The organism is Streptomyces sp. NPDC033136, assembly GCF_055578235.1.
The window spans coordinates 471,367-556,224 of record NZ_JBVIPD010000003.1 but is presented as its reverse complement, the minus strand read 5'-3'; the positions used below and the strand labels follow the sequence as shown (position 1 = coordinate 556,224).

The 84,858-nt window shown below is 73.0% G+C and carries 82 protein-coding genes and 7 pseudogenes; 46 read left to right on the top strand and 43 right to left on the bottom strand.

All coding sequences use genetic code 11. The annotated features are described in order from the left end of the window. Window positions 1–134: 134 nt before the first annotated feature. Window positions 135–296, top strand: a pseudogene (locus tag ACZ5TL_RS08230) (flavoprotein); the annotation flags it as partial. Between the two features lie 90 nt (window positions 297–386). Here ACZ5TL_RS08230 and ACZ5TL_RS08225 read toward each other — a convergent pair. Next, window positions 387–809, bottom strand: a complete 423-nt coding sequence (locus ACZ5TL_RS08225; protein ID WP_468588565.1) for a hypothetical protein — start codon at window positions 807–809, stop codon at window positions 387–389. A gap of 400 nt (window positions 810–1,209) precedes the next feature. Between ACZ5TL_RS08225 and panD the strand changes: the two genes are divergently transcribed. After that, the gene (gene panD / locus ACZ5TL_RS08220; RefSeq protein ID WP_468588564.1) at window positions 1,210–1,629 is read left to right on the top strand and encodes an aspartate 1-decarboxylase; all 420 of its coding nucleotides are present in this window, start codon (window positions 1,210–1,212) and stop codon (window positions 1,627–1,629) included. A gap of 26 nt (window positions 1,630–1,655) precedes the next feature. Continuing rightward, on the top strand, window positions 1,656–2,000 hold the full coding sequence (locus tag ACZ5TL_RS08215; RefSeq protein WP_468588563.1) for a GNAT family N-acetyltransferase: 345 nt from the start codon (window positions 1,656–1,658) through the stop codon (window positions 1,998–2,000). Between the two features lie 536 nt (window positions 2,001–2,536). Here the strand turns inward: ACZ5TL_RS08215 and gndA are convergent. Next, window positions 2,537–3,976: an NADP-dependent phosphogluconate dehydrogenase gene (gene gndA, locus ACZ5TL_RS08210; protein WP_468588562.1), complete on the bottom strand. Its 1,440-nt coding sequence runs from the start codon at window positions 3,974–3,976 to the stop codon at window positions 2,537–2,539. Window positions 3,977–4,325: 349 nt separating this feature from the next. Here gndA and ACZ5TL_RS08205 point away from each other — a divergent pair, with 349 nt between their 5' ends. After that, the gene (locus tag ACZ5TL_RS08205; protein WP_468588561.1) at window positions 4,326–5,573 is read left to right on the top strand and encodes a transglycosylase family protein; all 1,248 of its coding nucleotides are present in this window, start codon (window positions 4,326–4,328) and stop codon (window positions 5,571–5,573) included. Here ACZ5TL_RS08205 and ACZ5TL_RS08200 read toward each other — a convergent pair. Further along, on the bottom strand, window positions 5,563–6,987 hold the full coding sequence (locus ACZ5TL_RS08200) for a DMT family transporter (RefSeq protein WP_468588560.1): 1,425 nt from the start codon (window positions 6,985–6,987) through the stop codon (window positions 5,563–5,565). The two genes, ACZ5TL_RS08205 and ACZ5TL_RS08200, sit on opposite strands and share 11 nt — an antisense overlap. Before the next feature lie 210 nt (window positions 6,988–7,197). On the opposite strand from ACZ5TL_RS08200, the gene ACZ5TL_RS08195 reads away from it, so the two are divergent. Genes ACZ5TL_RS08195 through glgC form a run of 3 tightly spaced genes read left to right on the top strand, consistent with a single transcriptional unit; the run spans window position 7,198 to window position 10,416 of the window. Beyond that, a complete protein-coding gene (locus ACZ5TL_RS08195; protein WP_468588559.1) occupies window positions 7,198–7,953 on the top strand; it encodes a (2Fe-2S)-binding protein in 756 nt (251 codons plus the stop codon). 39 nt (window positions 7,954–7,992) lie between these two features. Continuing rightward, window positions 7,993–9,144 carry a glycogen synthase gene (gene glgA, locus ACZ5TL_RS08190; RefSeq protein WP_468588558.1) on the top strand — a complete coding sequence of 384 codons (1,152 nt, stop codon included), beginning with the start codon at window positions 7,993–7,995 and terminating at the stop codon, window positions 9,142–9,144. Window positions 9,145–9,195: 51 nt separating this feature from the next. Further along, window positions 9,196–10,416 (top strand): glucose-1-phosphate adenylyltransferase, encoded by a 1,221-nt coding sequence (gene glgC / locus ACZ5TL_RS08185; protein WP_468588557.1) that lies wholly within the window; start codon window positions 9,196–9,198, stop codon window positions 10,414–10,416. Window positions 10,417–10,502: 86 nt separating this feature from the next. Here glgC and ACZ5TL_RS08180 read toward each other — a convergent pair whose 3' ends face one another. Then, window positions 10,503–10,721: a hypothetical protein gene (locus ACZ5TL_RS08180; RefSeq protein WP_468588556.1), complete on the bottom strand. Its 219-nt coding sequence runs from the start codon at window positions 10,719–10,721 to the stop codon at window positions 10,503–10,505. A 200-nt stretch (window positions 10,722–10,921) separates the two neighbouring features. Between ACZ5TL_RS08180 and ACZ5TL_RS08175 the strand changes: the two genes are divergently transcribed. Continuing rightward, a complete protein-coding gene (locus ACZ5TL_RS08175; protein WP_468588555.1) occupies window positions 10,922–12,265 on the top strand; it encodes a wax ester/triacylglycerol synthase family O-acyltransferase in 1,344 nt (447 codons plus the stop codon). A gap of 104 nt (window positions 12,266–12,369) precedes the next feature. Continuing rightward, complete coding sequence (locus ACZ5TL_RS08170) at window positions 12,370–13,872, top strand: SDR family NAD(P)-dependent oxidoreductase (protein ID WP_468588554.1); 1,503 nt, start codon at window positions 12,370–12,372, stop codon at window positions 13,870–13,872. Between the two features lie 168 nt (window positions 13,873–14,040). Here ACZ5TL_RS08170 and ACZ5TL_RS08165 read toward each other — a convergent pair. Next, a pseudogene (locus ACZ5TL_RS08165) lies at window positions 14,041–14,718 on the bottom strand (SDR family oxidoreductase); the annotation flags it as partial. 584 nt (window positions 14,719–15,302) lie between these two features. Here ACZ5TL_RS08165 and ACZ5TL_RS08160 point away from each other — a divergent pair. Further along, on the top strand, window positions 15,303–15,476 hold the full coding sequence (locus tag ACZ5TL_RS08160) for a hypothetical protein (RefSeq protein WP_468588553.1): 174 nt from the start codon (window positions 15,303–15,305) through the stop codon (window positions 15,474–15,476). A gap of 57 nt (window positions 15,477–15,533) precedes the next feature. Beyond that, window positions 15,534–16,016, top strand: a complete 483-nt coding sequence (locus ACZ5TL_RS08155) for a GNAT family N-acetyltransferase (protein ID WP_468588552.1) — start codon at window positions 15,534–15,536, stop codon at window positions 16,014–16,016. 57 nt (window positions 16,017–16,073) lie between these two features. On the opposite strand, the gene ACZ5TL_RS08150 is transcribed toward ACZ5TL_RS08155, so the two are convergent. Both ACZ5TL_RS08150 and ACZ5TL_RS08145 read right to left on the bottom strand, forming a co-directional pair. Beyond that, window positions 16,074–16,490: a VOC family protein gene (locus tag ACZ5TL_RS08150; RefSeq protein WP_468588551.1), complete on the bottom strand. Its 417-nt coding sequence runs from the start codon at window positions 16,488–16,490 to the stop codon at window positions 16,074–16,076. 210 nt (window positions 16,491–16,700) lie between these two features. Further along, window positions 16,701–18,041 (bottom strand): amidase, encoded by a 1,341-nt coding sequence (locus tag ACZ5TL_RS08145; RefSeq protein WP_468588550.1) that lies wholly within the window; start codon window positions 18,039–18,041, stop codon window positions 16,701–16,703. Between the two features lie 221 nt (window positions 18,042–18,262). Here ACZ5TL_RS08145 and ACZ5TL_RS08140 point away from each other — a divergent pair, with 221 nt between their 5' ends. Then, on the top strand, window positions 18,263–18,736 hold the full coding sequence (locus tag ACZ5TL_RS08140) for a carboxymuconolactone decarboxylase family protein (RefSeq protein WP_468588549.1): 474 nt from the start codon (window positions 18,263–18,265) through the stop codon (window positions 18,734–18,736). A gap of 43 nt (window positions 18,737–18,779) precedes the next feature. Here ACZ5TL_RS08140 and ACZ5TL_RS08135 read toward each other — a convergent pair whose 3' ends face one another. After that, window positions 18,780–19,484 carry a FadR/GntR family transcriptional regulator gene (locus ACZ5TL_RS08135; RefSeq protein ID WP_468588548.1) on the bottom strand — a complete coding sequence of 235 codons (705 nt, stop codon included), beginning with the start codon at window positions 19,482–19,484 and terminating at the stop codon, window positions 18,780–18,782. Window positions 19,485–19,649: 165 nt separating this feature from the next. Between ACZ5TL_RS08135 and ACZ5TL_RS08130 the strand changes: the two genes are divergently transcribed. Genes ACZ5TL_RS08130 through ACZ5TL_RS08110 form a run of 5 tightly spaced genes read left to right on the top strand, consistent with a single transcriptional unit; the run spans window position 19,650 to window position 23,749 of the window. Next, complete coding sequence (locus ACZ5TL_RS08130; protein ID WP_468588547.1) at window positions 19,650–21,029, top strand: L-fuconate dehydratase; 1,380 nt, start codon at window positions 19,650–19,652, stop codon at window positions 21,027–21,029. Beyond that, window positions 21,026–21,781 carry an SDR family NAD(P)-dependent oxidoreductase gene (locus ACZ5TL_RS08125; RefSeq protein WP_468588546.1) on the top strand — a complete coding sequence of 252 codons (756 nt, stop codon included), beginning with the start codon at window positions 21,026–21,028 and terminating at the stop codon, window positions 21,779–21,781. Before ACZ5TL_RS08130 ends, ACZ5TL_RS08125 begins: the two co-directional genes overlap by 4 nt. Continuing rightward, on the top strand, window positions 21,778–22,776 hold the full coding sequence (locus tag ACZ5TL_RS08120) for an aldo/keto reductase (protein WP_468588545.1): 999 nt from the start codon (window positions 21,778–21,780) through the stop codon (window positions 22,774–22,776). Before ACZ5TL_RS08125 ends, ACZ5TL_RS08120 begins: the two co-directional genes overlap by 4 nt. Further along, window positions 22,773–22,919, top strand: coding sequence for a hypothetical protein (locus ACZ5TL_RS08115; RefSeq protein WP_468588544.1), 147 nt, complete (start codon window positions 22,773–22,775; stop codon window positions 22,917–22,919). The genes ACZ5TL_RS08120 and ACZ5TL_RS08115 overlap by 4 nt, the downstream gene beginning before the upstream one ends. After that, complete coding sequence (locus tag ACZ5TL_RS08110) at window positions 22,916–23,749, top strand: amidohydrolase family protein (protein WP_468588543.1); 834 nt, start codon at window positions 22,916–22,918, stop codon at window positions 23,747–23,749. Before ACZ5TL_RS08115 ends, ACZ5TL_RS08110 begins: the two co-directional genes overlap by 4 nt. Here ACZ5TL_RS08110 and ACZ5TL_RS08105 read toward each other — a convergent pair. After that, the gene (locus ACZ5TL_RS08105) at window positions 23,737–25,158 is read right to left on the bottom strand and encodes a lipase maturation factor family protein (RefSeq protein WP_468588542.1); all 1,422 of its coding nucleotides are present in this window, start codon (window positions 25,156–25,158) and stop codon (window positions 23,737–23,739) included. The two genes, ACZ5TL_RS08110 and ACZ5TL_RS08105, sit on opposite strands and share 13 nt — an antisense overlap. A 114-nt stretch (window positions 25,159–25,272) precedes the next feature. Between ACZ5TL_RS08105 and ACZ5TL_RS08100 the strand changes: the two are divergent. The 3 genes and pseudogenes from ACZ5TL_RS08100 (at window position 25,273) to ACZ5TL_RS08090 (ending at window position 29,474) form a co-directional block, all read left to right on the top strand. Next, window positions 25,273–26,423, top strand: a pseudogene (locus ACZ5TL_RS08100) (DUF6777 domain-containing protein). 77 nt (window positions 26,424–26,500) lie between these two features. Beyond that, entirely contained in the window at window positions 26,501–28,588 is a 2,088-nt protein-coding gene (locus tag ACZ5TL_RS08095) for a SpoIIE family protein phosphatase (RefSeq protein WP_468588541.1), read from the top strand. A gap of 22 nt (window positions 28,589–28,610) precedes the next feature. Further along, window positions 28,611–29,474, top strand: coding sequence for an Fpg/Nei family DNA glycosylase (locus ACZ5TL_RS08090; RefSeq protein WP_468588540.1), 864 nt, complete (start codon window positions 28,611–28,613; stop codon window positions 29,472–29,474). Between the two features lie 48 nt (window positions 29,475–29,522). On the opposite strand, the gene ACZ5TL_RS08085 is transcribed toward ACZ5TL_RS08090, so the two are convergent. The 3 genes from ACZ5TL_RS08085 to ACZ5TL_RS08075 form a co-directional block, all read right to left on the bottom strand. After that, window positions 29,523–30,179 (bottom strand): zf-HC2 domain-containing protein, encoded by a 657-nt coding sequence (locus tag ACZ5TL_RS08085; RefSeq protein WP_468588539.1) that lies wholly within the window; start codon window positions 30,177–30,179, stop codon window positions 29,523–29,525. 151 nt (window positions 30,180–30,330) lie between these two features. Then, window positions 30,331–30,843, bottom strand: coding sequence for a hypothetical protein (locus ACZ5TL_RS08080; RefSeq protein ID WP_468588538.1), 513 nt, complete (start codon window positions 30,841–30,843; stop codon window positions 30,331–30,333). 152 nt (window positions 30,844–30,995) lie between these two features. Then, entirely contained in the window at window positions 30,996–31,541 is a 546-nt protein-coding gene (locus ACZ5TL_RS08075) for a sigma-70 family RNA polymerase sigma factor (RefSeq protein WP_468588537.1), read from the bottom strand. 221 nt (window positions 31,542–31,762) lie between these two features. Here ACZ5TL_RS08075 and ACZ5TL_RS08070 point away from each other — a divergent pair, with 221 nt between their 5' ends. Continuing rightward, window positions 31,763–32,923, top strand: coding sequence for a CapA family protein (locus tag ACZ5TL_RS08070; protein WP_468588536.1), 1,161 nt, complete (start codon window positions 31,763–31,765; stop codon window positions 32,921–32,923). Window positions 32,924–33,040: 117 nt separating this feature from the next. Here ACZ5TL_RS08070 and ACZ5TL_RS08065 read toward each other — a convergent pair. After that, window positions 33,041–33,178: pseudogene (locus ACZ5TL_RS08065) on the bottom strand (universal stress protein); the annotation flags it as partial. Between ACZ5TL_RS08065 and ACZ5TL_RS08060 the strand changes: the two are divergent. The 3 genes and pseudogenes from ACZ5TL_RS08060 to ACZ5TL_RS08050 all read left to right on the top strand — a co-directional run. Further along, window positions 33,177–33,594, top strand: a pseudogene (locus ACZ5TL_RS08060) (phosphatidylglycerol lysyltransferase domain-containing protein); the annotation flags it as partial. The pseudogenes ACZ5TL_RS08065 and ACZ5TL_RS08060 overlap by 2 nt on opposite strands. 119 nt (window positions 33,595–33,713) lie before the next feature. Beyond that, window positions 33,714–33,956, top strand: a complete 243-nt coding sequence (locus tag ACZ5TL_RS08055; RefSeq protein ID WP_468588535.1) for an amino acid--tRNA ligase-related protein — start codon at window positions 33,714–33,716, stop codon at window positions 33,954–33,956. Next, entirely contained in the window at window positions 33,953–34,798 is an 846-nt protein-coding gene (locus ACZ5TL_RS08050; RefSeq protein WP_468588534.1) for a polysaccharide deacetylase family protein, read from the top strand. Before ACZ5TL_RS08055 ends, ACZ5TL_RS08050 begins: the two co-directional genes overlap by 4 nt. Window positions 34,799–34,837: 39 nt before the next feature. On the opposite strand, the gene ACZ5TL_RS08045 is transcribed toward ACZ5TL_RS08050, so the two are convergent. Further along, on the bottom strand, window positions 34,838–35,506 hold the full coding sequence (locus ACZ5TL_RS08045) for a class F sortase (RefSeq protein ID WP_468588533.1): 669 nt from the start codon (window positions 35,504–35,506) through the stop codon (window positions 34,838–34,840). 351 nt (window positions 35,507–35,857) lie between these two features. Between ACZ5TL_RS08045 and ACZ5TL_RS08040 the strand changes: the two genes are divergently transcribed. Next, window positions 35,858–36,346, top strand: coding sequence for a hypothetical protein (locus tag ACZ5TL_RS08040; protein WP_468588532.1), 489 nt, complete (start codon window positions 35,858–35,860; stop codon window positions 36,344–36,346). 110 nt (window positions 36,347–36,456) lie between these two features. On the opposite strand, the gene ACZ5TL_RS08035 is transcribed toward ACZ5TL_RS08040, so the two are convergent. The 3 genes from ACZ5TL_RS08035 to ACZ5TL_RS08025 all read right to left on the bottom strand — a co-directional run bounded on the left by ACZ5TL_RS08035 (window position 36,457) and on the right by ACZ5TL_RS08025 (window position 38,148). Next, window positions 36,457–37,002, bottom strand: coding sequence for a hypothetical protein (locus tag ACZ5TL_RS08035; protein ID WP_468588531.1), 546 nt, complete (start codon window positions 37,000–37,002; stop codon window positions 36,457–36,459). 225 nt (window positions 37,003–37,227) lie between these two features. After that, window positions 37,228–37,992: a bestrophin-like domain gene (locus ACZ5TL_RS08030; RefSeq protein ID WP_468588530.1), complete on the bottom strand. Its 765-nt coding sequence runs from the start codon at window positions 37,990–37,992 to the stop codon at window positions 37,228–37,230. A gap of 24 nt (window positions 37,993–38,016) precedes the next feature. Beyond that, the gene (locus tag ACZ5TL_RS08025; protein WP_362036283.1) at window positions 38,017–38,148 is read right to left on the bottom strand and encodes a hypothetical protein; all 132 of its coding nucleotides are present in this window, start codon (window positions 38,146–38,148) and stop codon (window positions 38,017–38,019) included. A 208-nt stretch (window positions 38,149–38,356) separates the two neighbouring features. On the opposite strand from ACZ5TL_RS08025, the gene ACZ5TL_RS08020 reads away from it, so the two are divergent. From ACZ5TL_RS08020 to ACZ5TL_RS08005, 4 genes are all read left to right on the top strand, one after another. Then, the gene (locus ACZ5TL_RS08020; RefSeq protein WP_468588529.1) at window positions 38,357–38,656 is read left to right on the top strand and encodes a hypothetical protein; all 300 of its coding nucleotides are present in this window, start codon (window positions 38,357–38,359) and stop codon (window positions 38,654–38,656) included. A 290-nt stretch (window positions 38,657–38,946) separates the two neighbouring features. After that, window positions 38,947–39,939, top strand: coding sequence for an SCO0930 family lipoprotein (locus tag ACZ5TL_RS08015; protein ID WP_468588528.1), 993 nt, complete (start codon window positions 38,947–38,949; stop codon window positions 39,937–39,939). 330 nt (window positions 39,940–40,269) lie between these two features. Beyond that, window positions 40,270–41,082, top strand: coding sequence for an SAM-dependent methyltransferase (locus ACZ5TL_RS08010; RefSeq protein ID WP_468588527.1), 813 nt, complete (start codon window positions 40,270–40,272; stop codon window positions 41,080–41,082). Next, on the top strand, window positions 41,079–43,220 hold the full coding sequence (locus tag ACZ5TL_RS08005; RefSeq protein WP_468588526.1) for a putative bifunctional diguanylate cyclase/phosphodiesterase: 2,142 nt from the start codon (window positions 41,079–41,081) through the stop codon (window positions 43,218–43,220). The genes ACZ5TL_RS08010 and ACZ5TL_RS08005 overlap by 4 nt, the downstream gene beginning before the upstream one ends. A 33-nt stretch (window positions 43,221–43,253) precedes the next feature. On the opposite strand, the gene ACZ5TL_RS08000 is transcribed toward ACZ5TL_RS08005, so the two are convergent. Beyond that, entirely contained in the window at window positions 43,254–43,685 is a 432-nt protein-coding gene (locus ACZ5TL_RS08000) for a TetR/AcrR family transcriptional regulator C-terminal domain-containing protein (RefSeq protein ID WP_468588525.1), read from the bottom strand. On the opposite strand from ACZ5TL_RS08000, the gene ACZ5TL_RS07995 reads away from it, so the two are divergent. Beyond that, on the top strand, window positions 43,643–44,071 hold the full coding sequence (locus tag ACZ5TL_RS07995; protein WP_468588524.1) for an AhpC/TSA family protein: 429 nt from the start codon (window positions 43,643–43,645) through the stop codon (window positions 44,069–44,071). The two genes, ACZ5TL_RS08000 and ACZ5TL_RS07995, sit on opposite strands and share 43 nt — an antisense overlap. A 19-nt stretch (window positions 44,072–44,090) precedes the next feature. Here ACZ5TL_RS07995 and ACZ5TL_RS07990 read toward each other — a convergent pair whose 3' ends face one another. Continuing rightward, window positions 44,091–44,975 carry a LysR family transcriptional regulator gene (locus tag ACZ5TL_RS07990; RefSeq protein ID WP_468588523.1) on the bottom strand — a complete coding sequence of 295 codons (885 nt, stop codon included), beginning with the start codon at window positions 44,973–44,975 and terminating at the stop codon, window positions 44,091–44,093. Between the two features lie 119 nt (window positions 44,976–45,094). Here ACZ5TL_RS07990 and ACZ5TL_RS07985 point away from each other — a divergent pair, with 119 nt between their 5' ends. The 5 genes from ACZ5TL_RS07985 (at window position 45,095) to ACZ5TL_RS07965 (ending at window position 50,174) form a co-directional block, all read left to right on the top strand. Next, a complete protein-coding gene (locus ACZ5TL_RS07985; RefSeq protein WP_468588522.1) occupies window positions 45,095–45,763 on the top strand; it encodes a succinate dehydrogenase in 669 nt (222 codons plus the stop codon). Window positions 45,764–45,765: 2 nt separating this feature from the next. Beyond that, window positions 45,766–47,724: a fumarate reductase/succinate dehydrogenase flavoprotein subunit gene (locus ACZ5TL_RS07980; RefSeq protein ID WP_468588521.1), complete on the top strand. Its 1,959-nt coding sequence runs from the start codon at window positions 45,766–45,768 to the stop codon at window positions 47,722–47,724. Further along, window positions 47,721–48,470: a succinate dehydrogenase/fumarate reductase iron-sulfur subunit gene (locus ACZ5TL_RS07975; protein ID WP_468588520.1), complete on the top strand. Its 750-nt coding sequence runs from the start codon at window positions 47,721–47,723 to the stop codon at window positions 48,468–48,470. The genes ACZ5TL_RS07980 and ACZ5TL_RS07975 overlap by 4 nt, the downstream gene beginning before the upstream one ends. 115 nt (window positions 48,471–48,585) lie before the next feature. Beyond that, on the top strand, window positions 48,586–49,353 hold the full coding sequence (locus ACZ5TL_RS07970; RefSeq protein ID WP_468588519.1) for a GNAT family N-acetyltransferase: 768 nt from the start codon (window positions 48,586–48,588) through the stop codon (window positions 49,351–49,353). Then, window positions 49,350–50,174, top strand: coding sequence for a lysophospholipid acyltransferase family protein (locus ACZ5TL_RS07965; RefSeq protein WP_468588518.1), 825 nt, complete (start codon window positions 49,350–49,352; stop codon window positions 50,172–50,174). The genes ACZ5TL_RS07970 and ACZ5TL_RS07965 overlap by 4 nt, the downstream gene beginning before the upstream one ends. A gap of 130 nt (window positions 50,175–50,304) precedes the next feature. Here ACZ5TL_RS07965 and ACZ5TL_RS07960 read toward each other — a convergent pair whose 3' ends face one another. Together ACZ5TL_RS07960 and ACZ5TL_RS07955 are read right to left on the bottom strand one after the other, a co-directional pair. Further along, the gene (locus ACZ5TL_RS07960; protein ID WP_468588517.1) at window positions 50,305–52,653 is read right to left on the bottom strand and encodes an ATP-binding cassette domain-containing protein; all 2,349 of its coding nucleotides are present in this window, start codon (window positions 52,651–52,653) and stop codon (window positions 50,305–50,307) included. Window positions 52,654–52,664: 11 nt separating this feature from the next. Further along, window positions 52,665–52,955 (bottom strand): annotated as a pseudogene (locus ACZ5TL_RS07955) (LLM class flavin-dependent oxidoreductase); the annotation flags it as partial. A gap of 187 nt (window positions 52,956–53,142) precedes the next feature. On the opposite strand from ACZ5TL_RS07955, the gene ACZ5TL_RS07950 reads away from it, so the two are divergent. Continuing rightward, complete coding sequence (locus tag ACZ5TL_RS07950) at window positions 53,143–53,850, top strand: nucleotidyltransferase domain-containing protein (RefSeq protein WP_468588516.1); 708 nt, start codon at window positions 53,143–53,145, stop codon at window positions 53,848–53,850. A 31-nt stretch (window positions 53,851–53,881) separates the two neighbouring features. Here ACZ5TL_RS07950 and rpmF read toward each other — a convergent pair whose 3' ends face one another. From rpmF to ACZ5TL_RS07935, 3 genes are all read right to left on the bottom strand, one after another. Next, window positions 53,882–54,052 carry a 50S ribosomal protein L32 gene (gene rpmF, locus ACZ5TL_RS07945; protein WP_356095963.1) on the bottom strand — a complete coding sequence of 57 codons (171 nt, stop codon included), beginning with the start codon at window positions 54,050–54,052 and terminating at the stop codon, window positions 53,882–53,884. A gap of 101 nt (window positions 54,053–54,153) precedes the next feature. Next, a complete protein-coding gene (locus tag ACZ5TL_RS07940; RefSeq protein WP_468588515.1) occupies window positions 54,154–55,749 on the bottom strand; it encodes a sodium/solute symporter in 1,596 nt (531 codons plus the stop codon). After that, complete coding sequence (locus ACZ5TL_RS07935; protein ID WP_468588580.1) at window positions 55,743–56,084, bottom strand: DUF485 domain-containing protein; 342 nt, start codon at window positions 56,082–56,084, stop codon at window positions 55,743–55,745. Before ACZ5TL_RS07935 ends, ACZ5TL_RS07940 begins: the two co-directional genes overlap by 7 nt. Window positions 56,085–56,783: 699 nt before the next feature. Between ACZ5TL_RS07935 and ACZ5TL_RS07930 the strand changes: the two genes are divergently transcribed. Next, a complete protein-coding gene (locus tag ACZ5TL_RS07930) occupies window positions 56,784–57,278 on the top strand; it encodes a phosphatase domain-containing protein (protein WP_468588514.1) in 495 nt (164 codons plus the stop codon). A gap of 151 nt (window positions 57,279–57,429) precedes the next feature. Here ACZ5TL_RS07930 and ACZ5TL_RS07925 read toward each other — a convergent pair whose 3' ends face one another. The 5 genes from ACZ5TL_RS07925 to egtA form a co-directional block, all read right to left on the bottom strand. Continuing rightward, window positions 57,430–57,645, bottom strand: a complete 216-nt coding sequence (locus ACZ5TL_RS07925) for a dodecin (RefSeq protein WP_386353072.1) — start codon at window positions 57,643–57,645, stop codon at window positions 57,430–57,432. Window positions 57,646–57,759: 114 nt separating this feature from the next. Beyond that, a complete protein-coding gene (gene egtD / locus ACZ5TL_RS07920; RefSeq protein ID WP_468588513.1) occupies window positions 57,760–58,722 on the bottom strand; it encodes an L-histidine N(alpha)-methyltransferase in 963 nt (320 codons plus the stop codon). Further along, window positions 58,719–59,507, bottom strand: a complete 789-nt coding sequence (egtC, locus tag ACZ5TL_RS07915; protein WP_468588512.1) for an ergothioneine biosynthesis protein EgtC — start codon at window positions 59,505–59,507, stop codon at window positions 58,719–58,721. The genes egtD and egtC overlap by 4 nt, the downstream gene beginning before the upstream one ends. After that, a complete protein-coding gene (egtB, locus tag ACZ5TL_RS07910) occupies window positions 59,507–60,850 on the bottom strand; it encodes an ergothioneine biosynthesis protein EgtB (RefSeq protein WP_468588511.1) in 1,344 nt (447 codons plus the stop codon). Before egtB ends, egtC begins: the two co-directional genes overlap by 1 nt. Further along, window positions 60,847–62,148, bottom strand: a complete 1,302-nt coding sequence (gene egtA, locus ACZ5TL_RS07905; RefSeq protein ID WP_468588510.1) for an ergothioneine biosynthesis glutamate--cysteine ligase EgtA — start codon at window positions 62,146–62,148, stop codon at window positions 60,847–60,849. The genes egtB and egtA overlap by 4 nt, the downstream gene beginning before the upstream one ends. Window positions 62,149–62,439: 291 nt before the next feature. On the opposite strand from egtA, the gene ACZ5TL_RS07900 reads away from it, so the two are divergent. Continuing rightward, window positions 62,440–63,279, top strand: a complete 840-nt coding sequence (locus ACZ5TL_RS07900) for a TIGR02452 family protein (protein WP_468588509.1) — start codon at window positions 62,440–62,442, stop codon at window positions 63,277–63,279. Here the strand turns inward: ACZ5TL_RS07900 and ACZ5TL_RS07895 are convergent. After that, entirely contained in the window at window positions 63,264–63,719 is a 456-nt protein-coding gene (locus ACZ5TL_RS07895; RefSeq protein WP_468588508.1) for a type II toxin-antitoxin system PemK/MazF family toxin, read from the bottom strand. The genes ACZ5TL_RS07900 and ACZ5TL_RS07895 overlap by 16 nt on opposite strands. 141 nt (window positions 63,720–63,860) lie before the next feature. After that, the gene (locus ACZ5TL_RS07890; RefSeq protein ID WP_468588507.1) at window positions 63,861–65,309 is read right to left on the bottom strand and encodes an amidase; all 1,449 of its coding nucleotides are present in this window, start codon (window positions 65,307–65,309) and stop codon (window positions 63,861–63,863) included. Between the two features lie 242 nt (window positions 65,310–65,551). Between ACZ5TL_RS07890 and ACZ5TL_RS07885 the strand changes: the two genes are divergently transcribed. Further along, entirely contained in the window at window positions 65,552–66,940 is a 1,389-nt protein-coding gene (locus tag ACZ5TL_RS07885; protein ID WP_468588506.1) for a glycoside hydrolase family 43 protein, read from the top strand. 102 nt (window positions 66,941–67,042) lie between these two features. On the opposite strand, the gene ACZ5TL_RS07880 is transcribed toward ACZ5TL_RS07885, so the two are convergent. Next, window positions 67,043–67,492 carry a spore-associated protein gene (locus ACZ5TL_RS07880; RefSeq protein WP_468588505.1) on the bottom strand — a complete coding sequence of 150 codons (450 nt, stop codon included), beginning with the start codon at window positions 67,490–67,492 and terminating at the stop codon, window positions 67,043–67,045. Window positions 67,493–67,859: 367 nt separating this feature from the next. On the opposite strand from ACZ5TL_RS07880, the gene ACZ5TL_RS07875 reads away from it, so the two are divergent. From ACZ5TL_RS07875 to ACZ5TL_RS07860, 4 genes and pseudogenes are all read left to right on the top strand, one after another. Continuing rightward, window positions 67,860–68,822 (top strand): SCO2400 family protein, encoded by a 963-nt coding sequence (locus tag ACZ5TL_RS07875; RefSeq protein ID WP_468588504.1) that lies wholly within the window; start codon window positions 67,860–67,862, stop codon window positions 68,820–68,822. Between the two features lie 6 nt (window positions 68,823–68,828). After that, a pseudogene (locus ACZ5TL_RS07870) lies at window positions 68,829–69,158 on the top strand (SAM-dependent methyltransferase); the annotation flags it as partial. A gap of 86 nt (window positions 69,159–69,244) precedes the next feature. Continuing rightward, window positions 69,245–70,036 (top strand): serine/threonine protein kinase, encoded by a 792-nt coding sequence (locus ACZ5TL_RS07865; RefSeq protein WP_468588503.1) that lies wholly within the window; start codon window positions 69,245–69,247, stop codon window positions 70,034–70,036. Then, a complete protein-coding gene (locus ACZ5TL_RS07860) occupies window positions 70,033–71,589 on the top strand; it encodes a protein kinase domain-containing protein (RefSeq protein ID WP_468588502.1) in 1,557 nt (518 codons plus the stop codon). Before ACZ5TL_RS07865 ends, ACZ5TL_RS07860 begins: the two co-directional genes overlap by 4 nt. Before the next feature lie 299 nt (window positions 71,590–71,888). Here the strand turns inward: ACZ5TL_RS07860 and ACZ5TL_RS07855 are convergent, their stop codons facing one another. Together ACZ5TL_RS07855 and ACZ5TL_RS07850 are read right to left on the bottom strand one after the other, a co-directional pair. Beyond that, the gene (locus tag ACZ5TL_RS07855; RefSeq protein WP_468588501.1) at window positions 71,889–72,263 is read right to left on the bottom strand and encodes a peptidase M23; all 375 of its coding nucleotides are present in this window, start codon (window positions 72,261–72,263) and stop codon (window positions 71,889–71,891) included. Window positions 72,264–72,324: 61 nt separating this feature from the next. After that, window positions 72,325–72,693: an SH3 domain-containing protein gene (locus ACZ5TL_RS07850; RefSeq protein ID WP_468588500.1), complete on the bottom strand. Its 369-nt coding sequence runs from the start codon at window positions 72,691–72,693 to the stop codon at window positions 72,325–72,327. A 268-nt stretch (window positions 72,694–72,961) separates the two neighbouring features. Here ACZ5TL_RS07850 and ACZ5TL_RS07845 point away from each other — a divergent pair, with 268 nt between their 5' ends. Next, window positions 72,962–73,390 carry a VOC family protein gene (locus ACZ5TL_RS07845; RefSeq protein WP_468588499.1) on the top strand — a complete coding sequence of 143 codons (429 nt, stop codon included), beginning with the start codon at window positions 72,962–72,964 and terminating at the stop codon, window positions 73,388–73,390. A 116-nt stretch (window positions 73,391–73,506) separates the two neighbouring features. Here ACZ5TL_RS07845 and ACZ5TL_RS07840 read toward each other — a convergent pair whose 3' ends face one another. From ACZ5TL_RS07840 to ACZ5TL_RS07815, 6 genes are all read right to left on the bottom strand, one after another. Beyond that, the gene (locus ACZ5TL_RS07840) at window positions 73,507–74,766 is read right to left on the bottom strand and encodes an MFS transporter (RefSeq protein WP_468588498.1); all 1,260 of its coding nucleotides are present in this window, start codon (window positions 74,764–74,766) and stop codon (window positions 73,507–73,509) included. A gap of 169 nt (window positions 74,767–74,935) precedes the next feature. Further along, window positions 74,936–75,388 carry a YbhB/YbcL family Raf kinase inhibitor-like protein gene (locus ACZ5TL_RS07835; RefSeq protein WP_468588497.1) on the bottom strand — a complete coding sequence of 151 codons (453 nt, stop codon included), beginning with the start codon at window positions 75,386–75,388 and terminating at the stop codon, window positions 74,936–74,938. A gap of 138 nt (window positions 75,389–75,526) precedes the next feature. Continuing rightward, the gene (locus tag ACZ5TL_RS07830) at window positions 75,527–76,621 is read right to left on the bottom strand and encodes a CapA family protein (protein WP_468588496.1); all 1,095 of its coding nucleotides are present in this window, start codon (window positions 76,619–76,621) and stop codon (window positions 75,527–75,529) included. Between the two features lie 33 nt (window positions 76,622–76,654). Next, a complete protein-coding gene (locus ACZ5TL_RS07825) occupies window positions 76,655–77,110 on the bottom strand; it encodes an archease (RefSeq protein ID WP_468588495.1) in 456 nt (151 codons plus the stop codon). A 55-nt stretch (window positions 77,111–77,165) separates the two neighbouring features. Further along, a complete protein-coding gene (locus ACZ5TL_RS07820) occupies window positions 77,166–77,768 on the bottom strand; it encodes a DJ-1/PfpI family protein (protein ID WP_468588494.1) in 603 nt (200 codons plus the stop codon). Continuing rightward, a complete protein-coding gene (locus ACZ5TL_RS07815; RefSeq protein WP_468588493.1) occupies window positions 77,765–78,775 on the bottom strand; it encodes a GlxA family transcriptional regulator in 1,011 nt (336 codons plus the stop codon). The genes ACZ5TL_RS07820 and ACZ5TL_RS07815 overlap by 4 nt, the downstream gene beginning before the upstream one ends. Window positions 78,776–78,892: 117 nt before the next feature. Between ACZ5TL_RS07815 and ACZ5TL_RS07810 the strand changes: the two genes are divergently transcribed. Together ACZ5TL_RS07810 and ACZ5TL_RS07805 are read left to right on the top strand one after the other, a co-directional pair. Next, entirely contained in the window at window positions 78,893–79,549 is a 657-nt protein-coding gene (locus ACZ5TL_RS07810) for a dienelactone hydrolase family protein (protein WP_468588492.1), read from the top strand. Between the two features lie 257 nt (window positions 79,550–79,806). Continuing rightward, window positions 79,807–80,451: a phosphoribosyltransferase gene (locus tag ACZ5TL_RS07805; RefSeq protein WP_468588491.1), complete on the top strand. Its 645-nt coding sequence runs from the start codon at window positions 79,807–79,809 to the stop codon at window positions 80,449–80,451. A gap of 263 nt (window positions 80,452–80,714) precedes the next feature. Here the strand turns inward: ACZ5TL_RS07805 and ACZ5TL_RS07800 are convergent, their stop codons facing one another. From ACZ5TL_RS07800 to ACZ5TL_RS07790, 3 genes are all read right to left on the bottom strand, one after another. Continuing rightward, window positions 80,715–81,905, bottom strand: a complete 1,191-nt coding sequence (locus ACZ5TL_RS07800; protein WP_468588490.1) for a CaiB/BaiF CoA transferase family protein — start codon at window positions 81,903–81,905, stop codon at window positions 80,715–80,717. A gap of 128 nt (window positions 81,906–82,033) precedes the next feature. After that, complete coding sequence (locus ACZ5TL_RS07795) at window positions 82,034–83,164, bottom strand: helix-turn-helix domain-containing protein (RefSeq protein ID WP_468588489.1); 1,131 nt, start codon at window positions 83,162–83,164, stop codon at window positions 82,034–82,036. Between the two features lie 136 nt (window positions 83,165–83,300). Beyond that, entirely contained in the window at window positions 83,301–84,293 is a 993-nt protein-coding gene (locus ACZ5TL_RS07790; protein WP_468588488.1) for an alpha/beta hydrolase, read from the bottom strand. Window positions 84,294–84,858 lie beyond the last annotated feature (565 nt).

The window sequence follows — 84,858 nt, the reverse complement described above, 5'->3', positions numbered from 1 at the left end:
GGTTTCCCCTCTTGGGTTCTCCTCCCTCTTCACCCTCCGCCTGAAACCCCCCACCCCCCCCCCCGGCCCCCCCCCCCCGTTCCCCCCCCCCCCCCCCCCCCCCCCCCACCCCCCCCTCTCCCCCCCCCCCCCCCCCCCAGGACGGCAGGAGCCTGGACCAGTTGCGGGAGATGGGCGTGCTCGTGGGGTCGTATGAACCGCACCAGCCGAAGACCGGCGGGGGAGCGGAGTGTTTTCAGTGGGAGGAGGCACTGGAGCTCTTGGAGGGCAGGAGCGCAGATCTCTTCGGACGGTGATCGGGGGGGGGGCGAGGCCAGCGCTCCTGGACGTCAGCCGGTTCTGTCCGTCCAGAGGTCGTCCGGACAGAACTTGTCCTCGGGGGCGGGTCACCGGCCCGAGCCCGGGCGAGGCTCCTTGCCCTGTCCCGGCAACAGTCGCAGGGCGAAGGCAGAGCCGTCGGCGTGGACGGAGACCGGACCGCCCCAGTCCTTGTCGAAGGTGAGGCTGGGGCGGACGTGGCGGCTCGCGTGGACGAGGGCGCGGTACTCCTCGATGTCGCCCCTGGCGAGGAGTCGGAAGAAATCCTCGTCCACGCCGGAGAACGCCTCGACGCGGGGGCCGTTGAGGCGGAAGACGTGGTCGGTGCCGACGTACTCGTTGCCGAGGAGGGTGTGGACGGCGTCCTGGATGCTCATGCTGGCCGCGTGTTCGAGGCCGGTGAAGCGTTTGCGGCCCTGCCGGTCGGTCAGGTGGCGGGCCGTGGCGTGGCCGGAGCCGGTGCTTGGCCCCGCCTCGCTCGTGAGTTCCACGCTGCCGAGGGGCCTTGGGCGGGCGGCAGGCAGCGAGCCGGCTTCCGGGGCGGTCGAGCGCCGACCAGCCGAGGACCAAAGGGACCGTGTTCCACGAACCAGAGCGATGCCGGTGCCCGACAGGTCGGTGCGTGGAGGCACATCGTCCGTGTGCAGAGTGGTCTCCCGCATCTTTGATGGCTCATCAGGTAAGTCAGCATCCGGTCAGCACGAGTCGCCGGGCTTTCCCGGGGGATTGCCTGAACAGGCGCCGGTGCGGCGCGAAAGCCCAGGCGTGAAGCCGTCTCGCCCGAGCGGAGCGATGTTCCTCACCTTCCTCGACCGGCGTGTCCCGGTGTACAGTCGAGACCGCCCTTGACCTGCAAAAAGCTGGCAGGGAGCCGTCTTCCAGGAGTCCAAAGTGCTGCGTACTCTGTTCAAGTCCAAGATCCACCGCGCCACCGTCACCCAGGCCGACCTGCACTACGTGGGATCGGTGACCATCGACGCCGACCTGCTCGACGCCGCGGATCTGCTGCCCGGCGAGCTCGTGCACATCGTCGACATCACCAACGGTGCCCGGCTGGAGACGTACGTCATCGAGGGTGAGCGCGGATCCGGCGTGATCGGGATCAACGGGGCCGCCGCCCATCTCGTCCACCCCGGCGATCTGGTGATCATCATCAGCTACGCCCAGGTGACGGACGCCGAGGCGCGGGCACTCACCCCCAGGGTCGTGCACGTGGATCACGACAACCGGATAGTGGCCCTGGGCGCAGACCCGTCCGAGCCGGTGCCGGGCTCGGACCAGCAGCGCAGCCCGCAGGCCGTCAGCGCCTGACCGACGTTCGCGGAAGGAGCGTGTCCATGAGCGAGCCGGAGATCCGTGACGACCGGGCGGCGGGCAGACTGGAGGCGGTGGCCGGTGGTGAAGTCGTCGGCCGCATCGAGTACTTCGTGCTCGAGAGCCCCGAGGGCGCCCTCGTCCCCGTTCACACGATCGTCGAGCCGGCCCACGAGGGCAAGGGCATCGCGGGTTCACTGGCCCGCGAGCTCTACGCCATCGCCGGACGCGAGAAGAGCGCGGTCGCCCCGCTCTGTCCCTATGTCGTCAAGTGGGCCGAGCGTCACCCCGACGAGGCGCCGCCGGCGGGACAGGGCCTGCTGACGGCGGCGGAGGAGTGGCTGAGGGCCCGTCCCGGCCGCTTCTGAGGGCCGCTTCCGTCACCCCTGCCCTGCCGCCCCATCCCGCTACCCCACCTGGTCCCCTCGCCGTCCTGCGGGGGAGTGACTGTGGAGGCGGGTGCCGGGTAGGCGGGGAGTAGTCCAGAGCCGGAGTCGACCGACTGGCTGGAGGACCTGATGACCAATCCGTACCCCGACCCCGTGCCGCCGGCACCGACACCGGGCCCGGACCCCCAGCAACCGGAGCCGCCGGGCCCCGATCCGGTGCCCAACCCGCAGCCCCCGCCGGGCCCGGAGCCGACCCCGCCTCCACCGGCCCCCACACCGCCGCCGGGCCCGACCCCGCCGGCCCCCACGCCGCCAGGCCCGACTCCGCCGGCACCTCCGGGTCCCGACCCCGTGCCGGGTCCCGACCCGTCCCCGATCCCCCCGGGACCGGAACCCGTACCCAACCCCGAGCCCGGGCCGCCGCTGTCCTGAGGCAGGGCACGACGAAGGGGCCGGTGGACAGCCCAGCCGGGCGCGTCCACCGGCCCCTTGCCGGTCCTGGGCGCGGAGGGTGCCTACGCGGTGACCTCCGACCGGTCCCCGCCCCACAGCGTGTGGAACGACCCGTCCCGGTCCACCCTCCGGTACGTGTGCGCGCCGAAGTAGTCCCGCTGCCCCTGCGTCAGCGCCGCCGGTAGCCGCTCCGCGCGCAGGGCGTCGTAGTAGGCGAGGGCAGCCGCGAAACCGGGCGTCGGAACGCCCTGGCGGGTCGCGGCGACCAGCACCTCGCGCCAGTCGTCCTGGGCGTCCGCGATCTCCTGCGCGAACGTCGCGTCCGACAGCAGGCTCGGCAGATCCGGACGGGTGTCGTACGCCGCGCGGATCCGGTCCAGGAACGCCGCGCGGATGATGCAGCCGCCCCGCCACAGCGCGGACACGGCACCGAGGTCGATGTCCCAGCCGTACTCACCGCGCGCCGCGTCGATCTCGTGGAAGCCCTGCGTGTACGACACGATCTTCGACGCGTACAGCGCCTGCTCCACCCGGTCGGCGAACGTCCTGGCCTCGGCCTCGCCCATCGGCTTCGCCTTCGGGCCGGCCAGCCCGCGCGAGGCTTCGCGCAGTGCCGCGTGACCCGACAGCGAGCGCGCGAAGACCGCCTCCGCGATGCCGGACACCGGCACACCCAGGTCCAGTGCGATCTGCACGGTCCAGCGGCCGGTGCCCTTCTGCTCGGCCTGGTCCACCACGACGTCCACGAACGGCTTGCCCGTCTCCGCGTCCACGTGGGACAGCACCTCGGCCGTGATCTCGATCAGGTACGAGTCGAGACGCCCCTGGTTCCAGGTGCGGAAGATCTCCGCGATCTCGGCGGGGGAGTACCCGGCGACGTCGCGCAGCAGCTGGTACGCCTCGCCGATGAGCTGCATGTCCGCGTACTCGATGCCGTTGTGCACCATCTTCACGAAGTGCCCGGCACCGTCCGGACCGACGTGGGAGACACACGGCGCGCCGTCGGCCGCCTTGGCCGAGATCTTCTCCAGCATCGGGCCCAGCGAGTCGTAGGACTCCTTCGGGCCGCCCGGCATGATGCTCGGGCCGTTCAGCGCGCCCTCCTCGCCGCCGGAGACGCCCATGCCGACGAAGTGGATGCCCTGCTCGCGCAGCTCCCGCTCCCGGCGCCGGGTGTCCGCGAAGTGCGCGTTGCCCCCGTCGATGATCATGTCGCCGGGCTCCAGCAACGGCGCGAACTCCTGGATCACCGCGTCCGTCGGCTCACCGGCCTTCACCATCACGACCAGCCGCCGAGGCCGCTCCAGCGCCGCCACGAAGTCCTTCGCGGACTCGCACGCGACGAACTCCCCCTCACCGCCGAACTCCTCCACCAAGGCGTGGGTGCGCGAGGGCGTCCGGTTGTGCACCGCCACCGTGTAGCCGTTGCGGGCGAAGTTGCGGGCGAGGTTGCGGCCCATGACCGCGAGACCCGTGACGCCGATCTGCGCTGTACTGCTCATTCGGTTCGCTCCTAAAGACCTCGGTATCGGTGCCGCCGGGCGTACCCGCCGGCATGGTCCGTCCGACCATCCTGACGTGCCGCCCACCCGCTCGCACGCGCGGGTCGTGCGACGCCGCGCAGGCAGATACGCACGGAAGACCCCGTGCGACTCAGCCGGCGTACGCGCCCCCGCGTACGCCGCACCCGCGCACCGTGCGGCGTACACGGGGCACCGCCGAGGCGCACGTCGCGCAACAGGGGCCTCATACCAGCCACTTGGGCTCCCGGGCGGCCGATAGCCGTCTTGTTCTGGCCGGTTCGCAGCGCTTACTTTTGCCCCTCCTGACGCATGTCTAGGGGGGCAATCGATGGCCGTACGCGGCCGGCACCGCCGGTATCAGCCGAACAGGATCAACCGCGCCTCACTCACCGTCACGGCGGGCGGCGCCGGCATGGCGCTGCCGTTCCTGGGCACCGGCGCCGCCCAGGCGGCGGACACGGACACCTGGAACAAGGTCGCCGCCTGCGAGTCCAGCAACAACTGGAGCATCAACAGCGGCAACGGGTTCTTCGGCGGGCTGCAGTTCACCCAGTCCACCTGGGAGGCCTACGGCGGCCGGTCCTACGCGGCCCGCGCGGACCTGGCCTCGAAGGACCAGCAGATCGCCGTCGCGGAGAAGGTGCTCGACGGGCAGGGCCCGGGCGCCTGGCCGGTGTGCTCGGCACGGGCCGGACTGACCCGGGACGGAGGCGCGCCGGACATCCGGCCGGCCACCGAGCGCACGAAGCAGAAGGACACGAAGCAGAAGGACACGAAGAAGACCTCCATCGAGGACGTCCGGCCGCAGTCCACTCCGCAGTCCCGGGCGGGCAGCGCCGAGATGTACACCGTGGTCACCGGCGACACCCTCTCCGGCATCGCGTCGGACCAGGAGGTACGGGGCGGCTGGCGGGGACTGTACGCCGCCAACCGCTCGACCATAGGGGGCGACCCCGACCTGATCGTGCCCGGCCAGCGGCTCGCGCTTCGCGCCGAGGGCGCCACGAAGACGCGTCCCGCGCCCAAGTCGGCCGAGACGGTCAGGCCGGCACCGAAGAAGCCGTCCCCGGACCGTCAGAAGGAACGCGCCAAGGACAGGTCCAAGGACCGGTCCACGGACCGGGCCAAGGACGAGAGCAAGGAACGCGCCGCACGGTCCACGGCCACCCGGCAGGGCCTCGTCGCCCCCGTCAGCGCTTCCCTGGGGACGCCCTACCGCAAGGCGGGCTCCTCCTGGTCGCAGGGCTACCACACCGGCATCGACTTCCCCGTGCCCACCGGCACGTCCGTCAAGTCGGTCGCCGCGGGCAGCGTCGTCAGCGCGGGGTGGGGCGGCTCGTTCGGCTACCAGGTCGTGGTCCGGCACGCCGACGGCCGCTACAGCCAGTACGCCCACCTGTCGGCGATCTCCGTACGGGACGGGCAGACGGTGAGCGCGGGCCAGCGCATCGGCCGCTCCGGCTCCACGGGCAACAGCTCGGGCCCGCATCTGCACTTCGAGGTGCGGACGGGGCCCGGTTTCGGTTCGGACGTCGACCCGGTGGCGTATCTGAGGGCTGGCGGCGTCAGGATCTGATACGGGTACGGCGCCCCTCCACCACGGGCATCGGGACGTACGGGATCGCGTAGAAGGGCACGTAGGAGAGCGGGCGTTGGTCGTCGGAGGGCACCGACGGCTCCCCGCTCTCGTACGCCGCGTCCGGAGCGGGAGGCACCGTCGGCCCCGGCACGAGCACGTCCTCGACGAGCAACCGCCCACCCGCGGCCACCGCGTCCGCCCCGGCCCTGGCCTCGGCCGGCTCGGGCAGGCCGCCCCGGCTCCCGGGCGCCGCGTCCACACGCCCCGGAATCCGGGCGCCCACTTCCGGAATCCGGGCGCCCACTTCCGGAATCCGGGCGCCCACGCTCTTCGGCACCCCACCCCCGCTCGCACCCGCACCCGCGGACAGGCTCACCACGGCCCCGCTCGCGGCGCCCACCGTCTCCGGCAGACCCCGTCCGCCCACGGCTGTCTCCTCCGCTCGCCCGGGAAGAACAGGCGCCGTCACGAAACCCGCGTCCGTGAAACCCGCGTCCGTGAAACCCGCGTCCGTGAAACCCGCGTCCATGGGAACCGGTCCGGAATCCGCGGCCCGCGGTCCGGCCTGCACGCTCTCCGGCTGCCCGTGCGCGAGCCGCTCCGTCGTCAGCAGGATCAGGCCGCCAGCCGCCACCACTCCACAGCTGAGGGCGAGCGCCGTACCGGTCGTGCCGTAGCGGAAGGTCTCGCCGAACATCGTGATGCCGACCGCGGCCGCCACCACCGGGTTCACGACCGTCAGGGTGGCCAGCGGGGCCGCGAGGCCGGCACCCCGGTAGGCGGCCTGCGAGAGCAGCAGGCCGGTCGTGGCCAGGACGCCGATCACCGCGAGGGACGGCACGTCGGCCATGGACACGCCGTCGGTCCAGTCGACCGCGACGGTCTTGGTGAAGACCGAGGACATGCCGAACGCGATACCCGACGCGGTCGCCAGCAGCATGCTGCGCATCGCTGGATGCCGGTGGGCGGCCCGGGCGGCGATCATCAGGGTCACGACCACGCCCGCCGTCACGAGGGCGACGGCGACCCGCTCCGCCGTGCTCAGCGACTGCGCGTCGGACGCGGCGACCAGGGACAGCAGACCGGCGAGGCCCACGGTCGCCATGATCGCGCCCCGCCAGGCCGTGGCACCGGCCTTGCGGCCGACGAACAGCGCCGCCATCGGCAGGGCCACCACGATGGTCAGCGCGCCCAGCGGCTGCACCAGGCTCAGCGGGCCGTAGGCCAGCGCCACCACGTGCAGCACGCCGCCCAGACCGTTCAGCGCGACCGCCGCCCACCAGCCCGGCCGGCGCAGCGGGGCGTACTGCTCGCCCGAGGACTCCGCCACCCGCTCCTGTACGATCGCCCCGCCCGCGTAGGCGAACGCGGACACCAGGGACAGCAGGACGGACAACGCGAGGGCGCTCATCGGCTGCTCCTCAGCGTCAGGCGGGGGCGCTCGGCCCGGCGCGGCGATTGGTCGGCTTTCATGACCAACACCCTGCCGTGTCCAGGTCTTCCCGTCGTCGTCCCTGAGCACTCATTGGGCCCTACTGCCGATGGAGTACGAGGGGGACCCCGTCATCCCCAGGGTGGGCGACGCCGGTTGGGGGCCACCGGGTCGCGTCCCTTAGGGGCCTTGGTACTACTGCTCTTCGTGGACCTCGACCCCGACCTTGCCGCGCTCCGCCCGCTCGGCGCCTTCTTCGTGCTGCGCACGGCAGGAGCGTCGGCCGGGTCACTTCCCACTCTCGCACAGGCCTATGCCGCCACGTCATCCAATCTGTCCGCACATTCCCTGATTTTTCGTGTGCGGAAGGTGGCGAGCGCCCTGCGCGCGCCGGAGCCGCGCGTCGCCGCGTCCGTGGCCCACCAGGGGCTCGCGGCCCGGCTCTGGTCGATCACGCTGGCCTGCGCCGCGCTGTACGGCCGCGTCCCCGACCTCGACGCCCGGCGCCTGCACTGGGACCCCGACGGCAGTGCCCCCGACGACCTGTGGACGGCCGGCGTGAGGCCGCTGGCCGGGGACGCGCCGGCCGTCGCGGACGTCGTCCTGCACGGCCACCTCGAACCCCTGTCGGCGGCCCTGCGCACCCACTACCGCCTCGCCCCGGGCCTGCTGCGGGGCAACGCCGCCTCCGCCCTGGCGGGCGCCGCCCGCGAGCTGGACCGCTGGGCGCACCGGCACGGCCGCAGGGACGTCGCCGTCCGGGCCCGTTCCCTCACCGCGGAACTTCTCGCCCACTCCCTGCTCGCCGGCGCCGGAACCCTCACCGGAACGGCCTTCCGGCGCCGCAGCTGCTGCCTGTACTACCGGGTGCCCGGCGGGGGCGTCTGCGGTGACTGTTGCTTCACACGACCGCCTCGCTCTTCCCCACGCGCCCCTTCTGGGTGACCATGAAGGGGAACGGCCGCTGAGAGCAGGGAGTTGCGGGTGCGAGTGGGACTGCTGACCCGGGAGTACCCGCCGGATGTGTACGGCGGCGCGGGGGTCCATGTGGAGTTCCTCGCCCGGGAGCTCAGACCGCTCGTCGACCTGGACGTGCACTGCTGGGGCGAGGGCCGCGCCGACGGCGTGCTGCGCCACCGGCCCTGGTCCGCGCTCGACGGCACCAACGACGCGCTGCGCACCTTCTCCGTCGACCTCGCCATGGCCGCCGCCCTCGAAGGCCGCGAGCTGGTCCACTCCCACACCTGGTACGCCAACCTCGGCGGTCACCTCGCCAGACTGCTGTACGGCATCCCGCACGTGATGACCGCGCACTCCCTGGAGCCGCTGCGCCCCTGGAAGGCCGAGCAGCTCGGTGGCGGCTACGACCTGTCGAGCTGGGCCGAGCGCACCGCGATCGAGGCCGCCGACGCGGTGATCGCCGTGTCCGGAGCCATGCGCGAGGACATCCTCGGCTGCTACCCGGCCCTGGACCCGGAGAAGGTCCATGTCGTGCACAACGGCATCGACACAAGCCTGTACCGGCCCGACCACGGCACGGACGCCCTGGACCGGATCGGCATCGACCTCTCCCGTCCGTACGTGCTGTTCGTCGGCCGGATCACCCGGCAGAAGGGCGTGCCCCACCTGCTGCGCGCGGTGCGGGACATCGACCCGGCCGCGCAGGTCGTGCTGTGCGCGGGCGCCCCCGACACGCCGGAGATCGATCGGGAGTTCCGGGAACTGTTCGCGGAGCTGAGCGAGGTCCGCGACGGCGTGTTCTGGATCCCGAAGATGCTGCCGCGCACGGAGGTCATCCAGCTCCTCACGCATGCCGCGCTGTTCGTCTGCCCCTCGGTGTACGAGCCGCTCGGCATCGTGAACCTGGAGGCGATGGCCTGCGGCACGCCCGTGGTGGCCTCGGCGGTCGGCGGTATCCCGGAAGTCGTGGACGACGGCGGGACGGGCCTGCTCGTCCCGCCCGGCGATGGCTTCGAGGCGGGTCTCGCCCGGGCCATGGACACCGTCCTGAGCGATCAGGAGGCCGCCCGGCGGATGGGCGAGGCCGGGCGGGAGCGCGCGGTCGGCGAGTTCGGCTGGGGCGCGGTGGCCCGCCGTACGGTCCGGCTCTACGAGGAGATCGTCAAACAGGCTTAGTGCGTGCTGCTCAGGGGCAGGCATCGGGAAATCGGCGTGAGGGGAGCGGCCATGCGTGGTGGTGGTCCTTCGGTCCTGGGGATCGTTCTGGCGGGCGGCGAGGGCAAACGGCTGATGCCCCTGACCGCGGACCGTGCCAAACCGGCGGTGACCTTCGGCGGCACGTACCGCCTGGTCGACTTCGTCCTGTCCAACCTCGTGAACGCCGACGTCCTGCGCATCTGCGTCCTGACGCAGTACAAGTCGCACTCGCTGGACCGGCACATCACCATGACCTGGCGGATGTCCAACCTGCTGGGCAACTACGTCACGCCGGTGCCCGCCCAGCAGCGCCTGGGCCCCCGCTGGTACCTGGGCAGCGCCGACGCGATCCTGCAGTCGCTGAACCTGATCTACGACGAGCGCCCCGAGTACGTCGCAGTCTTCGGCGCCGACCACGTCTACCGCATGGACCCGCGCCAGATGCTCGCCCAGCACATCGACAGCGGTGCGGGCGTGACGGTGGCCGGGATCCGGGTGCCGCGCACGGAGTCCTCGGCCTTCGGAGTGATCACGCCGGGCTCGGACGGCCAGACGGTGGAGCGCTTCCTGGAGAAGCCCGCCGACCCGCCGGGCCTCGCCGACGACCCCAGCTGCGTGTTCGCCTCCATGGGCAACTACATCTTCACCACCAAGGCCCTCATCGAGGCGCTCCGGCGGGACGCGGAGGACGAGGCCTCCGTGCACGACATGGGCGGCTCGATCCTGCCCCAGCTCACCGACCGGGGCGAGGCCGCGCTGTACGACTTCAGCGCCAACCACGTGCCCGGCGAGACCACCCGCGACCAGGGCTACTGGCGGGACGTCGGGACGCTGGACGCCTACTACGACGCCCACATGGACCTGATCGCCGAGCGCCCCGCCTTCAACCTGTACAACCGCAGCTGGCCCATCTACACGCACTCGTACCAGCTCTCGCCGGCCCGCTTCAACGCCGGCGGCATCGCCAGTGAGTCCATCATCAGCGCCGGGTGCCTGGTCCGCGGGCAGGTCACGCGGTCGGTGCTGTCCCCGGGCGTGGTGGTCGACCCGGGAGCCGTGGTGCAGGGCTCGGTGCTGCACGACAACGTGCACATCGGCCGGGGCGCGGTGGTGCGCGGCGCCGTCCTCGACAAGAACGTCGAGGTGCCGCCGGGCGCGACCATCGGGGTCAACCCGGAGCGGGACGCGGAGCTGTACACGGTGTCCAAGGGCGGCGTCATCGCGCTCGGGAAGGGTCAGATGGTCACCTGAGGCGGCGGCCCGGCCCGCACTCCCACACCCTCGAGGCGACCACGTTCTGACAGAACTCCGACTTCGACCACTCGAGCAATCGAGCACTACGGCGGCTCCCGCCTCCTCGCCGCCGTCGGACCGAGCCCGGCGGCGGCGAGGAGCGCCGTCCCGCAGTCGGCGTTCCGCCTGCCCGCCCGCTCGTAACCGCTCTGCGACCGCTCGACGCACCAGCCGCTCACCCTGGAGTACCCGCGCCCTACGACCGCGCGGCGCTGCAACCGGACACGGACCGGCTGAAGGCCGCGCACGAGGCGTTGGTCCATGACGCCTCCCGGGTGACTCCCACGGGGTGCCCGGCCCCGCAACCTGTGCTGGACTGACCGCACATGCACCATAAGTCCCGCCCCTCTCCTCGGGGCGGGACTTAATCCGCTGTTAACTGTACGTAGCCTGATCGTGCTTGACCGTAATCGGCCGGGGCGATTGACTGCTGGCCCACCCGTCGTCGACGCGAGGCAAGCCCTTGACTGCTGACCTGCTCGCTCCTCTCGACCTGGCGTTCTGGAACCTCGAGTCCGCCGACCACCCGATGCACCTCGGCGCGCTCGGGGTCTTCTCCGCGCGCTCGCCCGCCGCGGGCGCCCACGCGGCGGACCTGCTCGCGGCCCGCGCCGCCGGTGTCCCCGGACTGCGGATGCGGATCCGCGACGTGTGGCAGCCGCTGCCCTCCGCCCTGCGCCGCCCGCACGCCTTCGGCGGCGCGGCCCGCGAACCGGACCCGGACTTCGACCCTCTGCACCATGTGCGGCTGCACGCGCCGACCGCCGACTTCCACACGGAGGCAGGCCGGCTGATGGGGCGTCCGCTGGAGCGCGGCCGCCCACCCTGGGAGGCCCATGTGCTGCCGGGCGAGGACGGGGTCTGTTTCGCGGTGCTGTTCAAGTTCCACCACGCCCTCGCCGACGGGCTGCGGGCACTGACCCTCGCCGCGGGCGTCATGGACCCGATGGACATGCCCGCGCCCCGGCCCCGCCCCCCGCAGCCCCCGCGCGGCCTGCTGCCGGACGTGCGCGACCTGCCCGGCCTGATGCGCGGAGCCCTGTCCGACGTCGGCCGCGCCCTGGACATCGGCGCATCCGTCGCCCTCTCCTCCCTGGACGTGCGCTCCACCCCCGCGCTCGCCTGCGAGCCCAGCGGCACCCGCCGCACCGCCGGAGTGGTGCTCGACCTCGACGATGTGCACCGGATCCGCAAGACCGCCGGCGGCACCGTCAACGACGTCCTCATCGCGGTCGTCGCCGGCGCCCTGCGCCGCTGGCTCGACGAGCGCGGCGACGGCAGCGAGGGCGTCAGGCCCCGCGCCCTGATCCCCGTCTCCAAGCGCCGTCCGCGCACCGCCTCCCCCCAGGGCAACCGGCTGTCCGGGTACCTGATACGGCTTCCGGTGGATGACCCGGACCCGCTGGTCCGCCTCGCCTCGGTCCGGGAGGCCATGGACCGCAACAAGGATGCCGGCCCCAACCGGGGCGCGGGCGCCGTCGCCCTGCTCGCCGACCACGTCCCCGCCCTCGCCCACCGGCTCGGCGGGCCCCTGGTCGGCCAGGCGGCCCGGCTCTGGTTCGACATCCTCGTGACCAGCGTGCCGCTGCCCAGTCTCGGCCTGAAACTCGGCGGCCACCCGCTCACCGCCGTCTTCCCCCTCGCCCCGCTGGCCCCGGGGCACTCCCTGGCCGTGGCGGTCTCGACCTACCGCGGGAGCGTCCACTACGGCCTCGTCGCCGACGGCGAGGCGGTCCCCGACCTGGACCTGTTCGCCACGGCCGTCTCCCAGGAGGTGGCGACGCTGACCAAGGCCTGCCGGTCGTGATCAGGGCGAGTTTGGCGGTGCGGCCCGACGCTCCGTAAAATTCGCCCTTCGAAAGCGGGCGCGACCGGCGCGCCGCGACGGCAGAGCAGGGAACGACAGCGGCGATGACGGTGACAGAGGACGGCCCGCAGGCCATGGACGAGGCGAGTGCGCTCTCGTACGGACCCGGCATCGACCCGGAGCGCCTGGCCGTCTGCCTCGGCGTGCTCGAGGAACTCGACAAGCTGGAGGTCGATCACCCGGACGCCATCGCGGTGCGCCGGGCCACCGCGGGCGTCTACCGCACCGTCAAGCAGCGCCGCCGCCAGGAGCGCCGGGCCGCCAAGACCGCCCACGACAAGGCGGTCACGGAGGCCACGGCGACCGGGTCCGCCGAGCGCATCGACGACGAGACCGAGGGCCTGCTGCCGTCGTCGAACACCGAGGAGGGCAGGATCGCGGGGATACTCCAGCGCCCGCGCTCCTGCTACACCTGCAAGGCCCGGTACGTGGAAGTCGACTACTTCTACCACCAGCTCTGTCCCGACTGCGCCCGCACGAACCGCGCCAAGCGCGACGTCCGGGCCGACCTCACCGGCAAGCGCGCGCTGCTCACCGGCGGTCGCGCCAAGATCGGCATGTACATCGCGCTGAGGCTGCTGCGCGACGGGGCGCACACGACGATCACCACACGCTTCCCCAAGGACGCCATCCGCCGCTTCAAGGCCATGGACGACTCGGCGGACTGGATCCACCGGCTGGAGGTCGTCGGCATCGACCTGCGTGACCCGGCGCAGGCCGTGGCCCTCGCCGATCAGGTCGCCGAGGCGGGCCCGCTCGACATCCTCGTCAACAACGCGACCCAGACCGTCCGCCGCCTGCCGTCCGCCTACGCCGCCCTGGTCGAGGGCGAGAGCGCGCCGCTGCCCGCCGGTGAGCTGCCCGCCCACCAGGTCATCGGCGCGTTCAACTCCGGCGCGGTCGACGGCCTGGCCGCGCTGCCCCTCGGCACCAGCGGCCTCGACGCGCAGCAGGTCGCCGACCTCGCCCTGGTCGCGGGCAACGCCAGCGTCGAGCGCCACCTCGACGGCACGGCGATCGACGCGGGCGGGCTGGTCCCCGACGTCGTCGACAGCAACACCTGGGTGCAGACCATCGAGCAGATCTCCCCGGTGGAGCTGCTGGAGACCCAGCTGTGCAACTACACGGCGCCGTTCATCCTGATCAGCAAGCTGCGGCCGGCGATGGCCGAGGCCGCGAGGAAGGCGGCGAGCGGACGCGCGTACGTCGTGAACGTCTCGGCGATGGAGGGCGTCTTCGGGCGTGGCTACAAGGGGGCGGGGCATCCGAACACGAACGCCGCCAAGGCCGCGATGAACATGGTGACGCGGACCAGCGCGCAGGAGATGTTCCAGACCGACGGGATCCTGATGACCTCGGTCGACACGGGGTGGATCACGGACGAGCGGCCTCATTACGACAAGCTGCGGCTCGCGGAGGCCGGGTTCCACGCGCCGCTGGACCTTGTCGACGGGGCGGCCCGCGTGTACGACCCAGTCGTGCGGGGCGAGGCGGGGGAGGACCTGTACGGGGTCTTCCTGAAGGACTACGCCCCCGGGAAGTGGTAGGAGCCCCGGGCGCAGGCTGACCTGGGCCGGTCGCGCCCCGCGGTGGAGCCGCACGCCTACTCGGCCCCGCGCCCCTGAGGGGCCGGGGGCCCGCGCCGCTCTCACCCGGGTGCCGCCGTCGACCACCAGGTCCGCCCCCGTCACCCACTCCGCCGCCTGTGACGCCGGCCATACCACGGCCCGCGCCACGTTCTCCGGCTCGCCGATCCGGCCGAGGGGCAGACCGGACGCCACCTCGGGCTCACCGGGCTCCCATACGAACCGTGCCATCTCGGTGCGTACCAGGCCGGGGGAGACGGAGTTCACCCGCACTCCGGACCTCGGTTCGCCCGCCGGTTGCCGGGTCAGACGGAGGAGTGCGGCCTTGCTCGTGCCGTAGGCCCCCACACCGGGGCCCACATGAGCGGCGCCCTCCGTGCACACGTTGATCACCGCACCCCCGTGCTCCGAAATCCAGGCCCGCCACGCGCACTGCGCGAACCTCAGCGGTGCCTCGGCGTTCACCGCGAAGGCCGTGCGCCAGGCCGCGGGATCGGCGTTCATCAGGGGCCCGTACGGCTGGTTCGTCGCCGCGTTGTCGACCAGGATGTCGAGGCGGCCGAACGTCGCGCAGGGCCAGCTCGGTCAGGCGCCGGGGACGGGCGGGGTCGGCCACGTCGCCCGCGAGGCGAGGCCGATGCCGCCCAGCTCCTCGGCGGTGCGCCGCACCTCGTCGGGGTCCCGGGCGGTGACGCACACCAGGGCACCGGCGCGAACCAGTGCGTGCGCGACGGCGCGCCCGATGCCGCGTGTGGCGCCTGTGACCACGGCGGCCTTGCCCTCGAGTCCGTTCGGCGGCGGATCCATCGCCGTACCGTCTCATGACGGATCATCAGGTAATAGGCTGACGGCGGGAGTTGTGTGCCGTCAGGAGCGCCAGGGGCGTCCGTCGGTCCTCCAGGGCGCCGACGCCGAAGCCCGCCCGTCGGCCCTCCCCGGCCGCCTGGCGCAGGGCGAGGGGGTCGTCGCCGGTCCGCGCTTCAGTGAGCTCCCTGCTCGCCTGGCGGCCTTGAACTGTGCGGCCGTCTCGAAAGCGCCGTCGTCGACCTACGCCGAACGAGTGATCCGCACAACGCCCCCTTCGCGAACAAATCGGCGGCTGAACCCGAGTTGAACAGCGGATGACGCGCGATCGTTACCGGCTGTTTTCAGCCCCATCGAGCGGGGCCCCGCTCATTTGGTTAATCTGATGCGGACGGACAGCAGTACGGGGTCCTACCCACACCCACGGTCCGTCATGGGACAAGCCGGTTCATCACGGCCTGCTCTCCCGTGAGTGAAACCGGCGCCACCGCGTCCGAACGCCAACGACATATGAGCCCGAGCGGGCGTCAGGCGCAGCAGGACCGGCGCGTACGTCCCGAGGGTGACCGACACATAAGGAGTGCGCGGTGACACCGGAGAAGACGAAGCGCGATCAGCGCCCCAAGGAACGCGGCGAGCACGCCGGCCGACGGGCCGACGAGCTCGGCAGCCTCGACGTGTGGGCCCGGTCGGCCCCGATCCGCCTGGCGGGCTACGAGGACGACCTCGCGGAGCCCCACATCCTGCCCAGCGTCGACTGACCTCGGGCGAACCCCCACCGCGACCTCCGAACGCATGGGCGTGCCAGACTCGCGCCCATGCTGATCAGGGAAGCAACGGCTGACGACTGGCCTCGCATCTGGCCGTTCTGGCACCGCATCGTCGCCGCGGGCGAGACCTACGCATGGGACCCGGGCACCTCCGAGGAGGAAGCCCGGGTCCTGTGGATGAACCCGGCGAAACGCGTCTACGTCGTCGAGGACGACAACGGCACCGTCGTCGCCTCCGCCTACCTCACCCCCAACTACGGCGGCCCCGCGGCCCGCGTCGCCAACGCCGGCTTCATGGTCGACCCCGCGCAGGGCGGCCGGGGCCACGGACGGGCGCTCGCCGAGCACCTGCTGGCCGAGGCCGGGGCCGCGGGCTACCGGGGCATGGTGTTCAACGCCGTCGTCGAGACCAACCCGGCCGTGAAACTGTGGAAGTCCCTCGGCTTCACCATCCTCGGCACGGTCCCGGACGCCTTCGACCACCCCCGGCATGGCCGGGTGGGGCTGCACATCATGTACCGGGCGCTGTAGGACGACACCGCAGGAGCCGTGACCGGCCTCCGGGCCCCCTCGGTCCCGGGCGGGGCGTCAGGGCCGGACGTACGTCCGGGTCAGGATCTCCATGTTGTGGCCGTCCGGGTCGTCGAAGTAGGCGCCGTGACCGCCGAAGAGGTCGTTGACCCGGCCCGGTTCGGTGTGGACCGGGTCGGCGTAGTAGGTGACCCCGATCGCCTCCAGCCGGGCGATCATGGTGTCGAACTGCTCCTCGGGCACCAGGAACGCGTAGTGCTGCGGCTGGATGGGCTCGTCGCGCTTCTCGTAGTAGTCGAGGGTCACGCCGTTGCCCAGGTCGACCGGCAGGAAGGGGCCGAAGGGGGCACCGACCTTCAGGCCCAGGACGGCCGCCAGGAACTCGGCCGACAACTGGCGGTCCGAGGCGAAGACGACGGTGTGGTCGAGGCGGGCGACGGCGGGCAGTCCGGGGGCGGGCTGGGTGTGGGACATGGGAAGCGTTCGTCTCCAGGTCTTGGGATGTCCGTGGTGAAGCGCCGCTGAGGCGCGAGGGAACGAAGACACGGAGACGAGAGGCGGGGCGCGTGCCCTCTCCGGCTCTCGGACGGGCCCGGGCGGGGTCACCCCCGCCGCGCTCACGTCGAGGCCGGGCGCCTCACTCGTGCATGGCCTACGGCCGACCCGGCAGTCACCCGGCCGACCTTAGGCCATCGGGGCGTTGCGCTGCCACGGATTTCGCTCCTCCAACTGCCCGGCCACCTCCAGGAGCCGGGATTCCGAGCCCGGGCGCCCCACCAGCTGCACCGCGCAGGGGGCGCCGGAGGGGAGCGTTCCGAAGGGGACCGCCATGGCGGGCCAGCCGGTCAGGTTCCACGGGGGCGTCAGGGGCGAGTAGTTCGTGTTGGCCAGCACGTTGCTCAGCCAGCCCCGCTCGTGCCAGGGCCCGGCCTTCGGGGAACGGCGGGCGAGCGCGGGCGTGAGCAGCACGTCGTACTCGTCGAAGAACGGCTCCAGCCGCTGCCGCAACCGCTCCCGGCTCGCCTCGGAGCGCACCGCGGCCACGAAGGGGCGGCCGACTCGCGCGTGAACGCGGGTGCGTCGAGTCAGGAGCCGGGGATCGAGGTGCCGGGCCTCCTCGGCCGTGCCCGCCGTCCAATGGGCCAGCGCGGTCGTCGCGAGGGACATCGGATAGGGCGGGTCGGCGCGCCGGACCTGATGGCCCGCCCGCATCAGCGTCCCGGCCGCGTGCCGGGCGGCCGCCGCGTACGGGCGGCTGACGGTGACGCCGGCCAGCGGGCTGCGCAGCGACACGGCGACCCTGAGGGTGCCGGACTCCGGCCGGGGCCCGGGAGTGGTGCCGGCGAGGACCGAGAACATCAGGCGGGCGTCCTCGACGGTCGTGGCGAGCGGGCCGTGCTCCGCCATGCCGAACCAGGCGCCGCCCCCGCCCGTCGGGACCACTCCCTGTCCCGGTTTGATGGTGACCAGGCCGCAGTTGGCGGCCGGTATGCGCAGGGAGCCCATGCCGTCGTTGCCGAGGGCGATCGGCACCATCCCGGCGGCGACGGCGGCCGCGCTGCCGCCCGACGAGCCGCCCGCCGAACGCGTCGGGTCCCAGGGGTTGCGGGTGATGCCCAGCACGCCGTCCGTCGTGCCGAAGGCACAGAGTTCGGGCACCTGCGTCAGCCCCACGACCACCGCCCCCGCCGCCCGCAGCCGGGCGACCGTCACATGGTCCTGCGCGGCGGGCGTGTCCGGCGTCGCGGCGGAGCCGACGCGAGTGGACTCGCCGCGCACTTCCAGGTTGTCCTTGACGGCCACGGGCACCCCGGCCAGCGGCAGTTCGCCGAAGTCGCCGCGGGCGGCCACCTCGTCGGCCTCGGCCAGTGCCGCCTCGGCACGGACCCTGCGGAAGGCGCCCACCCGGCCGTCGAGGCGCTCGATCCGGGTGAGGTGCTCGGCGACCACCTCACGGGGCGTGACCCGCTTCTCGCGGACGGCGGCGGATATCTCGGCGGCGGTGCGGCCGGCCCAGGTGGTCACAGCGGCTCCTCGGAGAGGGAAAGGACGGACTTACTGGTGAGTACGTAGGGAGAACTGTGCACCGGCCCGGGGGCGCTCGTCGAGGTCCTGGGCCGTTCCATGCGCTCTGGTGAGCCCTTCACGCCCGACGGGAGACCCAGGTCACACTCCCCGATGTCACATCCAGCCGGGCCGCTGACTCATAGGGGCGTAAGCACCGACAACGACAGAGGAGCTCACCCATGAGCGCGCGTCTGGACGTCTTCGCCATCCCGAGCGCCGGCAAGGTCATCAAGCAGTTCATGTCCCTGGGGCGGCTGGTCGTGGAGTCACCGCTGCCGGCCGCCACCCGGGAGCTGGTCTCGCTGCGCGTGAGCCAGATCAACGGCTGCGCGGTCTGCGTCGACATGCACACCAAGGAGGCCGCGGCGGCGGGTGAGACATCCGTACGGATCAACCTCGTCGCCGCCTGGCGCGAGGCCACGGTGTACACCGGGGCCGAGCGTGCCGCGCTGGAGCTGGCCGAGCAGGCCACCCGGATCGCGGACGGGGCGGGCGGCGTCCCGGACGAGGTGTGGGAGCGGGCCGCCAAGCACTACGACGAGGAGCAGCTCGTCGCCCTGGTCACCCTGATCGCCTTCATGAACACGGCGAACCGGCTGAATGTCGTCCTCCAGCAGCCGGCGGGCGACTACCAGCCCGGCCAGTTCGCGTAGCGGCGGTACCTCGGGCCGTAGGCCCTGGGGACTGTTCCCAGGCCTACGGCCCGAGCTGCGCCCGCAGCCACTGCTCCACCTCGCCCACATGCGCGGCCGCCGCCGCCCGGGCCGCCTCCGGGTCGCGGGCGGCCAGGGCCCGGTGGATCGCCGCGTGTTCGCGGCGGGTGCGGGCGAAGGCACCGCCCTCCTGGTAGCCGCGCCACACGCGGGCGCGGAACGTCCGCGAGGACAGGCCATCCAGGATCGCGGCCATCGTCCGGTTGCCCGCGGCCGCCGCGATCTCCCGGTGGAAAGCCAGGTCGTGGGCGAGGATCTCCTCCGGATCGTCCGTGGCGTCCATCGCCGCCAGGTGCCTCTCCACCTCGGCCAGCTGGTCCTCGGTGATCCGCGCGGCGGCCAGCGCCGTCGCCGTCGACTCCAGGACCCGCCGGATCTCCAGCAGCTCCACCAGCCGCGGACCGCGCGACAGGTCCGCCACCACCCCGAAGGTCTCCAGCAGGTCGCCGGCCTCCAGCTGTGTCACGTAGATGCCCGACCCGTGCCGGGCCTCCAGCACGCCCAGCACGGTGAGCGCGCGGATCGCCTCCCGCATCGAGCTGCGGGAGATGCCGAGCTGCGCGGCCAGGTCCCGCTCGGTCGGCAGCCGCTGGCCCGGTTCCAGCCGGCCCTCGCCGATCATCGCCTTGATCCGCTCGATGGCGCGCTGCGTCACGGTGCCCTTCCGCGGGGCTGTCTCGTCCTCCACGCCACTCCTCCGATCACAGCGCTCCGGCGCAGTCTAACCAGCAGGGTGGTCGGACCATTGTGGCTTGGAGTGAGCGCTGAAATGGGACACTCTGCCCTCGCAGGGTGTCATGGCGGCCAAGTGGTCTGATAAATATGCGGGCAGCTGACCGACGAAAGGCCCCCTGTGCCACCGACGCCCGCCCGCATCACCGCCGTCGACACCCACGACATCCGCTTCCCCACCTCGCGCGAGCTCGACGGCTCCGACGCGATGAACCCGGACCCCGACTACTCGGCGGCGTACGTGGTTCTGCGCACGGACGCGGCCGACGGGCACGAGGGGCACGGGTTCGCCTTCACCATCGGGCGCGGCAACGAGGTGCAGGTCGCCGCGATCGACGCGCTGCGCGGACATCTGGTCGGCCGCGACCTGGACGACCTGTGCGCCGATCCGTCCACCCTGAACCGCGACCTGATCGGCGACAGTCAACTGCGCTGGCTCGGGCCCGAGAAGGGCGTGATGCACATGGCGATCGGCGCGGTCGTCAACGCCGTGTGGGACCTGGCCGCCAAGCGCGCCGGGCTGCCCCTGTGGCGGCTGCTCGCCGAGGCCGAGCCCGAGTGGATCGTGCGCCAGATCGACTTCCGCTACCTCACCGACGCCCTCACGCCCGAGGACGCCCTGACCCTGCTCCGCCGGGGCCGCGAGGGCGCCGGGGAGCGCACGGCCCGGCTGCTGGAGCGCGGCTACCCGGCCTACACCACCTCGCCCGGCTGGCTCGGCTACGACGACGAGAAACTCACCCGGCTCGCCGCCGAGGCCGTCGCCGACGGCTTCACCCAGATCAAGCTCAAGGTCGGCGCCGACCTCGACGACGACATCCGCCGCTGCCGCGTGGCCCGTTCGGTCATCGGCCCGGACGTCCGCATGGCCGTCGACGCCAACCAGCGCTGGGACGTCGGCGAGGCGATCCGCTGGACCAAGGCCCTCGCCGAGTTCGACCCGTACTGGGTCGAGGAGCCCACCAGTCCCGACGACATCCTCGGCCATGCCGCGATCCGCCGGGCCGTCACCCCCGTGAAGGTCGCCACCGGCGAGCACGTGCACAACCGGATCGTCTTCAAGCAGCTCCTCCAGGCCGGCGCGCTCGACATCGCGCAGATCGACGCCGCCCGGGTCGGCGGTGTCCCCGAGAACCTCGCGATCCTGCTGCTCGCGGCCAGGTTCGGCGTACCCGTATGCCCGCACGCGGGCGGTGTCGGCCTGTGTGAACTGGTCCAGCACCTGTCGATGTTCGACTACGTGGCGCTGACCGGCACCACCGAGAACCGTGTCATCGAGTACGTCGACCATCTGCACGACCACTTCCTCGACCCAGTGGTGATCCGCGAGGGTCACTACACGGCACCCACCGCGCCGGGCTTCTCGGCCGCCATGCGCCCCGAGTCGCTGGTCCGCTACACCTACCCGGACGGCGCGTTCTGGGCCGCCGACCTCGATGCGACGAAGAACGAGACGAAGTCCGAGACGAAGAACGAGACGAAGAAGGGGCAGGCCGTATGAGCGACTTCGAGGGCATCAGGGCCCTGGTTACGGGCGGTGCCTCCGGCATCGGCCGGGCCACCGCCGACCTCCTGGCCGCGCGCGGCGCCCGGGTCGCCGTCCTCGACCTCGACCCGTCGCCGGTCGGCGAGCCGCTGCTGGCCCACCGCGCGGACGTCACCGACGACGCGTCCGTGCGCGAGGCCGTCGCCGCCGCGGTCGCCGGCCTCGGCGGGCTGGACGTCCTGGTCAACAACGCGGGCATCGGCGCCCAGGGCACCGTCGAGGACAACCCCGACGACGAGTGGCACCGCGTCTACGACGTCAACGTGCTCGGCATGGTCCGCACGGCCCGCGCCTGCCTGCCTCACCTGCGCGCCTCCGCGCACGCGGCGATCGTCAACACCTGCTCCGTCGCCGCCACCGCGGGCCTGCCGCAACGCGCCCTGTACAGCGCCACCAAGGGCGCCGTGTACTCCCTGACCCTCGCCATGGCCGCCGACCACGTCCGCGAGGGCATCCGCGTCAACTGCGTCAACCCGGGCACCGTCGACACGCCCTGGGTCGGCCGCCTCCTCGACGCCGCCCCCGACCCGGCCGCCGAACGCGCCGCCCTGGAGGCCCGCCAGCCCACCGGCCGCCTGGTCTCGCCGGCCGAGGTCGCGGGCGCCATCGCCTACCTGGCCGGCCCTCTGTCCGGTGCCACCACGGGCACCGCCCTCGCCGTCGACGGCGGTATGCAGGGCTTGCGGCTGCGGCCGGTGACCCGGTGAACCGGCTCGGCGGCAGCGACGTCGAGGTCAGCGCGCTGTCCTTCGGCGCCGCCGCGATCGGCAACCTCTACACCGAGGTCGGCGCGGCCGAGGCGCACGAGGCCGTGGAAGCCGCCTGGCAGCGGGGCATCCGCTACTTCGACACCGCCCCGCACTACGGCCTCGGCCTGTCCGAACGCCGCCTCGGCGCCGCCCTGCGCGACCACCCCCGCGACCGGTACACGATCTCCACCAAGGTGGGGCGCCGCCTGGAGGCCTCGGACGGCACCGGCGACGATCTCGCGGACGGCTTCGCCGTGCCCGCGACCCACCGCCGTGTGTGGGACTTCAGCGCCGAAGGCATCCGCCGAACCCTGGAGTCCAGCCTGGAACGCCTCGGCCTCGACCGGGTCGACGTCGTCTACCTCCACGACCCGGACGAGCACGCCGAGGAGGCCTTCAGCGAGGGTTACCCGGCGCTGGAGAAGCTCCGCTCGGAAGGCGTGGTCGGCGCGATCGGCGCCGGGATGAACCAGGCCGGGATGCTCACCCGCTTCGTCCGCGACACCGACGTCGACGTGGTGCTGTGCGCCGGCCGCTACACCCTGCTGGACCAGAGCGCCCTCACCGACCTGCTGCCCGCGGCTCAGGAACGCGGCACGTCCGTCGTCATCGGCGGCGCCTTCAACTCCGGCCTGCTGGCCAACCCGGAACCGGGCGCGAGGTACAACTACACCGTCGCGCCGTCCGAACTGGTCGAGCGGGCCCTGCGGCTGAAGTCCGTGGCCGACCGCCACGGCACCACCCTGCGCGCCGCCGCCCTGGCCTTCTGCGCCGCGCACCCGGCCGTCGCGAGCGTCCTGGTCGGTGCCCGCTCGGCCCACGAAGTCCGCGACTGCGCCCACCAGTTCGCCGCCCGGGTCCCCGCCGGGTTCTGGCAGGACCTGCGGGCCAAGGGCCTGCTGCCCGACGAAGCCCCCGTCCCGGCCGAGGCGACGCCGCAGGAGCCGTCATGAGAGCCGCCCCGCACACCAGGTTCCACGCCGGCCGCAGCGCCGCGCATGAGGCCGCCCGCCGCGAGGCCCTCGAGGAACTCACCGGCGCCGTCCGGGCCACCGGGGCGGCCTGCTGGCGCACGACCACCCCCGCCGGTTCATGAGCGTCGTCGACGCCCACCACCACGTGTGGGACCTGTCCGTCCGGGACCAGGACTGGATCACCGGACCCGAACTGAGGCCACTGCGCCGCGACTTCACGATGAGGGACCTCGAACCCGAGGCGAGATCCGCCGGAGTGGGCCGCACGGTCCTCGTCCAGACGATCACCGTCCCCGAGGAGACCCCGGAGTTCCTGGCCCTGGCCGAGGAACACGACCTGATCGCGGGCGTCGTCGGCTGGACCGACCTCACACGCCCGGACGTAGCCGACGAACTCGCCCGGCTGCGGGAACTCCCCGGCGGGCGGCACCTCAAGGGCATCCGCCACCAGGTCCAGGGCGAGCCCGACCCGGAGTGGCTGCTGCGCCCGGACGTCCACCGCGGACTGGCCGCCGTCGCCGACGCCGGGCTGGTCTATGACCTCGTGGTGCTCCCGCAGCACCTGCCCGTCTGCGTCCGGGCCGCCGCCGCCCTGCCCGGCCTCACCTTCGTCCTCGACCACCTCGGTAAACCGCCCATCGCCTCCGGCGCCCTCGAACCCTGGGCGTCCGGCCTGCGCGCCTTCGCCGCCCTGCCCAACACCGCCGCCAAGCTGTCCGGCCTGGCCACCGAGGCCGACCTCGCCTCCTGGACCGCCGAGGACCTCCGCCCGTACGCCGGCATCGCCCTGGAGGCCTTCGGGCCGGGCCGGCTGATGTACGGCTCGGACTGGCCGGTGTCCACCCTGGCGGCGGCGTACGGCGACATCCTCGACGTCACACGCCGGCTGACCGGCCCGCAGGACCACGCGCAGATCTTCGGGACCACCGCCACCCGCGTCTACGGTCTGTGAGCCGGCTCCGCCAGCCGCGTCGGCGGCAGGAAGTCCCGCACGTACGTGCGCTCCCAGCACGCGCCCGTCTCCCGCAGCTCGCGCCACGTCGTGTAGCGGTAGCGGAACAGGCGGGCGCGCACGTACCGCGGGGGCTCGTCCGGCGGGAACGGCGAGCGGCGCAGCAACTTCAGCGTGTCCCGGTCGTTCTCCAGCAGTCGTTCCACCAGGGTCCCGAACCAGGGGTCGGCGTAGGCGGGGGAGAGGGCCGCGAACCACATCAGCCAGTCGAGCCGCAGATGGTAGGGCGCGAACTGGCGCGGCCAGCGCCGCGGATCGCCCGGCTTGCCCTTGAACTCGTACTCCCGCCAGCCGGAGTCCGCGCGCGGCACGTCGTCCGCGGTGCCCTCCACCACCACCTCGTAACGGACCCGGCTCACGCTGCCGAACGCCCCGTAGGTGTTGACCAGATGGAGCGGGTCGAAGGAGCGGTTCATCACCTGGCGGCGGGAGAGCAGGTTGCGCACCGGCTGGTAGCTGAGGCCCACGAGCAGCGCGGCCACGGCGAGCACCACCACGACGTACCACAGCGGGCCATCGGGTACGTCCGGCCGATCGGCCGGGAACCGCACCGCCGACAGCGCCAGCACGATCGTGATCCAGTTCAGCCAGGAGAAGTTGCCCGACAGCACCAGCCACAGCTGGGTGAGGATCATCAGCGACGCGGCGGCCGTCGCGACCGGCTGCGGGGTGAACAGCAGGAACGGCACAACGAGTTGCGTGACGTGGTTCGCGGCCACCTCGACCCTGTGCAGGGGCCGGGGCAGATGGTGGAAGAACCAGCTCAGCGGCCCCGGCATCGGCTGGGTCTCGTGGTGGTGGTCCAGGCAGGTCAGCTTCCGCCAGCACGCGTCGCCGCGCATCTTGATCAGCCCCGCGCCGAACTCCACCCGGAACAGGATCCACCGCAGCAGGAATAGCACGACAACGGGCGGCGCCACCTCGTCGTTGCCGAGGAACACGGCGAGGAACCCGACCTCCAGCAGCAGCGACTCCCAGCCGAACGAGTACCAGGCCTGCCCCACGTTGACGATCGACAGGTACAGCGCCCACGGCACCAGCCACAGCAGCATGCCGCCGCACAGCGGCAGCAGCGAGTCCAGCCCGGCCAGCAGCGCCGCCGACACCGCACAGCCGGTCCAGGCGCACAGCGCGAAGAAGCGGTCCGAGTAGTACAGCTGGAACAGGCTCGGGGCCCGCCGGAACGGCACCCGCTCGACGAACCGCGGCACCGGCAGCATGCCGCGCCGCCCGATCAGAGCGCGGAACTGGAGCGCCGCCGTCAGGAACGCCACCAGGTACACGGCGGCCAGCGCCCGCTGGAACACCAGCCGGGTCAGCCAGTAATCGGATGCGGTGAACCAGTCCACGGCCGTGCGCTCCTCCCACTGCCCCGCCGGACCTCGGCGTCACGCTCCGTGTACCACCGCTCCGGTTGCGTGACCCAAGTGAGCGAAGCAAAGAATAGTGATGAACTGCCCGAAATGGGTCGAGGTGAGTGGGAGGGCGAGGTGCGGACACCCACGGCGGCCTTCGCCACGGCCTGCGCGCTCTCGGCGGTACTCCTCCTCTCGGGCTGCGGCGGCGACCGCACCCGGCGGGGCGACGGCACGGGCACCGGCGCGGAACTCGTCCTCCAGCCCGCCGCGGCCCCCGGAGCCGACCCCTTCACCGACTCCACCGCCCTCACCGCGGCTACCCCGCCTCCCGCCCCGCGAACGCCGCAGGCGGCGGGCGGCGCCGCCCGGGTCTCCGCCGCTCTGAGCGGCCTGCGCTCCCTCTCCGGCGCGACGCCCGGCCTGTACGGCGGCGTTGAGCGGAACGGCAGCTGCGACATCGGCCGGCAGGTCGGGCACCTCACCCGCGACCAAGCCAGGGCCCGCGCCTTCGCCCGGGTCGCGGGCGTCCCCCGGCGTCCGTCCCGGACCACGTGCGCGCATTGACCCCCGTCGTGCTGCGCGCCGACACCCGTGTCACCGGCCACGGCTACCGCGCCGGACGGGTCACCCGCTATCAGGCCGTCCTGCAGGCGGGCACCGCCGTCCTGGTCGACGACCGGGGTGTCCCCCGCGTCCGCTGCGCCTGCGGCAACCCGCTCCGGCCGCCGGTCGCCCTGCGCGGCACGCCGGTCGTCAAGGGCACCCCGTGGCCCGGCTACCGGCCCGGCGAGGTGATCGTCGTGACCCCCGCACCGCGCGCCGTCACCGACTTCACGATCATCGACGTCGCCACCCGGACCTGGATCGAACGGCGGCCCGGCCACGACGTGCGCCACGACCGGGCTCTGTCGTCGTTGGTCTGGGCGACGGGATCCCCGGCGCCGTCCGTGCGCGGGGACGCACCCGCCGCCCCGGACGAGCCGGACGTCACCCCAGGCGAGCCCGGCGGGTCCCCGCGCACGGACCGGATCGGCACCCCGCCGCCTCCTCCGGCCTACGAGACCGAGCCGCCCCCTGGCGGACCGGCCCCGGAGGACCCCGGCGACCCCGCCCCGGAAGACCCCGGCGACCCCGACGAGGTCGGTCCCGACGCCGTCCCGGACGGCCCCGATCCGCCCGACGGAGCCGGACTGATCCCCGGCGAACCGGCCGGCGACGGCATCCTCGGCAGCCCCACGGACATCTTCGGCAACTGAGGGCCGGTTCTGTGGAACGGCTCGTACACTCGGCACATCCAGTCGAAGAATCGGACGAATCCTGGCAAGGTGGGCCCATGGCTGATCGGGGAGGGAGCGCCCTGTCACTCCCGGACGACTGGCCCGCCCACCCGGATCCGATCCTCGCGCTCAACCGGATGGGCAGTTTCGACTGGGATCTGGACACCGGTCTGATGCAGATGGACGCCCAGGCCCACGAAGTCCTCGACGTGCGTCCCGACGAGTACGACGGGCACCCCGAGACCCTCTCCCAGCGCGTCCCGCCCGGCGAGGCCCGGCGTCTGGACGCCGTGGTCTCGCAGGCCCTGAAGGACGGCAGCGAGAACTACGGCGCCTACTTCCGCCTCCGCCACCGCGACGGCACCCTGCGCTGGACCCACACCCAGGGCTACATCCGCCGCGACGGGACCGGACGGCCGCGCCGCATCATCGGCATCGTCCGGGACGCCACCCGGGAACTCGGCGAGATCGACGCCCGCCGCGACCAGGCCGCCCAGGACGAGGCCCGTCGGCAGCAGACCAGCGTCGTCGAACTGACCACGGCCGCCCTCGCCCATGCCCGCACCGTCCAGGACGTCATCGACGTCCTCAAGGACACCCACGGCCTCGTCCACCTGGGCGCCACCAGTCTCGTCATGGGACTGGTCGAGGCGGGCCGCATCCGCCTGGTCGCCGAGGGCCCCGCGGGCAGCTTCGTGCCCGGCACCCGCGTCACCCGGATCGACGAGCCCTACCCGATGAGCGAGGCGGTACGGACCCTAGCCCCGTGCTTCATCGAGTCGCCGGAGGAGTTCGCCGAGCGCTACCCGGTCCTGTGGCCGCACATCACCGATCTGGACATCACCTCGGCCGCCTACCTGCCGCTCATCGTCCAGGCCCGCCCGATCGGCGCGATGGGCCTGCTCTACAGCGACCGGCGCGGCTTCACCCCCGAGGAGCGCAACATCCTCGTCGCCCTTGGCAGCAGCATCGCCCAGAGCCTGCAGCGGGCCATGTTCTACGAGCAGGAGATGGACCTCGCGCAGGGCCTCCAGCAGGCCATGCTGCCCCGGACCATCCCCAGCGTGCCCGGCGCCGACGTGGCCGTTCGCTACCGCGCCGCCACCCTCGGCGGCTCCGTCGGCCGGGACATCGGCGGCGACTGGTACGACCTGATCCCACTGCCCGGCGGCCGGGTCGGCGCCGTCATCGGCGACGTCCAGGGCCACGACACGCACGCGGCGGCCGTCATGGGCCAGTTGCGCATCGTGCTGCGCGCCTACGCCGCCGAGGGGCACCCCCCGGCCACCGTCATGGCCCGCGCATCCGTCTTCCTGCACGAACTCGACACCGACCGCTCCGCGACCTGCCTGTACGCCGAGGCCGACCTGACCACGGGCGTGCTCCAGATGGTCCGGGCCGGCCACATCGACCCGCTCGTACGCCACACCGACGGCTCCTGCCGCCGCGTCACCGTCCCCGGCGGGCTGCCACTCGGGCTGTCCGCCGAGTTCAGCCGCCTCGACTACCCCGTGGGCACCATGGAGCTCGACCCCGGCGACACCCTGCTGCTGTGCACCGACGGCTTGGTGGAGCAACCGGGCGCCGACCTCGACGACGGCATGCGCACCCTCACCGCGCTCGTCGACACCGGCCCCGAGGATGTACGCGACCTCGCCGACCGGCTCATCGACGTGGCCGCCGAGCGCGGCGGCGACGACGACGTGGCGCTGCTCCTGCTGCGCAGGCGCGGCTCGGACGGCCCGCAGCCCGGCCGCCGGCTCCAGTGGCTCGTGGCCCCCGGCGACCCCGCGGCCCTGTCCGGTGCCCGGCACATGATCCGCACCGCGGTCACCTCCTGGGGAGCCCGGGACCGGGCCGACGAGATCGAGCTGGTCGCCGACGAGCTGATCACCAACGCCCTGATGCACACCGAGGGCTCCGCCATCGTCACCCTGCGGGCCTTCACCGGTTCCGAGCTCCGGCTGCGCGTCGAGGTCGAGGACTCCTCCAGCGCCCTGCCGCGCCGCCGCGAGGCCGGCGAGTCGGGCGTCTCCGGGCGGGGCCTGCTCCTGGTCGAGCTGCTGACCGACCTGTGGGGCGTGGAGGCCCGGGGCGGCGGCAAGGCGGTGTGGTGCGAGTTCGTGGTGCCCGACCAGGACTGACCCGCCGTGGCACTCTGGACCTATGCCGGAACTCCCCGAGGTGGAGGCGCTCAAGGACTTCCTGACCGAGCACCTCGTCGGCCACGAGATCGTACGGGTGCTGCCCGTCGCGATCAGCGTCCTGAAGACGTACGACCCGCCGCCGTCCGCACTGGAGGGCCACGAGGTCGCGGCCGTACGCCGGTACGGCAAGTTCCTCGGCCTCGCGACCGCGGACGGCCCGCATCTGGTGACGCATCTGGCCCGCGCGGGCTGGCTGCACTGGAAGGACCGCCTCCCCGACGGACCGCCCCGCCCCGGCAAGGGTCCCCTCGCGCTGCGCGTGGCCCTGGAGACCGGCGCGGGCTTCGATCTGACCGAGGCCGGCACCCAGAAGCGGCTCGCGGTGTACGTCGTGGGCGACCCGCAGGCGGTCCCGGGCCTCGCCCGGCTCGGCCCGGACCCGCTCGCCGATGACTTCGACGAGCGGCGTCTGGCGGAACTTCTGGCCGGTGAACGGCGGCAGCTCAAGGGCGCGTTGCGCGACCAGAGCCTGATCGCCGGCGTGGGCAACGCCTACAGCGACGAGATCCTGCACGCGGCCAAGATGTCGCCGTTCAAGCTGGCGGCGTCCCTGAGCGAGGAGGAGGCCGGGCGGTTGTACACGGCCATGCGCGACACGCTCACCGAGGCGGTCGAGCGCTCCCGTGGCGTGGCGGCGGGCCGGCTGAAGGCCGAGAAGAAGAGCGGCCTGCGCGTGCACGGCCGCACCGGCGAGGCCTGTCCCGTCTGCGGCGACACCATCCGGGGGGTGTCCTTCAGCGACTCCTCGCTGCAGTACTGCCCGACCTGCCAGACGGGCGGCAAGCCGCTGGCGGACCGCAGGATGTCCCGCCTGCTGAAGTGACCCCGCGACCCGCCCGCCACGATGCCGCGGAGATCCATCAGAAGCTCCCTAGCTCGGCTGGAGCTTCACCAGGACCTCCCCGGCCGTCGAGCGGATCTCGTAGCGGGCGATCTCCTCCGGGTGCAGGGACGAGCTGGCCATCATCGTGTTCGGGTGGGCGTCGTGGCCGGGGCCGTGCCAGCTGGTCGCGGTCTCCTCGGTGCCGTCGTGGCCGACGATGACCAGATGGCAGCCGCGGGGGCCCGCGGAGTCCTTCACCTTCAGCTCGACCTGGCTGCCCGAGGCCTCGTCCGCGGTCGTGACCTGCGCCCACACCCCCGTCCGTGCGTCGGTCGCCGCGACGACCGTCGGGGGCGCCTCGTCGCTGCCCTCGGCCATCATCGCGACACCGGGCACCGACACCGCGAACACCACCGAGGCGGCCAGGGCGAACAGCATGCGTCTGCGTCCGGCCCGGCGCCGGGTCGCCACCTCGGCCAGCAGCCGGTCCAGCATGCGCGGTCCGGGCTGCGCCATCGGATGCACGAACCGTGGCGTCGCCCGCCGGTACAGCATCAGCTGCCGTGTCGTCGCGCCGAATTCCGTCACCTCTGCAGCGCACCGAGGGCACTCCATGAGGTGGTCCTCGAAGCGGAAGGCCTCCGCCTCGTCCAGCACGCCGAGCGCGTAGGCGCCGACGTCGCGATGCCTCTCCAGGGACCTCATGCCGAATCCTCGTGCCTTTGGGTGCGGGTGGGGTTACTCCTTGCTCCCACCGGTACGGACCAGGCCGCGGAATCACTCAAGCCGGTGACACAATCGCAACCAAAGGATTCGGAGCCCTCCGGCCCGCGGATTGGTCGGGGGCGGCGGAAATCTAGAAAAGATGGATGGCGAGGTGTCCCAGCGGCAGCCCGAGCTGCCAGGCGGGCGTCCAGACCTTCGGTCCCTCGTCCTCCCCGACCACCGGGCCGCCCCCCGGCACCGCGTTCAGGTCGGGAGCGAGCAGCTCCGTCTCCTGCAGCCAGCGCCAGGCCTCCTCCGCGAGATCCAGGTCCGGCGCGGGCCGGTCCGACACCGCGGCGCCGGCGGCGAGCTCGGCCAGCCGGCCGCGCACCCACTCCTGCCACGGCTGGTCGTACGCGGTCAGTGACAGCCAGGTCTCCAGCTGGGTGACGACCCGGATGCCGGACAGCTCCCCGTCGGTGTCGGAGAGGAAGATGGTCAGCGCCAGGGCATCGCGCCCGGCGCGGAACTCGAAGGACGTCGGCGGCATCAGATCGCCGGTCCGCAACAGCTCGTCGGCGATGTACTCGGCGTACAACCACGCCATGGGAACGGTGAGTTCACCGCCGGTGCCGTCCGTGCCCTCTTCGCCTCTGTGCAGCATCCCTTCCTGCCTTCCTCCGGTGCGCGCGCGTCGCCCGACACCGGATCCCCGGGGCGCTGTCGGCCCCACCCGGAACACGGATGGGAACAGCCGATTACTCAACCGGGGTCCTCAGCAAGGCGCTTTACGGAGGTTTGACTCGGCCTTCGGTTTCAGCGCAGGTCGGCGGCGTATCCCGGAAGCACCCGGCGCAGGGCGCGCAGCGCGTAGTACGCGCGGGACTTCACGGTACCGGGCGGGATCCCGAGGGTCGCCGCGGCTTCCGCAACACTCGCCCCGTGGAAGTACACGAGCACCAGGACTTCGCGGTGCTCCGGAGTGAGTGTCTTCACAGCCCGGCGGACATCGAGCATCGCCGCGGCCCGCTCGGCGTGGTCGGAGCTGACCCGGGCGTTCTCCAGCACCGCGTCGCCGACCTCGGCGGGACGGGCCTGCCGGGCGCGCCGGGCGTCGATCGCGAGCCGTCGCGCGACGGTCATCAGCCAGGGGCGTACGGAGTCGAAGTCGTCGGCGCGCAGGGCCTCGGGGTGCTGCCAGGCGCGCACCAGCGTTTCCTGGACCAGGTCCTCCGCGCGCTGCCGGTCGCCGTCGCAGAGCCGGAGCAGGAGCGCGAAGAGGGGCCGGCCGTGCTCCCGCTGCAGTGCGGCGAGCTCGTGCTCGGCGGTCGTCCCGTTCGTAAGTGTGGATCCGGCCGTCATGGCCGTATGCCACCGCAGGGGGCGGCGGGGGCACAGGGCACGCACCCGCCTGTGCGGCGGACGGTCGATCGCGTCGACGAACGGTTCGACGAACGGTCGGGTGCCCGGCCATGCGGGTGCCGGACGGGCTGATGAGCGTGTCGGAGCCGCGTGGGGCGATCTGGGTCTTCTTTCCTGTCTATGTGTAAATACGACCACAACGCCCACCGTGGGGTGAATGGATGCTCGCACGCAGTCGACAGGTGGCCCTGGCCCTGACCGTCGTCCTCGCCGCAGGCGCCGCCTGCCAGGCCCGTGATCACGAACCACCCGGCCCCGGCCCCGGCCGCCCGGCCCCGTCGGGCGCCGGGCCCCGCGGCTTCACCCTGGTCGCCTCCGGCGACGTCCTCCCGCACAGCACGATCATCGACCGGGCCCGCTTCGACGCGGGCGGCACCGGCTACGACTTCCGGCCGATGCTGGCCGGGATCCGCTCCGTCGTCTCCCGCGCCGACGTGGCCCTGTGCCACATGGAGACCGTCTACGGCGCGAACGGCGACTACACCGGCTACCCCACCTTCAAGTCCCCGCCCGAGGTCGCCCGGGCCCTCGCCGTCACTGGCTACGACGGCTGCTCCACCGCCTCCAACCACACCCTGGACGACGGCGCCGACGGCATCCGCCGCACCCTCGACGCCCTCGACCGCGTGGGCGTACGGCACGCCGGCTCGGCCCGCGCCGAGGAGGAGGCCCGCACGGTGACGGTCCACCAGGCGGGCCCGGCGAAGGTCGCCCATCTCGCCTACACCTACGACACCAACGGCATCCCGCTCCCCGACGGCCAGCCCTGGGCCGTGAACCTCATCGACGAGGCCAAGATCCTCGCGGACGCCCGGGCGGCGCGCGCGGCGGGTGCCGACGTGGTCGTGGTCTCGCTGCACTGGGGCACCGAGTGGCAGGACGCCCCCGACGAGCGGCAGCTGACCCTGGCCAGGAGCCTCACCGCCGCGCGCAGCGGGGACCGCCCCGACATCGACCTGATCCTCGGCACCCACGCCCACGTCCCGCAGGCGTACGAGAAGGTCAACGGCACCTGGGTGATCTACGGCATGGGCGACCAGATCGCCGGCGAGATGACCAACCCCGAGGGTGCCAAGGACCCGCGCGGCAACCAGTCCACCCTCGGCCGCTTCACCTTCGCCCCGCCCGCACGGCCGGGCGGCCGCTGGCAGGTCACGAAGGCGGAGTTCGTCCCGCAGCTGTTCGACGTCGACGCCGGCCGGGTCGTGAACCTCAACCGGGCCCTGGCCGACGGCGCCGGCCTTCAGGCCGTCCGCGACCGCATCCGGGACGTCGTCCTCAGCCGGGGCGCGGCCGGAGACGGACTCGTGATGGGGGAGTAGGCCCGGTCCGCCCCTCCGGGCGCCGCCGTTCCGGTCCGGGCCGCCCCGGCCCGGTTCCTTGCGGCCGAAGCGACCCCGATGGCCCGGGCACGGTGGACCGGATCCCGAGGGGGTGCGCTACGGCACCACCGTCACCGGCCACCACCCCGCCTTCACCGGCCGCACCGCCACCGACCCGACGATCCGGTGGCCCGCCTGCTCCGAGGCGCCCACCACCACCGCGTCCGCCTTGAGTTCGCCGGCCGCCTTCGTCATGGTCGCCGAACTGTCCGCCGCCGCCCCGAAACCGGGCGTGAGCAGGTCTCACTGAACTTCGCCGTGTTCCGCTCCGGGTTCGAGGAGGGGACCCGCATCGGCGCGGGACCGGTGCTCCGACTCCGGTGCCGCCTGCCGCTGTTCTTCTCCAACTGGTGGCAGCTGCAGGCCCTGTACCGCTCCAACGCCACGTACCGCCCCAAGTGGTATACCCGCTTCCTCTGTTACGGGGAGGCCGTGTCCCTCGCCCGGGCCCCGGTCTCGCCTCCGGTATCGCCGAGGGCTTCGTCTTCGTAGCTTCCATGCGCAAGTCGTGGGGAAAGGGGCACCCGAAGGGCGGACTGCGGCCCGCCACCACGGAGGGGCTGCCGTCACTGGCGGAGCTCGGCCTCGCCGGAGGGGACGGGACCGAGCCCGCCGACCCCTCTCTCCGGCCTGTCCGGACTTCCCCCCTGCTCGGAGCTCACCGACCCCGTCGAGCAGCCCCGCCGCTCACGCCCGGTCGCTGCTCGCGGCCGGGGGTGACCACGAGGCGATGGAACGCGAGGAGGACTTCGTCCACGCCCTCGAAGACGTCATGCCGCCCACCGGCGGCCTCGGCATCGGCGTCGCCCGGCTGGTCATGTTCCTCACCGGACCGGCGATCCGCGAGACCCTGTCCTTCCCCCTGGTGCGCCGCCGTTGGCCCGCCTGTGTCGGCCGTTCGGGTGAAGGTGTGCCGCCACACCGGTGTTGCTCAGGTGCGTCGGCCTCCCGCCGGGCGACTGATGACTCATGAAGAAGGATCAGTTGCCCACCCGGCTGCTCACCCGCCGCCGGGCGTTGATCGCGGGCGCCGGAGCCGTAGGAGCGGCCGCCACGGCCGGAGTGCTCACGGCGGTCACCGGGGGCGGACCGGCCGGTTCCGCCCCGGCCGCGGGCCCACCGGTCCGCCGCACGGTCGAGCCCTCCGCGTACCGCCTCCAGCCCCTGACCGGCTACGGCCCGCCGCGCGCCGCGTCGCACCGGACCCTGGTACGCCGCGCACCGCTGCTGCGGGTGTCCGGACGCGGCCGCACCATGGTGCTGACCTTCGACGACGGCCCCGATCCCCGCTACACCCCGGACATCCTGGACACGCTGGCCGAGTACGACGTGCGCGCGATGTTCTTCGTGTGTGGCGAGATGGTCGCCGACAACAAGGAGTTGCTGGCCAGGATGGCCGACGAGGGCCATGTCGTCGGGAACCACACCTGGTCCCACCCTCTGCTGACCCGCCTCACCCGCCGGCGGATCCGCTCCGAAATGGAGCGCACCTGCGACGTCATCGAGGACGCCTACGGGGAGCGCCCCGAGTGGTTCCGCGCCCCCTACGGCGCCTGGAACCGCGCCACGTTCGAGCTCGGCGCCGACCTCGGCATGGAACCGCTCGCCTGGACGCTCGACACCCTCGACTGGACCAACCCGGGCACCCGGTCCATCGTGAACCGGGTGGAGAACGGCGCCGCCCCCGGCGTCGTGGTGCTCTCCCACGACGCCGGAGGCGACCGTTCGCAGAGTGTGCGCGCCCTGCGGCGCTACCTGCCCGAACTGCTGGACTCCGGCTACCACGTCACCGTGCCCCGGCGGCACCCCGCGTAACAGACATCGTCAGGTCCCTGCCCGCCCGGCCGGGAGCGCTCAGCGCACCTCGGCCAGGCGGGCGAAGGCCACCACGTTGCCCGCGTAGCCCTCCTGCTCGGAGAACCCGCCACCACAGGTGATGACCCGCAGCTCCGCCGCGCCCTTGGAGGCGTAGACGCGGTCGCCGGGGAAGTTGTTCTTCTCGAACACCTCGATGCCGTAGATCTCGAACACGGCCGTCTTCCCGTCCTGCCGGGCGACCTCGACCCGGCTTCCCTTCTTCAGGGCCCCGAGTCCGTAGAAGACGGCAGGGCCCTGCTGGTTGTCGACATGGCCGACGACGACCGCTGTGCCCTTCTCGCCGGGGGTGACGGCACCGGTGAACCAGCCGGCCAGGTTGGGGTCCTCGGGCGGCGGTGCGCCGACCCAGCCGTCCGCGTCCAGGCCCACGGGGATGATCGGGGCGTCCACCTGGATCGCCGGGATCCTGACCCGGTCCGGAAGGGCGTAGGGAAGGGGCCGTACGGTCCCGGCGAAGGTGCCGCCGGGCACCCGGCTGTCCGCCGCGGCCGCCGTCGCCGGCTGCGGCGGGCCCTCGTCGAACTCCCCCGAACCGTTCCGGATGAGCGCGAGGCCGGTCAGCAGAACAAGCGCTATCACGCCCCACGGGGCACGCTTCTTCCGCCGCGCCTCCTCTTCCGCCTCGGCCAGCTCGGACGCAGACATTCGCCATCCCCTCTCGACACGGCCGTCGCCGGGTCAATCGCGCATATCAGAACGCTAAGCGCCGCGCGCGAAACCGGCGACGGGGCGAGGGCGAACGGGTGGCCCGGAGGTGCGAGGGCGGCTCGCGGGCACGAGGTGCGCCATCCGAGTTGCCGCCGCGAGGAAATTTCCGACGGCACGTGACCTGCGGCGATACCCCCCTGCGCGCTTTTCCCGAGGTGCCTTCTCTCACCAGGACGGACCATTCCCGAAATGCGGCTCGGGGCACGGCAACTGACTGTCTTTCTGGGAGGCGCTTTCTCGCCGATCGACCGGGGAACGGGTCCCGGGGCGTCTTCCGCGGAGGTTCACATGCGTAACACTCGTGCCCTGGCGGTAGCCGGCGCAGCGGTCGCCGCCCTCGGCCTCTCGGCCCCGGCGGCCGTCGCGTGGGAGACACCCACCAACATCGTCGCCCTGCCCAGCGTCATCGCCCGCGGCGGCCAGCTGACCATCACGGTCGACGGCTGCCGCCACGGCGGCACGGCGACGTCCAACGCGTTCTCGCCGACCAGGCTCTCGCCTGTCCACGGCAGCTCCAAGGAGACGGCGAGGGGCACCGCCACCATCAACAACAACGCCCGCCCGGGCTCGTACGACATCACCGTGGACTGCAACGGCCGGCGGATGACCAAGCCGCAGGCCTTCACCGTCATCGGCGGTGTCCGTGGCGGTATCGGCGGCAGCAGCACCACCGGGGCGACTCCGACGGACATGGCGATCGGCGGCGGCCTGGTGGCCGCGGCGGTCGTCGGCGGCGGCGTGTTCTGGATGCGCCGCCGGGCCGAGCGGCGCATCTGACGCCTCGCGACCTGATCCTGCTACGAGCCTCGCACGTGAACGGTCTTCGCCCCGGCTCCCCCTCGCGAGGGGGAGCCGGGGCGAAGACCTGCGGGGGCGGGCGGGGTGCGTCAGCCGGAGTCCTCGTCGGTGCGGCGGCGGGAGAAGTGGTAGGCGGCACCGAGCGAGCCGGCGATGAGCGCGGCGCCGAGACCGATCTCCTTGAGGTCGAACCCGGCGATGGTGCCGCCCTCACCCGCGTGCACCCCCTTCGGGTGGCGGGGGAAGTGCGTCGGGTGATGGGTGGGGTGGTGCGTGGGGTGGTGCGTGGGACGGCCGCCGGCGATCGTCAGGCGCGCCGTGCCGCTCGACTCGTCACAGACGAACACCACGTCGTACACCGCGCCGGGCCTGGCGTCCCAGTCGACGAAGGCCGTCGCCCGCGACTTCTCCGGCGGGATGGTGACCAGGTCGAAGACCGGTGAGTTGACCGCGGCCTCGCCCTGGCAGGCCTCGTTGCGGTCCACGCGCAGCGTGACCCGGCCGCCCGCCGCGACCGTGGACGGCTCGACGCCGAAGCCGAAGTCGGTTCGGATCGCCGCATCGGCGGCGGGCACGCAGGAGGTGAGGGCGCCGGCGCCCAGCAGTACGGCCGAAGCGACGCATATCGCGCGCATGGTGAATCCTCCGGGTCCCCGAGGAGCAGCAGCGGACCTGTTCCGCTCACGTCAGGAATGCACCTCGATGCCCGAAACGCTAGAAAAGCGCGCTCGCGGGCGCGATCGCAGTAGGGCGAATGGGGCACGGGTGTGGGCCGCCCGGGGGAACGCCGTTACCCCGGCCGGGGGGCGGCGACGGTGTGTCGCGCGCCCCCCGGCCCGGATCCGTGGTGCGTGGCCCCGTCAGTCCCCGGCTCCCGGGAAGAGGTTCAGGAACGGGTCCGCCGACGCGGTCACACCCCTGCTGTAGGGCGAGTCGAAGTCCCAGATCAGGAACAGCAGGAAGGCGATCAGCGCCGAGAACAGCCCGGCGAGGACCAGTTCACGCGTCGTTCTGCGGATCTGCAGGGCGAAGATCATCCCGATGGTGACGACGGCCCCGGCGATCAGCCCGAACCACACCACGCCCGGCATGGTCTCCCCGGTGGACTCCGCCCGGGCGATCCGGGCCTGGTTCGCCGCGGCCACCTGGTCGACGAGCGGCTGGTAGGCCTGCGCCTCGAAGTCCGACGCCGGCTCGTAGTCGGTGACGTCCTGTCGGATCCGATCGAAGAGCTCGCCGCCGCGCTCGGTGACCTCCCCCGTGTCGGCCATGGTGTCCCACTCGGTGGTCACGACATGGCTCACATACGTGCGGATGTCGTCCCGGACGCGGTCGCGTACGTCGGCCGGGTAGACCCGGACCCGCTCCGAGATCTCGTGCAGCGCGGTGGCCTCGGCCTGGACATGGTCCTGGGCGGCGCTGCGGCCCTCCCAGACACCGGCGATCGCCAGGCCCAGGACGATCGCGTACACCACGCCGATCCACATCGTCATGTACTCGATGACGTCCGGGGTCTCGCTGGGGTCCTCGTCATCGGACGCCGTGCGGTGCCGCACGAAGGTGATGAGGACCACCACGACACAGGCGGCCAGCATCGCGAGGGTGAGAACAAGCCATTCCGGCAAGAGGTGCCTCCAGGGCTTCAGGGATCAGCGCGCGCGCAGCGCGGCGACGGCGACCACCGCGGGCACCGTGACGAGCAGGACGAAGGTGAGTGGCGACAGCGCGCCGTTCGCCGGGCGTGGCCGCGGCGGCGCGGCCCGGTACCGCGGGTAGTGCACGGGCGTCGCGGACGGACGTGGTGCGGGTGTGGCCGACGGTGTCCGTGTCGGGTCCGGAGCCGGGGCCGGTGCCGGGGGAGCGGGCGGTGGAGGTACGGGCCTGGGGGCCGGCCGGGGTGGGGGCGCCGCCGGGCTGGGCGCGGGCGGAGGGGGCGGCTCCGGCTTCGCCGTGGGGGTCGGTTCCGGGGGTGGAGGTGGCAGCGGGGGCTTGGGCGAGGGCGGTGGTGGCGGGTCCGGGCTCGGCGTCGGAGCCGGTGTCGGCGGCGGGGGTGCCGGGGTCGGCGGCGGGGGTGCCGGGGTCGGCGTGGGTGTGGGTGTGGAGGTGGGGGTCGGTGTGGGGGGCGGGCACGGCCAGGTCCTGCTTCCGGCGACCGCCACCGCCTCGGTGCCGTCCGGCCCCGTGGAGGCGTACGCGCAGGCGTCGGCCACCGCCACCCCGGCCGGAGCGCCGACGAGGGCCCAGGTCAGCGTCGCCGCCGCCAAGGCCCGTGCGGCAAGGGCGGGTTGAGTCGAGAGGGGTCCATGCACGACGAAGATCATGAGCCCTGTGCCGCCCGGACGTGCCGGTGCGCAAGGGGATTGCCCCGAAAGAGGGATATCCCGATGCCGCTGGTTTGACCGGCGGTTCCCGCAGGGCCCGGATGCGCACCTGTGTGCGGTGGTGTGGGGCGCACCGCACGGGCCGCGGAAAGAAATGTGGCCGACGGTTGAACACAATCACGGTCCCCGTGCGTATTCATGACCGTGGGGCGGCGCAGCAGGGCGCTGCAACACCCTTGCGATTATGGGGAGTTGACGATGAAGACCTCCTGGCGGAGCGCCTCACTCGTGGCGAGCGCCGCGGCGGTCCTGGCGCTGACGACGGCGTGCGGTCAGGACAGCCCACCGGCGGCCAGCCAGAACGTGGGTGCCACGGCCGCGCCCGGGGACTACGGAAGCATCGGCGCGGGCGCCGGGGACGGGCTGGGCGGCACCGCCAGCGGTCAGCCGGCCGCGCCGAGTCCCTCCAACCCGTCCAGCCCCGCGGGCAAGCTGTCCGTCGCCACCGCCGAGGAGGTCGGCAAGGTGGTCACCGACAGTCTGGGCCTCACCCTGTACCGGTTCGACCAGGACACGGACCAGCCGCCCAAGTCGAACTGCGACGGCGACTGTGCCAAGACCTGGCCGCCGGTCCCGGCCGACGACGCCGAGGCCGGCGAGGGCATCGACAAGTCGCTGCTCGGCTCGGTCACCCGCGCCGACGGCACCAAGCAGCTCACCGTCGCCGGCTGGCCGGCCTACCGCTACGCCAAGGACGTCAACGCCGGTGACGTCAAGGGCCAGGGCGTCGGCGGCAAGTGGTACGCGCTCGCCCCCGACGGCAAGAAGGCGCAGGGAGGCGGGGCCGGCGGTGAGGAGGTCGGGGCGCTGCCCGGGCTGTCCACCCGCAACGACCCCAAGCTGGGCGAGATCGTCATCGACAAGAACGGCATGACGGTCTACCGGTTCATGAAGGACTCGCAGTGGCCGATGAAGACCGCGTGCACGGGGGACTGTCTGGAGAAGTGGCCGGTCATCGCACCGGTCGACGAGAAGGACACCAAGGGGATCGACCTTCAGGGGTCCACGCCCAACCGGGGCTACGTCGTCTTCGACCGCCCTGACGGCATCAAGCAGCAGACCATAGACTGCATCCCGATCTACACCTTCGCGGGTGACAAGAAGGCCGGTGACACCAACGGCCAGGGCGTGGGCGGCACCTGGTACGCCATCCGCCCCGACGGCAAGCCGGTCGGCGCGTCGGAGAAGTAGAGAAACCTCCCCAGGGTTGATCATCTCGTCCACCCGACGGAGCCGACCCGGTCCGCCCCTCCGTGCCCACGGAGGGGCGGACCGTTTTGCCGTGCTTCACCTGAACTCATCGAATTCCTGAGGCGCTTCCCCTTCCGGTCCGGGACTCTCCGGAACGCCTCGGACACGGTTCGTCATACGTTCGACGGACATGCGGGTGGGTATCAATTCGGCACGTGCCGCAGGCAGTGACCGGGAACGGATGGTCAATTTCCGTTTCAGGTCGCTCCATTGGCGGGCGATCAGTAGCCTCTGCTCGAACACCGGATCGCCTACGCCTTGGAGAGATAGATGGAGCGTCCCGCCTGGGCCCCACGGAGCATCGACATCTCGGTGCCCAGCGTTTCCCGGATGTACGACTACTATCTGGGCGGATCGCACAACTTCGAGGTCGACCGGGAAGCGGCCCGCAGGGCCATGGAGTTCATGCCGGGACTCCCCAAGATCATGCAGGCCAACCGGGCGTTCATGCGCCGCGCCGTGCGCTACGCGGCCGAGCAGGGCATCAGCCAGTTCCTGGACATCGGCTCCGGCATCCCCACCTTCGGCAATGTGCACGAGGTGGCCCAGGCCGCCCGCCCCGGCGCGCGCGTGGTGTACGTCGACCACGACCCGGTGGCCGTGGCGCACAGCCAGGCGGTCCTGGAGGGCACCGACGACGCCGCTGTCGTCGCCGCGGACCTGCTCAAGCCCCAGGAGATCCTGCACAGCCCCGAGGTGGAGCGGCTGATCGACCTGAATCAGCCAGTGGCGCTACTCCTCGTTGCCATACTGCACTTCGTGGCAGACGAGGACGACCCGTACAGGGCGGCGCGCGAACTGGGGGAGGCGCTGGCGCCCGGCAGCCTGCTCGTGCTCACCCACGCCTCCTACGAGGGGATTCCGCTTCCGCCGGAGCGGGCCGGGGGTGCGGTGGACGTGTACAAGGACATCCGCAACCCGTTGATCATGCGCTCGCGCGAGGAGATCGCGCGGTTCTTCGAGGGGTACGACATGGTGGAACCCGGACTGGTGGCGATGCCGCGCTGGCGGCCCGACACCGCACCGGAGGACGAGGATCCGTACGCGTTCTCCGGGTTCGCGGGCGTGGGGCGTACGGCGTGATCGCGGAACCGGACGGGCCGGAGGACAGACTCCGCCGGTTCGCGACGATCTGGAGCCGGGCCGTCTTCCCGGTGACCTCGACGTCGTCGACCCGGCCGGAGTTCGAGACGCAACTGCTCCCGCTGGCCCGGCGGTTGAGCGAGGCACTGCGGGCCCGGGCCTTCGACGCGGAGGCGGGCAGGTCGGTCGGCGCCGCCCTCGTGCACGCGCACTGCACCGACCCGGAGGCCCTCAGCCGCACCCTGGACTGCGTGGACGCCTACCTCGTCCTGTACTGCGGCGGCGACGGCGACCAGGAGGGCTTGCGGGCCCGGTGCGCGCGCCTGCAGCACGCGATGGCCGCCGGCTTCGCGCGGGCGCTGCGCGAGAGGACCCTGGCCGAGCAGGAGTCCATCGCCCAGGCCGCCCTGCAGGCTCAGGGTGTGGTGGCGCAGGCCCTGCACGCGAGCGAGGCGCGTTTCCGCGCCGTCTTCGAGGGCGCGGCCATAGGCATCGGCATGGCCGACCTCGAGGGCAACATCCTGCAGGTCAACGGCGCGCTGCTGCGCATGTTCGGGTTCTCCGAGCAGACGCTGCGCGGCCGCAACGTCAGGGAGTGGACCCACCCCGACGACGCCCCGCAGACCTGGCGGCTCTACGACGAACTCGTCCAGGGCGAACGGGAGCACTATCACCTGGAGAAGGCGTTCTACCGCCCCGACGGGACGGTGCTGTGGACCAACCTGACGGTCTCCCTGCTGCGGGACGCCGACGGCAACCCGCAGTACCAGCTCGCCCTCATGGAGGACACCACCGAGCGGCGGCTGCTCAACCTGCGGCTGCGCTACGAGGCCACGCACGACGCGCTGACGGGCCTGCCGAACCGCACCTTCTTCTTCGAGCGCCTGGAAAAGGCACTGGGCGCCGGGGAGGGCCAGCGGTTCGGGCTCTGCTACCTCGACCTCGACGGCTTCAAGACCATCAACGACAGCCTCGGGCACGCCGCGGGCGACCGGCTGCTCGTCGAGGTCGCCGACCGGCTGCAGTCCTGCGCCACCGCGTCCGGCGAGATGGTCGCGCGGCTCGGCGGCGACGAGTTCGTGGCGCTGACCACCGGGCCCGACACCCAGCGCGAGGTCGACGAGCTCGCCGGGCGCATCATGAACGCCCTGCTCGCGCCCATCAGCGTCGACGGCCGGGAACTGACCGTGCGCGGCAGCATCGGCATCGTCGAGGGGCCGGCCGGGGAGCGCAGCCCCGCGGAGGTGCTGCGCAGCGCCGACATCACCATGTACCGGGCCAAGTCGGCGGGCGGCAACCGCTTCGAGCTCGCCGACCCGGAGGCCGACGCCCGGGCCATCACCCGGCACGGGCTGACCACTGCCCTGCCGACCGCGCTGGAGCGGGGCGAGTTCTTCATCGAGTACCAGCCGCTGGTGCATCTCGGGGACGGCAGTGTGCGCGGGGCGGAAGCGCTGGTGCGCTGGCTGCATCCGCAGCACGGGGTGCTCGGGCCGGACCGGTTCATCCCGCTCGCCGAGCACACGGGACTCATCGTGCCGCTGGGGCGCTGGGTGCTGGAGCAGTCGGTGCGGCAGGCGCGGGAGTGGCGGGAGCTGCACGGGGGTGTGGACGCGGGGCCGCTGCGGATCAACGTGAACCTGTCGCCGTGCCAGCTGACCCATCCCGGGCTGGTGCAGGACACGGTCGACATCCTGGAGCGCACGGGGGTGGAGCCGGGCGCCTTGTGCCTGGAGGTCACGGAGTCGGCGCTGATCGGCGCGGACGACGACCTGCTGAAGCCGCTGCGCCGGCTGGCCGAGATGGGGGTCGACATCGCCCTCGACGACTTCGGGACGGGGTACTCCAACCTGGCCAACCTGCGGCGGCTGCCGGTGAGTGTCCTGAAGCTGGACCGGTCCTTCACACAGAGCATGCAGCAGTTCCCGGCGGACCCCGTCGACCTCAAGATCGTCGAGGGGATCGTGTCGCTGGCGCACAGCCTCGACCTCGCGGTGACCGTGGAGGGCGTGGAGACCGGAGCCCAGGCCGAGCAACTGCGGATACTGGGCTGCGACACGGCTCAGGGCTGGTACTACGCCCGTCCGGGCCCCCCGGAGCGGCTGCACGAACTGGCGTTGGTGGACGCGACGGGGTGACACCCCCGATGACCGCTGCGCGGTGCCGGGTGGTCAGGCGCCCAGTCCGCGCAGCAGCAGCGCGAGACCGCCCGGGAACTCCCGGTCGGCACTGACCTTCCGGGCGGTGCGGGCGGTCTCGGTCATGTGCGGAAAGGCGTCGGGCGGCAACTCGGTAATGGCGACCGTACCCTCGCCGGACAGGGGTCCGAGGTGCTCCAGCTGGATGGCGCCGACAACGTACCCGAGCAGGCCCCGCAGCGCGATAACCCGCTCGTCGCCGTCGAATCCCGCCTCCGTGAGCACGCCGAGCACGGACTCCGACCAGCGCAGCCCGGCCGGCGACCGGTGCCGGTGGGTGACGGTCAGGGGCACGGTCTCCGGATGGGCGGCCACGGCCTCACGCAGCCGCCGCACCAGCACCTCGACGTGCTCCTGCCAGGGTGTTCCGGGTCCGGGCGGCTCGGTGTCCACGGTGGAGAGCACGAGGTCGACGACGAGCCTTTCCAGCTCCTCCCGGTCGTCCCTTCGCGGTCGTCGCCGACCCCGGCAAGCGGCTGTACGCCGAGTTCGGCGTCGAGTCGGCTCTCCGGGCTCTGCTCGGCCCGCGCGCCTGGGGGCCGGTCGTCAGGGCGGTGCTGCGCGGTGGGTGGGAGGTCCTCCGCGGCCGCGAGCGGCTCCCCGCGACCAGCCAGCCCGGCGGCAGGCTCGGCCTGCCCGCCGACTTCCTGATCGGCCCCGGCGGCCGGGTCCTCGCCGCCCGGTACGGCGAGCACGTCTACGACCAGTGGCCGGTCGACGAGCTCCTGCACCTGGCCGCCCCACACCGGCCGGCCGCCGGCCACCCCCCGGCGCGGCAGCCGCAGCCCTGAGCCGGGCCCCGCGGGCGCCTCACCGCTCCAGCAGCATCCGCTGCAGCTCCCGGGCCGCCCGCGGCGGAGCCACATCGCTGCGGTGGGCCAGGGCGATGGTCCGGTGCAGGCCGGGGCGGGCCAGCGGAGTCACCCGCAGGCCTCGGCCGGACCGCGCGGCCACCATTCGCGGCACGACGGCCACCCCCAGCCCGGCCCGCACGAACCCCAGCACCGCGTCCATCTCTCCGCCCTCCACCGCGAAGTCCGGCTCGAAGCCCTCGGCGCGGCACGCGGCGACCGTCAGTTCGCGCAGGTCGTAGCCGTGGCGGAACATCACCAGGCGTTCGCCCTCCAGGTCGGCGACCCGTACGGTGCCCCGGCCCCGGCCGGGGCCGCGGGCGTCCGGGGAGGACACCACGACCAGGTCCTCGCGCAGCAGCTCCACCGTCGTGAGGGCGGGGGAGGGGGTCGGCAGGGGCAGGACCACCAGGGCCAGGTCCAGGGCGCCCCGCGCCAGCTCCCGCACCAGGTCGTGCGAACCGCCTTCCTCGATCAGCAGCTGGACGCCCGGGTAGCGGTCGTGGAAGGCGCGCAGCACGTCCGGCAGCAGGCCCGTGCACAGGCTGGGCGTGGCACCGAGCCGAACCCGGCCCCGCCGCAACTGCACCAGCTCCAGCACCTCGTGCCGGGCCGTGTCCGCGTCCGCCAGGATGCGCCGCGCCAGCGGGAGGAGGGCCTCCCCGGCGTCCGTCAGCGTGATGTTGCCCCGCGCGCGCAGGAACAGGTCCGCGCCCAGCTCCCGCTCCAGCGCCTTGATCTGCTGCGAAAGTGACGGCTGTGCGACATGGACCAGATCCGCGGCCCGGGTGAAGTGCCGGGTCTCGGCGACGGCTACGAAGTACTGGAGCTGCTGGAACTGCATACCCTTACGATAGCTCCAGCCTATGGAATCAAGCTGGACCATGTCTTGGACCGATCGGCCGTACGTCCGTAGCGTGCTGTTCCATGGCTCTGGCAACGCGGACGGACCGACGGCCGTCCATGGCACGCACCGTGTGGGACTCCACCGTCGGCAAGAAGGCCGTGATGGCCGTCAGCGGTCTGATCATGCTGCTGTACCTGGTCGCCCACATGATCGGGAACCTGAAGATCTTCTTCGGGGCAGGCGAGTTCGACCACTACGCACACTGGCTGCGCACCGTCGGCGAGCCGTTCATGCACTACGAGTGGACGCTCTGGCTGATCCGTGTCGTACTCGTGGTCGCGGTCGTCGCCCACGCCGTGTCCGCGTACCAGCTCAGCCGCCGCGACATCAGGGCCCGGCCGAGCAAGTACGTGCACAAGAGGCCCCGGGCGAGCTTTGCGACACGGACCATGCGGTGGGGCGGGATCATCCTCGGGCTGTTCATCGTCTGGCACATCCTCGACCTGACGACCGGCACCGTGCATCCCGGCTTCCGGCCCGGCCACCCGTACCAGAACGTCGTGGACACCTTCTCCACCTGGTACGGCAACCTCGTCTACATCGTCGCGATGCTCGCGCTCGGCCTGCACATCCGGCACGGCTTCTGGAGCGCAGCCCAGACCCTCGGCGTCGGCAGCCGCACCCGTGACCGTGCCCTGAAGACCGTCGCCGGCGTCCTCGCGCTGCTGCTCACGGCCGGCTTCATCGCCGTTCCCGTGGGCGTCATGACCGGAGTGGTGAGCTGAAGATGACTTCCTACCGCGAGTACACGGCCTACGCGACCGGGGAGCCGGTCGTCGACACCAAGGCCCCGTCCGGGCCGGTCAGCGAGCGCTGGGACAAGCGCCGTTTCGAGGCCAAGCTGGTCAACCCCGCCAACCGGCGCAAGCACACCGTCATCGTCGTCGGCACCGGCCTCGCCGGCGGCTCCGCCGGGGCCACCCTCGCCGAACAGGGCTACCACGTCGTCCAGTTCTGCTACCAGGACTCCCCGCGCCGGGCCCACTCCATCGCCGCGCAGGGCGGTATCAACGCCGCCAAGAACTACCGCAACGACGGCGACTCCATCCACCGCCTGTTCTACGACACCGTCAAGGGTGGCGACTTCCGCGCCCGCGAGTCCAACGTGCACCGGCTCGCGCAGATCTCCGTGGAGATCATCGACCAGTGCGTGGCGCAGGGCGTGCCGTTCGCCCGTGAATACGGCGGGCTGCTCGACACCCGCTCCTTCGGCGGCGTGCAGGTGTCCCGCACCTTCTACGCCCGCGGCCAGACGGGCCAGCAGCTCCTCCTCGGCGCCTACCAGGCCCTGAGCCGGCAGATCGCCGCCGGGAACATCGAGATGCATCCGCGGACCGAGATGCTCGACGTGATCGTCGTGGACGGGCGGGCGCGCGGCATCGTGGCCCGGGATCTCGTCACGGGCCGTATCGACACGTACTTCGCGGACGCCGTCGTGCTCGCCTCCGGCGGCTACGGCAACGTCTTCTACCTGTCGACGAACGCCATGAACTCCAACGCCACCGCCGTCTGGCGGGCGCACCGGCGCGGCGCGTACTTCGCCAACCCCTGCTTCACCCAGATCCACCCCACCTGCATCCCGCGCACCGGCGACCACCAGTCCAAGCTGACGCTGATGAGCGAGTCGCTGCGCAACGACGGGCGCATCTGGGTGCCCAAGGCCAAGGGCGACCAGCGGCCCCCGAACGAGATCCCCGAGGACGAGCGCGACTACTACCTGGAGCGCGTCTACCCGTCCTTCGGCAACCTCGTCCCGCGCGACATCGCCTCGCGTGCCGCGAAGAACGTCTGCGACGAGGGAAGGGGAGTCGGCCCCGGCGGTCAGGGCGTCTACCTGGACTTCGCCGACGCCATCGCGCGCATGGGCCGCAAGGCCGTCGAGGCCAGGTACGGCAACCTCTTCGACATGTACCAGCGGATCACCGACGAGGATCCGTACCGGGTGCCCATGCGGATCTACCCCGCCGTGCACTACACGATGGGCGGCCTGTGGGTCGACTACGACCTCCAGACCACGATCGGCGGGCTGTTCGCGATCGGCGAGGCCAACTTCTCCGACCACGGCGCCAACCGGCTCGGCGCCTCCGCCCTGATGCAGGGACTCGCCGACGGATACTTCGTCCTCCCCGCGACCATCAACGACTACCTGGCGCGCAACCCGCACCCCGACCGCGTGACCGGCGAACACCCCGTCGTCCAGGAGGTGCTGGCCGAGACGCGGGACCGGCTCAGCCGGCTGCTGTCCGTCGACGGCGACCGCACCCCCGACTCCTTCCATCGCGAGGTCGGCGAACTCATGTGGGAGTTCTGCGGCATGGCCCGCACCGACTCGGGGCTGCGCAAGGCGCTGGAGCGGATCCCGCAGATCCGTGAGGAGTTCTGGCGGCGCATCAAGGTGCCCGGCACCGGCGAGGAGTTCAACCAGTCGCTGGAGAAGGCCAACCGCGTCGTCGACTACCTGGAGCTGGCCGAGCTGATGTGCCTCGACGCGCTGCACCGGTCCGAGTCCTGCGGCGGCCACTTCCGCGAGGAGTCGCAGACGCCCGACGGTGAGGCCGCCCGCAGGGACGAGGAGTTCGGGTACGCCGCCGCCTGGGAGTTCACCGGCACCGGCGAGGCTCCGGTGCTGCACAAGGAAGACCTCGTCTTCGAGTACGTCCACCCCACCCAGCGGAGCTACGCATGAAGCTCACCCTGCGCGTCTGGCGGCAGAAGAACGCCGACGCCGACGGCACGATGTCCACGTACGAGGTGGACGGGATCTCGAAGGACATGTCGTTCCTCGAGATGCTCGACACCCTCAACGAGGAGCTCATCCTCAAGGGTGAGGACCCGGTCGCCTTCGACCACGACTGCCGTGAGGGGATCTGCGGGGCCTGTTCGCTGGTGATCAACGGTGACGCGCACGGCCCGGAGCGGACGACCACCTGCCAGTTGCACATGCGGTCGTTCCAGGACGGCGACACGATCGACGTGGAGCCCTGGAGAGCGTCCGCGTTTCCGGTGGTCAAGGATCTGGTCGTGGACCGGTCGGCCTTCGACCGGATCATCCAGGCCGGCGGGTACATCACCGCGCCGACCGGCGCGGCCCCGGAGGCGCACGCGACGCCGGTGCCGAAGCCGGACGCCGACTTCGCCTTCGAACACGCCGAGTGCATCGGGTGCGGGGCGTGTGTGGCGGCCTGTCCGAACGGGGCGGCGATGCTGTTCACGTCCGCCAAGGTCAACCACCTGAACGTGCTGCCGCAGGGGGCGCCCGAGCGGGAGACGCGGGTGCTGGACATGGTGGAGCAGATGGACGAGGAGGGGTTCGGGGGGTGCACGCTCACCGGTGAGTGCGCCACCGCCTGTCCCAAGGGGATCCCGCTGATGTCCATCACCGGCATGAACAAGGAGTGGCTGCGGGCCACGCGGAGGGTCGCCAAGCAGTAGTTCAACAGGCGCACATCCGCTCTCCTGGCCCACGTCACGCGAAGGTCGGTCGGCAGGGGCACAACAGGGGGCGGCGGCATCGCTCGCTGCCCCCGGCCCGTGACCAGGAGAAGCCATGACCGGCGTACTGACCGTCGACCGCCCCGCCCCGCCCACGGCCCCCGTCCGCTACACCGTCTCCCTCGCCCGGAACGAGGAGGACGTGCGTGCCGCGCAGCGGCTGCGGCACGACGTCTTCGCCGGGGAGCTGGGGGCCCTGCTGGCCGGCCCGCGGCCGGGGCTCGACGTGGACCCGTTCGACGCGTACTGCGATCACCTGCTCGTCCGCGAGGAGACGACCGGCCAGGTCGTCGGCACGTACCGGCTGCTGCCGCCGGAGCGCGCGGCGGTCGCCGGGCGGCTGTACTCCGAGGGCGAGTTCGATCTGACCGCGCTGGACGGCATCCGGCCGCGGCTCGTCGAGGTCGGCCGCTCCTGCGTGCACCCCGACCACCGCGACGGCGCGGTCATCAGCCTCATCTGGGCTGGTATCGCCCGCTATATGACCGACCGTGGCCATGAGTGGCTCGCCGGCTGCTGCTCCGTCCCGCTCGCCGACGGCGGCGCCCTCGCCTCCGCCACCTGGGAGCGGGTCAGCGCCAAGCACCTGTCGCCGCAGGAGTTCCGGGTCCGGCCGCTGCTGCCGTGGGTCCCGGGCCCCGCACCCGCCGCCCGTGCCGAGCCGCCCGCCCTGCTGCGCGGCTATCTGCGCCTCGGCGCCTGGGTGTGCGGCGCACCGGCCCACGACCCGGACTTCGGTGTCGCCGACCTGTACGTGCTGCTGCCGATGAGCCGGGTCAACCCGCGCTACCTGCGGCACTTCCTCTCCCTCGTGCCGGCGTGACGAGCGCCTGGCTGCCCACCGCGCCCTGCACACCCCGGGCCTGCGTCGAGGCGTCGGTGGCGGTGCGGGTGCGGATGCGGGGCGTGCCGCGTGCGGTGCTGCGGCTCACCGCGGTCGTGCTGCTCCTGCTCGCGGGGATCGCGCTGTCCCCGCTCGGTGCACGGATACCGGCGTCCCTGGTGCGGCGGTGGTGCCGGTGCATCGTGCGGGCCGCAGGGGTCCGCGTCCGCATCACCGGCGCCGCCGCCCCCACCGGCGGACTGCTGCTGGCCGCCAACCACATCTCCTGGCTGGACATCCCGCTGCTGGCCGCCGTACGCCCCGCGCGGATGCTGGCCAAGACCGAGGTACGGCGCTGGCCCGTCGCCGGTGCGCTGGCCGCGCGCGGCGGCACCCTGTTCATCGACCGGGACCGGCTGCGAGCGCTCCCGGACACCGTCGCCCGGATCACCGGGACCCTGCGGGAGGGCGCCGCCGTCGCGGTCTTCCCCGAGGGCAGCACCTGGTGCGGCCGGGCCCAGGGAACGTTCCGCAGGGCCGTCTTCCAGGCCGCCCTGGACGCCGGGGTGCCGGTCCAGCCGGTGCGGATCAGCTACCGGCTCGACGGCGGAGCGGCCACCACGGTCCCCGCGTACGTCGGCGAGGACACACGGCTCGCCTCCCTGTGGCGGGTGGCGACGGCCCGTGGCCTGGTCGCGGAGGTCGAGGTACGGGACGCCCTGCCCCCGGGCAGCCACCCCGACCGCCGCTCCCTCGCCCGCGCCGCCCAGCCACAGCGGACGGCGGCACCGGCCTGGCCACACACGGTGCTGGTCGCGTAGGCCACACGCGGTACCGGCGGTATAAGCGGTACCGCGTGTGTGTGGGGGCAGTTCATCGGCACCACTCGGCGTGGACGGTTCGCCGGGCGCGGACCGGCGCATCAGGTGCGGCGCCCCGCCCGCACGCGCCTCAGTGGGCCCCGGACAGGGCGCGTGCCAGGTACGGTGCCGTCCGGCTCTCCGCCGAGCGCGCCACGTCCCCGGGCGGCCCCGCCGCCACGATCCGGCCCCCCGCGTCGCCGCCGCCCGGGCCGAGGTCGATCACCCAGTCCGCGCCCGCGACGACGGACATGTCGTGCTCGACGACGATCACGGTGTGCCCGGCGTCGACGAGGCCGTGCAACTGGCGCATCAGGACGTCCACATCGGCCGGGTGAAGGCCGGTCGTGGGCTCGTCGAGGAGGTAGAGCGTGCGGCCCCGCCGACCGCGCTGCAGTTCGCTCGCCAGCTTGATGCGCTGGGCCTCACCGCCGGAGAGCTCGGTCGCCGGCTGGCCGAGGCGGAGGTAGCCCAGGCCGACGTCGAGCAGGGCGCCGAGGCTGCGGGCGACGGCCGGGGTGTCCGCGAAGAACTCCGCCGCGCTCTCCACCGTCAGGTCCAGCACCTGCGCGATGTTCCGCCCCCGGTACGTCACTTCCAGCGTCCGCGGGTTGTAGCGGGCTCCGCCGCAGTCCGGGCAGGGCGCGTACGTGCTCGGCAGGAACAGCAGCTCCACGCTGACGAACCCCTCGCCCTGGCAGGTCTCGCAGCGCCCTCCCGCCACGTTGAAGGAGAACCGGCCGACACCGAAGCCCCGCGTGCGCGCCCCGTCGGTCGCCGCGAACACCTTGCGGACGACGTCGAAGAGGCCCGTGTAGGTGGCGAGGTTGGAGCGCGGGGTGCGGCCGATCGGCCTCTGGTCGACCGAGACCAGCCGGCCCACCCCGGCCGTGTCCTGCGTGATCTCGCCGATGAGCGTCGACTTGCCCGAGCCGGACACTCCGGTGACCGCGGTGAACACGCCGAGCGGGAACTCCGCGGTCACGTCGCGCAGGTTGTGCCGGGTGACCGGGCCGGCCCTCAGCCACCCGCTCGGCGTGCGGACCTCCCGGGCCGGGAGTGGCGAGCGGTCGAACAGGTAACGGGCCGTCGCCGACTCCGCCACCGAGGCCAGGCCGGCCACCGGGCCGCTGTGCAGCACCCGTCCGCCGTGCTCACCCGCGTGCGGGCCGACGTCCACCAGCCAGTCCGCGCCGCGTACGACGTCCAGGTGGTGCTCCACGACGAACACCGAGTTCCCGGCCGTCTTCAGCCGCTCCAGCACCGTGAGCAGCGCCTCGGTGTCCGCCGGGTGCAGCCCGGCCGACGGCTCGTCGAGGACGTAGACGACCCCGAACAGGCCCGAGCGCAGCTGGGTGGCGAGGCGCAGGCGTTGCAGCTCGCCCGCGGAGAGGGTGGGGGTGGGCCGGTCGAGGCTGAGGTAGCCGAGGCCCAGTTCGACGACCGGGGCGATACGCGACCTGAGATCCTCCGTGAGGACCCGGGCGGCCTCCGAGGTCGCGTCGAGACCGGCGGCCAGTTCCACCAGCGGCAGTGCCGCCAGCTCGGCGATGGTCCGGCCGCCGACCGTCACCGCCAAAGCCTCGGGCCGCAGCCGGCTCCCGCCGCACGCCGGGCAGGGCGCGCTGGTGAGGAAGCGCTCCGCCTTCGCCCGCAGGGCCGGGCTCTTGGAGTCGGCGAAGGTCTTCATCACATACCGGTGGGCGCTCATGTACGTGCCCTGATAAGGCCGTTGGATGCGGTCGGCGTCCCGCACCGGGTGCACGGTGACCACCGGCTGCTCGTCCGTGAACAGGATCCACTGGCGCTCCCCGGCGGGCAGCTCCCGCCACGGCCGCTCCACGTCGTACCCGAGCGCGTCCAGGATGTCCCGCAGGTTCTTGCCCTGCCAGGCCCCCGGCCACGCGGCGATCGCCCCCTCCCGGATCGACAGCGACGGGTCGGGAACCAGCAACTCCTCGCTCGTACGGTGCACCTGCCCGAGCCCGTGGCACGCCGGGCAGGCCCCTGCCGCGGTGTTGGGGGAGAAGGAGTCGGAGTCGAGCCGCCCCGCCCCGGGCGGATAGGTGCCGGCCCGGGAGAACAGCATCCGCAGGGAGTTCGAGAGGTTGGTGACCGTGCCGACCGAGGAGCGCGACGTGGGCGCCGCGCGGCGCTGCTGGAGCGACACGGCCGGCGGCAGGCCCGTGATCTCCCCGACCTTCGGCGCGCCGACCTGGTGGATCAGCCGGCGCGCGTACGGCGCGACCGACTCGAAGTAACGCCGCTGCGCCTCGGCGTAGATCGTGCCGAACGCCAGTGACGACTTCCCGGAGCCGGACACGCCGGTGAACACGGCCAGCACGTCCCGGGGAATGTCGACATCCACGCCACGCAGGTTGTGCTCGCGGGCTCCGCGGACACGGACGTACGGGTCGTGGGCGTCATGGGGGCCGTGCATGGTCACCGACTCTAACCGGAGGCGATCGCGGCCAGCCGCCGGTAGGAGTCCAGCAGGGCTCCAAGGCCGTAGGTGCTGGTGGTGACCAGGACCTGCGCGCCGGTCTCCTTGAGTACCGTCTCCAGCTCGTACACGACCTGCTCCTCGGTGCCGGCGATATGACCGGTCAGCCCCGACTCGTAGAGGCCGCGCTCCTTGGCGGTCATCGAAAGCGCCTCGACGCGCTCGGCGGGCGGCAGCGGCGGGAAGGTGCCGTGGGTGCGGGAGTACGCCATGGACCAGACCTCGGGGATCAGCAGCCGCGCGCGGGTGCGGGAGCGGTCGAGGACGGACAGGCGCACGGGTTCCATACGAGTGTCTACGCCGGGCGGGTCCGCCGGTATTCCGCCCGGGACGCGACGCGGCGGCGGGCGGGCGCCGGAAAACCGGGTGACCGCGTCCGCGCACGTCAGGACAATGTCCCGGTACCCAGAGGAAAGGCGGCCGACCGTGACCGTCCCCAACGTCCTGCTCTCCGGCATCGTCGGATCGACCGCGTACGGCCTCGCACGCGAGGGCTCCGACATCGACCGCCTCGGGCTGTTCGCCGCGCCCACCGCGGAGCTGCACGGCCTGCGCCGGCCCAAGGAGTCCCACGTCAGCACGGCGCCGGACCGTACCCTGCACGAGGCCGCCAAGTGGTGCCGGCTGGCCCTGGGCGGCAATCCGACCGTGATGGAGCTGGTGTGGCTCCCGGACGACCTGTACGAGGTGCGGACCGGGCTTGGCGACGAACTCGTCGGCATCCGTACGTGCTTCCTGTCCGCCCGGCGCGTCCGGGACGCCTATCTCGGTTACGCCACCCAGCAGTTCAGGCGACTGGATGCGCGGGGTGACGGTTCGTTCTCGGCGGACACCCGCATGCGCACCGCGAAGCACGCCCGGCATCTCAAGCGGCTGTGCCGGCAGGGCCTGGAGCTGTACACCACCGGGCGGCTGACCATCCGCGTCGACGACCCGGAGGAGTACCACGCCTTCGGGGAGCGCGTCGCCGCCGACCCGGCGTCCGCGCTGCCCCTGCTCAGGCGGTACGAGGACGCCTTCGACGCGGGCCCCGCGGCGCTGCCGGACGAGCCCGACGAGGCGCCGGTCGAGGCCTGGCTGCGCCGGGTCCGCGCGCACTTCTACACGGAGTCCGGCTCACCCGTCGCCGCATGAGCGGGCCGACCGGGCGCCCGTGTCCCGGTGCTCAGCCCTCGGGGCGCAGCAGCCCGCGCTCGTAGGCCTTGACCAGGTTCTGCGGGACGAGGTGGCGGACGCCGTCGACGGTGACCGGGACCAGTGCGGGCGTGGCCGCCTTCCACTGGGCGCGACGGTGGCGGGTGTTGCTGCGGGACATCTTCCGCTTCGGGACAGCCATGGGACTCCTCCTCGGTGGACGGCACCGAGGACGCTACATGAAAATGGATCCCATTAACAATCGCGTCCCCGGTGCAGGGTCACCGGTGTCCCCGTCCGGTGTCAGTCGTCGGCGCCCACGAGCATCCGCATCTCGAACTCCTCGTGTGTGCCGGCGTCCTCGGCCGGGCCCTTGTCCAGCACCGTGCCGAGCCAGCCCAGCAGGAAACCGACGGGGATGGAGACGATGCCGGGGTTCTGCAGCGGGAACCACGCGAAGTCCGCTTCGGGGTAGAACGAGGCCGGGGCGGAGGAGACGACGGGGGAGAACGCGGCGAGCAGCACCGAGCAGAGCAGACCGCCGTAGAGGCTGAGCAGGGCGCCCTTGGCGGAGAAGCGCCGCCAGAACAGGGTGTAGATGATCGTCGGCAGGATCGCGGACGCCGCGATGGCGAAGGCGAGGAAGGCGAGCGTCGCCGTGTTCGCCCCCCAGGCGACGAGGGCGAGCAGCATGCCGAGGACGCCGATGACCACCCCGGACAGCCGTGCGACGGTCAGTTCCTCCGTCTCGCTGGCCCGGCCCTTGCGGATCACCTCGCTGTACAGGTCGTGCGCGAGGGACGAGGCGGCGGCCAGGGTCAGGCCGACCGCCACGGCGAGCAGCGTCAGATACGCCAGGCAGGTCACCAGCGCGGTGAGGACACTGCCGCCCAGCTCGTGGGCGAGCAGCAGGACGGCGGAGTTGCCGGTGCGGTCGGTGCTCACGATGGTGTCGCGGCCGAGCAGCGCGGTGGCGCCGAGGCCGAGGACACCGGCCCCGAGGCAGACCGCGCCGACCAGGCCGACGGCCCATAGCACGGAGCGGCGCAGGACGCCGCTGCTGCGCGGGGCGAGCAGCCGCATCAGCACGTGGGGCAGGGCGGCGAGGCCGAGGACGATGGCCAGTTCGAGGCTGAGGAAGTCCAGCTTGTTGCTGATGGTGCCGCCGTAGCGCAGTCCGGGTTCGAGGAAGGCCGCACCGGTTCCGCTGCGCTCGGCCGCCCGCTCCAGCAGCGCGTTGGGGTTCCAGTCGAAGTGGTGGAGCACCCAGCCCGCGGTGAACAGCACACCCACCACCAGCATCACGGCCTTGATGATCTGGATGACCGTCGCCCCGGGCATGCCGCCGAGAGAGGCGTACAGGATGACGAAGGTGCCGATCACGACCACGCACAGGGTGCGCGTCGTGGCGCTCGGCACACCGGTGAACTGGGTCAGCAGGGCGACACTGCCCACGAGTTGGGCCACCAGGTACAGGGTCGCGATGGCCAGGATGCAGATCGCCAGCGCGACCCGCACCGGCCGCTGCTGCCGGGGCAGACGCAGCGCCACCGTGTCACCGAGCGTGAACCTGCCCGTGCGCTGCAGGGGTTCGGCGATCAGCAGGAGCACCATCATCCAGGCGACGGTGGTGCCGCCGAGGTACATCAGCCCGTCGTACCCGGTCAGCGCGACCAGCCCGGTGCTGCCCAGCAGGGTGGCGGCGGACAGGTAGTCACCGCACATCGCCAGGCCGTTGCGCAGGGGCGACATGGTGCGGTTGCCGAGGTAGAACTCGCTGATCTCGTCGCGCTGAGGGGCCGTCAGCAGGGCCGTGAACAGGGTGATCACGACCACGGTCAGGAACAGTACGAACGTCAGCTGCAGACTGCTGTCGTCGATGGCGGCGGCGGTCACCACGTGCGGAACCCCCTCGTCCCCTGCTGGAGGGGCTGTCCGGCGCCCTGGGGCGGCACGGCCGCGCGGGCGCGACGGCTCTGGTTCTCGTGCAGCCGGGACCTGAGCCCGCGGGCGAGCGGATCGACCTGGGTGCGCATGTGCCGGACGTAGCACCAGGCGGTCACGCCCATGACGACGAACTGCCCGAGCCCCAGGGTGAGTCCGATCGTCAGGTGACCGAACAGCGGCGCGTTCATCACCGCGGGCACAAAACTCGACAGCAGCACGTACAGGAGGAAACCGCCGACGGACAAGATCGTCGCCCGGACGCCGAACCGGCGCTGCGCGCGACGCAGAGAGTGAAACTCGGCGTGGTCGGATACACGGGACGGCGGAGCGTGTTCGACGTGCGGAAGCGGGAATGTGGGAGTGTCATCCCGCCGCGGTGAATATTCGGGCACAGGCGCACCTTCTTCGCTGCTGTGTGCCCCGCACTCGACCCCTTCGGGTCAGTGGTCGCGTCCGGCTTCCGGGCAGGGTGGAGGCGCGCCGGACACGGTGTGAGGGTGCGGGCTCTGTGGGGACTCGCGCATCCGGAAAACTCGCTGTCCGGATGCACGCGGACGGCCTCGGGGCTCTGTGCGGAGATCCCCGGCCAGCCCCGTCCACGGGTGGTGGCGAGGCTGAGAGCGGAGTATGTCAGTGCTGTGCTTGAGCCATCAACTGTGTGGGTGAGCTGGCCTGTGTCCATGGCGCGTTCACGACCTTGGTGAGGGCTTGCCGCACGGCGACGGCCTGCGGGAAGGGGGCCGCGGGTGCGCAGAACGGACACATTCTCCGGCCAGGCTGTCTCATATGTGCCGCACACCGGGAACCGGGCCGCGAGGCCGCCCGGAAGCCCGTCGCGGCTAGGGGGTGTTTCGAAGGCCCCGCACAGCACCCACGGCGCCCGGCACGCTCCCCCAAGCTCTTCGAGCAGGGGGGTACCCCCAGAGCACGCACCGGACACCGCGGGCACCTCACAGGACCTTCGAGACACCCCCTAGGGTGAGCGTGTGAGTGATGACCGCAGCAAGGCCCCGCTGGCCGTGTTCGACCTGGACAACACCCTTGCCGACACCGCGCACCGGCAGCGGTTCCTGGAGCGCCGGCCGCGTGACTGGGACCGGTTCTTCGCCGCCGCGCCGCAGGACCCGCCGATCCCGCAGGGCCTCGCGCTGGTGACGGAGAGCGCGCGGGAGTGCGACATCGTCTACCTCACCGGGCGGCCCGAGCGCTGCCGGCGCGACACGCTGGACTGGCTGGCGGCCCAGGGGCTGCCCGAGGGGCGCGTGTACATGCGGCGGGACGCCGACCGCCGGCCCGCCCGGTTCACCAAGCTGGAGATCCTGCGGCGGCTCGCCCGCACCCGCGAGATCCGCGTCCTGGTGGACGACGACGAACTGGTCTGCGCGGACGCCCGGCGCGCGGGCTTCACCGTCGTACAGGCCGACTGGGCCACCCGGTCCGCCGAGATGAAGGTCGCGCAGGAGCGGGAAGGACGGACCTGATACCGGGAGCGGGAGGGGGCCGGGACCGGGACCGCGAAGGCACGGACCGTTCACCTCTCCGCCCGGTATCACCGGGCGAGGACGCCCGCCCGGGGGGCGGGCAGCCCGGCCGTGCCCGCCTCGGGGCCTCTGCTGGACCGAGCCCTGTGCCCTACTCGGACTCCTCCAGCCGGAAGCCCACCTTGAGCCCCACCTGCCAGTGCGCGATCTGCCCGTCCTCGAGCTGGCCGCGCACCTGCGTCACCTCGAACCAGTCCAGGTTGCGCAGGGTCTGCGAGGCCCGCTCGACACCGTTGCGGATGGCCTGGTCGACGCCCTCGGGCGAGGTGCCGACGATCTCCGTGACCCGGTAGGTGTGGTTCGACATGCCGCTGCTCCTCTTCCAGTGACGGGTGTGTCACGCGTGACTCCACCGTGCCCCACGCGGCGGCGAAGCGCGAGACGTCGTCCGCCGCCTCCGCCGCCGTGGGGGTCACCGGTGTCAGCGCGCCATGCTCAGCGACAGCGCGAACCGTCCCGCGCCGTCCGTCCACCAGTGGGTCAGGTCCAGTCCCGCCGCGGACAGTTCGGCGCGCACGCCGTCCTGCCGGAACTTCGCCGACACCTCGGTGCGCATCTCCTCGCCCGCCGCGAAATCGACGGCGAGGTCCAGGGCCGGCACCTTCACGGTCTGCGCCGTACAGGACCGCAGCCGCATCTCGATCCACTCGTGCTCGGCATTCCACAGGGCCACGTGGTCGAACGCGCCGGAGTCGAAGTCGGCGCCGAGCTCACGGTTGATCACGGTGAGGACGTTCTTGTTGAACGCGGCCGTCACCCCGGCCGCGTCGTCGTACGCCCGGACCAGCACCTCCTCGTCCTTGACCAGGTCCGTGCCCAGCAGCAAGGCGTCGCCCGGGGCGAGCAGGGCGCGTACGGACGCCAGGAACGCGGCGCGCTCGGCGGGCAGCAGATTGCCGAGCGTGCCGCCGAGGAACGCCACCAGCCGGGGGCCCGGCGTGTCCGGCAGGGTCAGTTCCGCGGTGAAGTCGGCGATCAGGGCGTGCACGTCCAGCCCCGGCCGCTCGGCGGCGAGTGCCTCCCCGGCCTGGGTGAGGGCACTGCCGCTGACGTCGACGGGGACGTAGGTGCGCAGACCGGTGAGGGCGTCGAGCAGGTGCCGCGTCTTCTCGGAGGAGCCGGAGCCGAGCTCGACGAGGGTGCGGGCCCGGGTCGCCGCGGCGATGTCGCCGGAGCGCGCCACGAGGATCTCGCGTTCGGCGCGGGTGGGGTAGTACTCGGGCAGCTCGGTGATCTTCTCGAAGAGGTCGCTGCCGTGCGCGTCGTAGAACCACTTCGGCGGCAGCGTCCTGGGGCGCCCGGTCAGACCCCGGTGGACGTCGGCGCGCAGGGCGGCGTCCGTGGCGTCCTCGGGCAGGGTGCGGGTGAGGCGGAACGGGCTCACGTACGGGGCTCCTTCGGAGTGGGCGCGAAGGCGTCGGTCGGCTCCTTCAGCGGCGTGAGCAGCACGTCGGTGCGGCTCGCCGCGAGCAGGGTGCGGTCGGGGACCTCCTGCCAGTGCGGATCGTCGTCGTAGGGCTCGGAGGCCACGACGGTGCCGCCGCCGGGCCGGGTGAGGTACCACAGGGTGTCGCCCCAGGTGGTCGCGGTGATGGTGTCGCCGTTGGTGAGCAGGAGGTTGAGCCGGGAGTCAGGGGCCGCCGCGGCGACCTCCAGGACCGTGTCGGCCATGGCCTGGCCCTCCTCGTCACCGCCTCGCAGCCGCGCCAGCACCAGCGCCCACACGAGCGCCGAGTCGTTGCGCGCCTCCAGGGACAGCAAGTCCTCCGGCGGCAGGCTCCGGGACACCGGGGCGAGCGAGCCGGGCCAGCCCCTGACCGCTCCGTTGTGGCTGAACAGCCAGGTCCCCGCGGCGAACGGGGCTGCGGCGGCCTCCGCGTCCGCGCCCGACAGGGTCGCGTCCCGCACCGCGGCGAGCAGCGCGGTGGACCGCACGGCCCGGGCGAGGTCGGCGAACGACAGGTCCGCCCAGATCGGCCCGGCCCGGCGGTAGCGGGCCGGCACCGGGTCGCCCTCGGCGTACCAGCCGACGCCGAAACCGTCGGCGTTGACCGTCCCGTACCGCTGGTGCCGGGGCGCCCACGACTGCCGGTACAGTCCGTGCGGGGGCTCCACGAGGAGCTGGCCGAGCGGCTCCTCCGGTCCCACGTAAGCGATATGACGGCACATCAGATATCCTCCGACCGGGCCGTGCGGAAGCCGGCGAAGATCTGCCGCCGGATCGGGTAGTCCCAGTTGCGGAACGTGCCCCGGCAGGCCACCGCGTCCACCGCGAACGAACCGCCGCGCAGCACCTTGTGCTCGGGGCCGAAGAAGACCTCCGAGTACTCCTTGTACGGGAACGCCCGGAACCCCGGGTAGGGCAGGAAGTCGCTCGCCGTCCACTCCCACACGTCGCCGATCAACTGCCGTACTCCGAGCGGCGACTCGCCGGCCGGATAGCTCCCGGCCGGTGCCGGGCGCAGGTGCCGCTGGCCGAGGTTGGCGTGTTCGGGGCCCGGGTCGGCGTCGCCCCACGGGTAGCGCGTCGAGCGGTCGCCGGCCGGGTCGTGCCGGGCCGCCTTCTCCCACTCGGCCTCCGTGGGCAGCCGGCGTCCGGCCCAGCGGGCGTAGGCATCGGCCTCGTACCAGCAGACGTGCAGCACGGGCTCGTCGGGCGGGACGGCCTCGATGACGCCGAAGTGCCGCCTGAGCCACTGCTTTCCGTCCCGCCGCCAGTACAGCGGGGCGTCGATGCCGTGCTTGCGGATGTGCGCCCAGCCCTCGGAGGCCCACCAGCGCGGGTCGTCGTAGCCGCCGTCCTCGATGAACGCCTGGTACGCGGCGTTCGTCACCGGGGTGGTGTCGATGTGGAACGGTGCCACCTCCCGGCGGTGCGCGGGGCGTTCGTTGTCCAGGGCCCACGGCTCGCCGGAGGTGCCCATCGTGAACGGCCCGCCGGGCACGAGGACTTCGCAGGGGCCGGTGAACAGCGGCACCGGTTCCGGGCCGGGCGCGGTCAGGGCCTGCGGACCCTTGCGCAGCTGATGGGTGATCAGCATGGTCTCGTCGTGCTGCTGTTCGTGCTGGGCGATCATCCCGAAGGCGAACCCGGCCTCCGTCAGCCGTGTCCCGTGGAAGGTGGCCTTCTCCAGCACGTCCAGCGCCCGGCCGCGCACGTCGGCCGCGTAGGTGCGGGCCTCCGCGGGCGACAGCAGGGGCAGTTTCGGCCGCTCGGCGCGCGGGTGCTCGAAGGCGTCGTACAGGGTGTCGATCTCGGGCCGTATCGCCTCCTGCCCGGCGACGGCCCGCAGCAGCCACTGCTCCTCCTGGTTGCCGATGTGCGCGAGGTCCCAGACCAGCGGCGACATCAGCGGCGAGTGCTGCGCGGTCAGGTCGGGTTCCTCGACGCAGCTCGTCAGCAGGGTGGTGCGGTCGCGGGCGACGACCAGCGCGGCGACCGCCCGCTCGCGGAGCGCCTCCGGGTCGCCGGTGCCGGCGTCCGGGGCGACAGCGGGAGGGGTGTCGGTCATGGGTGCAAGTCCTTCCCGTGGGCGCGGGCGTCCGTGCCGCGCCGGCGGTCGAGCAGGTCGTCGGCGGGGCAGCGGCCCAGGACGACATAGCGGTCCAGATGGGCGGTGACGGCCTCGATGACCTCGGGGGCGGCGCCGAGCCGCGGCAGGGCGTCCAGCGCGGTCGTGAAGCACGTGACGGCCACCTCGCGCAGTTCCGCGTCGGCGAGGCCTGAGCGGGCCGCGTCGAGCCACAGCGGATTGTGCGGCGCGGGCATCCCCAGCGTGCGCTCGGCCAGCGGCTTCACGGCCCGGTAGGCGGTCTCGGCGGCCTCCGGGTCGTCGAACAGGGCCGCCGCCACCGCCAGCGGCACGATCCAGCCGTCGTCGCCGGGCTGCGCGTCGATCATGCGCAGTTCGAGGTGGCCGCGGGGCCTGACCGGCGGGAACAGCGTCGTGACGTGGTAGTCGAGGTCCTCCCGGGTGGGAGGCCTGGGCGCGCCGGTGCGGATCCACTCCCGGAAGGTGAGACCGTCCGGGACGTCCCAGGGCCCGCCGTCGCGCCGGACGCACATCACGGGGGAGTCCAGCACGTGCCGGGTCCACGCACCGCGCGGGTCGGCGTCCAGCGGCGGTCCGCCCGCCCGGCCGGCGCCGATCCGCGTCCACGTCAGCTGCCGGGTGGACAGCCAGCCCGTCGGACGGTGACCGGCGAGCGGGGAGTTGGCGAACACGGCGACCAGGACCGCGCCCAGATGGTGGGCCAGCCACCAGCGCCGCACGTGGCCGAGGGGGCCGGGCTCCTCGTGGCCGGCGTCCAGGCACACCTGCACGGAGGCGGAGGCGCACATCATGGCGCGGCCGGCGGGGCCGGTGCGGTCGAGGCAGGTCTCCATGGCGTCGTAGCGCGGTTCGCGCAGGAACCGGCGGGGTTCGTGCCAGGGGTCCTGGCCCAGGCCGACGAGGGCGAGACCCTCCTGGCGCAGGACCGCGCGGACGGCGTCGAGGTCGGCGGAGACGTTGGCGATGCACTCCGTCAGCGAGGCGGCGGGGGGCGAGCTCAGCTCCAGCTGGCCGCCGGGCTCCACGGTGAGCGCCGACCTCAGAGGCAGGGTCCGCAGTGCGGCGTAGGCCGCTTCGAGTCGTTCGGGTGTGACGGGGAGCTGCGGGGCACGCAACTCGTGGACGAGCCATTCCACCTCGACGCCGAGGCGGCGCGGCGGGCCGGTCTTGAAGCAGATGCCGCGGACGAGTGCCTCGACCTCGGCTTCGGACAGTGAGGTGCGTGGCCGGGTACAGCCAGCTACCGATTCGGACATGTCGGGATCCTCCTGAGATTCCACCATGTCATCGGTCCGGGCTCTTCGGCGGCCCGGGCCGGGACAACTCGTCCCACCCAAGACGGTCGCACCGCTCGGCACAAGGGGGCGAACCGGGGCGTTCCGGGTTGGTCTTTCGGAATCACCGCGAGTTCCCGGCGGCTGTCTCCGGCGTTCTCCGACGGCGAAAACTCCGTTGCGCCGCAACCACGGGACCGCCCACCATGCCTGCGTGAGCACGACAAGAACGGCCGCGGGGTTCGCGGTCACGGCGCGGACGGGGGTCGGGCCGTGAGCGCGCGCCTGCGCGGTGTCGCGCGGCAGACCGAGCAGATCGTCGCGGTGGGCGCCTACCGGGCGCCGGACGGCCGCGAGGTGTCGATCGCGGCGGAGCTGCGGGCGGCGCGCGAGGGCACGCGCACGTACGGCCCGGAACCGGTGCCGGTGTCATCCGTCCGGGTGACAAGGACGCTGATCGAGGTCACGGACGAGAGCAGCCTGCAAGCCGCCCGCCGGCTCGGCGGGGGCGCCGCCGTGCTGAACTTCGCCTCCGCCCGCAACCCCGGCGGCGGCTACCTCAACGGCGCCCAGGCCCAGGAAGAGGCCCTGTGCCGCGCCTCGGCGCTCTACACCTGTCTGCTCCGGGCCCGGGCCTTCTACGACCATCACCGCGCCCACCGCGACCCGTTCTACACGGACCGTGTCATCCACTCACCCGGCGTGCCCGTCTTCCGCGACGACCGGGGCGTCCTGCTGGACGAGCCATGGACCGCCGGTTTCCTGACCTCCGCCGCACCCAACGCGGGCGTGGTGCTCCGCACGGCACCCGAACGCGCGGCCGAGCTGCCGCGGGCCCTCGCGGTCCGTGCCGAACGCGTCCTGGAGACGGCAGCGGCCCACGGCTACCGCAAGCTGGTCCTGGGCGCCTGGGGCTGCGGGGTGTTCCGCAACGACCCGGCGCGGGTGGCCGGGGCGTTCCGAGGGCTCCTGGGGCCCGGCGGCCGGTTCGCGGGGGCCTTCGAGCACGTGGTGTTCGGGATCCTCGACAAGGCGCCCGGCCGTGCGGTGCTGGGCGCCTTCGAGGAGGTGCTCGGCACCGGCCGTGGCGACGGCGTTCAGCTCCAGCCGTAGCGCTCCTGCAGCCGGCGCCTCACCAGGTTGAACCGCATGCGGTCCAGCGCGCAGGCCTCCCGGCGCATGCCGTCCTCGTGCAGGCGCAGGACCCGGTCGACGTCGACCCATGAGTCCCGGCCCGACCGGTCCCACGGACCGCTCCCGATCGGCACCCACTCGCGGTCGCCGTCGTGCCGCTTGCTGGACAGCTGCACGGCGAGGAAGGTCCCCGCCGGTTCGCGGGCGACGACGAGCACCGGGCGGTCCTTGCCCCGCCCGTCGTTCTCCTCGAAGGGCACCCACGTCCAGACGACCTCGCCCGGGTCCGGATCGCCGTCATGGGCGGGGGAGTACTCCGTGCGCACCCGGCCGACCTCGCGCGGGTCTGCCTGGACGGTGGCGGAGAGGCCGTGACGGCCGGGGACGTTCTCTGCGGCCTCTTCGGCGAACGTGCTCACAAAAGCACCTTAGAGGCTGCCCCGGCGCGCACGCCCTCCGGGTCGCTTCTCGTCCATCGGCACCTTCCCGCCTGCCCGCTGAGCGGTGAGGTCTCCTGGAAGCGCCCACCCGTCGCCGCGACGCGTGCGGCGTGCGGCCGCTCACGCGGCGGCGGAGCGTGCCGTGACCGGCGGCGACGGCCACTTCTCGGCCCAGCGCAGCTCCGCCTCCAACTGCGCGGCCACCTGCACGAGGAGCGGCTCGCTGTTCGCCGGGCCCAGCAACTGGGCGCCCACGGGCAGACCGTCCGGCGTGAACCCCGCGGGCACGTTGACCCCCGGCCAGCCCAGCACGTTCCACGGCCAGGCGTACGGGCAGGCGGCGATCATCGCCCGGTCGGTGGCGAAACCGCTGAGTTCCAGCAGGGCGCCGATCCGGGGCGGGGGAGCGGCGGTCGTGGGCGCCAGGACGAGGTCGTACGAGGTGAAGAACCCGCCGATACGGCGGTGCAGCATGGCCTCCGCCCGCCGGGCCACCCGCAGCGGTGCCCCGCCGAGCAGCCGGCCCAGCCGGGCCGCCTCCCGGGTGCGCCGGTCCAGCAGCGCCGGGAAGGGCGCCTCGCCCACCCGCTCGGCGATCCCGGCCGTGGCGCGCGGCACGAAGGTCAGCCCGATCTGCCCGTACGGCGGGTCCGCCTCCTCGACCGTGTGCCCCAGCGCGGCGAGCCGCTCGGCGAGTTCGACGACCCGGGTCCGCACCTCCGGCAGCAGGCGGGCCGGCACCGCCGTGAACGGCGGCTTGAGGGAGAGGGCGATGCGCAGCCGTCCGGGGTCACGGCCGAGCGCCCGGGACGCCTCGACGGCCGGGGGCCGGTGCGGGTCCTGGGCATGGTTGCCGCTCGCCGCGTCCAGCAGCAGGGCCGCGTCGGCGACCGTGCGGGCCAGGGTGCCGTTGACGGTGATGCCCTGGAAGGACTCGCCGCGCGGCCAGGTGGAGATCCGGCCGCGCTGCGGTTTGATGCCGACCAGATGGGTCCAGGCGGCCGGGATCCGCACCGAGCCGGCACCGTCGGAGCCGAGCGCGGCGGGCACGAGGCCGGCGGCGACCGCGGCGGCCGAGCCGCCCGACGAACCGCCGGGCGTGTGGTCCGTGCTCCACGGGTTGCGGGTCGCACCGAAGGCGGGCCCCTCGGTGAAGGGCCACTGCCCGAACTCGCAGGTGTTGGTCTTGCCGACGATCACGGCCCCGGCGGCGCGCAGCCGCCGTACCGCCTCGCCGTCCTCGGCGACCGGCGGGAACTCGCCGCAGCAGCCGAAGGCGGTGGGCTCGCCGGCCACGTCCATGTCGTCCTTGACGGCCACGGGCACACCGAGCAGCGGCTTGCGCCCGCCCTCCGGCGCCGGGCCCCGCGTGCCCGCGGCCAGCTCCCGGTCGGCAGCGTCGGCCTCGGCGAGCGCCGCCTCGGCCCGCACGATCCGGAACGCGTTGATGCCGCCCTGCGCCGCCTCGATCCGCGCCAGGGTCCGCTCGACCAGCGCCCGGGACGTCACGTCCCCGGCGGCCAGCGCACGGGCGGTCTCCGCCAGGCCTTCGGAACGGTCGAGCGTCATGCGGCCACCTCCGGAAGCAGCTTGTCTACCGAACGGTAACGTCCGGTGGCCGGTGGCGGAACGCCGACGACCGAAGTGGACGTTCGCCCACTGGCCACATCTACCCCACTGGGCGCGTCGAGTCCTGTTCAAACCATTGACGCCCCTCGGTGTCGCCCCTACGTTCTGAGCCCCTACCCACTGATCGAGTTGCCGAACTGTGTTCGCTATATCGAATCTCGGTGCCCGAGGGAGAGCCGTCCGTGACTCCAGACCCCGCCGCCCCGTCCCGCCGCACGCTGCTGCGCGCCCTGGCCGTCCTGCCCGCCTCGGCGGCACTGCTGGGCGAAGCGCCCGCACTGCTCGGCAGCGCCCTGGCCGCCGCACCCCCGAACGGCTCGGCCACGCGCTACACGATCGTGCCGTTCCTGAACAGCACCGACGGCACGGTCAACGTCTACCAGTCGGACGACGCCACCGACTTCCGGCTGCTGCGCTCCTCGGCGTACACACCGCCCGCGGGCCGGATCCGCGACGCGAGCATCATCAGGCACACCGACGGCTACTACTACGTCACCTACACCACGCGCACCTGGCAGGACCGCAGCACGACCATCGGCTTCGCCCGCAGCTCCGACCGCGTCAACTGGACGTTCCTCTACGACTACACCGTCCCCATCGCCCGGCTCTCCCGTGCCTGGGCGCCGGAGTTCTTCGTCGACAGCGACGGCAGCGTCAGCATCATCGTGTCCTGCTCCACCACGGACAACGAGTGGAATTTCACGCCATATCTGCTGAGGGCCACGAACTCGGCTCTCACCGCGTGGAGTTCACCCGTGGCGCTCTCCGGCATCGGCGCCAACCACATCGACACCTTCATCGTGAAGACCGGCTCGACGTACCACGCCTTCCCGAAGAACGAGACGACGAAGTACATCGAGTACGCCACCGCCTCGAACCTCGCCGGCCCGTACACGATCCGCAGGACGGGCAACTGGGCGGGCTGGGGCAGCTACCGCGAGGGCCCGGCGCTGGTGCGGCTCGACAACGGCGGCTGGCGGATGTTCTTCGACGGCTACGGCGACGGGACCTACTACTACAGCGACAGCCACGACACCTTCGCCACCTGGACGGCACCGGCCGCGCTGCCCGGGATCTCCGGCACGGCACGGCACTTCACGGTGGTCAAGGAGACGGTCGCGGGCGGCCCGAGCCTGCCCCGGAACGTCACGCGCTCCTTCCGGTCGGCCAACTACCCGTCCCGCTACTGGCAGCAGCAGTCCTCGCTCCTCAACCTGCCCGTGGTCAGCGGCTCCAGCACCACCGCCGAGAAGCGGGCCGCCACCTTCACGGTCGTCGCCGGCCTGGCCGACGGCAGCGGCTGCTCCTTCCGTGACGCGGCCGGCAACTACCTGCGCCACTGGGACTTCCGCGCCCGCTTCGACGCGAACGACGGCACGAGCACCTTCGCCAGGGACGCCACGTTCATCCTCCGCTCCGGCACGGCCTCCGGCTCGGTCCGCTTCGAGTCGTACAACTACCCGGGGTACTACCTGCGTCACTACTCCTACCAGCTGCGCGTGGAGCGCTCGAACGGAACGGACCTGTTCCGCCAGGACAGTTCGTTCGTGCCGGTGACGGCCTGGGCCTGAGCGCGCCCCCGAGCCCCCGCGCACGGCACAGGAAGGGACCGGGCCACCCCGTTCCCCCGCGACCGCGCGGCGGGGGACCGTGGTGGCCCGGCTGGGGAGGGATCAGCGGGTGAAGGTGACCCGGTGCTCCTTCAGGGAGCCGCAGTTGGAGCCGTACACCTGCACGTACGTGTTGGCGATGCTGCCGCCCCAGTCGACGCAGTGGCCCTTGCCGTGCACGTAGGTCGGACCGGCGTACGACGTGAAGAGGCCCTCGTCGTAGTGGCTCTCGTCGGTGTCCGGGACGTAGATCCAGGCGGACATGTTGACGGCCGTGCCCGGGTTGTTGCGGATGGTCGCGACGCAGTTCTGGCCGTTGGAGGCGTTGTAGGTCAGGTAGACGGTCCCCAGCGAGCCGACGGCCGCCGAGTTGACCGTCTTGTAGCCGCTTCCGCAGACCTTCTGCGGCGTGGTGTTGGGCGCGGCGGAGGCGGGCGACGCCAGGGCGGTCATGGTCCCCAGCGCCAGTGCCGCCACGGCGGAGGTGGCCAGGACGGAACGGATGAATCTCATATTTCCCCCTTGCAACTCTTCGAGGTGGTTGCTCCTGCATGGTGTGACCCTCGGGGTGTCCAAAGGGTTGTGCTTCATTTCGCAGCGAAATTGAGGGAGTTGGCGTTGGGACGGAAGAGATCCGGTCCCGTGGGTGCGGCCCGGGCGGCCGTCGGCGGCGGGTGGCCGAGCTTGCCCGGGCGGCGCCGCTTCTACTCATGAGTCGGTTACGGCACACGTGAGATCCAGAGGATCTGTGCAGGGGTATCACACGGGCTGCACACCGCCCTTCCAAAGTCTCGTTAGCGTTACGGCTCGATCCCACGTGCGAACGTGACCAGGCCGCGGCCGACGAGCCGCAGGCACAGCCAGATCGGATAGACCACACATGGACTACTGCTCCTCGTGCCGTCGGCACCTCAACGGCGCCTTGGTCTGCCCGGGGTGCGGCGCCTACGCCCCGGACATCGACCCCTCCGCCGCCGACGGCCCTCCCGGCCCGGCCATGGCGGCCGCCATGGTCTCGGGCGGACCGGCCGCATGGGCCCACCCGGCCGCCCCCGACACGTGGCACGACGGGACCGAGTGGGACGGGAGCATGTGGGACGGGGCCGTGTGGGACGGGCCCCGGACCGGCACGCGCGAGGCCGGCACCGCCTACGCCGCCCACGAGGCCCAGGACGCCTTCGAGGGCCACGACTCCCCGGACACCGGTACGACCGAGGGCGACGAGGCCCGGCCGCAGGGGCGGGCGGCACGGCGCCGTCAGATGGCCCGCTGGAAGAAGAACCAGCGCCGGGCCGTGGTGGCGACCGCCGTCGCGCTCGTCGGCGGCGGGCTGACGGTCGCCGGGCTGAAGGGCGACGCCACGTCCGGTGTGCAGGCGTCCACCGCGCCGGAGAACACGACCATGGGCGGCGCCAAGGGCGAGGCGCCGACGTACACGGAGCCGACGTCGAGCCGGTACGACACCCCGGACTCCTCGCCCACCACCCCGCCGCACACCGGCCGCGCCTCGCGCCACCAGCAGCCCCGCGCCGCCGACCCCCGCACCACGCCCACGGACACACGAACGGAATCGGCCGCCGAGCCGCGCGAACTGCCGCTGACGACCCCGCAGCGGCGCACCACCGCCCCGAACACCGTCGACACGGTCACCGGCGACGCCGGTTCGTCCGCCTCGAACGCCACCGAGCCGACGACACCGCCGGCCGCCGGGACCGGCACCGACACGCAGCAGGCGGAGTCCCCCGAGACACCCCCGCCCGCGGCGAGCACCACCGAGCCCGCCACGTCCCCCTCCGACTCGCAGTCCAAGGAACTCTGCCTGCTCGTCATCTGCCTCGGCTGAGACATCGAGACCCGGATCCCGGCCCGCCGCGCCTGGGAGGAGTGGAACCGCGAGGACACCTACGGCGTGACGGACGTGCCGGGCGCCGGCCCGGTCGAGTCATGGGCCGACCTGCTCGACGTGAGCGGGCCGCTGGTGACGTTCCGCTGGACCTGTGTGTTCGCCGCGGACGGGCAGGTGCTGACGCCGGACTCGACGCTGCGCTTGAGGGAGCGGCACGAGGCCGAGGCGGAACTCGCCACATCGGGGCACGTCGTGGAGGAGGTGCGGGACGCACCGGACCGGCCGGGCCGGGAGTTCGTGTTCGTCGCACGGCGTCCGGGAAACGGCCGCTGAGACGGGCCGCGCCGGCTCCGCGGCAGGGGAGTCCGCCCGTACAATCCTGGCGACCGAAACGGGGCGTCGTCAGCGGGGGAGTCCGCGTGGAAACCATCATCGTGCAGTTGCCCGGTCCGCCCCAGTGGGGCGCCGACGCGTCGGGCAGTCCCGAACTGATCCACCTGGGGCCGGGCGACATCGCGGACTTCGGCCGCGGCGGGGCGGGGGTGCGCATCGTCCTGACCGACCCCGGTGTCTCCCGCCGGGCCGGGCAACTGGAAGCGGCCGGGGACTACTGGCGGCTGTCCAACTACAGCCGCAGCGTGTCGTACGTGGTGGAGAACCTGGAGGGCGCCGGCGAGTACCTCACCGTCGCCCCCGGGCGGCTCGGGGCGCCCGTGCCCTTCGAGTTCTCCCGGGTGGTGCTGCCCGCCCTGTCCGGCACCGCCACGTTCAAGGTGTTCGCACCCCAGCACGCCTACCTCGGCGAGCAGTCCGCGCCGGGCGGCGGCGAACAGACCGTGCACCCCTTCGCCTTGGACCCGACGTCGAAGTACTTCCTCGTCCTGGTCGCCCTGTGCGAACCCCGGCTGCGCGACCTCTCCGACGCTGCCCTGCCCGGGGTCGGGCAGATCGTGGAGCGGCTGCGGCCCCTGGAGTCCTGCCAGGACCTGACACGCTCCGCGGTCAACTACCACATCGACTACCTCGCCTTCGCCAAACTGCGCCTGGAGCCCGGCGACGAGGCCACGACCGCGGACGGCGGCCGCACCGGTGCCAAGCGCACCCGGCTCGCCTCAGTCGCCCTGCGCTTCGGGCTGGTGCGCGAGGAGCACCTCAGCCTGCTGCCGCCCCGCAGCGCCGGCCGGCCGGCCCCGCAGGAGACCGGCGCATGACGACGCCCGGCGCCCGGGACGACGACCTGGACACGCCCCGGCCGCCCCGCCTCCCGGAGGGCTTCCGCATCGAGGGCTGGGAGGTGGGCGCGGTCATCGGCTCCGGCGGCTGGGGGACCGTCTACGAGGCCCGTACCGTCACCGACGGCACACCCGCGGCCGTGAAGGTGCTCCCGACCGGCGCCCTGGGCCCCGGGCAGCGCGCCGCGCTCGGTGAACTCGTGGCGCGCGAGGTCCGGTTCAGCGCGGAGGCCGACCATCCCCACCTCGTCCGCACCCACGCCGTGTGCACCGTCGAGGCACCCGGCGTGCCCGCGCTGGACGGGGCGATCGCGCTCGTCATGGACCGGGCCGAGGCCAGCCTGAAGGACGTACTGGACGCCGCCGGGACGGGCGGGCCGATCGACGACGCGCCTCGCGTCCTGCGCGGGGTCGCCGCCGGACTCGCCCACATGCACGACGCCGGGTGGGTGCACGGCGACCTCAAGCCCGCCAACGTCCTGCTGGGACCGGGCGGGCGGGTGTGGCTGGCGGACTTCGGTCTCGCCGCCGAACTCGACGGCACCCATGCCCATCTGCCGCCCCTCGGCACGCTCGACCACCTGCCGCCCGAGTGGTGGTCCCAGCGCACCGGCACCCAGGGCGCCGTCGTCCGGCCCACCGCCGACATATGGGCCTTCGGTGTCCTCGCCCACCAAGTGCTCACCGGCGGGCTCCACCCCTTCCCCGGCGCGACGGCCCGGGCCCGCTCGCTCGCCGCCCAGGCCTACGCCCGCGGCACCGCGTCCCTGCGGCTCGACGCCGGGCTCGACGAGGACATGCGCCGGCTGATCGCCGACTGCCTGGCACCGGACCACACGACCCGTCTCCCGCACACGGCCCGGAGTCTCACCGCCCGGGTCGAGGACATCACCGGCGGTCCGCGACGCCGCCGAGGACGCCTGGTGCCGGCCGTCGCGGCCGGGCTCGTCGTCGTGACCGCCGCCGCACTCGCCGGGGTGGCCCTGCTCGGCGGACCCGGCGACTCCCGCGACGACGACCGCGACCGCGGTGCCCCCGCCGCCGTCACCGGCGCGCACGGCAGCGCGCCCGGGGAGATCCCGGAGGACTCCGACGTCCCCGAGGCGCTGCGCCCGGTCATCACCCGCGCCGCGCACCGCTGCACCGACGAGGAGATCACCCCCGCCCTGCTCGCCGCGCTGGTCAAGGCGGAGAGCGGCTTCGACCCGGACGCCGCCCGCCCGGAGAGCGACGAGTACGGCATCGCCATGTGGACGCCGTCGGTGTTCCGGGCCTGGGCGGTGGACGGCGACGGTGACGGCGACAAGGACCACATGTCGCCGCCGGACGCGATCTCCACCATGAGCGGGTACGTGTGCTGGCTCGACCAGCGCTTCAAGGAGGCCGGGCTGCCGGCGAAGGACCTGCCCGCGCTGATCGCGGCCGGCTACCGCACCAGTGACCGTACGGTCATCGAGCAGCGCGGCGTCCCGGAGCGGGTGCGGCCGCACGTGGACAAGGTGCTGCGCTACCTCGCCGACTACCAGCCCTGAGTCCTCCCGGGCAGGGGACGCGCACAGGCGAGCGGTGGGCCGAGGCCCCTGGAGGCCCCCGCCCACCGCTCGTCCCCCGTTCCCGTCACGGCTGCGGCCGGCCGCATTCCGGGACGTTCGGCAGCCGGTTGTCCGGCGCGCTGATCGGGGCCCGCCCTCCCGAGGCCGCTCCCTCCGGGCCGCACGTGCCCTGCGCGTACCTCCCGGACCAGCCCCGCTTCACCGCCCAGGGGCGGTGAAGCGACCCGGCGATCCCGACGTGCTCGTCGAAGGCGCCGCAGGACCGCGTGGGACGGTCGTCAGCAGTCCGGAACTCCGGCGATCTTCTGGCCGCCCCGGATGTACAGGTTGTTCACCCAGGCGACGTCGCTGCCTGAGAACTCCATGACGGCGGTCCACCAGTTGTTGGTGCCGACCGCCGGGTCGTGCACGGTCTGGCCCTGTGTCTGGCAGATGGCGTCCGCCCACCACCGCGAACGGACCGCGAGCCGCGGGGAGTCGGTGGTCGGCTGCTGCCGCAGGTTGACGTCGGTGGCCCAGACGTAGACGTCGGTGAGAGTCGGGTCGCCGCCGCGTGCGCCGGCCGGTGCCGCCTGGGCCGTGGTGGCGAGGCCGCCTACGGCGAGCGCGGTCACGGCGAGGCCCAGGGCGGTACGGATGATCAGTCGCTTCATGTGTCTGTCCCCCGTTGGACGGTGGTGAGGATGGTGTGGTCGGACGTGGTCATGGTCCGGGTCAGCAGCGCGCCGAGGCGGGCAGGCCGCCGTACGCGTCGCCCTTGAGGTACACGGCGCTGACGTAGCCCTGGAGGAGCTTCACCCAGACGTCGTTGGAGTAGCCGTTGTCGGTGATGCGCTCGCCGCGGGTCCAGCAGTAGGCGCCGAGCGGCTGGCCCGCCGGAACGGTGGCGTAGATGCCGTAGGAAGTGCCCGGCCCGTAGCGGACGTTGACGTTCTCGTACGGGGCGACCGCGTAGGGCGCGGCCATGACGCGGGCGCCGCCCTGCTCGCCGGCGGCGGCCGCGGTCGCGGCGGTGAGCGGGCCGAGCAGTGCGAGCGCCCCGGCACCGACGAGCGCGGCCCTGGCGAAGAGACGAGTGGGCATGTCGAGTTCCCCCTGACGGTGTGGCCGAACGGTGTGGGCCGACGCTCAGAACTGTAGGGAGACCCGGGGCGACGCGGTCCCTGACAATTGTCAGGATCGGCGGGGCGACGGGGACGAGGGCTTCGGTGGCCAGAGCTCCTCGATACGGCCGAAAAGCGCTCGACTACCGCCGGGGCGCCTGTCTACGATCCTCGCGCGGCATCGCGTGCCGGTCACCGGCCGGGTGAGGCATGGAGGCGCCGCGGAGATGCCCGTGGAGGCATTGACCGTGTCAGTCGAGTTCAACCACACCATCGTCCTGTCCCGTGACCGGGAGAAGTCCGCGCACTTCCTCGCGGAGATCCTGGGACTGGAGGTCGGGGCGCCGACCGGGATGTTCCTGCCCGTGACGACCGCCAACGGAGTCACCCTGGACTTCGCGACCGTCGACATCGACATCCCCATGCAGCACTACGCGTTCCTCGTCTCCGAGGACGAGTTCGACGAGGCCCTCGGCCGCCTCGTCGAGGCCCGGATCCCCATCCAGGCCGACCCGCACGGCAACCACCCCCGCCGTATCAACCGCAACGACGGCGGCCGGGGCGTCTACTTCCTCGACCCCGCGGGCCACGGCCTGGAGATCCTCACCCGCCCGTACGGCACGGACCCGTCCTCTCCGCTGAACGGCGTCACGGAGGACGTGCCCGGGGCGGTCTGAGCCGGGGGTGCTTATGCCGGGGACGGGGCTCAGCCACGCTCCGTCCCCGAACGGCCTTCTGCGGGCGGCGTGTTCAGTGTCCGGCCCGCCCCGCCGGCCCGCCCCCGCCGGCCCGTTCAGCCGCCGTCCGGCTCCCGTGACCGCGGAGCCGGCCCGGGGCCGGTGGCCGGGGCGTGGTCGCGGCGGGGGAGCAGGAACGGGGTGACCAGGGCGAGGGTGCCGGCGAGGGCGATGGCCGCGCGCGGACCGGTCAGCGAGGCGATGAGGCCCCACAGGGCCGTCGTGGCCGCCGTGGTGGCTCGGCCGGTGGCCGTCCAGGCGGCCAGGGTGCGGGTGACCCGGTGCGTGGGGGTGCGGTCGAGGCGGTACGTGGCGAAGACCGGGTTGAACACGCCGCAGCAGGCGATCAGGCCGAACTCCACCAGCATGACCAGCACCAGCCCGGGAGTGCCGGGGCCGGTGAAGGCCAGGCCGAGGGGCCAGCAGGCCCGCAGGATCCCCGAGCCCAGCAGCACCCGGTGCCGGCCGTGGCGCGTGACCAGACGCGGGGCCAGGCGGGAGCCGAGCAGGCCGCCGGTGCAGGGCAGCGCGAAGGCGAGGGCGTACTGCCAGGGGGCGAAGCGCAGGTCGTCGACCATCAGGACGAGCAGCGGGGGTGAGGCCGCCATGATCAGGGCGTTGAACAGGACCGTACTGAGGAACAGCGGGCGCAGGGCCGGGTCGGCGAGGATGTGGCGCCAGCCTGCGAGGAGGTCACCTGCCCGGGGCCGGTCCACCGGACGTCGCGGGTGCTTCTCCGCGCTCCCGATCGCCCGGATCCCGAGCGCCGAGAGCAGATGGCTCACCGCGTCGGCCACCACCGTCGTCACCGGGCCTAACAGGCCGATCGCCGCCCCGCCCAGCGGTGGCCCCAGCATGCTGGCGGTCCAGAACGTCGCCTCGAACCGCCCGTTCGCCACGAGCAGGTCCCGCCGCGGCACCAGCGACTTCAGGAACGCCCCGGCCGCCGCGTTGAAGGTGATGTCCGCCGCAGCCACGGCCACCGACACCAGGAGCAACTGGCCGAAGCTCAGCCGGTCGAGGGCGAACGCGACGGGAACGCTCAGCAGCACCGCACACCGGACCAGGTCCGTCGCGATCATCACCGGCCGTTTGCGGCGGACCTCCACCCACGGCCCGAGTGGCACCGACACCGCCGCGCCTACCGCGGGCCCCACCGCCGCCAGCAGGGAGACCTGCGCCGGCCCGGCGTCCAGCGCCAGGACCGCGATCAGGGCGAACGCGTCGAACGCGAGCCACGTACCGGCCGTGCTGACCGCGTACGCGCCCCACAGCCACCCGAACCGCCGCCCCAGCGACCGCCGTCTTTCCACCATGCCCGGCGCACACCCCCGGCTCCCGCGGACAACCCGGTACTGACCGGGAGCCATCCAAGCGAGGACCGGACGGGCCGATCAAACAACCGCCCGTCACCCGGGCCACAACCAACCGTTGTGGCGCGGCGACACGGGCCGGAAGGTCAGCGCTGGGACACGGGCCGGAAGGTCAGCGCTGGTACAGACCCACCAGCGTCCCGTCCGCGAGCCGGCGCTTCTCGACCTCCTCGTGCACCTGTTCCGCGCGGGGCGCGCCGGGCAGGACGCACGGCTCGGACAGGGCGTAGAGGCGGAAGAAGTAGTGGTGGGCGTCGTCACCCGGCGGGGGATGCGGGCCGCCCCAGCCCTCCTGGCCGTAGCCGTTGACGAGTTCCGTGCCGCCCGGCGGGCAGTGCCCGGCCTCGACGCCGGCGCTGTGCGGGTCGATGCCGACCACGACCCAGTGCGCGAAGGTGCCCGACGGGGCATCGGGATCCTCGCAGAGCAGGACCAGTTCGGCCGCGTCGTCCGGTACACCGCTCCAGGCCAGCGGCGGAGAGACGTTCGGTCCCTCGTACGCGTACCGGCGCGCGATGAAGGAGTGGTCGTTGAACGCGTCGCTGCGCAGTTCTATGCCGGTCATGGGACCCGGGGTACCCCCGCCGGACCGCGCGGACACGCGGTTCAGGCGGTTTGTCCCAGGCGCCCCTGAGTCCCCGGTGCGAGCCCGCGGGGAGGCCGCGCGACGCGTCGGTCCCAGCCGGGAGCGTGACCCGCCCCCTCACGCGGCGCGCGCGGGAACGGACAGCGAACCGTCCTGCTCCAGCCGCACGCCCACGCCACCGCTGATCCGGTCCAGCGTCGCCCGCAGCCACATCCGGTCCTCCCCGGCCGCCGGCTCCAGCCGCATCCGCCGCGCCCGCAGCGGCACCATGCGCAGCCCCGCCAGCCGTCCGCTGTCCGCCTCGACCGAGACGAGGTACGCGATCCGCAGGTCGTCGCGGTACTCCTCGTAGCCGGAGATGCCCTCGTAGTCGTCGACGAAGTCGCCGCAGCCGTACAGGATCAGCCGGCCCCGGTACACCTCCAGCGGGCGGGGGTGGTGCGAGGAGTGCCCGTGGACGACGTCGGTACCGGCGTCCACCAGGGCGTGCGCGAAACGGATCTGCTCCCGGGGCACCCGGTACCCCCAGTTCGAGCCCCAGTGCACGGAGACAACGGTGAGGTCCCCGGCCTGGCGCAGGACGGAACCGGCCGCCGCGGGCGAGAGGCCGGGCAGGTACGCGACACCCGGCCGGTCCGCTGTCGCCGCCCAGCCGGACGGGATGCCGCTGGAGCCTGCCCCGAGGGCGAGGACCAGCAGCCGGCGGCCACCGGGGAGGGGGACCGCGGCGGGCGCGTACGCCTCACCGGCGTTCCGGCCGGCACCCGCCGTGCGCAGGCCCGCACCGGCCAGCGTGTCCAGGGTTTCCAGCAGGCCCGGGAGGCCGAAGTCCAGGACGTGGTTGTTGGCGAGGACGGTCACGTCGGGCCGGGCCACGGCCAGGGCGGGCAGGTTGGCCGGGTGCATCCGGTAGTGGATCTCCTTGCCGGGCGCGAACGCGCCTGAGCGCGTCACGGACGTCTCCAGGTTCACGGTCCGGGCGTGCGGAGCGGCCTCGTCGAGCACCCGCAGCGCCGCGCCCCACGGCCAGGACGGACCGACGGGCGCGGGCACCGGCCCGTGCACCGACTCGGCCAGCCGGACGTAGCACCGCGCGTCCTCGACGTACGCCTCCCGCAGTGCCGGATCACCGGGGTGCGCCAGGATCTGGTCGACGCCACGCCCGAGCATCACGTCACCGCACAGGAACAGCGTCACGACGCCGTCGGCCACACCTCCACGGTAGGCACACCCCGGCCGGCGGGGTCACGCGTCGACCGTCACGGCACACGACCATCCGCAGGGATCCGGCCCGATCCGCAGCTCGTTCCACGCCACCGACCTCGGGACCGCCCCGGTGATCTCCACGTCCGCGAGGCCGGTGACCGCCAGCCGTACGTCCAGGCCGCCGTCGGCCTCGTCCGCCTCCACGTCCACGGGCACCTGGCCGTACTCCTCCAGGCGGAAGATGACCTCGTCCAGGAGCGAGGCGAGCAGGTCGTCGTCGCTGGCTTCGGCCAGCCGCACTTGGTCCACGGCGGTCGGACGCACTCCGGAGACGTCCGCGAAGCACTCCACCAGCGCCAGGACGGCCTCCGCCAGACAGTGCTCCCGGCACGCCGCCCACGCCTCGATCCTGATGTCGCCCGGATGCGGTACCGCCCGGTGCCCGCAGTCGCCCGGCTGCCGTCCCTGCCCGTCGTCGTCCCTGTCACCGCCCATGGACATCGCCTGCCCGGGGCGCGCGGACCCATGCGGCGACCGGCCCGGCCGTGGCTCAGACGGGCTCGTCCGCGAGGTAGGGCGGCGCCGGGTCGTACTGGATGTAGCGCCGTACGGCCCGCGCGTGGTCCCGGCCGTGCAGCCGGCCGACCAGCCACAGCGCGCTGTCGATACCGGCCGAGACGCCCTGGCTGGTGATCAGGTCGCCGTCCACGACGTAGCGGGCGTCGCGGACGACCGTGACGTCGCCGAGCGCCTGGAGGGTTTCCTCGTGGCTCCAGTGGGTGGCCACCCGGCGCCCGCGGGCGGGCCCGGCGGCGTGCAGCAGGAACGTGCCCGTGCACACGCCGTGCGTCCACGAGGTCTGTCCGGCGGTCTTCCCGATCCAGTCGGTGATCACCCGGTTGTGCGGCTGGACCTCACGCGCTCCCCGTCCGCCCGGCACATGCAGCACGTCCAGGGGCGGATGGTCGTCGAGGGTGTGGTCGGGCAGGACGCGCAGGCCCTTGTTGCAGCGCACCGGCCCGGGGTGCTCGGCGATGAGCACGGCCGAGTCGGCGCTGTCGCGCAGCCGGGCGGAGACCGTGAAGACCTCCCAGGGCCCCACGAAGTCGAGTTCCTCGGCGTCCTCGAAGACCAGCAGGCCATACGTCGTCATGCGGGTTCCCCCTTCTCTGAGATGCGGTGCTCTGAGGCGTGGTGAGCGCCGGCGGGTTCCGCGGTGGAGCGGAACCGGGCGCGGTAGTCCGACGGCGCGACACCGAGCCGGCGGTGGAAGGTGCGGCGCAGCGTCTCGGCGGTGACGAAGCCGCAGCGGCGGGCGATGGCCTCGACCGGTTCGTCGCCCTCGGTGAGGGCGCGCTGGGCCGCCTCGACGCGCACCCGCTCGACGTACGCGGCCGGCGGCACGCCCAGTTCGGCGGTGAAGCGGCGCTGGAGGTGACGCGGGCTCAGCCCGGCGTGCGCGGCGAGGCCGGCGATGTCGTGCCGGGCGCCCGGATCGGCGTGGATCGCGGTGACGGCGGCCCGCACCGGGTCCGTCGCGGGCTGCCGTGACCACAGCGCCACACTGAACTGCGACTGGCCGCCCGGGCGACGCAGGAACAGCACCAGATGGCGCGCCACCCCGTGCGCCACGTCCCGGCCCAGGTCGTCCTCGACCAGGGCGAGTGCCAGGTCCATCCCGGCCGTCACGCCGGCCGACGTCCACACCCGCCCGTCCCGGACGAAGATCGGATCGCAGTCCACCCGCACCCCGGGATGCTCCCGGGCCAACTGCTCCGCACGGGCCCAGTGCGTGGTGACCCGCCGTCCGTCCAGCAGCCCCGCGGCCGCCAGCAGGAACACCCCGCTGCACACCGAGGCGACGCGCCGGGCACCGGACGCGGCGGCGGCGACCCAGGCGACCAGCGCATCGTCCTCCCGGGCCCGGTCGACGCCCTGGCCGCCGGCCACCACGAGGGTGTCCGCCCCGGCCGGGTCGAGGTCGCTCACGCCGTGGGCGGCGTGCACGAGCAGCCCGCTGACCGACCTGACCGGCCCCGCCCGGGCCGCCACGACCTCGCAGGTGTAGCCGCCCGCACTGTGGAACACCTCGTGCGGTCCGGTGAGGTCGAGCGGCTGGAAGCCGTCGAAGACGACGAAGACGATACGGCGATCGGTCACCCCGCCACGCTCCACCGGGCCGGAGCACGGCGTCAACGACACGCATCCCACAGATCGCGCCATGGGACGTCCGCCGCCGCCGGGGTACCACGGAGCGAGGGGGAGAGGAGGCTCCCGATGATCTCCCAGACGGTCACCGTGCCCGCCGGCCGCACCACTCTCACCGGTGATCTGGACGTGCCGCCGGACGCCCGCGCGATCGTGCTGTTCGCGCACGGCAGCGGCAGCTCGCGGCACAGTCCCCGCAACCGCGAGGTCGCCACCGGCCTGCGCACCGCCGGGCTCGGCACCCTGCTGATCGACCTGCTCACCGAGGAGGAGGAACGGCGGGACGCGCTCGCCGCCGAGCTCCGTTTCGACATCCCCCTGCTGGGCCGCCGGGTGGTGGCCGCGATCGACTGGCTGGGCCAGTGGTACGCCACCCGGAGCCTGCCCGTCGTCCTGTTCGGCGCCAGCACCGGCGCGGGTGCGGCCCTGGTCGCCGCCGCCGAACGCCCCGGGCGGATCCGGGCGGTCGTCTCGCGCGGCGGCCGGCCCGACCTCGCGGGCCAGGCCCTGGACGCGGTACGGGCCCCGGTGCTGCTGATCGTGGGCGGCCGGGACGGGCACGTGCTGCGGCTCAACGAGGAGGCGGCCCGGCGGCTGCACACCCCGCACACCCTCCACGTCGTGCCCGGGGCCACCCACCTGTTCGAGGAGCCGGGAGCGCTCGACCAGGTCACCGACGCGGCCCGGCGGTGGTGCGACGAGCAGCTGACGACCGCCGCGGGCTGACGCCGGCCGGACCCGGCCCCCCGGCCGGCCGGGACGCGACCGGGCGCCCTGCCGCCGCAGTTCCCGCCGCAGCCGCCGGGAGGGCACGCGGCCGGCGGCCACTCGCTGCACCACCGCGCCGGCGTCGGGCCGGAAGCACGCCGCGATCCCGAGCGCGACGGAGGTACGCCGGGTGTGCATCGTCCGGTGCGCACCGGGGTACGCGGGAGCCGGGACCGGCCGGGGCCCTCTTCGTGCGGGAAGCGGAGGTGACCGTCATGCGGTTCCGTGATCGCCGGCAGGCCGGCGGGGAACTGGCCGAAACACTGCGCACCCGGCAGCGGGAGGGGGACCTGCCCGATCCGCTCGTGCTCGCCCTGCCCCGCGGCGGCGTCGCCGTGGCGCGCGAGGTCGCCGACGCGCTGGACGCCCCGCTCGACGTCCTCGTCGTCCGGAAGATCGGCGCGCCCTTCCAGGAGGAGTTCGGCGTCGGCGCGATGGCCGGGGACGAAGTGCCGCTCCTCGACGAGGACGCCCTGCGGCACCTGGGCATCAAGGAGGCCGCCCTGGCCCCCGTCATCGAGCGGGAGCGCGCGGAACTGCGCCGCCGCGAACGGCTGTACCGGCAGGGCCGTCCCGCCCCCGAGCTGCGGGGACGGACCGTGATCGTCGTCGACGACGGTCTGGCGACCGGCTCCACGGCCCGCGCCGCGCTGCGCTTCGTACGCCGCCAGGCGCCCGAACGGGTGGTGCTGGCCGTGCCGGTGTGCTCCCCGGAGGCGGCCGGGCTGATGCGCGCCGAGGCCGACGAGCTGGTCTGCCTGCACCAGCCGGCCGCGTTCATGGCCGTGGGCCTCTGGTACGAGAACTTCGACCAGCTGACGGACCAGGACGTCCTGCGGGCGCTTCACGTGCGCCTTTGACCCTGGTCACCCGGCAGGAGCGGCGGAAGCCGGCCACGACGGACGACGATGTGTGCTCGCGCCGCCTCCCTCGCGGCCGGCGCGGCGATGATCTCCACCTTCCCCTGGGTCGCCGCCTCTTCCGTTCCCCTGGGTCGCCGCCTCTTCCGGCGCGTTCCTGATCAGGGCCGCCCGGAAGCCCGGTCCAGGACGCCCGCGAGGACGTCCATGAGCAGGCGGCACAGCGCGCCGCCGGGTCCCGGTAGCTCCCCGGTGCGCTGCTGTCAGACGACGCCGTCCGCGCGCAGCGCCGCCACCTCCTCGCCGGTGCGGCCCAGTTCGGTGAGGATCGCGTCGCTGTGCTCACCCACCGCCGGCACGGGGTCCATGCGCGCGGGCAGGCCGGCGAGGTCGGCAGGCGGGAGCAGGGCCTCCACCGTGCCGCCCGGCAAGCCCACCTCGGTCCAGCGGCCGCGGGCGGCCAGCACGGGGTGGTCCAGGAACGCGGCGACATCGTTGACCCCGGCGCAGGCGATGCCCATGCGCTCCAGGTCCTTGAGGATCTCGTCCGAGCCGGAGCGGGCGATGCGGCCGGCGACGACGGTGTCGAGCTCGCCGCGGTGGGCGACGCGGTCGGAGGCGGTGGCGAAGCGCGGGTCGTCCACCAGCTCCGGCCGGCCGAGGAACTCGGTGCACAGGGCCGCCCACTCCCGCTCGTTCTGGATGGAGAACAGAACCTCCTTGCCGTCGGCGGCGGGGTACGTCCCGTAGGGCGCGATGGTGGCGTGCCGGGTGCCGAGGCGCGGGGGCTGGGTGCCGCCGTGGCGGGTGTAGTAGGCGGGCTGGCCCATCCACTCCGCGAGCGCCTCGAACAGGGACACCTCCACCGGGTGGGCGTCGCCGGTGGTGGCGCGGGTGTACAGGGCGGTGAGGACGCCGCTGTAGGCGTACATCCCGGCGGCGATGTCGGCGACGGAGATCCCGGTCCGGGCGGTTCCCTCCGGGGTTCCCGTCAGCGACACCAGCCCGGTCTGGCACTGCACGAGCAGGTCGTACGCCTTGCGGTCGGCCCAGGGGCCGGTGGTGCCCCAGCCGGATATCGTGCACGGGATCAGGTCCGGGCGGCGGCCGGTGACGGCGGCGGCGTCCAGACCGAGCCGGGCGGCGGCGCCCGGGGCGAGGTTCTGCACGAACACGTCGGCGCCGTCGAGGAGGTCGTGCAGGATCTCCCGGCCGCGCGGGTCCTTCAGGTCGAGCGTGAGGGACTCCTTGGAGCGGTTGAGCCACACGAAATAGCTGGAGTGGCCGTGCACGGTCGTGTCGTACCGGCGCGCGAAGTCACCGCCGCCGGGCCGCTCCACCTTGATCACACGGGCCCCGAGGTCGGCGAGCTGCCGGGTGGCGTAGGGCGCGGCCACGGCCTGCTCCAGGCTGACCACCGTGACCCCGGCCAGGGGATACCGCTGCACGCTCATGCCTCAAGCTCCTGAACCTCGTACGGGAGGGCGCCCGGACAGTGTCTCCCAGGAGGACGGGGGCGGGGCGGGCTGCCTGGGGCGATTCCGATCACGGGGGGTTGAGCGGGGGCGAGTGTGCTTCCTGGCTACGCGCGGGCCAGCTGCCTCATGGTCAGGGCCAGCTGGAGCCGGAGTCTGCCCTGCGGGGTGCGTACCGGCCAGCCCAGCAGGTGCTCGGCTTGGGTCAGACGGTCCTGGAGCGTGGAGTGGTGGACGCTGATCCCGGCGGCGGCCGCGCGCAGGCTGGCCGCGTACGCGACGGCGTGCAGGGTCGCCAGCAACCAGGGCGTGGCCGCCGCGGCCGCCTCCAGGACGCGCACGTCGGGAGGCGGTTCGGCCCCCGGTGCGACGAGGCCGGCGAGGAGGGCGATGCCGCCCAGCTCGTCGGCGTACACGACCCGGGACCCGGGGTCCTGCGGGGTGCCCTCGGCGGTGAACCGCAGGGCGGTACGGGCCTCGTCCCATGAGCGGGGCAGATCGAGCACGGGGACGGCGGGTCCGACACCGAGCCGTCCGGCGGGGAGGCCGGAGCCGTCCGGGGGAACCGGTGGGCCGGTGAGCGGACCGGCCGCTGGGGGAGTCGCAGCCGTCCGAGGCCGGACGACGGCCGGGGCCGCCTCCGCGGCGGCCCGGCCGCCGTGCGGGGCGACGCTCGTGCCGGCGGGTATCACCCGCGGCCGGCCGGTCAGGGGGGCGAGGGCCCGGGCCGGGGACGCGGGGTCCAGGCCGACGCGACGGGCGGCGTGCAGACGGGCCTGGTCCGGGGCGGTGGCGTCGAGCAGCGTCTCCACCAGCGCCGGGTCGTCGGCGGGAGCCCGGCCGCGCGTGCGATCGAGAACGAGCCGCAGGGCGCCGGCGGCCCGTTCGAGAATCACCGCGTCGACCACGCCGGGAACGACTCCGGCGCGCTCCCCGGCGGCCGCGTCCCGCTCCAGCCACAGCGCTCCGGCCCCGTCAGGGCCCAGCCGTGCGGAGGGCCAGACCGTCACCGGCGGCCCACCGGCGTCCCGCCGGGTCCCGTCGGCCTCCACCCGGACGTGCACCCGCCGCTCCGGGTCCACCAGCCGGGCCGGGCATCCGGCCAGGACGGCGGCACCCCGTACGAGGGCCTCCACACCGGCTCTGGACTCGGCCAGGCGGTCGAAGTAGGCGATGACCCGGACCGCCGCTCCGGCGTCCGGGTCGAGCGCGGTCAGGCGCCCGGCCAGCTCTTTCATAGGCCCATGGTGCGGCATGCGGCCGCTTTTGCGACCGGGGGTGCCGGGGGGCGCCCGGGCACCGCGCGGTGAGCGGGGCCCGCCTCCGGCCTTGTTTTCGGATGCTGTCGGCTGGTGCGAGGGTCCGTCCCGGTCGTCACCCGCCGAGCAGTCTGCGCAGCCAGCCCAGCTGTGCCGCCCGCGCCGACTGGGACAGCGCCGCCTGGGGCGCGAACCCGTCGAAGCCGTGGAACCCGCCGGGCCAGACGTGCAGTTCCGCCACGCCGCCCGCCTGCCAGATGCGCGAGGCGTAGGCGACCACCTCGTCCCGGAAGGTCTCCGCGGAGCCGACGTCGAGGAAGGCCGGCGGCAGGCCCGTCAGGTCGTCGGCCCGGGCCGGTGCCGCGTAGGCCGGTACGTCCGGGCCGCCCCGGCGGGAACCCAGCAGCGCGGTCCAGCCGGTCTCGTTGGCGGTGCGGTCCCACACTCCGAGGCCCGCCATCTGGTACGTCGACGGCGACTCGTTGCGGTCGTCGAGCATCGGGCACAGCAGCATCTGCCCGACCGGCTGCGGCCCCTTGCGGTCCCGGGCGAGCAGGGCCAGGGCCGCGCACAGCCCGCCCCCGGCACTGGCGCCCGTGAGGACGATCCGCTCGGGGTCGCCGCCGAGCCCGGCGGCGTGGTCCGCCGTCCACAGCAGGCCCGCGTACGCGTCCTCGACCGGCGCGGGATGCGGATGCTCCGGCGCCAGCCGGTACTCGACGGACACCACGATCGCGTCCAGCGCCTGCGCCCACGCCAGGGGGCCGTCGACGCCGACCCGGTTGTTCCCGATGATCATGCCGCCGCCGTGCACGTGGTAGAGCACGGGCCGCGGCCCGGAGGCTGCCGGAGTGGCGGGAGTGGCGGGAGTGGTGGGGCGGCAGATCAGCAGGGAGATGTCCGGCTCGCCCTCCGGCCCGGGCACCTGCCGGTCCTCCACCTCGAACGTCCCGCCCATCGTCAGGTCCAGCTCGGCCAGCATCTGGATACCGGGGCCCTGGCGCACCTCGGCGATCTCGTCCGGCGTGAGCCCCGGGCGGATCATGTCCTTGATCAGCTCCAGGGCCGCGGCGAGTTCGGGGTCGAACGGGGGCGGTACGTGCGTCATGACGTCTCCTCGGGCGAGGTCGCGGTGGCTCGGGCAGCCATGGTCGGTCCGGTGTCCCCGGCAGCGGGCGCCGCCGTGCGGCGGAACCTGCCCGCCGTTCGGCGGGTGGCGCCCGGTGCCGGACGAGGGCCGCCTCTCCCGTGACCGCGGCGGCCCAAGATACGCGCAGGTCATGCGGGCGTGAGAGGCAGGAGCAGGGACATCCGGCACCGCGTCGTCGTCCGAAGCCGGCCGCACCGCCGGGAGGTCGCTCGGCCCGGGGCGGTTTCGAGCCGGGGCGGGGAGGGGCTCAGTCGCCCGCAGGGCCCGCCGCCGGTCCCCCATATACCCTTTCCTATTATTTAGGCCCATCTGTAAGGTTTGGGCAGTCATCCGGCAGGGATGAGAATGCGGTGACGAGGGAGCAGCAGGCGCCCGGGCTGCCTGGCGCGCATCGCGGGGAGCAGGTCGAGGATCTGCCGTTCCACCCACCGGTCCTGGGGGGGGGGGGGGGGGGGGGGGGGGGGGGGGGGGGGGGGGGGGGGGGGGGGGGGGGGGGGGGGGGGGGGGGGGGGGGGGGAGAGTA

Bases quoted from the DNA above. Each gene is read 5' to 3' on its own strand.
- ACZ5TL_RS07880 (WP_468588505.1), bottom strand. From the start codon at position 67,492: ATGAGATTCATCCGTTCCGTCCTGGCCACCTCCGCCGTGGCGGCACTG.
- ACZ5TL_RS07960 (WP_468588517.1), bottom strand. From the start codon at position 52,653: ATGCACGGCCCCCATGACGCCCACGACCCGTACGTCCGTGTCCGCGGA.
- egtC (WP_468588512.1), bottom strand. From the start codon at position 59,507: ATGTGCCGTCATATCGCTTACGTGGGACCGGAGGAGCCGCTCGGCCAG.
- ACZ5TL_RS08010 (WP_468588527.1), top strand. From the start codon at position 40,270: ATGGAGCGTCCCGCCTGGGCCCCACGGAGCATCGACATCTCGGTGCCC.
- ACZ5TL_RS08095 (WP_468588541.1), top strand. From the start codon at position 26,501: ATGGCTGATCGGGGAGGGAGCGCCCTGTCACTCCCGGACGACTGGCCC.
- ACZ5TL_RS07860 (WP_468588502.1), top strand. From the start codon at position 70,033: ATGACGACGCCCGGCGCCCGGGACGACGACCTGGACACGCCCCGGCCG.
- ACZ5TL_RS07840 (WP_468588498.1), bottom strand. From the start codon at position 74,766: ATGGTGGAAAGACGGCGGTCGCTGGGGCGGCGGTTCGGGTGGCTGTGG.
- ACZ5TL_RS07850 (WP_468588500.1), bottom strand. From the start codon at position 72,693: ATGCCCACTCGTCTCTTCGCCAGGGCCGCGCTCGTCGGTGCCGGGGCG.
- ACZ5TL_RS07835 (WP_468588497.1), bottom strand. From the start codon at position 75,388: ATGACCGGCATAGAACTGCGCAGCGACGCGTTCAACGACCACTCCTTC.
- ACZ5TL_RS07990 (WP_468588523.1), bottom strand. From the start codon at position 44,975: ATGCAGTTCCAGCAGCTCCAGTACTTCGTAGCCGTCGCCGAGACCCGG.
- ACZ5TL_RS08155 (WP_468588552.1), top strand. From the start codon at position 15,534: ATGCTGATCAGGGAAGCAACGGCTGACGACTGGCCTCGCATCTGGCCG.
- ACZ5TL_RS08015 (WP_468588528.1), top strand. From the start codon at position 38,947: ATGAAGACCTCCTGGCGGAGCGCCTCACTCGTGGCGAGCGCCGCGGCG.
- ACZ5TL_RS08115 (WP_468588544.1), top strand. From the start codon at position 22,773: ATGAGAGCCGCCCCGCACACCAGGTTCCACGCCGGCCGCAGCGCCGCG.
- ACZ5TL_RS07855 (WP_468588501.1), bottom strand. From the start codon at position 72,263: ATGAAGCGACTGATCATCCGTACCGCCCTGGGCCTCGCCGTGACCGCG.
- ACZ5TL_RS08090 (WP_468588540.1), top strand. From the start codon at position 28,611: ATGCCGGAACTCCCCGAGGTGGAGGCGCTCAAGGACTTCCTGACCGAG.
- ACZ5TL_RS08040 (WP_468588532.1), top strand. From the start codon at position 35,858: ATGCGTAACACTCGTGCCCTGGCGGTAGCCGGCGCAGCGGTCGCCGCC.
- ACZ5TL_RS08200 (WP_468588560.1), bottom strand. From the start codon at position 6,987: ATGAGCGCCCTCGCGTTGTCCGTCCTGCTGTCCCTGGTGTCCGCGTTC.
- ACZ5TL_RS07790 (WP_468588488.1), bottom strand. From the start codon at position 84,293: ATGACGCACGTACCGCCCCCGTTCGACCCCGAACTCGCCGCGGCCCTG.
- egtA (WP_468588510.1), bottom strand. From the start codon at position 62,148: ATGTCCGAATCGGTAGCTGGCTGTACCCGGCCACGCACCTCACTGTCC.
- ACZ5TL_RS07805 (WP_468588491.1), top strand. From the start codon at position 79,807: ATGCGGTTCCGTGATCGCCGGCAGGCCGGCGGGGAACTGGCCGAAACA.
- ACZ5TL_RS08050 (WP_468588534.1), top strand. From the start codon at position 33,953: ATGAAGAAGGATCAGTTGCCCACCCGGCTGCTCACCCGCCGCCGGGCG.
- ACZ5TL_RS08035 (WP_468588531.1), bottom strand. From the start codon at position 37,002: ATGCGCGCGATATGCGTCGCTTCGGCCGTACTGCTGGGCGCCGGCGCC.
- egtB (WP_468588511.1), bottom strand. From the start codon at position 60,850: ATGACCGACACCCCTCCCGCTGTCGCCCCGGACGCCGGCACCGGCGAC.
- ACZ5TL_RS07925 (WP_386353072.1), bottom strand. From the start codon at position 57,645: ATGTCGAACCACACCTACCGGGTCACGGAGATCGTCGGCACCTCGCCC.
- ACZ5TL_RS07800 (WP_468588490.1), bottom strand. From the start codon at position 81,905: ATGAGCGTGCAGCGGTATCCCCTGGCCGGGGTCACGGTGGTCAGCCTG.
- ACZ5TL_RS07975 (WP_468588520.1), top strand. From the start codon at position 47,721: ATGAAGCTCACCCTGCGCGTCTGGCGGCAGAAGAACGCCGACGCCGAC.
- ACZ5TL_RS08140 (WP_468588549.1), top strand. From the start codon at position 18,263: ATGAGCGCGCGTCTGGACGTCTTCGCCATCCCGAGCGCCGGCAAGGTC.
- ACZ5TL_RS08075 (WP_468588537.1), bottom strand. From the start codon at position 31,541: ATGACGGCCGGATCCACACTTACGAACGGGACGACCGCCGAGCACGAG.
- rpmF (WP_356095963.1), bottom strand. From the start codon at position 54,052: ATGGCTGTCCCGAAGCGGAAGATGTCCCGCAGCAACACCCGCCACCGT.
- ACZ5TL_RS07825 (WP_468588495.1), bottom strand. From the start codon at position 77,110: ATGGGCGGTGACAGGGACGACGACGGGCAGGGACGGCAGCCGGGCGAC.
- ACZ5TL_RS07985 (WP_468588522.1), top strand. From the start codon at position 45,095: ATGGCACGCACCGTGTGGGACTCCACCGTCGGCAAGAAGGCCGTGATG.
- ACZ5TL_RS07980 (WP_468588521.1), top strand. From the start codon at position 45,766: ATGACTTCCTACCGCGAGTACACGGCCTACGCGACCGGGGAGCCGGTC.
- ACZ5TL_RS07970 (WP_468588519.1), top strand. From the start codon at position 48,586: ATGACCGGCGTACTGACCGTCGACCGCCCCGCCCCGCCCACGGCCCCC.
- ACZ5TL_RS08170 (WP_468588554.1), top strand. From the start codon at position 12,370: ATGACGGTGACAGAGGACGGCCCGCAGGCCATGGACGAGGCGAGTGCG.
- ACZ5TL_RS08205 (WP_468588561.1), top strand. From the start codon at position 4,326: ATGGCCGTACGCGGCCGGCACCGCCGGTATCAGCCGAACAGGATCAAC.
- ACZ5TL_RS07795 (WP_468588489.1), bottom strand. From the start codon at position 83,164: ATGAAAGAGCTGGCCGGGCGCCTGACCGCGCTCGACCCGGACGCCGGA.
- ACZ5TL_RS08180 (WP_468588556.1), bottom strand. From the start codon at position 10,721: ATGGACCAACGCCTCGTGCGCGGCCTTCAGCCGGTCCGTGTCCGGTTG.
- ACZ5TL_RS07875 (WP_468588504.1), top strand. From the start codon at position 67,860: ATGGACTACTGCTCCTCGTGCCGTCGGCACCTCAACGGCGCCTTGGTC.
- ACZ5TL_RS08125 (WP_468588546.1), top strand. From the start codon at position 21,026: ATGAGCGACTTCGAGGGCATCAGGGCCCTGGTTACGGGCGGTGCCTCC.
- ACZ5TL_RS07810 (WP_468588492.1), top strand. From the start codon at position 78,893: ATGATCTCCCAGACGGTCACCGTGCCCGCCGGCCGCACCACTCTCACC.
- ACZ5TL_RS07890 (WP_468588507.1), bottom strand. From the start codon at position 65,309: ATGACGCTCGACCGTTCCGAAGGCCTGGCGGAGACCGCCCGTGCGCTG.
- ACZ5TL_RS08110 (WP_468588543.1), top strand. From the start codon at position 22,916: ATGAGCGTCGTCGACGCCCACCACCACGTGTGGGACCTGTCCGTCCGG.
- ACZ5TL_RS08150 (WP_468588551.1), bottom strand. From the start codon at position 16,490: ATGTCCCACACCCAGCCCGCCCCCGGACTGCCCGCCGTCGCCCGCCTC.
- gndA (WP_468588562.1), bottom strand. From the start codon at position 3,976: ATGAGCAGTACAGCGCAGATCGGCGTCACGGGTCTCGCGGTCATGGGC.
- ACZ5TL_RS08070 (WP_468588536.1), top strand. From the start codon at position 31,763: ATGCTCGCACGCAGTCGACAGGTGGCCCTGGCCCTGACCGTCGTCCTC.
- ACZ5TL_RS08085 (WP_468588539.1), bottom strand. From the start codon at position 30,179: ATGAGGTCCCTGGAGAGGCATCGCGACGTCGGCGCCTACGCGCTCGGC.
- ACZ5TL_RS07820 (WP_468588494.1), bottom strand. From the start codon at position 77,768: ATGACGACGTATGGCCTGCTGGTCTTCGAGGACGCCGAGGAACTCGAC.
- ACZ5TL_RS08055 (WP_468588535.1), top strand. From the start codon at position 33,714: ATGGAACGCGAGGAGGACTTCGTCCACGCCCTCGAAGACGTCATGCCG.
- glgC (WP_468588557.1), top strand. From the start codon at position 9,196: ATGCGTGGTGGTGGTCCTTCGGTCCTGGGGATCGTTCTGGCGGGCGGC.
- ACZ5TL_RS08045 (WP_468588533.1), bottom strand. From the start codon at position 35,506: ATGTCTGCGTCCGAGCTGGCCGAGGCGGAAGAGGAGGCGCGGCGGAAG.
- ACZ5TL_RS08215 (WP_468588563.1), top strand. From the start codon at position 1,656: ATGAGCGAGCCGGAGATCCGTGACGACCGGGCGGCGGGCAGACTGGAG.
- ACZ5TL_RS08080 (WP_468588538.1), bottom strand. From the start codon at position 30,843: ATGCTGCACAGAGGCGAAGAGGGCACGGACGGCACCGGCGGTGAACTC.